The 115,343-nt window shown below is 55.8% G+C and carries 102 protein-coding genes and 1 riboswitch (2 of these 103 only partly in view); of the genes, 53 read left to right on the forward strand and 49 right to left on the reverse strand.

Features of this window, described 5'->3' with window-relative positions:
• From thiQ to sgrR, 4 genes are all read right to left on the reverse strand, one after another.
• Positions 1-20: the beginning of a thiamine ABC transporter ATP-binding protein ThiQ gene (thiQ, locus tag ABFV38_RS03485; RefSeq protein ID WP_126534270.1), read on the reverse strand. Its footprint begins 679 nt before the window's first position; 20 of the gene's 699 nt are visible here — the first part of the coding sequence; it begins with the start codon at positions 18-20; its stop codon lies off the left edge, out of view.
• Positions 4-1,614 carry a thiamine/thiamine pyrophosphate ABC transporter permease ThiP gene (gene thiP, locus ABFV38_RS03490; protein WP_348958514.1) on the reverse strand — a complete coding sequence of 537 codons (1,611 nt, stop codon included), beginning with the start codon at positions 1,612-1,614 and terminating at the stop codon, positions 4-6. Before thiP ends, thiQ begins: the two co-directional genes overlap by 17 nt.
• Positions 1,590-2,573 (reverse strand): thiamine ABC transporter substrate binding subunit, encoded by a 984-nt coding sequence (thiB, locus tag ABFV38_RS03495; RefSeq protein ID WP_023345430.1) that lies wholly within the window; start codon positions 2,571-2,573, stop codon positions 1,590-1,592. Before thiB ends, thiP begins: the two co-directional genes overlap by 25 nt.
• Positions 2,574-2,604: 31 nt before the next feature.
• Positions 2,605-2,705, reverse strand: a riboswitch (TPP riboswitch).
• 36 nt (positions 2,706-2,741) lie between these two features.
• Complete coding sequence (gene sgrR, locus ABFV38_RS03500) at positions 2,742-4,397, reverse strand: HTH-type transcriptional regulator SgrR (protein ID WP_348958515.1); 1,656 nt, start codon at positions 4,395-4,397, stop codon at positions 2,742-2,744.
• Positions 4,398-4,485: 88 nt separating this feature from the next.
• Between sgrR and sgrT the strand changes: the two genes are divergently transcribed.
• From sgrT to ABFV38_RS03515, 3 genes are all read left to right on the forward strand, one after another.
• On the forward strand, positions 4,486-4,638 hold the full coding sequence (gene sgrT, locus ABFV38_RS03505) for a glucose uptake inhibitor SgrT (RefSeq protein WP_045907787.1): 153 nt from the start codon (positions 4,486-4,488) through the stop codon (positions 4,636-4,638).
• 120 nt (positions 4,639-4,758) lie between these two features.
• Complete coding sequence (locus ABFV38_RS03510) at positions 4,759-5,937, forward strand: sugar efflux transporter (RefSeq protein WP_126534273.1); 1,179 nt, start codon at positions 4,759-4,761, stop codon at positions 5,935-5,937.
• Positions 5,938-6,153: 216 nt separating this feature from the next.
• Complete coding sequence (locus ABFV38_RS03515) at positions 6,154-6,306, forward strand: Hok/Gef family protein (RefSeq protein WP_045907789.1); 153 nt, start codon at positions 6,154-6,156, stop codon at positions 6,304-6,306.
• A 91-nt stretch (positions 6,307-6,397) separates the two neighbouring features.
• Here ABFV38_RS03515 and leuD read toward each other — a convergent pair whose 3' ends face one another.
• The 4 genes from leuD to leuA are packed head-to-tail and all read right to left on the reverse strand — an operon-like array spanning position 6,398 to position 11,079.
• Positions 6,398-7,003 (reverse strand): 3-isopropylmalate dehydratase small subunit, encoded by a 606-nt coding sequence (leuD, locus tag ABFV38_RS03520; RefSeq protein ID WP_235403523.1) that lies wholly within the window; start codon positions 7,001-7,003, stop codon positions 6,398-6,400.
• A 10-nt stretch (positions 7,004-7,013) separates the two neighbouring features.
• Positions 7,014-8,414, reverse strand: coding sequence for a 3-isopropylmalate dehydratase large subunit (gene leuC, locus ABFV38_RS03525; protein WP_008501999.1), 1,401 nt, complete (start codon positions 8,412-8,414; stop codon positions 7,014-7,016).
• Between the two features lie 2 nt (positions 8,415-8,416).
• Positions 8,417-9,508 (reverse strand): 3-isopropylmalate dehydrogenase, encoded by a 1,092-nt coding sequence (gene leuB, locus ABFV38_RS03530; RefSeq protein WP_023310385.1) that lies wholly within the window; start codon positions 9,506-9,508, stop codon positions 8,417-8,419.
• Positions 9,508-11,079, reverse strand: coding sequence for a 2-isopropylmalate synthase (gene leuA, locus ABFV38_RS03535; protein WP_348958516.1), 1,572 nt, complete (start codon positions 11,077-11,079; stop codon positions 9,508-9,510). Before leuA ends, leuB begins: the two co-directional genes overlap by 1 nt.
• A gap of 765 nt (positions 11,080-11,844) precedes the next feature.
• Between leuA and leuO the strand changes: the two genes are divergently transcribed.
• The 23 genes from leuO to mutT all read left to right on the forward strand — a co-directional run bounded on the left by leuO (position 11,845) and on the right by mutT (position 39,050).
• Complete coding sequence (gene leuO / locus ABFV38_RS03540; protein WP_275430302.1) at positions 11,845-12,807, forward strand: transcriptional regulator LeuO; 963 nt, start codon at positions 11,845-11,847, stop codon at positions 12,805-12,807.
• A gap of 380 nt (positions 12,808-13,187) precedes the next feature.
• Positions 13,188-14,912, forward strand: coding sequence for an acetolactate synthase 3 large subunit (ilvI, locus tag ABFV38_RS03545; RefSeq protein WP_348958517.1), 1,725 nt, complete (start codon positions 13,188-13,190; stop codon positions 14,910-14,912).
• Position 14,913: 1 nt separating this feature from the next.
• Positions 14,914-15,405, forward strand: coding sequence for an acetolactate synthase small subunit (gene ilvN / locus ABFV38_RS03550; RefSeq protein WP_045907792.1), 492 nt, complete (start codon positions 14,914-14,916; stop codon positions 15,403-15,405).
• A 179-nt stretch (positions 15,406-15,584) separates the two neighbouring features.
• The gene (gene cra, locus ABFV38_RS03555; RefSeq protein WP_008501993.1) at positions 15,585-16,592 is read left to right on the forward strand and encodes a catabolite repressor/activator; all 1,008 of its coding nucleotides are present in this window, start codon (positions 15,585-15,587) and stop codon (positions 16,590-16,592) included.
• Between the two features lie 600 nt (positions 16,593-17,192).
• Positions 17,193-17,651 (forward strand): division/cell wall cluster transcriptional repressor MraZ, encoded by a 459-nt coding sequence (mraZ, locus tag ABFV38_RS03560; RefSeq protein WP_021240528.1) that lies wholly within the window; start codon positions 17,193-17,195, stop codon positions 17,649-17,651.
• Between the two features lie 2 nt (positions 17,652-17,653).
• Entirely contained in the window at positions 17,654-18,595 is a 942-nt protein-coding gene (rsmH, locus tag ABFV38_RS03565; RefSeq protein ID WP_021240527.1) for a 16S rRNA (cytosine(1402)-N(4))-methyltransferase RsmH, read from the forward strand.
• Positions 18,592-18,957 (forward strand): cell division protein FtsL, encoded by a 366-nt coding sequence (gene ftsL / locus ABFV38_RS03570; protein ID WP_008501989.1) that lies wholly within the window; start codon positions 18,592-18,594, stop codon positions 18,955-18,957. The genes rsmH and ftsL overlap by 4 nt, the downstream gene beginning before the upstream one ends.
• Positions 18,958-18,972: 15 nt before the next feature.
• A complete protein-coding gene (locus tag ABFV38_RS03575) occupies positions 18,973-20,739 on the forward strand; it encodes a peptidoglycan glycosyltransferase FtsI (protein WP_045907793.1) in 1,767 nt (588 codons plus the stop codon).
• Entirely contained in the window at positions 20,726-22,213 is a 1,488-nt protein-coding gene (gene murE / locus ABFV38_RS03580) for a UDP-N-acetylmuramoyl-L-alanyl-D-glutamate--2,6-diaminopimelate ligase (RefSeq protein ID WP_235403525.1), read from the forward strand. Before ABFV38_RS03575 ends, murE begins: the two co-directional genes overlap by 14 nt.
• Positions 22,210-23,568, forward strand: a complete 1,359-nt coding sequence (murF, locus tag ABFV38_RS03585; RefSeq protein WP_348958518.1) for a UDP-N-acetylmuramoyl-tripeptide--D-alanyl-D-alanine ligase — start codon at positions 22,210-22,212, stop codon at positions 23,566-23,568. Before murE ends, murF begins: the two co-directional genes overlap by 4 nt.
• Positions 23,562-24,644, forward strand: a complete 1,083-nt coding sequence (gene mraY / locus ABFV38_RS03590) for a phospho-N-acetylmuramoyl-pentapeptide-transferase (RefSeq protein WP_008501985.1) — start codon at positions 23,562-23,564, stop codon at positions 24,642-24,644. Before murF ends, mraY begins: the two co-directional genes overlap by 7 nt.
• A 2-nt stretch (positions 24,645-24,646) precedes the next feature.
• Entirely contained in the window at positions 24,647-25,963 is a 1,317-nt protein-coding gene (gene murD / locus ABFV38_RS03595; RefSeq protein WP_045907796.1) for a UDP-N-acetylmuramoyl-L-alanine--D-glutamate ligase, read from the forward strand.
• Entirely contained in the window at positions 25,963-27,207 is a 1,245-nt protein-coding gene (gene ftsW / locus ABFV38_RS03600; protein ID WP_008501983.1) for a cell division protein FtsW, read from the forward strand. The genes murD and ftsW overlap by 1 nt, the downstream gene beginning before the upstream one ends.
• Positions 27,204-28,268 carry an undecaprenyldiphospho-muramoylpentapeptide beta-N-acetylglucosaminyltransferase gene (gene murG, locus ABFV38_RS03605; RefSeq protein WP_126534276.1) on the forward strand — a complete coding sequence of 355 codons (1,065 nt, stop codon included), beginning with the start codon at positions 27,204-27,206 and terminating at the stop codon, positions 28,266-28,268. The genes ftsW and murG overlap by 4 nt, the downstream gene beginning before the upstream one ends.
• Positions 28,269-28,324: 56 nt before the next feature.
• Complete coding sequence (murC, locus tag ABFV38_RS03610) at positions 28,325-29,800, forward strand: UDP-N-acetylmuramate--L-alanine ligase (protein ID WP_023293287.1); 1,476 nt, start codon at positions 28,325-28,327, stop codon at positions 29,798-29,800.
• A complete protein-coding gene (locus ABFV38_RS03615) occupies positions 29,793-30,713 on the forward strand; it encodes a D-alanine--D-alanine ligase (protein WP_235403529.1) in 921 nt (306 codons plus the stop codon). Before murC ends, ABFV38_RS03615 begins: the two co-directional genes overlap by 8 nt.
• A 1-nt stretch (position 30,714) precedes the next feature.
• Positions 30,715-31,557, forward strand: a complete 843-nt coding sequence (ftsQ, locus tag ABFV38_RS03620; protein WP_023293285.1) for a cell division protein FtsQ — start codon at positions 30,715-30,717, stop codon at positions 31,555-31,557.
• Entirely contained in the window at positions 31,554-32,810 is a 1,257-nt protein-coding gene (ftsA, locus tag ABFV38_RS03625; RefSeq protein ID WP_006173845.1) for a cell division protein FtsA, read from the forward strand. Before ftsQ ends, ftsA begins: the two co-directional genes overlap by 4 nt.
• A gap of 63 nt (positions 32,811-32,873) precedes the next feature.
• Positions 32,874-34,025 carry a cell division protein FtsZ gene (gene ftsZ / locus ABFV38_RS03630; protein WP_008501978.1) on the forward strand — a complete coding sequence of 384 codons (1,152 nt, stop codon included), beginning with the start codon at positions 32,874-32,876 and terminating at the stop codon, positions 34,023-34,025.
• Positions 34,026-34,126: 101 nt separating this feature from the next.
• A complete protein-coding gene (gene lpxC, locus ABFV38_RS03635) occupies positions 34,127-35,044 on the forward strand; it encodes a UDP-3-O-acyl-N-acetylglucosamine deacetylase (RefSeq protein WP_010426966.1) in 918 nt (305 codons plus the stop codon).
• 279 nt (positions 35,045-35,323) lie between these two features.
• A complete protein-coding gene (secM, locus tag ABFV38_RS03640; RefSeq protein ID WP_167213990.1) occupies positions 35,324-35,827 on the forward strand; it encodes a secA translation cis-regulator SecM in 504 nt (167 codons plus the stop codon).
• Positions 35,828-35,885: 58 nt separating this feature from the next.
• On the forward strand, positions 35,886-38,591 hold the full coding sequence (gene secA / locus ABFV38_RS03645) for a preprotein translocase subunit SecA (protein WP_021240521.1): 2,706 nt from the start codon (positions 35,886-35,888) through the stop codon (positions 38,589-38,591).
• A gap of 57 nt (positions 38,592-38,648) precedes the next feature.
• Entirely contained in the window at positions 38,649-39,050 is a 402-nt protein-coding gene (gene mutT / locus ABFV38_RS03650; RefSeq protein WP_167213987.1) for an 8-oxo-dGTP diphosphatase MutT, read from the forward strand.
• Positions 39,051-39,075: 25 nt separating this feature from the next.
• On the opposite strand, the gene yacG is transcribed toward mutT, so the two are convergent.
• Genes yacG through coaE form a run of 3 tightly spaced genes read right to left on the reverse strand, consistent with a single transcriptional unit; the run spans position 39,076 to position 40,643 of the window.
• Positions 39,076-39,270 (reverse strand): DNA gyrase inhibitor YacG, encoded by a 195-nt coding sequence (gene yacG / locus ABFV38_RS03655; RefSeq protein WP_023615920.1) that lies wholly within the window; start codon positions 39,268-39,270, stop codon positions 39,076-39,078.
• Positions 39,271-39,279: 9 nt separating this feature from the next.
• Positions 39,280-40,023, reverse strand: a complete 744-nt coding sequence (gene zapD, locus ABFV38_RS03660) for a cell division protein ZapD (protein ID WP_348958521.1) — start codon at positions 40,021-40,023, stop codon at positions 39,280-39,282.
• Positions 40,023-40,643 (reverse strand): dephospho-CoA kinase, encoded by a 621-nt coding sequence (gene coaE, locus ABFV38_RS03665; protein ID WP_348958523.1) that lies wholly within the window; start codon positions 40,641-40,643, stop codon positions 40,023-40,025. Before coaE ends, zapD begins: the two co-directional genes overlap by 1 nt.
• Before the next feature lie 228 nt (positions 40,644-40,871).
• Between coaE and ABFV38_RS03670 the strand changes: the two genes are divergently transcribed.
• Positions 40,872-41,915, forward strand: coding sequence for a GMP reductase (locus ABFV38_RS03670; protein ID WP_348958525.1), 1,044 nt, complete (start codon positions 40,872-40,874; stop codon positions 41,913-41,915).
• A gap of 41 nt (positions 41,916-41,956) precedes the next feature.
• On the opposite strand, the gene hofC is transcribed toward ABFV38_RS03670, so the two are convergent.
• The 4 genes from hofC to nadC all read right to left on the reverse strand — a co-directional run bounded on the left by hofC (position 41,957) and on the right by nadC (position 46,031).
• Entirely contained in the window at positions 41,957-43,141 is a 1,185-nt protein-coding gene (gene hofC / locus ABFV38_RS03675; protein ID WP_348958526.1) for a protein transport protein HofC, read from the reverse strand.
• Positions 43,131-44,513 (reverse strand): type II secretion system protein GspE, encoded by a 1,383-nt coding sequence (gene gspE, locus ABFV38_RS03680; protein ID WP_343666621.1) that lies wholly within the window; start codon positions 44,511-44,513, stop codon positions 43,131-43,133. The genes hofC and gspE overlap by 11 nt, the downstream gene beginning before the upstream one ends.
• Before the next feature lie 10 nt (positions 44,514-44,523).
• On the reverse strand, positions 44,524-44,961 hold the full coding sequence (ppdD, locus tag ABFV38_RS03685) for a prepilin peptidase-dependent pilin (protein WP_126534281.1): 438 nt from the start codon (positions 44,959-44,961) through the stop codon (positions 44,524-44,526).
• A gap of 176 nt (positions 44,962-45,137) precedes the next feature.
• Positions 45,138-46,031, reverse strand: a complete 894-nt coding sequence (gene nadC, locus ABFV38_RS03690) for a carboxylating nicotinate-nucleotide diphosphorylase (protein WP_348958528.1) — start codon at positions 46,029-46,031, stop codon at positions 45,138-45,140.
• Positions 46,032-46,118: 87 nt separating this feature from the next.
• On the opposite strand from nadC, the gene ampD reads away from it, so the two are divergent.
• Both ampD and ampE read left to right on the forward strand, forming a co-directional pair.
• Positions 46,119-46,670 (forward strand): 1,6-anhydro-N-acetylmuramyl-L-alanine amidase AmpD, encoded by a 552-nt coding sequence (gene ampD, locus ABFV38_RS03695; RefSeq protein WP_235403534.1) that lies wholly within the window; start codon positions 46,119-46,121, stop codon positions 46,668-46,670.
• Positions 46,671-46,679: 9 nt separating this feature from the next.
• Entirely contained in the window at positions 46,680-47,534 is an 855-nt protein-coding gene (gene ampE, locus ABFV38_RS03700; protein WP_045907806.1) for a beta-lactamase regulator AmpE, read from the forward strand.
• Between the two features lie 18 nt (positions 47,535-47,552).
• On the opposite strand, the gene ABFV38_RS03705 is transcribed toward ampE, so the two are convergent.
• From ABFV38_RS03705 to ABFV38_RS03720, 4 genes are all read right to left on the reverse strand, one after another.
• Positions 47,553-48,503 (reverse strand): family 43 glycosylhydrolase, encoded by a 951-nt coding sequence (locus ABFV38_RS03705; RefSeq protein ID WP_348958529.1) that lies wholly within the window; start codon positions 48,501-48,503, stop codon positions 47,553-47,555.
• A gap of 10 nt (positions 48,504-48,513) precedes the next feature.
• Entirely contained in the window at positions 48,514-49,911 is a 1,398-nt protein-coding gene (locus tag ABFV38_RS03710; RefSeq protein WP_045907808.1) for an MFS transporter, read from the reverse strand.
• Positions 49,912-50,075: 164 nt separating this feature from the next.
• On the reverse strand, positions 50,076-51,446 hold the full coding sequence (gene aroP, locus ABFV38_RS03715) for an aromatic amino acid transporter AroP (protein ID WP_024907477.1): 1,371 nt from the start codon (positions 51,444-51,446) through the stop codon (positions 50,076-50,078).
• A 46-nt stretch (positions 51,447-51,492) separates the two neighbouring features.
• Positions 51,493-51,720 carry a hypothetical protein gene (locus tag ABFV38_RS03720; protein WP_083261508.1) on the reverse strand — a complete coding sequence of 76 codons (228 nt, stop codon included), beginning with the start codon at positions 51,718-51,720 and terminating at the stop codon, positions 51,493-51,495.
• Positions 51,721-51,983: 263 nt separating this feature from the next.
• On the opposite strand from ABFV38_RS03720, the gene pdhR reads away from it, so the two are divergent.
• From pdhR to traT, 5 genes are all read left to right on the forward strand, one after another.
• The gene (pdhR, locus tag ABFV38_RS03725) at positions 51,984-52,748 is read left to right on the forward strand and encodes a pyruvate dehydrogenase complex transcriptional repressor PdhR (RefSeq protein ID WP_008501960.1); all 765 of its coding nucleotides are present in this window, start codon (positions 51,984-51,986) and stop codon (positions 52,746-52,748) included.
• Positions 52,749-52,871: 123 nt separating this feature from the next.
• Complete coding sequence (gene aceE / locus ABFV38_RS03730) at positions 52,872-55,535, forward strand: pyruvate dehydrogenase (acetyl-transferring), homodimeric type (protein ID WP_028015529.1); 2,664 nt, start codon at positions 52,872-52,874, stop codon at positions 55,533-55,535.
• A 14-nt stretch (positions 55,536-55,549) separates the two neighbouring features.
• Positions 55,550-57,445, forward strand: coding sequence for a pyruvate dehydrogenase complex dihydrolipoyllysine-residue acetyltransferase (aceF, locus tag ABFV38_RS03735; protein WP_023326706.1), 1,896 nt, complete (start codon positions 55,550-55,552; stop codon positions 57,443-57,445).
• Between the two features lie 175 nt (positions 57,446-57,620).
• On the forward strand, positions 57,621-59,045 hold the full coding sequence (lpdA, locus tag ABFV38_RS03740) for a dihydrolipoyl dehydrogenase (protein ID WP_003856313.1): 1,425 nt from the start codon (positions 57,621-57,623) through the stop codon (positions 59,043-59,045).
• 195 nt (positions 59,046-59,240) lie between these two features.
• Complete coding sequence (gene traT / locus ABFV38_RS03745; protein WP_048225655.1) at positions 59,241-59,972, forward strand: conjugal transfer complement resistance protein TraT; 732 nt, start codon at positions 59,241-59,243, stop codon at positions 59,970-59,972.
• A gap of 55 nt (positions 59,973-60,027) precedes the next feature.
• Here the strand turns inward: traT and ABFV38_RS03750 are convergent, their stop codons facing one another.
• Both ABFV38_RS03750 and ABFV38_RS03755 read right to left on the reverse strand, forming a co-directional pair.
• Complete coding sequence (locus ABFV38_RS03750; RefSeq protein ID WP_348958531.1) at positions 60,028-60,819, reverse strand: DUF2950 family protein; 792 nt, start codon at positions 60,817-60,819, stop codon at positions 60,028-60,030.
• Positions 60,820-60,829: 10 nt separating this feature from the next.
• Positions 60,830-62,398 (reverse strand): DUF3300 domain-containing protein, encoded by a 1,569-nt coding sequence (locus tag ABFV38_RS03755; RefSeq protein WP_348958532.1) that lies wholly within the window; start codon positions 62,396-62,398, stop codon positions 60,830-60,832.
• 399 nt (positions 62,399-62,797) lie between these two features.
• Between ABFV38_RS03755 and acnB the strand changes: the two genes are divergently transcribed.
• Positions 62,798-65,395 (forward strand): bifunctional aconitate hydratase 2/2-methylisocitrate dehydratase, encoded by a 2,598-nt coding sequence (gene acnB / locus ABFV38_RS03760; protein ID WP_032645211.1) that lies wholly within the window; start codon positions 62,798-62,800, stop codon positions 65,393-65,395.
• Positions 65,396-65,585: 190 nt separating this feature from the next.
• Positions 65,586-65,948, forward strand: a complete 363-nt coding sequence (gene yacL / locus ABFV38_RS03765; protein ID WP_039024350.1) for a protein YacL — start codon at positions 65,586-65,588, stop codon at positions 65,946-65,948.
• Between the two features lie 31 nt (positions 65,949-65,979).
• Here the strand turns inward: yacL and speD are convergent, their stop codons facing one another.
• The 3 genes from speD to ABFV38_RS03780 all read right to left on the reverse strand — a co-directional run bounded on the left by speD (position 65,980) and on the right by ABFV38_RS03780 (position 68,108).
• Positions 65,980-66,774: an adenosylmethionine decarboxylase gene (gene speD / locus ABFV38_RS03770; protein WP_008501953.1), complete on the reverse strand. Its 795-nt coding sequence runs from the start codon at positions 66,772-66,774 to the stop codon at positions 65,980-65,982.
• Positions 66,775-67,644: a polyamine aminopropyltransferase gene (speE, locus tag ABFV38_RS03775; protein WP_348958534.1), complete on the reverse strand. Its 870-nt coding sequence runs from the start codon at positions 67,642-67,644 to the stop codon at positions 66,775-66,777.
• Positions 67,645-67,760: 116 nt separating this feature from the next.
• Positions 67,761-68,108 carry a YacC family pilotin-like protein gene (locus ABFV38_RS03780; RefSeq protein ID WP_045327862.1) on the reverse strand — a complete coding sequence of 116 codons (348 nt, stop codon included), beginning with the start codon at positions 68,106-68,108 and terminating at the stop codon, positions 67,761-67,763.
• A 145-nt stretch (positions 68,109-68,253) separates the two neighbouring features.
• On the opposite strand from ABFV38_RS03780, the gene cueO reads away from it, so the two are divergent.
• Positions 68,254-69,822 (forward strand): multicopper oxidase CueO, encoded by a 1,569-nt coding sequence (cueO, locus tag ABFV38_RS03785; RefSeq protein ID WP_223540026.1) that lies wholly within the window; start codon positions 68,254-68,256, stop codon positions 69,820-69,822.
• Positions 69,823-69,908: 86 nt separating this feature from the next.
• On the opposite strand, the gene ABFV38_RS03790 is transcribed toward cueO, so the two are convergent.
• Positions 69,909-72,299: a pyrroloquinoline quinone-dependent dehydrogenase gene (locus tag ABFV38_RS03790; protein WP_235403542.1), complete on the reverse strand. Its 2,391-nt coding sequence runs from the start codon at positions 72,297-72,299 to the stop codon at positions 69,909-69,911.
• Positions 72,300-72,507: 208 nt separating this feature from the next.
• Here ABFV38_RS03790 and hpt point away from each other — a divergent pair, with 208 nt between their 5' ends.
• A complete protein-coding gene (hpt, locus tag ABFV38_RS03795; protein WP_008501948.1) occupies positions 72,508-73,044 on the forward strand; it encodes a hypoxanthine phosphoribosyltransferase in 537 nt (178 codons plus the stop codon).
• A gap of 87 nt (positions 73,045-73,131) precedes the next feature.
• Here hpt and can read toward each other — a convergent pair whose 3' ends face one another.
• A complete protein-coding gene (gene can / locus ABFV38_RS03800) occupies positions 73,132-73,794 on the reverse strand; it encodes a carbonate dehydratase (RefSeq protein ID WP_008501947.1) in 663 nt (220 codons plus the stop codon).
• 107 nt (positions 73,795-73,901) lie between these two features.
• Between can and ABFV38_RS03805 the strand changes: the two genes are divergently transcribed.
• From ABFV38_RS03805 to ABFV38_RS03820, 4 genes are all read left to right on the forward strand, one after another.
• Positions 73,902-74,828 (forward strand): ABC transporter ATP-binding protein, encoded by a 927-nt coding sequence (locus tag ABFV38_RS03805; protein WP_008501946.1) that lies wholly within the window; start codon positions 73,902-73,904, stop codon positions 74,826-74,828.
• Complete coding sequence (locus ABFV38_RS03810; protein WP_032675960.1) at positions 74,825-75,595, forward strand: ABC transporter permease; 771 nt, start codon at positions 74,825-74,827, stop codon at positions 75,593-75,595. Before ABFV38_RS03805 ends, ABFV38_RS03810 begins: the two co-directional genes overlap by 4 nt.
• A gap of 104 nt (positions 75,596-75,699) precedes the next feature.
• On the forward strand, positions 75,700-76,140 hold the full coding sequence (locus tag ABFV38_RS03815) for a PTS sugar transporter subunit IIA (RefSeq protein ID WP_045907814.1): 441 nt from the start codon (positions 75,700-75,702) through the stop codon (positions 76,138-76,140).
• Positions 76,141-76,204: 64 nt separating this feature from the next.
• Complete coding sequence (locus ABFV38_RS03820) at positions 76,205-77,452, forward strand: polysaccharide deacetylase family protein (RefSeq protein ID WP_348958536.1); 1,248 nt, start codon at positions 76,205-76,207, stop codon at positions 77,450-77,452.
• A gap of 1 nt (position 77,453) precedes the next feature.
• Here ABFV38_RS03820 and ABFV38_RS03825 read toward each other — a convergent pair whose 3' ends face one another.
• From ABFV38_RS03825 to thpR, 16 genes are all read right to left on the reverse strand, one after another.
• Positions 77,454-78,584: a fimbrial protein gene (locus ABFV38_RS03825; RefSeq protein ID WP_235403543.1), complete on the reverse strand. Its 1,131-nt coding sequence runs from the start codon at positions 78,582-78,584 to the stop codon at positions 77,454-77,456.
• 19 nt (positions 78,585-78,603) lie between these two features.
• Positions 78,604-79,209: a fimbrial-like protein gene (locus ABFV38_RS03830; RefSeq protein WP_235403544.1), complete on the reverse strand. Its 606-nt coding sequence runs from the start codon at positions 79,207-79,209 to the stop codon at positions 78,604-78,606.
• Between the two features lie 23 nt (positions 79,210-79,232).
• Entirely contained in the window at positions 79,233-79,799 is a 567-nt protein-coding gene (locus ABFV38_RS03835; protein WP_235403545.1) for a fimbrial protein, read from the reverse strand.
• 18 nt (positions 79,800-79,817) lie between these two features.
• Positions 79,818-80,393, reverse strand: a complete 576-nt coding sequence (locus ABFV38_RS03840; protein WP_235403546.1) for a fimbrial protein — start codon at positions 80,391-80,393, stop codon at positions 79,818-79,820.
• Between the two features lie 27 nt (positions 80,394-80,420).
• Positions 80,421-83,006 (reverse strand): outer membrane usher protein, encoded by a 2,586-nt coding sequence (locus tag ABFV38_RS03845; RefSeq protein WP_348958539.1) that lies wholly within the window; start codon positions 83,004-83,006, stop codon positions 80,421-80,423.
• A 49-nt stretch (positions 83,007-83,055) separates the two neighbouring features.
• Positions 83,056-83,784, reverse strand: coding sequence for a fimbrial chaperone (locus tag ABFV38_RS03850; RefSeq protein WP_235403548.1), 729 nt, complete (start codon positions 83,782-83,784; stop codon positions 83,056-83,058).
• Between the two features lie 59 nt (positions 83,785-83,843).
• Positions 83,844-84,428 (reverse strand): fimbrial protein, encoded by a 585-nt coding sequence (locus ABFV38_RS03855; RefSeq protein ID WP_348958541.1) that lies wholly within the window; start codon positions 84,426-84,428, stop codon positions 83,844-83,846.
• Positions 84,429-84,845: 417 nt separating this feature from the next.
• The gene (panD, locus tag ABFV38_RS03860; protein ID WP_006173750.1) at positions 84,846-85,226 is read right to left on the reverse strand and encodes an aspartate 1-decarboxylase; all 381 of its coding nucleotides are present in this window, start codon (positions 85,224-85,226) and stop codon (positions 84,846-84,848) included.
• 34 nt (positions 85,227-85,260) lie between these two features.
• Complete coding sequence (gene panC, locus ABFV38_RS03865; protein WP_008501942.1) at positions 85,261-86,112, reverse strand: pantoate--beta-alanine ligase; 852 nt, start codon at positions 86,110-86,112, stop codon at positions 85,261-85,263.
• An 11-nt stretch (positions 86,113-86,123) separates the two neighbouring features.
• The gene (gene panB, locus ABFV38_RS03870) at positions 86,124-86,915 is read right to left on the reverse strand and encodes a 3-methyl-2-oxobutanoate hydroxymethyltransferase (protein ID WP_008501941.1); all 792 of its coding nucleotides are present in this window, start codon (positions 86,913-86,915) and stop codon (positions 86,124-86,126) included.
• A 123-nt stretch (positions 86,916-87,038) separates the two neighbouring features.
• Positions 87,039-87,518: a 2-amino-4-hydroxy-6-hydroxymethyldihydropteridine diphosphokinase gene (gene folK / locus ABFV38_RS03875; RefSeq protein WP_048028475.1), complete on the reverse strand. Its 480-nt coding sequence runs from the start codon at positions 87,516-87,518 to the stop codon at positions 87,039-87,041.
• Positions 87,515-88,912, reverse strand: a complete 1,398-nt coding sequence (pcnB, locus tag ABFV38_RS03880) for a polynucleotide adenylyltransferase PcnB (RefSeq protein WP_080347332.1) — start codon at positions 88,910-88,912, stop codon at positions 87,515-87,517. Before pcnB ends, folK begins: the two co-directional genes overlap by 4 nt.
• Before the next feature lie 42 nt (positions 88,913-88,954).
• Positions 88,955-89,845 carry a tRNA glutamyl-Q(34) synthetase GluQRS gene (gene gluQRS / locus ABFV38_RS03885; RefSeq protein WP_348958543.1) on the reverse strand — a complete coding sequence of 297 codons (891 nt, stop codon included), beginning with the start codon at positions 89,843-89,845 and terminating at the stop codon, positions 88,955-88,957.
• A gap of 59 nt (positions 89,846-89,904) precedes the next feature.
• Positions 89,905-90,360, reverse strand: coding sequence for an RNA polymerase-binding protein DksA (gene dksA, locus ABFV38_RS03890; protein ID WP_001155232.1), 456 nt, complete (start codon positions 90,358-90,360; stop codon positions 89,905-89,907).
• A 176-nt stretch (positions 90,361-90,536) separates the two neighbouring features.
• The gene (sfsA, locus tag ABFV38_RS03895; RefSeq protein WP_039265695.1) at positions 90,537-91,241 is read right to left on the reverse strand and encodes a DNA/RNA nuclease SfsA; all 705 of its coding nucleotides are present in this window, start codon (positions 91,239-91,241) and stop codon (positions 90,537-90,539) included.
• Entirely contained in the window at positions 91,231-91,785 is a 555-nt protein-coding gene (gene thpR, locus ABFV38_RS03900; RefSeq protein ID WP_348958545.1) for an RNA 2',3'-cyclic phosphodiesterase, read from the reverse strand. Before thpR ends, sfsA begins: the two co-directional genes overlap by 11 nt.
• A 73-nt stretch (positions 91,786-91,858) precedes the next feature.
• On the opposite strand from thpR, the gene hrpB reads away from it, so the two are divergent.
• From hrpB to fhuB, 6 genes are all read left to right on the forward strand, one after another.
• Positions 91,859-94,288: an ATP-dependent helicase HrpB gene (gene hrpB / locus ABFV38_RS03905; protein WP_348958547.1), complete on the forward strand. Its 2,430-nt coding sequence runs from the start codon at positions 91,859-91,861 to the stop codon at positions 94,286-94,288.
• Between the two features lie 142 nt (positions 94,289-94,430).
• The gene (mrcB, locus tag ABFV38_RS03910) at positions 94,431-96,956 is read left to right on the forward strand and encodes a bifunctional glycosyl transferase/transpeptidase (RefSeq protein ID WP_348958549.1); all 2,526 of its coding nucleotides are present in this window, start codon (positions 94,431-94,433) and stop codon (positions 96,954-96,956) included.
• Between the two features lie 234 nt (positions 96,957-97,190).
• Entirely contained in the window at positions 97,191-99,440 is a 2,250-nt protein-coding gene (fhuA, locus tag ABFV38_RS03915) for a ferrichrome porin FhuA (protein ID WP_111967240.1), read from the forward strand.
• Positions 99,441-99,490: 50 nt separating this feature from the next.
• Positions 99,491-100,288 (forward strand): Fe3+-hydroxamate ABC transporter ATP-binding protein FhuC, encoded by a 798-nt coding sequence (gene fhuC, locus ABFV38_RS03920; RefSeq protein ID WP_047346397.1) that lies wholly within the window; start codon positions 99,491-99,493, stop codon positions 100,286-100,288.
• Positions 100,288-101,178, forward strand: coding sequence for a Fe(3+)-hydroxamate ABC transporter substrate-binding protein FhuD (gene fhuD, locus ABFV38_RS03925; protein WP_348958550.1), 891 nt, complete (start codon positions 100,288-100,290; stop codon positions 101,176-101,178). The genes fhuC and fhuD overlap by 1 nt, the downstream gene beginning before the upstream one ends.
• Positions 101,175-103,157 (forward strand): Fe(3+)-hydroxamate ABC transporter permease FhuB, encoded by a 1,983-nt coding sequence (gene fhuB / locus ABFV38_RS03930; protein WP_348958551.1) that lies wholly within the window; start codon positions 101,175-101,177, stop codon positions 103,155-103,157. Before fhuD ends, fhuB begins: the two co-directional genes overlap by 4 nt.
• Before the next feature lie 84 nt (positions 103,158-103,241).
• On the opposite strand, the gene hemL is transcribed toward fhuB, so the two are convergent.
• The gene (gene hemL / locus ABFV38_RS03935; protein ID WP_348958552.1) at positions 103,242-104,522 is read right to left on the reverse strand and encodes a glutamate-1-semialdehyde 2,1-aminomutase; all 1,281 of its coding nucleotides are present in this window, start codon (positions 104,520-104,522) and stop codon (positions 103,242-103,244) included.
• Positions 104,523-104,699: 177 nt separating this feature from the next.
• On the opposite strand from hemL, the gene clcA reads away from it, so the two are divergent.
• A complete protein-coding gene (clcA, locus tag ABFV38_RS03940) occupies positions 104,700-106,100 on the forward strand; it encodes a H(+)/Cl(-) exchange transporter ClcA (RefSeq protein WP_045907827.1) in 1,401 nt (466 codons plus the stop codon).
• Between the two features lie 85 nt (positions 106,101-106,185).
• Positions 106,186-106,530, forward strand: coding sequence for an iron-sulfur cluster insertion protein ErpA (erpA, locus tag ABFV38_RS03945; protein WP_013095643.1), 345 nt, complete (start codon positions 106,186-106,188; stop codon positions 106,528-106,530).
• A gap of 58 nt (positions 106,531-106,588) precedes the next feature.
• Here erpA and ABFV38_RS03950 read toward each other — a convergent pair whose 3' ends face one another.
• Genes ABFV38_RS03950 through mtnN form a run of 3 tightly spaced genes read right to left on the reverse strand, consistent with a single transcriptional unit; the run spans position 106,589 to position 108,731 of the window.
• A complete protein-coding gene (locus ABFV38_RS03950) occupies positions 106,589-107,212 on the reverse strand; it encodes a TRIC cation channel family protein (RefSeq protein ID WP_045907828.1) in 624 nt (207 codons plus the stop codon).
• Between the two features lie 27 nt (positions 107,213-107,239).
• A complete protein-coding gene (gene btuF, locus ABFV38_RS03955) occupies positions 107,240-108,040 on the reverse strand; it encodes a vitamin B12 ABC transporter substrate-binding protein BtuF (protein ID WP_048028455.1) in 801 nt (266 codons plus the stop codon).
• Positions 108,033-108,731: a 5'-methylthioadenosine/S-adenosylhomocysteine nucleosidase gene (gene mtnN / locus ABFV38_RS03960; protein WP_008501920.1), complete on the reverse strand. Its 699-nt coding sequence runs from the start codon at positions 108,729-108,731 to the stop codon at positions 108,033-108,035. The genes btuF and mtnN overlap by 8 nt, the downstream gene beginning before the upstream one ends.
• An 82-nt stretch (positions 108,732-108,813) precedes the next feature.
• Between mtnN and dgt the strand changes: the two genes are divergently transcribed.
• The 3 genes from dgt (at position 108,814) to cdaR (ending at position 113,200) form a co-directional block, all read left to right on the forward strand.
• The gene (dgt, locus tag ABFV38_RS03965; RefSeq protein ID WP_048225692.1) at positions 108,814-110,328 is read left to right on the forward strand and encodes a dGTPase; all 1,515 of its coding nucleotides are present in this window, start codon (positions 108,814-108,816) and stop codon (positions 110,326-110,328) included.
• A 131-nt stretch (positions 110,329-110,459) separates the two neighbouring features.
• The gene (degP, locus tag ABFV38_RS03970; RefSeq protein WP_025756813.1) at positions 110,460-111,896 is read left to right on the forward strand and encodes a serine endoprotease DegP; all 1,437 of its coding nucleotides are present in this window, start codon (positions 110,460-110,462) and stop codon (positions 111,894-111,896) included.
• Between the two features lie 146 nt (positions 111,897-112,042).
• On the forward strand, positions 112,043-113,200 hold the full coding sequence (cdaR, locus tag ABFV38_RS03975) for a DNA-binding transcriptional regulator CdaR (RefSeq protein ID WP_008501917.1): 1,158 nt from the start codon (positions 112,043-112,045) through the stop codon (positions 113,198-113,200).
• 59 nt (positions 113,201-113,259) lie between these two features.
• On the opposite strand, the gene ABFV38_RS03980 is transcribed toward cdaR, so the two are convergent.
• The 3 genes from ABFV38_RS03980 to glnD all read right to left on the reverse strand — a co-directional run.
• Entirely contained in the window at positions 113,260-113,649 is a 390-nt protein-coding gene (locus ABFV38_RS03980) for a DUF3461 family protein (RefSeq protein ID WP_008501916.1), read from the reverse strand.
• 111 nt (positions 113,650-113,760) lie between these two features.
• On the reverse strand, positions 113,761-114,585 hold the full coding sequence (dapD, locus tag ABFV38_RS03985; protein ID WP_008501915.1) for a 2,3,4,5-tetrahydropyridine-2,6-dicarboxylate N-succinyltransferase: 825 nt from the start codon (positions 114,583-114,585) through the stop codon (positions 113,761-113,763).
• A 32-nt stretch (positions 114,586-114,617) separates the two neighbouring features.
• A protein-coding gene (glnD, locus tag ABFV38_RS03990) for a bifunctional uridylyltransferase/uridylyl-removing protein GlnD (protein ID WP_053077067.1) crosses the window boundary here: on the reverse strand, positions 114,618-115,343 show its 3' end. It continues 1,950 nt past the right edge of the window; 726 of the gene's 2,676 nt are visible here — the last part of the coding sequence; the start codon falls outside the window, past its right edge — the gene reads right to left on this strand; its stop codon occupies positions 114,618-114,620.

Below are 115,343 nucleotides of genomic sequence, written 5' to 3' on the forward strand. Positions count from 1 at the left end.
ACATCAGTCAGTTTTAACATCACGCCCCGGAAGTTTTTCGATAACGGTAAATAAGGCAAAGCACAGCAGCAGCAGTAACAGCGCGGTAACCGCGCCGTCCTGACTGCGGTAAGAGCCGATTTGCTGATAGAGCCAGTATGGCAGCGTGCGGAAATCGTCATTGCCGAACAGCGCCACGACCCCAAAGTCTCCAATAGAGAGCACGCAGGCAAACGCCAGCGCCTGTGCCAGCGGACGCTTTAGCGCGCGCAGTTCAACCACCTTCAGCCGCTGCCAGCCCTGCATGCCCAACGACTGGCACAACAAACTGTAGCGGCTGTTGACGTCGCGCATCGGGTTTTCTAGCACCTTGAGCGCGTAAGGGATGGCCATTAAGGCGTTGGTAAAGATCACAATGCCGTCGGCCCTTTCCGGCAGGCCGAGGGTGCTGTTGAACAGTAAAAAGAAGCCCGTTGCCAGCACGATCCCCGGCATCGCCAGAATCAGCATGCCCGTCAGCTCCAGCATTTGTCCGGCTTTTTGCGCCTGGCGGGCGTAAAGCTCACGGCTGCTCCACAGCAGCATCATGGTCAGGATGACACACAGTAATCCGGCAGCCAGCGCGATACGCAGCGAGGTCCAGGTGGCCTGCCAGAGGACGGGCTGTTGCAGGACGGACATGAGATTGAGGTTCAGTCCGTCAACGATAACGGCTAGCAGCGGCGGCAACAGCAGCAGGAGCGCCAGCCCGATCAGGATAACATCACTGACGCGGCTGTGCAGGCTGTCCTGCGGATCGCGCCAGCCGGTTATTTGATGACTGCCAGCGGGAATGGCTTTACTCAGCCGCTGGCTCAACAGCACCAGTGCAAGGCAGCACGCCATCTGGACTATCGCCAACAGTGCGGCGCGACCGGGATCGTAGTCGTAACTCAGCGCCTGGTAAATCGCCAGCTCAATGGTGGTGGCCTGCGGCCCGCCGCCAAGTGACAGCACGGTGGCAAAGCTGGCAAAGCAGAGCATGAAGATTAATGCCGCTACAGGCGGGAGCTGGCGGCGCAGCCACGGCCATTCGACAAAGCGGAAGAACGACGCACCGCGCATGCCGAGCTGGGCGGCAATCTGGCGCTGTTCGCCGGGAATGTTCTCCAGCGCCTGTAAAAAGAGGCGCGTTGCCATCGGCATATTGAAAAAGACGTGTGCCAGCAGGATGCCCTGCAGTCCGTAAGGCGAGAATGACCATTCCAGACCAAGCTGGCCGAACAGCGAAGCCAGCCACCCCTGGCGACCGTAAACGCTCAGAATGCCAAATACCGCCACCAGCACGGGCAGGATCAGCGTCATGGCGCACAGGCGCAGCAGAGCCTGCCTGCCGGGGAAGCGCCGCCGATACAGCGCGCGTGCAAGAAAAATCGCCGGGAGCACCGACATCACGGCAGAAAGAAACGCCTGCCAGAAAGAGAACCGAATGACGTGCCAGAGGTAGCTGTCGTGCCAGAGGGCGAGCAGGTCGCTCTCCGGTGCGTTAAACCACAGCGCAAGAAAGGCTCCCAGACTGACTGCCACCATTACGACGGCGGCGAGCAGCCCGGGAAGCAACCAGCCGGGAATTAGCGGCTGACGGCGCGTTGCCATTCACTTACCCATGCGGCACGCTGCGCGGCGACCTGCTGCGGCGTAAACTCCAGCGAGGTTTTCGGTTTGGTCAACTGTTCAAAACCTGCAGGCAGTGCAACGCTGGTGACCGGATACATCCAGTTGCCTGCGGGAATGGCGTTCTGGAATGCCGGCGAAACCATAAACTTCAGGAACTTCTCGGCCAGCTCAGGCTGTTTGCTGGCAGCGGTACGCGCGGCGACTTCCACCTGCAGATAGTGCCCTTCCGCAAAATCTGCGGCAGCATAGTTATCTTTCTTCTCGGCGATAATGTGGTAAGCCGGGGAGGTGGTGTAGCTCAGCACCAGGTCGCTTTCGCCTTTCAGGAACAGGCCATAGGCCTCGCTCCAGCCTTTGGTCACGGTCACGGTTTTGGCAGCCAGCTTCTGCCACGCTTCCGGCGCCTTATCGCCGTAGACTTTCTGCATCCACAGCAGCAGACCCAGACCCGGCGTGCTGGTCCGCGGATCTTCATAAATCACGCGCCACTTCTGGTCGCTTTCCACCAGCTCTTTCAGGCTCTTCGGCGGGTTTTTCAGCTTGTTTTTGTCGTAAACAAAAGCAAAGTAGCCGTAGTCGAACGGCACAAAGGTGTCGTTCTTCCAGCCGCCAGGCACGTTAACGGCCTCTGCTGCGACGCCGCTTTTGGCAAACAGTTTGGTCTGCGAGGCGGCTTCCAGCAGGTTGTTATCCAGACCGAGCACTACGTCAGCCTTGCTGTTTTTCCCTTCCATGCGCAGACGGTTGAGCAGTGAAACGCCATCTTCCAGCGCCACGAACTTCAGCTCGCAGTTGCAGTCAGCTTCAAAAGCTTTTTTGACAACCGGGCCAGGGCCCCAGTCGGCAGAGAAAGAGTCGTAGGTGTAGACCGTCAGGACGGGTTTAGCTAAAGCGGGCAGCGCGAACAGCGCCAGCAGGGGGAGAACTTTTTTTAACACTTTGCACCTCAGGGTTGAGTGGCAAAGGATTTTGAGCGACAGCCTCAAATCCCTTCGCCGGCGTTATCCGGATCAGGTTCGACGGGTATTATCTCAGCGCACATCTGTGATGCAGCACCCCGTTGAGAACGGCGCTATTGTAATGATTTGGTGAATATTACGAAAGCGTTATGGCTCCGGGGGCGCAAACCAGGCGGATTTGAAATCAAACCAGCCCAGGGTGTTCATCCGCAGGCCGCGCATGCTGCGCTGGCCCTGAATCATCAGCCAGTGGTGGATTAACGGGACGATGGCCTGCTCGGCCAGCAGCTGCTGGCACCACACGGCAAGATTCATCTCGCCCGCACGCCACAGGGCGGCATCCTGCTGCCAGTCACGGTCGATGCAGTGCTGGATCAGCGGGACTTCATACAAATGCGAGAAAAGGGAAAAATCGAGCGGCAGGGTAAAGTTGGCGCTGTTGAGCCAGATATCGCTGGCGATCTCCCCCTGATGCCATTCGTCATAGTCCACTTCCCTGATGTCCAGCCTGACTCCCTCCGCTGCCAGCAGGCGGGTCATGATCCTCGCGATAAAACGATGCTCAACATGATCGCGGTAGTAGGTCAGGGTGATGGACTCCAGCCCTGCGGGTTTGTCGCACTGCGACGGGCGGGCGTGGTGCCAGCGCGGAAGCAGGCCGTACGCCGGGAACCAGTATGTCTGGTACTGCGCTTCCGCATGGTAGATCAGATTGGAAGGGGACAACACGTGGCTAATCCACTTCCGGACGTCCTGGTTTGCCCCGCGGTGGGTGCGGCGGTCAAAGAGGAGATAGTAGCATCCCTCCTCCAGGCGGCTCTCCACGGCCTTTTCTCCCGTGGTGGGGCCTTCCAGCGTCAGCCCGCAGCTCAGGTCTTCATTGAGATCCGGCAATACCCACACGTTCACTTCGTCGATCAGCGCCCGATAGCCAAAGTAGTCATCGAACGCGCGGATTTTCAGCTGATTGCTGTTATTGCGGGACACGGCGTAGGGGCCGGTGCCAATTGGCAGGCTGGCAAAATTGTTCATCGATTCCCACTCGCCGGGCAAAATCATCGACGGCACGTAGCCCAGCAGCCAGGGAAGCCACTTGTCCTGCTGCGACAGCTCAATATCCAGCGTCCAGGCCGTAGGGGAGTGGATGCGCGAAATATGCGAGTAGAGCGGCAGCCTGCGGGCGCGTTCCAGAGAGGCGATGACGTCGTGCATCTCCAGCTCGCGACCGTGGTGAAAGTGGATGCCAGGGCGTAAGAAAAAGCGCCAGTGGCGCGGGGAAAGCTGCTGCCAGTGGTGCGCGATATCCGCCTCCAGTTCCCCGTTTTCCTCATTTATCCGCGTCAGGCCGCTGAAGATTTGCCGGGCCATATGGGTTTCAGAGCGGCGTAACGCCGTGCCGGGCAACAGATTTTTCATTGGCCGATAGTAGAGCACCCGCAGAATGTGTCGGCCCTGACGAAAACTGCGTCCGAGATGGGAAACCAGCATCTGGCGCACGGCGGCTTTGTCGCCCACCAGCTGGACCAGCTGATCGATGCGGTCCTGCTCGAGCAGGTCTTCTGCACGCTGCTGCTGCAATGCCAGCCCGGTGTAGAGAAAGGTCAGTCGCGAGCGTTTCCCGCGTCCCGCTTCCGCTTCCCAGCTTAACCAGCCCTGCTGCTGCATGGTATTGAGCAACGTACGCATATGACGCCGGGAACAGCTAAGCAGGTCGGCCAGCTCGTTGAGCGTCGTTTCCTGCGATTGCCCCTCGCAGCACTGCCAGAGGCGGATAAATTGTTGCTGCAGACGACCGGAAGGCATAAAAGGGGAACTCCTGACAAAAAACCAGCAATTTATTAATCCCTATATTAGGCCAATAATGCTTCCCGATGAAGCGAGGAGGTAAATGATGAAGAGGTCTACCGCACGTCAGTTTTATCAGCAGTACTTTTCAGCGACAAAAGGATCGTCCTGGCTGGCCCGCCAGTGTGCCGAGCAACGGCTGAAAATGTTAGAAGAACTGATGCAGTGGGACGTTACGAAACCGGCCTCTTCTCGCTGACTCGCCTCGATCATGTGTGACTGAGTATTGGTGCTTATCACCCGCCAGCAAAATGTTTTTGCTGGCTTTTTTCGTTTATTCTTTCACCCAATTTCGATTCGCTTTCACAAGGACTTGCGCATGCTGTGGTTGATGACGATGGGGCGACGCCTGAACGGCGTGTATGCCGCTTTTATGCTGGTGGCCTTTATGATGGGCGTGGCGGGGGCGCTGCAGGCGCCGACGCTCAGCCTGTTTCTCAGCCGCGAGGTGGGGGCACAGCCGTTTTGGGTGGGGCTGTTTTATACCGTCAACGCCATTGCCGGGATCCTGGTCAGCCTCGCGCTGGCGAAACGATCGGACAGCCAGGGCGATCGCCGCAAGCTGATCCTCTTTTGCTGCGCCATGGCCGTGGGTAACGCGCTGCTCTTTGCTTTCAACCGTCATTACCTGACGCTCATTACCTGCGGCGTGCTGCTCGCCTCTCTTGCGAACACTGCCATGCCGCAGCTGTTCGCCCTGGCGCGGGAATATGCGGATAGCTCGGCACGGGAAGTGGTGATGTTCAGCTCGGTGATGCGTGCCCAGCTCTCGCTGGCGTGGGTCATTGGTCCGCCGCTGGCCTTCATGCTGGCGTTGAACTACGGCTTTACCGCCATGTTCTCCATCGCGGCCGGGATTTTTGTCATCAGCCTGGCGCTGATAGCCTTCGCGCTGCCGTCCGTGGCGCGCGTCGAACAGACAACGGACAAGCCTCTCACCCAGGTGAGCGGCTGGCAGGACAAAAACGTCCGTATGCTGTTTATTGCCTCCACGCTGATGTGGACCTGCAACACCATGTACATCATCGACATGCCGCTGTGGATCAGCAGCGATCTGGGCTTACCGGACAAGCTTGCGGGGATCTTAATGGGGACCGCTGCCGGGCTGGAAATTCCGGCAATGATTCTGGCGGGATATTACGTAAAGCGTTTCGGTAAACGCAAAATGATGGTGGTTGCGGTTGCTGCCGGGGTGTTGTTTTATCTTGGGCTGATCTTATTCCACTCGCGCGAAGCGCTGCTGGCGCTGCAGCTGTTTAATGCTGTGTTCATTGGGATCGTCGCCGGAATCGGCATGCTCTGGTTTCAGGATCTGATGCCCGGACGCGCGGGATCGGCCACGACGCTCTTTACGAACAGTATTTCAACCGGGGTGATTCTGGCCGGTGTGATCCAGGGCGCGCTGGCGCAAAGCTATGGCCATACGTCGGTTTACTGGATGATTGCGGCGCTATCCGTTGTGACGCTCCTGCTGACTTGCAGGGTAAAAGACGTCTGATTCTGGAAGACGGCTTCACAAAATGGAACGACATTCTGACAGAGATCACGAAGGGGAATAGAGTGCGTGGCGGGTGCTTGAGGCTGTTTGCCTCAGGCTTTCGCAAGAGGCAAACAGTGGAGAGTCCCACATCAAAAGATTGATGGGGAGACCAACTTCACAACCAACATTGCGAGGTTAGTCTCTTCATTGCCGAAAAGCAATAAGGAGGCTGGAATGCCAAAACGTACTCTGCTGTTAGGTTTATTTCTGATCTGTACGACGTTGTTGATCTTCACCTGGATGGTCCGTGATTCGTTGTGTGAATTGCATTTCAGACAGGAGAAAACAGAAATGGCGGCAGTGTTGGCTTACGAAGCAAAACGTTAGCGGTATGGGCGGGGAAGTTTCCCCGCCTCTCCAGAGTGGTTGAGCCTCAACGCACCCTTATCAATGGCCCGCATTTTGCGGGCCATTGCCTTTAGCCCATAAACGCAGGCTGTTTTTTCTCGTACGCTGAGATGGCGTCTTCGTGCTGCAGCGTCAAACCAATGCTGTCCAGACCATTCAGCATGCAGTGACGGCGGAACGCATCAATGCTGAAGCTGTAGGTTTTATCCCCGGCTTTCACCAATTCCGCTTCCAGATCCACTTCAAATGACATACCCGGATTTGCCTTAACCAGCGCAAACAATTCATCGACCTGCTCATCGCTCAGCGTCACCGGCAGCAGCTGGTTGTTGAAGCTGTTGCCGTAGAAGATATCCGCGAAGCTGGGAGCAATAACCACCTTAAAGCCGTAGTCGGTCAACGCCCATGGCGCATGCTCACGCGACGAGCCGCAGCCAAAGTTTTCCCGCGCCAGCAAAATGGAGGCACCTTTGTATTCCGGGAAGTTCAGAACGAACTCCGGATTAGGCACTTCGCCTTTGTCGTCCAGGAAACGCCAGTCGTTGAACAGGTGCGCGCCAAAGCCGGTACGCGTCACCTTCTGCAAAAACTGCTTAGGAATAATGGCGTCAGTATCGACGTTCGCGGCGTCCAGGGGGACAACCCGGCCTGTATGTTGGGTAAATTTCTCTGCCATGATTGTCTCCTTATTTCAGGCTGCGAATGTCGGCGAAATGGCCGGTGACTGCCGCAGCGGCGGCCATTGCCGGGCTGACCAGATGGGTGCGCCCACCGCGGCCCTGACGGCCTTCAAAGTTACGGTTGCTGGTGGAGGCACAGCGCTCACCCGGATTCAGGCGATCGTTGTTCATGGCCAGACACATGGAACAGCCTGGCAGGCGCCACTCGAAGCCTGCTTCGATAAAGATCTTATCCAGACCTTCGGCTTCCGCCTGGGCTTTCACCGGACCAGAACCTGGAACGACCAGCGCCTGCACGCCCGGTGCGACTTTACGGCCTTTGGCGATCTCTGCCGCCGCACGCAAATCTTCGATACGAGAGTTGGTGCAGGAGCCGATAAACACCTTATCAATGGTCACGTCGGTCAACGGCACGCCGGGCTTCAGCCCCATATAGGCCAGCGCTTTTTCCGCACTGGCGCGCTCGACCGGATCGGCGAAGGAAGCCGGATCGGGAATGGCGTCGTTGACGGAAATCACCTGACCCGGGTTGGTCCCCCAGGTCACCTGAGGGGCAATCTCTTCTGCCTGCAGCGTGACAACGGTATCAAACGTTGCCCCGTCGTCGGTTTTCAGGGTTTTCCAGTAGGCTACCGCGTCGTCAAAATCCTGCCCTTTCGGCGCGTGCAGACGGCCCTTCACATAGTTAAAGGTCGTTTCATCTGGCGCGACCAGCCCGGCTTTGGCACCCATCTCAATGGCCATGTTGCACAGGGTCATGCGACCCTCCATGCTCAGCGCCTGAATAGCGTCGCCGCAGAACTCAACGACGTGGCCGGTACCGCCTGCGCTGCCGGTTTTACCGATAATCGCCAGCACGATATCTTTCGCGGTAATGCCAGGTGCCGCTTTGCCCTTCACTTCAATCTTCATCGTTTTGGCGCGACCCTGCTTCAGGGTCTGCGTCGCCAGCACGTGTTCCACCTCGGAAGTGCCAATCCCGAACGCCAGGGCGCCAAACGCGCCGTGGGTTGCGGTATGGGAGTCACCGCAGACGATGGTCATGCCCGGCAGGGTAATCCCCTGCTCAGGGCCCATGACGTGGACGATACCCTGATACGGATGGTTCAGGTCGTACAGCTCAACGCCAAACTCATTGCAGTTCTTAATCAGCTCCTGCATCTGGATACGCGCCATCTCACCCGAGGCGTTAATGTCTTTAGTCTGGGTGGAAACGTTGTGATCCATCGTCGCGAAGGTTTTACCCGGCTGGCGCACCGGACGCTTGTGCGCGCGCAGGCCGTCGAATGCCTGGGGAGAGGTCACCTCGTGTACCAGATGTCTGTCGATATACAGCAGTGGGGTTTCGTTTGGTGCTTCGTAGACAACGTGCGCATCAAACAACTTTTCATATAACGTCTTAGCCATGATTACACCCCTTCAGCGACATAGCGGGCAATAATGTCGCCCATTTCATCGGTACTGACTGCCGCCGTGCCGCGTGCTAAATCACCGGTACGAACGCCTTCTTCTAACGCCCGGTTAATGGCGTTTTCAATTGCGGTTGCTGCATCGCCTGCATCCAGGCTGTAGCGCAGCAGCAGGGCCAGAGAGAGGATCTGCGCAATCGGGTTAGCGATGTTTTTGCCGGCGATATCCGGTGCGGAGCCGCCCGCAGGCTCGTACAGGCCGAAGCCTTCTTCATTCAGGCTGGCGGATGGCAGCATGCCCATCGAGCCGGTGATCATTGCGCACTCGTCAGAGAGAATATCGCCGAACAGGTTGGAGCACAGCAGCACGTCAAACTGGGACGGATCCTTAATCAGCTGCATGGTCGCGTTGTCGATGTACATGTGCGACAGCGCAACGTCCGGGTACTGTTTAGCGACTTCGCTGACGATCTCGCGCCACAAAATGGAAGACTGCAGCACGTTCGCTTTATCAATCGAGGTCACCTTATGGCGGCGTTTGCGCGCCGACTCAAACGCGATATGGGCGATACGTTCAATTTCGAAGCGGTGATACACCTCGGTATCGAACGCTTTTTCATGCTGACCGCTGCCTTCGCGCCCTTTTGGCTGACCGAAATAGATCCCGCCGGTCAGTTCACGCACGCACAGAATGTCGAAACCGTTGGCGGCGATATCGGCGCGCAGCGGGCAAAACTCTTCCAGACCCTGGTACAGCTTCGCCGGACGCAGGTTACTGAACAGTTTGAAATGTTTACGCAGCGGCAGCAGCGCGCCGCGCTCCGGCTGCTCTGCTGGCGGCAGATGTTCCCATTTTGGACCACCGACGGAACCAAACAGCACGGCATCGGCATTTTCACAGCCTTCCACGGTCGCTTTTGGCAGTGGCGTACCGTGGTTATCAATCGCAATACCGCCCACATCGTAGTGGCTGGTGGTGATTTTCATCGCAAAACGCGCGCGAACGGCTTCCAGTACTTTCAGCGCCTGTGCCATCACTTCCGGGCCAATACCGTCGCCCGGTAACACAGCAATATGGTAATTCTTTGACATTACACGGTTTCCTTGTTGTTCTCTTTATTCTGAGCTTTGCGTTGCAACTCTTTTTCGACTTCGGCGGCGCGCCAGATGTTATTCAGCACATGCACCATCGCTTTCGCGGAGGATTCAACGATATCGGTCGCCAGACCCACGCCATGGAAGCGGCGGCCATTGTGGGTCACAACAATGTCGACCTGGCCCAGTGCATCTTTGCCGTGGCCCTTGGCCGTCAGGTCATATTTGACCAGCTCAACGTCGTACTCGGTAACGCGGTTGATGGCCTGGTAAATCGCATCGACAGGTCCATTACCGTTAGCTGCCTCTGCTTTAATTTCATCTCCGCAGGCCAGCTTGACCGAGGCGGTGGCGATGTCGCTGGATCCGGACTGCACGTTGAAGTAATCCAGACGGAAGTGCTCTGGCTCTTCCTGCTGTTTGTTAATAAAGGCCAGCGCTTCCAGGTCATAGTCGAACACCTGCCCTTTTTTGTCGGCCAGCTTCAGGAACGCGTCATACAGCTGATCCATGTTGTAATCGCTGTCCTTATAACCCATCTCTTCCATGCGGTGCTTCACTGCCGCGCGACCGGAACGGGAGGTCAGGTTCAACTGGACCTGGTTCAGGCCGATGGATTCCGGGGTCATAATTTCGTAGTTTTCACGGTTCTTCAGCACGCCATCCTGATGAATACCGGAGGAGTGCGCGAAGGCGCCAGTGCCGACAATCGCTTTGTTGGCCGGAATAGGCATGTTGCAAATCTGGCTGACGGTCTGGCTGGTGCGCCAGATCTCGTTGTGATTGATGTGGGTGTGCACGTCCATGATGTCCTTGCGCACTTTGATCGCCATGATCACTTCTTCCAGCGAACAGTTGCCCGCACGTTCACCGATGCCGTTCATCGCGCCTTCTACCTGACGCGCGCCAGCGTGGACGGCGGCGATAGCATTGCCCACGGCCAGACCCAAATCATCGTGGGTGTGGACGGAGATAATCGCTTTATCAATGTTCGGAACGCGGTCATACAGGCCGGTGATGATGTTGGCGAACTCAAACGGCATGGTGTAGCCGACGGTGTCCGGGATGTTGATGGTTTTGGCACCCGCGTTAATGGCAGCTTCCACGACGCGCGCCAAATCGTCGATTGGCGTACGGCCTGCATCTTCACAGGAGAATTCAACGTCATCGGTGTAGTTGCGTGCGCGTTTCACCATGTACACCGCGCGCTCAATCACCTCATCCAGCGTGCTGCGCAGCTTGGTGGCGATGTGCATGGGCGAGGTGGCAATAAAGGTATGGATACGGAACGCTTCGGCCACTTTCAGCGACTCGGCTGCAACGTCGATATCTTTTTCTACACAACGCGCCAGACCACATACGCGGCTGTTTTTAATGGTGCGGGCGATGGTCTGGACGGATTCGAAATCACCCGGAGACGAGACCGGGAAACCCACCTCCATCACGTCGACACCCATACGTTCGAGAGCCAGCGCGATCTGCAGTTTCTCTTTTACACTCAGGCTTGCCTGTAATGCCTGTTCACCGTCACGTAAAGTAGTATCGAAAATAATGACTTGCTGGCTCATGGGTTAGGTCCTTGTCAGTCTTAGGGCGCCTTGCTACGAGCATAAAAAAACCCGCGCAGTGGCGCGGGTTTTTAGTCTTACTGGTGACGATTCAACGCTGAATTTCGCCCGCCAGTCTACCGCGCACAGTGGATGCGTTTAGTAGTAGTAGACCGGTAAAACGAATGGTGCGAATCATGAATCGTGCTCCGTTAAATTCAATATGCTTTTAGTGGTACTGGATACGGCAGTTGATGTCAACCCCTGACGATAAAAACGGACCCGACGGGCGGAACGGGCAGGATTTTACTTTAGCTAATTGTGCTGGTTTTGGCTTTTGCGAGCCGACTAATTGTCTAATTTTGGACTGAAGAAAACAGTTGCAGAAATAAATAAATATAATTGTTTAAAATGAGTGACGCGCGTTACAGAGAGTATTCTGTACATAAAGGGGTTTACTATCATTAAGTTATAATTACGGTGAATCTATTACGCGTCACTAAAAAATGAACAGAGGTAACATGTTATTAACTAACTGATGAGCGGTGGCGATAACAGTTTAATAATACTTAAGTCATCATTAATCTGGCGGTCATTGTGTATTTGCTTGGTTTATGGTTTCATTTAAATCCTAAAGTCAAACATATCATTTGCGCTATTTTCTTTTCGTTTGTATAGCGTCTTTATATATTCTGAATTTTAAATAATTCTCTTTCGCTGATCGTATTTGCATGATAAATCATATTTTTCGAGATTATTACCGTACGTGAGCAAAGGGAGTGTAGCGTGACAGTGGAGTCAGAAGTGTCAGAAAATAATATTAAACAACCTCAAGCTACTGATGGGATTAAACCGCAGTTACGCACGGTGGATCTTAATCTTCTGACGGTGTTTGATGCTGTCATGCAGGAACAGAATATCACCCGCGCGGCCCAGGCGTTGGGGATGTCACAACCTGCTGTGAGTAACGCCGTTGCCAGGCTTAAGGTCATGTTTAACGACGAATTGTTTGTTCGTTACGGAAGAGGGATCCAGCCTACTGCGCGCGCATTCCAGCTGTTCGGCTCAATCCGTCAGGCGTTGCAGTTGGTACAAAACGAGCTGCCGGGATCGGGCTTTGAACCTTTAAGCAGCGAGCGCACATTTCATCTGTGTGTCTGCAGTCCATTAGATAATTATTTAACCTCAATTATCTATAATAAAGTTGAAGAGATCGCGCCAAATATCCATCTGGTTTTTAAATCATCCCTGAACCAAAGTACAGAGCATCAGTTACGCTATCAGGAGATTGAATTCGTCCTGGGGTATGAAGAGTTTCGTCGTCCTGAATTTTCCTGCGTACCGCTGTTTAAAGATGAAATGGTTCTGGTGGCCAGTAAAAATCATCCTCGGCTGAAATATCCGCTACGCGAAAATGATGTCTATAACGAGCAGCATGCCGTTGTTGCCCTCGACAGATATGCTTCCTTTAGCCTGCCATGGTATGACTCTGCGGATAAGCAGGCGAGCGTGGCTTATCAGGGGATGGCTATGGTCAGCGTATTAAACGTTGTCTCCCAAACACATCTGGTGGCGATTGCACCGCGCTGGCTGGCAGAAGAGTTTTCTGACCCGTTAAATCTGCAAATTTTGCCTCTGCCGCTTAAGTTAAATAGCCGAACCTGCTATCTCTCCTGGCATGAAGCGGCCGGAAGGGATAAGGGACACCAGTGGATGGAAGAGTTGCTGGTCGGTATCTGCCGCCGGTAAACGCATCAGGATAAATCGCATCGGATTGTGTGATTTATCCTGAGTTTTTATAGATAATTACTATTTTGTTCTGTGATGATTTTTTTCGGGCCGCTCTTCGGTACGCAAAAATAGATGATTTCCTGCATTGCCCCGCTTTTCAGCGATGATTTATCACACCGTCCTCTATTCCCAGAGGAATTAACCATATCTTCAGTTAACGGCTGCTTTTTCTGCTTTACGCACCGTTTATCTCCCCGGGTTTGCTAATTGCCTGCCTCATAACGAGCGGTTAAGGTAAAGAACACTCTGCAAAATATAAGATTGGTTCATCCCGATCGTAAGACGGTGCGGAAATGAATTCGGCAGTCCGTCTATAACAAAATGCCTGGAGGCAAAGCATGGAGATGTTGTCTGGCGCGGAAATGGTCGTGCGGTCGCTGATCGATCAGGGCGTAAAGCAAGTGTTCGGCTACCCTGGCGGCGCGGTCCTGGATATTTATGATGCGCTGCATACGGTAGGGGGCATTGACCATGTTCTGGTACGTCACGAGCAGGCGGCTGTACACATGGCCGACGGTCTGGCGCGTGCGACGGGCGAAGTGGGCGTGGTCTTAGTCACGTCCGGCCCCGGGGCGACAAACGCCATTACCGGCATTGCGACGGCGTATATGGACTCTATCCCGCTGGTGATCCTCTCCGGGCAGGTAGCAACCTCGCTGATTGGCTACGATGCTTTTCAGGAGTGTGACATGGTCGGGATTTCCCGTCCCGTTGTGAAGCACAGCTTTCTGGTCAAGCAAACCGAAGACATTCCCGGCGTACTGAAAAAAGCCTTCTGGCTGGCAGCAAGCGGACGCCCGGGACCGGTGGTGGTCGATCTGCCTAAAGACATTCTGAACCCGGCAAACAAGCTGCCGTACGTCTGGCCTGACTCGGTGAGTATGCGTTCTTACAATCCGACAACGCAGGGGCATAAAGGACAGATCAAGCGGGCGTTGCAAACGCTTCTGGCAGCCAAAAAACCGGTCGTCTATGTCGGCGGCGGGGCGATCAACGCTGCCTGTGAAGCCCAGCTTCGTGAGCTGGTTGAAAAACTCAACCTTCCTGTGGCGTCGTCGCTGATGGGGCTGGGGGCGTTTCCCGCCACTCACCGCCAGGCGCTGGGCATGCTGGGTATGCACGGTACCTATGAAGCCAACATGACGATGCATCACTCCGATGTGATCTTTGCCGTCGGCGTGCGTTTTGACGATCGCACCACCAACAATCTGGCGAAGTATTGCCCGAACGCCACCGTGCTGCACATTGATATCGATCCGACGTCCATTTCAAAAACGGTGTCGGCTGATGTGCCGATCGTCGGTGATGCTCGTCAGGTTCTGGAACAGATGCTGGATCTGCTGACTCAGGAGAACGCGACCCAGCCGCTGGATGATATCCGCGACTGGTGGCAGCAGATTGAACAGTGGCGAGCGCGTCAGTGCCTGAAATATGACACGCAAAGCGAAAACATTAAGCCGCAGGCGGTCATCGAAGCGGTGTGGCGACTGACGAAAGGTGAGGCGTATGTGACCTCAGACGTGGGCCAACACCAGATGTTTGCCGCCCTGTATTACCCGTTTGATAAACCGCGTCACTGGATCAACTCGGGTGGCTTAGGCACCATGGGCTTTGGCCTGCCTGCCGCGCTGGGCGTGAAGCTGGCGTTGCCGAATGAAACCGTCGTCTGCGTGACCGGAGACGGCAGTATTCAGATGAACATTCAGGAGCTGTCTACCGCGCTGCAGTATGAGCTGCCGGTTCTTGTGCTGAACCTGAATAACGGCTACCTCGGCATGGTGAAGCAGTGGCAGGATATGATTTACTCTGGCCGTCATTCGCAGTCCTATATGCAATCGCTGCCGGATTTTGTTCGTCTTGCTGAAGCTTATGGCCATGTTGGGATGCGAGTGACCGATCCGGCCGAGCTGGAAACGAAGCTCGCACAAGCGCTTGAGCACGTTAAAAACAACCGCCTTGTCTTTATGGATGTGATTGTTGATGGAACCGAACACGTTTATCCGATGCATATTCGGGGGGGCGGTATGGATGAAATGTGGTTAAGCAAAACGGAGAGAACCTGATATGCGCCGGATATTATCGGTTTTACTGGAAAACGAGTCTGGCGCACTGTCGCGCGTCATTGGTCTTTTTGCGCAGCGCGGTTATAACATTGAAAGCCTGACCGTCGCGCCGACGGAGGATCCCACGCTGTCGCGCATGACGATTCAAACCGTTGGCGATGCCAAAGTGCTTGAACAGATTGAAAAACAGCTGCATAAGCTGGTTGATGTGCTGCGTGTGAGCGAGCTGGGGCAGGGGGCCTACGTTGAACGTGAGGTCATGCTGGTGAAAATCCAGGCCAGCGGCTACGGGCGTGAAGAAGTTAAACGCAATGCGGATATTTTCCGCGGACAGATTATCGACGTCACGCCTTCTCTTTATACGGTTCAGCTGGTCGGGACAAGTGACAAGCTGGATGCTTTCCTGACGTCCGTGCGGGATGTGGCAAAAATTGTTGAAGTCGCAAGATCGGGTGTCGTGGGTCTGTCACGCGGCGAGAAAATCATGCGTTAGTTGTCAAAAAGGTTCGCCTCTTTCTGCCCGGTCACCAAAGCCGGGCTTTTTTTTGCGTAATCAGCCGACAACGCAGATAAAAGCGGTTGCCGCGAAGGCTTTTCTGCGTTTAGATGTTAAAAGATTTAACCATAACCTTGACAGGGCCATGGACTCTTTTCTTTTTTTAAGGGGCAATTGTGAAACTGGATGAAATCGCCCGGCTAGCCGGCGTGTCACGAACAACGGCCAGCTATGTGATTAACGGTAAAGCAAAGCAGTACCGTGTCAGCGACAAGACCGTTGAAAAAGTTATGGCGGTGGTTCGTGAACATAACTACCATCCGAATGCTGTCGCAGCCGGTCTGCGCGCCGGGCGCACCCGCTCTATTGGTCTGGTGATCCCGGACCTGGAAAACACCAGCTATACCCGTATCGCCAACTATCTTGAACGTCAGGCGCGCCAGCGTGGCTATCAGCTGCTGATTGCCTGCTCGGAAGATCAGCCTGATAACGAGATGCGCTGCATTGAGCATCTGCTCCAGCGCCAGGTGGATGCCATTATTGTTTCGACCTCCTTACCGCCAGAACATCCGTTCTACCAGCGCTGGGCGAACGACCCGTTCCCAATCGTGGCGCTGGATCGCGCGCTTGATCGTGAACATTTCACCAGCGTAGTGGGTGCGGATCAGGATGATGCCGAAATGCTGGCCGCAGAGCTGCGGACGTTCCCGGCGGAAACGGTCCTGTATCTTGGCGCGTTGCCCGAGCTTTCGGTGAGCTTCCTGCGCGAGCAGGGATTCAGAACCGCCTGGAAAGACGATCCGCGCGAGGTTCACTACCTCTATGCCAACAGCTACGAACGTGAAGCCGCCGCGCAGCTGTTCGAGAAATGGCTGGAAACTCACCCGATGCCTCAGGCGCTGTTCACGACCTCGTTTGCGCTCTTGCAGGGCGTCATGGATGTCACCTTACGCCGTGAAGGTAAACTCCCCTCCGACCTGGCGATTGCCACGTTCGGGGATAACGAGCTGCTCGACTTCCTTCAGTGCCCGGTGCTGGCGGTTGCACAGCGTCACCGCGACGTGGCTGAACGCGTGCTGGAGATTGTGCTGGCGAGTCTGGATGAACCCCGCAAACCAAAGCCGGGCCTGACGCGTATCAAACGTAATCTCTACCATCGCGGAATTTTAAGCCGCCAAAAATGAAATGACTGGGGCGGCGAAATCTGCCCCATTTTGCTGCGATAATTCATGCGGATAATTCCCGGAGAGAAATTAGGATAATTCTTGTGAGATCATAATCGCCTATTTTTCTTAATTCATTTTGGCTTTTAAATTGTTCTTTAAAGAACATCTCAGCGATTTTAAACGGTATTCTTTGTATTATTTTGTTACAAACCCTCTTCGGTCGATGAATATTCAGACGTTTTTTCCTCCTCCTTTGCCAGCTTACGTGCTAACCACTGCGCTTACCGTGTACCTGGGTGAATCTGGCGCTGTCATCCCCTGAGAATCTGTCATAAAATGCTGCCCGCGTCGCAAACTGACACTTTATATTTATCTGCGATGATATTGAGTGAGCCTTAACGCTAGTGTGCATATTCGGTTTTTTTCTTACAAATATTCATAACGTTAATTTTGCCTCGCCAGTTGTGCAGTTATTAACCAGGACTGTTTAACTCTGTAAATAGAGGGCTTTCGAGTCCTTATACGGAGAGTCCTGGCTTGACAAGCTTTTCCCTCGCTCCGTAAACTCCTTTAGGTGGGAATTTGTGGGTTAAAGTGGTGAGGAGGGGTGAGACTGGCATGTTCCGTGGAGCAACGTTAGTCAATCTCGACAGCAAAGGGCGTTTATCGGTACCAACCCGATACCGCGACCAGCTGATTGAGAACGCTGCGGGTCAAATGGTTTGCACCATTGACATTAACTCCCCCTGCCTGCTGCTTTACCCCTTACCTGAATGGGAAATTATTGAGCAAAAGCTGTCGCGACTGTCGAGCATGAACCCGCAGGAGCGCCGCGTGCAGCGGCTGTTATTGGGACATGCCAGTGAATGTCAGATGGATAACGCAGGGCGATTACTGATTGCCCCTGTGTTGCGGCAACATGCCGGTCTGACAAAAGAAGTGATGCTGGTCGGGCAGTTCAACAAGTTTGAACTGTGGGATGAAACGACCTGGTATCAACAGGTCAAGGAAGATATCGACGCTGAGCAGTCTGATTCCGCGACATTATCGGAACGACTGCAGGACTTGTCTCTATAAATATGATGGAAAATTATAAACATAAAACGGTGTTACTGGACGAGGCCGTTAACGGCCTGAATATTCGTCCGGATGGCATCTACATTGATGGCACGTTTGGTCGCGGTGGCCACTCGCGTTTGATCCTCTCCCAACTGGGTGAGGAGGGTCGTCTGCTGGCAATCGATCGCGATCCGCAGGCAATTGCCGTTGCACAGACCATCAATGACCCACGCTTTTCCATCGTGCATGGACCTTTCTCTGCGCTCGCGGACTATGTGGCTGAGCGCGGCCTGACGGGCAAGATCGACGGGATTCTTCTCGATCTTGGCGTCTCTTCACCCCAACTCGACGACGCTGAGCGCGGTTTCTCCTTTATGCGTGATGGTCCGCTGGACATGCGGATGGACCCGACGCGCGGACAATCCGCCGCCGAGTGGCTACAGACCGCTGACGAAGCCGATATTGCATGGGTCATTAAAACGTTTGGCGAAGAGCGCTTTGGCAAACGTATTGCGCGCGCCATTGTTGAGCGCAACCGCATTGAGCCAATGACCCGCACCAAAGAGTTGGCCGAGGTGATCGCGGCAGCGACCCCGGTGAAGGATAAGCACAAACATCCCGCGACCCGTACCTTCCAGGCGGTTCGCATCTGGGTAAACAGTGAACTGGAGGAAATAGAGCTGGCGCTAAAAAGCTCGCTCGACGTGCTTGCCCCGGGTGGGCGGTTATCCATCATCAGCTTCCATTCGCTGGAAGACCGTATTGTGAAACGCTTTATGCGTGAACAAAGCCGCGGTCCACAGGTGCCAGCGGGGCTGCCGATGACGGAAGAACAACTCAGGAAGCTGGGTGGCCGTCAGTTGCGAGCATTAGGCAAGTTGATGCCGGGCGAAGAAGAAGTGGCAGAGAATCCACGCGCCCGTAGTTCAGTGCTGCGTGTTGCAGAGAGGACGAACGCATGATCGGCAGAGTGACAGAGACCCTAAGCAAAGTTAAGGATTCGTTAGGAAGCAACGAGCGCCATGCCTTGCCTGGCGTGATCGGCGACGATCTTTTGCGGTTTGGGAAACTGCCACTCTGTCTGTTCATTTGCATCATTGTCACGGCAGTAACGGTGGTGACGACAGCCCACCATACACGTTTATTGACTGCGCAACGCGAGCAGATGGTACTGGAACGCGATGCGCTGGATATTGAATGGCGAAATCTGATCCTTGAAGAAAACGCGCTCGGCGATCACAGCCGGGTTGAACGGATCGCAACGGAAAAGCTGCAGCTGCAGCATGTTGATCCTTCACAGGAAAATATCGTAGTACAAAAATAAGGGAAAACGCGACGCATGAAAGCAGCGGCAAAAACGCTAAAACCAAAACGTCAGGAAGAACAGGCCAACTTTATCAGTTGGCGTTTTGCGTTGCTTTGCGGCTGCATTTTACTGGCGCTGGGTTTTCTGCTGGGCCGCGTGGCCTGGCTGCAGATCGTCGCGCCTGACATGCTGGTACGCCAGGGCGATATGCGCTCTCTGCGCGTTCAGGAGGTCTCCACGTCCCGCGGGATGATCACCGACCGCTCCGGTCGTCCGCTGGCGGTGAGCGTACCGGTGAAGGCTATCTGGGCCGATCCGAAAGAGCTGCACGACGCCGGTGGCATTACCCTTGATAACCGCTGGAAAGCGCTGGCTGATGCGCTGAAAATGCCGCTGGATCAGCTGGCCTCCCGCGTTAACGCGAACCCGAAAGGGCGTTTTATCTATCTGGCGCGTCAGGTTAACCCTGACATGGCCGACTACATTCGCAAACTGAAGCTACCGGGCATTCATCTGCGTGAAGAATCCCGTCGTTACTATCCATCCGGCGAAGTAACCGCTCACCTCATTGGCTTCACCAACGTCGACAGCCAGGGGATTGAGGGCGTTGAAAAAAGCTTCGATAAGTGGCTCACCGGTCAGCCGGGCGAGCGAATCGTGCGTAAGGACCGCTACGGGCGCGTCATCGAAGATATCTCCTCTACGGACAGTCAGGCAGCGCACAACCTGGCCCTGAGTATCGACGAGCGCCTGCAGGCGCTGGTCTACCGTGAGCTGAACAACGCCGTGGCGTTCAACAAGGCGGAGTCAGGCAGCGCCGTGCTGGTGGATGTCAGCACCGGTGAAGTGCTGGCGATGGCCAACAGTCCGTCCTACAACCCGAACAACTTTACCGGCACCGCAAAAGATGCCATGCGTAACCGGGCGATTACCGACGTGTTCGAACCTGGCTCCACGGTGAAGCCGATGGTGGTGATGACCGCGCTCCAGCGCGGAATCGTCAATGAAAACACGGTTCTGAACACCATCCCATACCGTATTAACGGCCACGAGATAAAAGACGTGGCGCGCTACAGCGAATTGACCCTGACCGGGGTGTTACAGAAGTCGAGTAACGTCGGTGTTTCAAAGCTGGCGTTAGCGATGCCGTCCTCAGCGTTAGTAGAGACTTACTCACGTTTTGGACTGGGAAAGGCGACCAATTTGGGGTTGGTCGGAGAACGCAGTGGCTTATATCCTCAAAAACAACGGTGGTCTGACATAGAGAGGGCCACCTTCTCTTTCGGCTACGGGCTAATGGTAACCCCGTTACAGTTAGCGCGAGTCTACGCAACGATTGGCAGCTATGGCGTTTATCGCCCGCTGTCGATTACCAAAGTTGATCCACCGGTGCCGGGCGAGCGTATCTTCCCGGAATCCATCGTTCGTACCGTAGTGCACATGATGGAAAGCGTGGCGCTGCCGGGCGGCGGCGGCGTGAAGGCGGCGATTAAAGGCTATCGTATCGCCATTAAAACCGGTACAGCGAAAAAAGTGGGGCCAGACGGCCGCTACATCAACAAATACATTGCCTATACCGCAGGCGTTGCGCCTGCAAGCAATCCGCGTTTTGCGCTGGTGGTCGTGATAAACGATCCACAGGCGGGTAAATACTACGGCGGCGCCGTCTCCGCGCCTGTGTTCGGGGCCATCATGGGCGGCGTGTTACGCACCATGAACATTGAACCGGATGCGCTGGCGACGGGCGAAAAAAGTGAATTTGTAATTAATCAAGGCGAGGGTACAGGTGGCAGATCGTAATTTGCGCGACCTTCTCGCTCCGTGGGTGCCAAATGCACCGGAGCGAGCACTGCGAGAGATGGTACTGGACAGCCGCGTGGCTGCTTCTGGCGATCTTTTTGTGGCGGTGGTCGGTCATCAGGCGGACGGGCGTCGTTATATCCCGCAGGCGATTGCGCAAGGTGTGGCTGCCATTATTGCTGAGGCTAAAGATGAGGCAACCGACGGTGAGATCCGTGAAATGCACGGCGTGCCGGTCATCTATCTCAGCCAGTTAAATGAACGTCTTTCCGCACTGGCGGGACGTTTTTATCACGAACCTTCCGACCAGCTGCGCCTGGTTGGCGTAACGGGTACGAACGGAAAAACCACCACCACGCAGCTGATGGCGCAGTGGGCTCAGCTGCTGGGCGAAACCGGCGCGGTGATGGGGACCGTGGGTAACGGTCTGCTGGGCAAAGTGAGCCCGGCGGAAAACACCACCGGCTCCGCGGTTGACGTACAGCACGTGCTTGCCGGACTGGCAGGGCAGGGCGCAACCTTTGCCGCGATGGAGGTCTCTTCGCACGGTCTGGTACAGCACCGCGTCGCGGCGCTGAAATTTGCCGCGTCCGTGTTTACCAACCTGAGCCGCGATCATCTTGATTATCATGGTGATATGGAGCACTACGAAGCCGCGAAATGGCTGCTCTATTCCACTCACCACTGTGGTCAGGCGATCATCAATGCCGACGATGAAGTCGGCCGCCGCTGGCTGGCGAAGCTGCCGGATGCGGTTGCCGTATCGATGGAAGACCATATCAATCCGAACTGCCACGGCCGCTGGCTGAAGGCGGTTGAGGTGAATTATCACGATAGCGGAGCGACCATCCGCTTTGCCTCTTCCTGGGGTGACGGAGAAATTGAAAGCCGCCTGATGGGGGCGTTTAACGTCAGCAACCTGCTGCTGGCGCTGGCAACGCTGCTGGCGCTGGGTTACCCGATGGCTGAGCTGCTGAAAACCGCCGCGCGTCTGCAGCCAGTTTGTGGCCGTATGGAAGTGTTTAGCGCGCCGGGCAAACCGACCGTTGTGGTTGATTATGCTCACACGCCGGATGCGCTGGAAAAAGCGCTGGAAGCGGCGCGCCTGCACTGTACCGGTAAGCTCTGGTGCGTGTTTGGTTGCGGCGGCGATCGTGACAAAGGCAAACGCCCGCTGATGGGCGCTATTGCGGAACAGTTCGCAGATATTCCGGTTGTCACCGATGACAACCCGCGTACGGAAGAGCCGCGCGCCATCATTAATGACATTCTGGCGGGCATGCTGGATGCGGGTCGCGCGCGCGTCGTGGAAGGCCGGGCGGAAGCCGTGACGAATGCCATCATGCAGGCACAGGAGAATGATGTTGTTCTGCTGGCGGGTAAAGGCCATGAAGATTATCAGATCGTTGGCAACCGCCGTCTGGATTATTCGGATCGCGTAACGGCAGCTCGCCTGCTGGGAGTCGTCGCATGATTAGCCTCTCGTTAAGCCAGGCCGCTGCGGTACTGCACGGCGACCTGCACGGACAAGACCTGACCATTGATGCCGTGACGACGGACACCCGCAAAGTCACCGCTGGCTGTCTGTTCGTGGCGCTGAAAGGCGAGCGTTTTGACGCGCATGATTTTGCTGAACAGGCCAAAGAGAACGGCGCCGGTGCGCTGCTGGTCAGCCGCAAGCTGGATATCGATCTGCCGCAGGTTGTGGTGAAAGATACGCGTCTCGCGTTCGGCGAGCTGGCGGCCTGGGTTCGTCAGCAGGTGCCGGCTCGCGTCGTCGCCCTGACCGGATCCTCAGGCAAAACGTCAGTGAAAGAGATGACGGCGGCGATCCTCAGCCAGTGCGGCAATACGCTTTATACCGCGGGCAATCTCAATAATGACATCGGCGTGCCGATGACATTGCTTCGCCTGACCAAAGAGCACGAGTATGCGGTGATCGAGTTAGGTGCAAACCACCAGGGTGAAATCGCCTGGACCGTGAGCCTGACGCGTCCGGAAGCAGCGCTGGTGAATAACCTCGCGGCTGCGCACCTGGAAGGCTTTGGCTCGCTGGAAGGCGTGGCAAAAGCGAAAGGCGAGATTTACACCGGCCTGCCGGAAAACGGTATCGCCATTCTGAACGCCGATAACAACGACTGGCTTAACTGGCAGAGCATCATTGGTGCGCGTAAAACCTGGCGCTTCTCGCCAAATGCGGCCAACAGTGATTTTACGGCGACCAATATCCATGTGACGTCGCACGGCACCGAGTTCACCCTCACCACCCCAACGGGTGGCGTGGAGGTGCTGCTGCCGCTGCCGGGTCGCCATAACATCGCCAATGCCCTTGCGGCGGCGGCGCTGGCAACGGCGGTAGGCGCTTCACATGAGGCGATCCAAGCCGGGCTGGCGAACCTGAAAGCCGTGCCGGGACGCCTGTTCCCGATTCAGCTTTCGGAAAACAAGCTGCTGCTGGATGACTCCTACAACGCGAACGTTGGCTCGATGACGGCGGCGGTGCAGGTGTTATCTGAAATGCCTGGCTTCCGCATCATGGTGGTTGGCGACATGGCAGAGCTGGGCGACGAAAGCGAAGCCTGTCATACCCAGGTCGGTGAAGCGGCGAAAGCGGCGGGGCTGGACTGTGTACTGAGCGCAGGAAAACTGAGCCAGGCGATTAGCCAGGCCAGCGGCGTTGGCGAGCATTTTGCCGATAAAGCCGCGTTGATTGAGCGCCTTAAGGCATTAATGACAGAAAAACAAATTGTGACAGTGTTAGTGAAAGGTTCACGTAGTGCCGCCATGGAAGAGGTTGTGCACGCATTACAGGAGAACGGGACATGTTAGTTTGGCTGGCCGAACATTTGGTCAAATATTACTCAGGCTTTAACGTCTTTTCCTATCTGACGTTTCGCGCCATCGTCAGCCTGCTGACTGCGCTGTTCATCTCGTTGTGGATGGGCCCGCGCATGATTGCCCGTCTGCAAAAGCTCTCTTTCGGCCAGGTTGTGCGTAACGACGGCCCGGAATCGCACTTCAGCAAGCGCGGTACCCCGACCATGGGCGGGATAATGATCCTGACTGCCATCGTCGTTTCCGTACTGCTGTGGGCGTACCCGTCCAACCCGTACGTCTGGTGTGTGCTGACGGTTCTGGTGGGTTACGGGATCATTGGTTTCGTCGATGATTACCGCAAAGTCGTCCGTAAAGACACTAAAGGCCTGATTGCCCGCTGGAAGTACTTCTGGATGTCGGTGATCGCGCTGGGCGTGGCCTTCGCGCTGTATCTGGCAGGGAAAGACACGCCAGCGACCGAGCTGGTCGTGCCGTTCTTTAAAGACGTGATGCCGCAGCTGGGTCTGTTCTACATTCTGTTGGCGTACTTTGTGATTGTCGGCACCGGTAACGCCGTTAACCTGACCGACGGTCTGGATGGCCTGGCGATTATGCCAACCGTCTTCGTGGCGGCCGGTTTTGCGCTGGTGGCCTGGGCGACCGGTAACATGAATTTCGCGAACTATCTGCACATCCCTTATCTGCGCCACGCGGGCGAACTGGTGATCGTCTGTACGGCGATTGTCGGTGCAGGGCTGGGCTTCCTGTGGTTCAACACCTATCCGGCTCAGGTCTTTATGGGTGACGTCGGTTCACTGGCGTTAGGCGGCGCGCTGGGCATTATTGCCGTGCTGCTACGTCAGGAATTCCTGCTGGTGATCATGGGCGGCGTGTTTGTGGTTGAGACGCTGTCGGTGATTTTGCAGGTCGGCTCCTTCAAGCTGCGCGGCCAGCGCATCTTCCGTATGGCGCCGATTCACCACCACTATGAACTGAAAGGCTGGCCGGAGCCGCGCGTCATTGTGCGCTTCTGGATTATTTCGCTGATGCTGGTGCTGATTGGCCTGGCAACGCTGAAGGTACGTTAATCATGGCAGATTACCAGGGTAAAAAAGTCGTTATCATCGGGTTAGGCCTCACGGGCCTTTCCTGCGTGGACTTTTTCCTCGCACGTGGCGTGACGCCGCGCGTGATGGATACGCGTGTCTCTCCGCCGGGTCTGGATAAACTGCCGGAACAGGTTGAACGCCACCTTGGTGGTCTGAATGATGACTGGCTGCTGGCAGCCGATCTGATTGTCGCCAGCCCGGGTATGGCGCTGGCGCATCCTTCCCTGAGCGCTGCCGCAGATGCAGGCGTTGAGATTGTCGGCGATATCGAGCTGTTCTGCCGCGAAGCGCAGGCGCCTGTTATCGCGATTACCGGTTCTAACGGTAAAAGCACCGTCACCACCCTGGTGGGGGAAATGGCAAAAGCGGCGGGCATGAACGTCGGCGTTGGCGGTAACATTGGTTTGCCTGCTCTGATGCTGCTGGACAAAGGCTGTGAACTCTATGTTCTCGAGCTTTCCAGCTTCCAGCTGGAAACGACCTCCAGCCTGCATGCTGCCGCTGCGACGATCCTCAACGTGACTGAAGATCACATGGACAGATATCCATTTGGTCTGCAGCAGTACCGCGCCGCCAAGCTGCGCGTTTATGAGAATGCCAAAGTCTGCGTAGTGAACGCCGATGATGCGCTGACCATGCCGGTGCGTGGCGCAGACGACCGCTGCATCAGTTTTGGCATCACCATGGGTGATTATCATCTCAACCGCCAGCTGGGTGAAACCTGGCTGCGCGTGAAAGGTGAGAAAGTGCTGAACGTGAAAGAGATGAAGCTCTCTGGTCAGCACAACTATACCAATGCGCTGGCGGCGCTGGCGCTGGCGGACGCAGTGGGGCTGCCGCGCTCCTCAAGCCTGAAAGCGTTAACCACGTTTTCCGGCCTGGCACACCGTTTCCAGCTGGCGCTGGAGCACAACGGCGTGCGCTGGATCAACGACTCCAAAGCCACCAACGTGGGCAGCACGGAGGCCGCGCTGAACGGCCTGCACGTTGACGGTACCCTGCATCTGTTGCTGGGCGGCGACGGTAAATCAGCGGATTTCTCGTCCCTGAAGCCGTATCTCTCCGGCGATAACGTCCGTCTGTACTGCTTCGGCCGTGACGGCAGCGAGCTGGCTGCACTGCGCCCTGAGGTCGCCGAGCAAACCGAAACCATGGAACAGGCGATGCGGCTGATTGCCCCTCGCGTGAAGCCGGGTGATATGGTGCTGCTCTCTCCGGCCTGTGCCAGCCTCGATCAATTCAAGAATTTCGAACAGCGTGGTGATGTCTTTACCCGCCTGGCGAAGGAGTTAGGCTGATGCGTTTATCTCTCCCTCGCCTGAAAATGCCGCGCCTGCCAGGATTTGGGATCCTGGTGTGGTTGTTTGCGGCACTCAAAGGCTGGGTGATGGGCTCTCGTCAAAAAGATAACGACAGCCTGATCATGTACGACCGCACGTTGTTCTGGCTCACGATGGGGCTCGCGGCGGTCGGCTTTATTATGGTGACGTCAGCGTCAATGCCCGTCGGGCAGCGTCTGGCGAACGATCCTTTCCTGTTTGCCAAGCGTGATGGTCTGTACATTATCCTGGCATTCTGCCTGGCGCTGGTGACCTTGCGTCTGCCGATGGAGTTCTGGCAGCGACACAGTACGGCGATGCTGATCGCCTCGATCATTATGCTGCTGATCGTTCTGGTGGTGGGGAGCTCCGTAAACGGGGCATCACGCTGGATCGCCTTTGGCCCGCTGCGTATTCAGCCTGCGGAATTTACCAAGCTCTCCCTGTTCTGCTACCTGGCGAACTACCTGGTGCGTAAGGTAGATGAAGTGCGTAATAACCTGCGCGGCTTCTTAAAACCGATGGGCGTGATTCTGGTGCTGGCGGTATTACTGCTGGCGCAGCCTGACCTCGGTACCGTGGTGGTACTGTTTGTCACCACGCTGGCCATGCTGTTCCTGGCGGGCGCAAAGCTGTGGCAGTTCATCGCCATTATCGGGATGGGGATTTCAGCGGTTGTGCTGCTGATCCTCGCCGAGCCTTACCGTATTCGCCGCGTAACCTCGTTCTGGAACCCGTGGGAAGACCCGTTCGGCAGCGGCTATCAGCTGACGCAGTCACTTATGGCCTTTGGGCGCGGTGAGCTCTGGGGGCAGGGGCTGGGTAACTCGGTACAGAAACTGGAGTATTTACCGGAAGCGCATACTGACTTCATCTTCTCCATTATTGCGGAAGAACTGGGTTATATCGGTGTGGTATTAGCGCTATTAATGGTATTCTTCGTCGCTTTCCGCGCCATGTCCATCGGCCGGAAAGCGCTGGAGATCGATCACCGTTTCTCAGGCTTCCTGGCCTGCTCAATTGGTATCTGGTTTAGCTTCCAGGCATTGGTTAACGTCGGGGCCGCAGCAGGTATGCTGCCGACCAAAGGTCTGACGTTGCCGTTGATCAGTTATGGTGGTTCCAGTCTGTTGATTATGTCGACGGCCATCATGCTGTTGTTGCGCATAGATTATGAGACGCGTCTGGAAAAAGCCCAGGCGTTTACACGAGGTTCACGATGAATCAACCGAAGCGGTTAATGGTGATGGCAGGCGGTACCGGCGGACATGTGTTCCCGGGACTGGCGGTTGCGCACCATTTAATGGATCAGGGCTGGCAGGTACGCTGGCTGGGAACCGCAGACCGCATGGAGGCCGACCTGGTACCGAAACACGGTATTGAGATCGACTTTATTCGTATTTCCGGCCTTCGGGGCAAAGGCCTCAAGGCAATGCTGCTGGCACCGGTGCGCATTTTTAACGCCTGGCGTCAGGCGCGCACCATCATGAAGCGCTTTAAGCCCGATGTGGTGCTGGGCATGGGCGGCTATGTCTCGGGTCCAGGTGGGTTAGCCGCGTGGTCGTTAGGTATTCCCGTCGTGCTGCATGAGCAGAACGGTATTGCGGGTCTGACCAACAAATGGCTGGCGAAAATCGCAACCAAAGTCATGCAGGCATTTCCCGGCGCGTTCCCGAAAGCGGATGTGGTGGGAAATCCGGTGCGCGTGGACGTGCTGGCACTGCCGCTGCCGGAGGCTCGCCTGGCGGGCCGTGAAGGGCCGGTGCGTGTGCTGGTCGTCGGCGGTTCTCAGGGCGCACGTATTTTAAACCAGACGATGCCGCAGGTTGCCGCAAAGCTGGGTGATACCGTCACCATCTGGCACCAGAGTGGAAAAGGCGCTCAGCAGACCGTTGAGCAGGCTTACGCCGAGGCGGGGCAGCCGCAGCATAACGTGACGGAATTTATCGACGACATGGCGGCAGCGTACGCCTGGGCCGATGTCGTGGTCTGTCGTTCTGGCGCCTTAACGGTAAGCGAAATCGCTGCCGCGGGGCTGCCAGCTCTGTTTGTGCCTTTCCAGCACAAAGACAGGCAACAGTACTGGAATGCCCTGCCGCTTGAGAAAGCCGGTGCGGCGAAAATTTTTGAGCAGCCACAATTTACCGCCGACGCGGTCGCCACCACCCTGGCGGGCTGGAACAGAGACGTATTGCTTGAGATGGCTGAACGCGCGCGCGCGGCGGCTATCCCTGATGCGACGGAACGGGTGGCAAAAGAAGTGAGCCTGGCAGCTCAGGCTTAACCCTCGCAGCGCGTGAAGCGCGGCACGAATTTTAAGTAGTCGATGGCGTTTAGAGAATGAATACACAACAACTGGCAAAACTGCGTTCAATCGTGCCCGAGATGCGTCGCGTCCGGCACATTCACTTTGTTGGCATCGGTGGTGCTGGCATGGGCGGTATTGCCGAAGTGTTAGCTAACGAAGGTTATCAGATCAGCGGGTCTGACCTGGCGCCAAACCCTGTAACGCAGCAGCTGGCGTCGCTTGGGGCGACTATCTATTTTAACCATCGCCCGGAAAACGTGCGCGATGCGAGCGTGGTGGTGGTATCGAGCGCCATCTCCTCTGACAACCCGGAGATTGTTGCCGCGCATGACGCGCGCATTCCGGTGATCCGCCGTGCAGAAATGCTGGCGGAACTGATGCGTTTTCGCCACGGCATCGCGATTGCCGGGACCCACGGTAAAACCACGACCACGGCGATGGTCTCCAGTATTTATGCAGAAGCGGGTCTCGACCCGACGTTCGTCAACGGTGGTCTGGTTAAAGCCGCGGGCGTGCATGCGCGTCTGGGCCACAGTCGTTATCTGATTGCTGAAGCGGATGAGAGCGACGCGTCGTTCCTGCACCTGCAGCCGATGGTGGCGATTGTCACCAACATCGAAGCGGACCATATGGATACCTACCAGGGTGACTTCGAGAACTTAAAGCAGACCTTTATCAACTTCCTGCACAACCTGCCGTTCTACGGGCGCGCGGTGATGTGCGTAGACGATCCGGTGATCCGCGAGCTGCTGCCACGCGTGGGTCGTCAAATCACCACCTACGGTTTCAGTGAAGACGCTGACGTCCGCGTGGAAGAGTACAAACAGATTGGCGCGCAGGGGCACTTCACGCTGGCGCGTCAGGACAAAGAGCTGCTGCACGTGACGCTGAATGCGCCAGGGCGCCATAACGCGCTCAATGCCGCAGCGGCAGTGGCCGTCGCGACGGAAGAAGGCATTGATGATGATGCGATCCTGCGCGCGCTGGAAAGCTTCCAGGGCACCGGTCGTCGTTTCGACTTCCTCGGTGAATTCCCGCTGGATCCGGTGAACGGTAAAGCCGGTACGGCGATGCTGGTGGACGACTACGGTCATCATCCAACCGAAGTGGACGCCACCATTAAAGCCGCACGTGCGGGCTGGCCGGACAAGAATCTGGTGATGGTGTTCCAGCCGCACCGCTTCACACGTACGCGCGATCTGTATGACGATTTCGCCAGCGTCCTGTCGCAGGTTGATACCCTGCTAATGCTGGATGTATACGCCGCAGGCGAGACGCCGATTCCGGGCGCAGACAGCCGTTCTCTGTGTCGCACCATTCGTGGACGCGGTAAGGTTGACCCTATTCTGGTTTCTGACCCTGCCCAGGTGGCGGAAATTCTGGCACCGGTCCTGACAGGTAACGATTTGATTCTGATTCAGGGTGCGGGAAATATCGGCAAAATCGCCCGTACCTTAGCTGAAATCAAACTGAAGCCGCAAAACCAGGAGGATGAGCATCATGGCTGATAAGATTGCTGTCCTGTCTGGCGGCACCTCCGCCGAGCGCGAGGTTTCCCTGAATTCCGGCGCGGCTGTACTGGCGGGCCTGCGTGAAGGTGGCGTCAATGCGCACCTGGTTGACCCAAAAGAGGTCGACGTGACGCAATTAAAAGCCATGGGCTTCGATAAAGTTTTTATCGCTTTACACGGTCGTGGCGGTGAAGACGGCACCCTGCAGGGGCTTCTGGATCTGATCGGCCTGCCGTACACCGGCAGCGGCGTGATGGCTTCCGCTATCTCTATGGATAAACTGCGCAGCAAGCTGCTGTGGCAGGGCGCAGGGTTATCTGTCGCACCATGGGTAGCGCTGACGCGACGCGAATTTGAATTGGGCCTGTCGGATAGCGTTAATGCGCGCATTGCTGAACTGGGCTTACCGGTTATTGTAAAGCCCAGCCGGGAAGGCTCCAGCGTGGGAATGTCCAAAGTCGACAAAGCTGACGATTTAGCGTCCGCTTTAGCGCTGGCATTTCAACATGATGATGAAGTTCTGGTAGAAAAATGGCTTAGCGGGCCGGAATTTACCGTCGCGATGCTTGGCGAAGAAATTTTACCGTCAATCCGTATCCAACCCGCTGGAGTCTTCTATGATTATGAGGCGAAGTATCTCTCTGATGAGACGCAATATTTCTGCCCAAGTGGTCTTGAAGCTGAGCGTGAAGCCGATTTACAGTCCCTGGTGCTTAAAGCCTGGCATGTTCTGGGTTGCCAGGGCTGGGGACGCATCGACGTGATGCAGGACCGGGATGGACAATTTTATCTGCTGGAAGCCAATACCTCTCCGGGAATGACCAGCCACAGCCTTGTGCCGATGGCCGCGCGTCAGGCGGGGATGAGCTTCTCGCAGTTAGTCGTACGCATTCTGGACCAGGCGGGCTGATATGTCTCAGGCTGCATTGAACACGCGCAACCGCGATGACGAGGAAGAATACACCTCTTCACGCCGCAGTAATGGAACGCGTCTTGCAGGCATCATTTTCCTGCTCGGGGTGCTGTGCACCGTGTTTATCAGCGGCTGGATGGTCCTGGGCTGGATGGAAGATGCGCAGCGGTTGCCACTTTCTAAGCTGGTGGTCACCGGTGAGCGTCACTACACGCGTAACGACGATATTCGCCAGTCAATACTGGCACTGGGCTCGCCTGGCACCTTTATGACTCAGGACGTCAATATTATCCAGAGCCAGATTGAACGTCTGCCATGGATAAAACAGGCGAGCGTAAGAAAGCAATGGCCTGATGAATTGAAGATTCATCTGGTTGAATATGTGCCCATTGCGCGTTGGAATGATCAGCACATGGTTGACGTCGACGGAAATTCCTTCAGCGTCCCGGCCGATCGTGTCAACAAGCAAAATTTACCGATGTTGTATGGCCCTGAAGGCAGCGAAAACGAAGTGTTACAGGGTTTTCGTGAAATGGGTCAGGTTCTGGCGAAGGACAGGTTTACGTTAAAAGATGCTGCCATGACGGCGCGCCGTTCCTGGCAGCTTACGTTAACGAACGGCATTAAGCTCAACCTGGGGCGCGGGGACACCATGAAGCGTCTGGCGCGTTTTGTCGAACTTTACCCGGTTTTACAGCAGCAGGCACAGACTGACGGCAAACGGATAAGCTACGTTGATTTGCGCTATGACTCAGGCGCAGCAGTCGGTTGGGTACCGGCTCCGGTCGAGGAACCTAATCAGCAACAGAATCAGGCACAGGTACAGGCAGAACAACAATGATCAAGGCGACGGACAGAAAACTGGTAGTTGGACTGGAGATTGGCACCGCGAAGGTTGCCGCTTTAGTAGGGGAAGTTCTGCCCGACGGTATGGTCAATATCATTGGCGTGGGCAGTTGCCCGTCCCGTGGTATGGATAAAGGTGGGGTAAACGATCTTGAATCGGTGGTGAAGTGCGTCCAACGCGCCATCGATCAGGCTGAATTGATGGCAGATTGCCAGATTTCTTCTGTCTATCTGGCCCTTTCTGGTAAGCACATTAGCTGCCAGAACGAAATCGGTATGGTGCCGATTTCCGAAGAAGAAGTGACGCAGGAAGACGTTGAAAACGTTGTGCATACGGCGAAATCCGTGCGTGTCCGCGATGAGCATCGCGTATTGCACGTGATCCCGCAGGAATATGCGATTGACTACCAGGAAGGGATCAAGAACCCGGTTGGTCTGTCAGGCGTTCGTATGCAGGCAAAAGTGCACCTGATCACATGTCACAACGATATGGCGAAGAACATTGTAAAAGCCGTTGAACGTTGTGGCCTGAAAGTTGACCAACTTATTTTCGCCGGTCTGGCGGCAAGTTATTCCGTGCTGACCGAAGATGAACGTGAACTGGGTGTCTGTGTGGTCGATATTGGTGGTGGTACAATGGACATGGCCGTGTATACCGGCGGTGCGTTGCGCCACACCAAAGTGATCCCGTACGCAGGGAACGTCGTGACCAGCGATATTGCTTACGCTTTTGGTACGCCACCGAGCGATGCAGAAGCGATTAAAGTGCGCCACGGCTGTGCGCTGGGCTCTATTGTTGGCAAAGATGAGAGCGTTGAAGTGCCAAGCGTCGGTGGTCGTCCACCGCGCAGCCTGCAGCGCCAGACGTTGGCAGAGGTGATCGAGCCGCGCTATACCGAGCTGCTCAACCTGGTCAACGAAGAGATTTTACAGTTACAGGAACAGCTTCGTCAGCAGGGTGTTAAACATCATCTTGCGGCGGGGATTGTATTAACCGGCGGTGCAGCGCAAATTGAAGGTCTTGCGGCCTGTGCACAGCGCGTGTTCCATACGCAGGTGCGTATTGGTGCGCCGCTGAATATCACCGGTTTAACGGATTATGCTCAGGAGCCGTATTATTCAACGGCTGTGGGCCTGCTCCACTACGGGAAGGAATCTCATCTCAGTGGTGAAGCGGAAGTGGAAAAACGCGTCTCAGTGGGGTCGTGGGTCAAACGACTGAACAACTGGTTGCGAAAAGAGTTTTAATTTTTTTAAGAGACCGGAGAGAATTAGCGGTCTCGGGCGACAGGCACAACGGAGAGAGAAATTATGTTTGAACCTATGGAACTGACCAACGACGCGGTGATTAAAGTCATCGGCGTCGGTGGCGGCGGCGGTAACGCCGTAGAGCATATGGTGCGTGAACGCATTGAAGGTGTTGAATTCTTTGCAGTTAACACCGATGCACAGGCACTGCGTAAGACGGCTGTAGGCCAGACTATCCAGATCGGCGGTGGTATCACCAAAGGGCTGGGAGCAGGGGCTAACCCGGAAGTGGGCCGCAATGCGGCTGAAGAAGATCGTGAAGCCCTGCGCGCTGCACTGGAAGGTGCGGACATGGTCTTCATTGCAGCAGGTATGGGTGGCGGTACCGGTACCGGCGCAGCACCTGTTGTAGCTGAAGTGGCTAAAGATTTAGGTATTCTGACCGTTGCTGTCGTGACTAAGCCTTTCAATTTTGAAGGCAAGAAGCGTATGGCCTTTGCGGAGCAGGGTATCACCGAGCTGTCCAAGCACGTGGACTCGCTGATCACCATCCCGAACGACAAGCTGTTGAAGGTTCTGGGTCGCGGTATCTCCCTGCTGGACGCCTTCGGTGCAGCAAACGACGTGCTGAAAGGCGCGGTTCAGGGTATCGCTGAACTGATTACCCGTCCTGGCCTGATGAACGTTGACTTTGCAGACGTTCGTACCGTGATGTCCGAGATGGGCTACGCGATGATGGGCTCTGGCGTGGCGAGCGGCGAAGACCGTGCAGAAGAAGCGGCTGAAATGGCCATCTCTTCTCCACTGCTGGAAGATATCGATCTGTCTGGTGCGCGTGGCGTGCTGGTCAACATTACCGCTGGCTTTGACCTGCGTCTGGATGAGTTCGAAACCGTGGGTAACACTATCCGTGCGTTCGCCTCTGACAACGCTACCGTGGTAATCGGTACTTCGCTTGACCCTGAAATGAACGACGAGCTGCGTGTTACCGTTGTTGCGACCGGTATCGGTATGGACAAGCGTCCTGAGATCACCTTAGTGACCAATAAGCAGACTCAGCAACCGGTAATGGATCGTTACCAGCAGCACGGTATGTCTCCGCTGACTCAGGAGCAAAAACCGGCCGCGAAAGTGGTGAACGACCCAACGCCGCAAACGGCGAAAGAGCCAGATTATCTGGATATCCCGGCGTTCCTGCGTAAGCAAGCTGATTAAGAATTGGCTGGAATTAGGGGATTTGCGCTCTTTGTGCTAAACTGGCCCACCGTTAGTGATATACACTCTCGGTTGGATAGTTAATTTGGCGAGATTATACGATGATCAAACAAAGGACACTTAAACGTATCGTTCAGGCGACGGGTGTCGGTTTACATACCGGCAAGAAAGTCACGCTGACGTTACGCCCTGCGCCGGCCAATACCGGGGTCATCTATCGTCGCACCGACTTGAATCCACCGGTAGATTTTCCGGCCGATGCCAAATCTGTGCGTGATACTATGCTCTGTACTTGTCTGGTGAACGAGCATGACGTGCGGATTTCTACCGTAGAGCACCTGAACGCCGCCCTGGCGGGGCTGGGTATCGACAACATTATTGTTGAAGTCGATGCGCCAGAAATCCCGATTATGGATGGCAGTGCTGCACCGTTCGTCTATTTGTTGCTGGATGCCGGCATCGAAGAACTGAACTGCGCGAAGAAATTTGTTCGCATCAAAGAGACCGTTCGCGTCGAAGATGGCGATAAGTGGGCTGAATTCAAACCGTACAATGGTTTCTCGTTGGACTTTACCATCGACTTTAACCATCCGGCGATTGATTCCAGCACCCAGCGCTACGCGATGAACTTCTCTGCTGATGCGTTTATGCGCCAGATCAGCCGAGCCCGTACGTTTGGCTTCATGCGTGATATCGAATATCTGCAGTCCCGCGGCCTGTGCCTGGGCGGCAGCTTCGATTGTGCCATCGTTGTTGACGATTATCGCGTACTGAACGAAGACGGCCTGCGTTTCGAAGATGAATTCGTTCGTCACAAAATGCTGGACGCTATCGGCGACCTGTTTATGTGTGGTCACAATATCATTGGTGCATTTACCGCGTTCAAATCCGGTCATGCGCTGAACAACAAACTGTTGCAGGCCGTCCTGGCAAAACAGGAAGCCTGGGAATATGTGACCTTCGAAGACGAAGCAGAACTGCCGCTGGCTTTCAAAGCGCCAAACATGGTTCTGGCGTAACGGTTCACGCCGTTTCGTAAAAAATCGACTGGTTAACCTGGTACTCTCTCCGACCAGGAAGACCAGTCGTTTTTATTTTTGCCCTTCTTCGTTTGCCCCAGCGTTATCTCTTGTTTGTCTTGCGCAGAAAATGCGTGCGTTAGCTGCATTCTTGACCGTTTTTCCCCGCGGCGGCACCTCATTCCTGCTGATGTGCATTGGCTTTAGTGGTAATATCTGGGCGCTTAAAAAAATAACTTAAAAGTAGCCTGTTACAGGCTGGCTTATGTGGTGGAGCAAGTGAGCGGAATACTGACGCGCTGGCGACAATTTGGCAGACGTTACTTCTGGCCGCATCTCTTATTAGGGATGGTCGCGGCGAGTCTCGGCTTGCCTGCGCTCAGCAACAGTGCCGAAGCGGCGACGCCAGCGAAGACCTCTACCACCAAACACGATCTCAACACGCGGGTTAACTTTACAAACCTCGCGTGGCTTGAAGCCAGCCGCCGCCCAAATTTCTCCGTTGATTACTGGCACCAGCACGCTATCCGCACGGTTATCCGCCATCTCTCCTTCGCGATGGCGCCCCAGGCAATGCCTGTGGCGGAAGAGACGCTGCCGGTGCAGGCCCAGCATCTTGCCCTGCTGGACACGCTTAATGCTCTGCTTACGCAGGACAGCCAGCCGCCGGTCATGGTGCGCGAGACGGCGCAACGCGCGCTCGTTCCTCCTGTTTCATTCTCTGTCTCAACCTGGATTAGCCAGGTTCATGGCATTCGCGCCGGGCCTCAACGCCTCAGCTAAATTAACTTTTTCAATACCTTAATTTATCTGCCCATGATGGGGCGTTTGAGAATTTATTATGCTAATCAAATTATTAACTAAAGTTTTTGGTAGTCGTAACGATCGTACCCTGCGCCGTATGCGCAAAGCTGTTGCCGTCATCAACGGTATGGAACCGGCGATGGAGAAGCTCTCTGATGATGAGCTGAAAGCGAAAACGGCGGAATTCCGTGCGCGTCTGGAAAAAGGTGAAACCTTAGAAAGCCTGATCCCGGAAGCGTTTGCTGTCGTGCGTGAAGCAAGTAAGCGCGTATTCGGCATGCGTCACTTCGACGTTCAGTTGCTGGGTGGTATGGTGCTTAACGAGCGCTGCATCGCGGAAATGCGTACCGGTGAAGGTAAAACCCTGACCGCAACGCTGCCGGCTTACCTGAACGCGCTGACCGGTAAAGGCGTTCACGTCGTTACCGTCAACGACTATCTGGCGCAGCGTGATGCCGAAAACAACCGTCCACTGTTCGAATTCCTCGGTATGACCGTCGGTATCAACATGTCCGGCCTGCCTGCGCCAGCCAAGCGTGAAGCGTACAATGCGGATATCACCTACGGTACCAACAACGAATACGGCTTCGACTACCTGCGTGACAACATGGCGTTCAGCCCTGAAGAGCGTGTCCAGCGTAAGCTGCACTATGCGCTGGTGGATGAGGTGGACTCCATCCTGATCGATGAAGCGCGTACCCCGCTTATCATCTCCGGCCCGGCTGAAGACAGCTCCGAGATGTACCGTAAAGTCGACAAAATCATTCCACACCTGCTGCGTCAGGAGAAAGAAGACTCGGATACCTTCCAGGGTGAAGGCCACTTCTCCGTTGATGAAAAAGCGCGCCAGGTGAACCTGACCGAACGTGGTCTGGTGAAAATTGAAGAGCTGCTGGTTGCTGAAGGCATTATGGAAGAGGGCGAGTCTCTGTACTCCCCGAGCAACATCATGCTGATGCACCACGTGACCGCCGCGCTGCGTGCCCACGCGCTGTTCACCCGCGACGTCGACTACATCGTGAAAGACGGCGAAGTGATCATTGTCGATGAGCACACCGGCCGTACCATGCAGGGGCGTCGCTGGTCTGACGGTCTGCACCAGGCTGTAGAAGCCAAAGAAGGCGTGGATATTCAAAACGAAAACCAGACGCTGGCGTCTATCACCTTCCAGAACTACTTCCGTCTGTACGAGAAGCTGGCGGGCATGACCGGTACTGCCGATACCGAAGCGTTTGAATTCAGCTCCATCTACAAGCTGGATACCGTGGTCGTTCCAACCAACCGTCCGATGATCCGTAAGGATATGCCGGACCTGGTGTATATGACCGAAGCGGAAAAAATTCAGGCAATCATCGAAGATATCCGCGAGCGTACTGCCAAAGGCCAGCCGGTTCTGGTGGGGACCATCTCCATTGAAAAATCCGAAGTGGTTTCTCACGAGCTGACGAAAGCGGGCATCAAGCACAACGTACTGAACGCCAAATTCCACGCCAAAGAAGCGGACATTGTTGCGCAGGCAGGTTATCCGGCTGCGGTAACCATCGCCACCAACATGGCGGGTCGTGGTACCGATATTATGCTGGGCGGTAGCTGGCAGGCCGAAGTGGCTGAGCTGGAAAACCCAACGCCTGAACAGATTGCGCAGATCAAGGCCGACTGGCAGGTGCGTCATGACGCGGTGCTGGCATCCGGTGGTCTGCACATTATCGGTACCGAGCGTCATGAATCGCGTCGTATCGATAACCAGCTGCGTGGCCGTGCGGGTCGTCAGGGTGATGCCGGTTCTTCCCGCTTTTACCTGTCGATGGAAGATGCGCTGATGCGTATTTTCGCCTCCGACCGCGTGTCCGGCATGATGCGCAAGCTGGGCATGAAGCCAGGCGAAGCCATTGAGCACCCGTGGGTCACCAAAGCGATCGCGAACGCCCAGCGTAAAGTGGAAAGCCGCAACTTCGATATTCGTAAGCAGCTGCTGGAATACGATGACGTGGCTAACGACCAGCGCCGTGCGATCTACACCCAGCGTAACGAACTGCTGGACGTATCCGATGTGAGTGAAACCATCAACAGCATTCGTGAAGATGTGTTTAAAGCCACGATTGATGCGCATATTCCACCTCAGTCTCTGGAAGAGATGTGGGACATCGAAGGCCTGCAGGAACGTCTGAAAAACGACTTTGACCTCGATCTGCCTATCAAAGAGTGGCTGGATAAAGAGCCTGAGCTGCACGAAGAGACCCTGCGCGAACGTATCTACGAAACCGCGCTGGATGTTTACAAGCGTAAGGAAGAGGTTGTTGGCGCTGAGATGATGCGTCACTTCGAAAAAGGCGTGATGCTGCAGACGCTGGATTCCCTGTGGAAAGAGCATCTGGCGGCGATGGACTACCTGCGTCAGGGTATCCACCTGCGTGGCTATGCGCAGAAAGATCCGAAGCAGGAATACAAGCGTGAGTCCTTCTCCATGTTTGCGTCTATGCTGGAGTCGCTGAAGTATGAAGTGATCAGCACCCTGAGCAAGGTTCAGGTGCGTATGCCGGAAGAGGTAGAAGCGATGGAGCAGCAGCGTCGTGAAGAAGCCGAGCGTCTGGCACAAATGCAACAGCTGAGCCATCAGACCGACGACAGCGAAGCCGCAGCGGCGATCGCCGCGCAGACTGGCGATCGCAAAGTGGGTCGTAACGATCCGTGCCCATGTGGCTCCGGTAAAAAGTACAAGGCGTGCCACGGGCGTCTGAGCTAAATTCATAAAAAAACAAAAAGGCGCAGACATCTGCGCCTTTTTTATGGAAGTAACAATATGAAAATACTGCAAATTGCCGTCGGGATTATTCGCAACCCGCAAAACCAAATCTTTATCACCCAGCGTGCTGCCGACGCCCATATGGCGAACAAATGGGAGTTTCCAGGCGGAAAAATTGAGGCTGGTGAAACCCCGGAAGCGGCGCTGGTTCGCGAGCTTCAGGAAGAAGTCGGGATCACCCCGCTTGGCGCAACGCTGTTTGATAAGCTCGAATACCAGTTCCCGGACAGGCACATTACGCTGTGGTTCTGGCTGGTGGAAAACTGGGAAGGTGAGCCCTGGGGAAAAGAAGGGCAGCCGGGTAACTGGGTGGCGCTTCAGGCAAGTGATGCCGAAAAATTCCCGCCAGCCAACGAGCCTGTGATCATGCGGCTCGTTGCACAACCGAAGGCCTGCTAAGCGACGCGTCAGCAGGCTTTACAGATTACTGCTGATTTTCACTCCAGTCGTCGCTGTCCGAGAGATCGCCTTTACTCGGAATACGTTTCTCTTCCGCCGCCCATTCGCCCAGGTCAATAAGCTGGCAGCGTTTGCAGCAGAATGGGCGGAACGGACTTACTTCGCCCCAGACAACGGTTTTGCCACAGGTAGGGCAGTTTACGGTGGTGACATCAGACATCGGCACTCCTTAACAACAGGCCAGTTCAAAATCGAGGCGTTCCGGCACGGTGCCATTTTCGCTGTCCAGCGGCATAAAGCGAATCGCAAAGCGGCTCTTATGCCCGGAAATTTGCGGATAAAGCTGTTCGCCAAGCGATAAATTCAGGCGCAAAAGATCGGCATCATCACCGTTGTCCTGGTAGAAACCATTCAGGCTGGTTTGCTTGCGGAACGGCGCTGAGTTACGGATCAGATCGAGGATCAGCGACAGCGTCTGGTGCATCGGCTCCAGGCTTGCCAGCCAGCTGTTCACCTGCGCGTCACGCTGGGCTTGTGGCATATGGAGCCACATATGCAGCGTCGGCAGGTCGAAGCTGCAGCAACCGCCAGGGATGCTCAGGCGCTGGCGCACCAGGCCAATCAGGCGGTCCTCACGCAAAAACTGCCCGACGCGCGGTGCAGCCATCAGGATGCCGCTGCTGGTTTTAAGCTGCTGGCGAAGGGAATCGATACGGCTTACATCCACCCCCGGAACCTCAGCCCATGCCTGTAATTTACGCTGCTGGCGCTCCAGCTCTTTAAGCAATTCTGTGCGGACATCGCCGCGTTCAATCACATCCAGCAGATCGCCTACATTGCGGAAGAAATGCAACGCCGTAGCGTGATCGTTAACCGGCAGATGTTGTGAAAGCTGCTGAATGAGGAATTCGATGCGCAGCCAGGTACGCATTTTTTCGTTGAGCGGATGCTCAAAAAGGATGTGTGTCGACATTATGGTTTTTCCTGTGCAACGGCCTGCGCGGCAAACGTCAGATACTGCGCGTGCAGACGGGCAACATCCGATGCAATGGCATCTGGTGCGCCGTTATTATCAATGACATCATCCGCCACGGCAAGGCGCTGAGCGCGCGTGGCCTGAGCGGCAAGAATGTGTTCAGCATGTTCTCGCGAGACGTGGTCGCGCGTCATGGTTCTCTGGATTTGCGTTTCGGGGGTGACATCAATCACCAGCACACGGTCGGCTTTCTTCTGCAGCTGATTTTCAACCAGCAGCGGAACCACCCACAGGACATAGGGCGAGCGAGCCGCGGCGATCTGACGCTGCGTTTCCTGGTGGATGATGGGGTGGAGAAGGCTATTAAGCCAGACTTTTTCCGCGGAATCGGAAAAAATGCATTCGCGAAGCTGACGGCGATTTAGGGTGCCATCGTCATTGATAATTGTCAGACCAAAATGTTCTGCGATGGCCTTTAGCGCGGGTGTATTGGGCTCTACCACCTGGCGGGCAATAATATCGGCATCGATAATCGTGATACCCAAACGAGAAAACGCGTCCGCAACGGTACTTTTGCCACTACCGATGCCGCCGGTTAATGCAACGATATACCCCATTAAATCAAATCCTGGGAATTATTCATTATAAAAATCAGTAGATTAAAAATCACAGATGCGCCAGTCACTGTTTAACCCTGTTTACCGGCTTTTTACCAGGTAAATTTATAGGATTGTAGCGTAAAAAAAGAGAATTTCGCAGTCTTGCGGAGCAGGTATTAGTGCGTATGATAGCGTCACTGGAGTTGTGCTTTTAACATATTTGCCTCTAACCCCAGGAATCCGCACATGCGTATCGAAGAAGATCTGAAGTTAGGTTTCAAAGACGTTCTTATCCGCCCTAAACGCTCTACACTGAAAAGTCGCTCAGACGTTGAACTCGAACGTCAATACACCTTTAAGCATTCCGGTCAGACCTGGTCTGGCGTGCCGATCATCGCTGCCAATATGGATACTGTGGGAACCTTCGAGATGGCAACCGCGCTGGCACAGTTCGATATTCTCACCGCCGTGCACAAACATTACAGCCCTGAAGAGTGGGATGCGTTTGTTGCGTCCGCCTCTGCTGATGTGGTGAAGCACGTGATGGTCTCCACCGGCACCTCCGATGCGGATTTCGAGAAGACCAAACAGATCCTGAAGGCTAACCCGGCGCTGAACTTCGTTTGTATTGATGTGGCGAACGGTTACTCCGAGCACTTCGTGCAGTTCGTCAGCAAGGCGCGTGAGACCTGGCCGACAAAAACTATCATTGCGGGCAACGTGGTGACCGGTGAAATGTGTGAAGAACTGATCCTCTCCGGTGCCGATATCGTGAAAGTGGGCATTGGCCCGGGCTCCGTATGCACCACTCGCGTCAAAACCGGCGTCGGTTATCCGCAGCTCTCTGCCGTCATTGAATGTGCCGACGCGGCGCACGGACTGGGCGGCCAGATCATCAGCGACGGCGGTTGCACCATGCCGGGTGATGTCGCAAAGGCCTTCGGCGGCGGCGCGGACTTCGTGATGCTCGGCGGTATGCTGGCAGGCCATGAAGAGAGCGGCGGTACCGTCGTTGAAGAGAACGGCGAGAAATTTATGCTGTTCTACGGCATGAGCTCTGAGTCTGCGATGACCCGTCACGTCGGTGGCGTGGCAAAATACCGCGCGGCAGAAGGCAAAACCGTGAAGCTGCCCCTGCGCGGCCCGGTTGAAAACACCGCACGCGATATCCTCGGCGGCCTGCGATCTGCCTGCACCTACGTGGGCGCCTCCCGCCTGAAAGAGCTGACAAAGCGTACGACGTTTATTCGCGTTCAGGAACAAGAAAACCGCGTATTCAATAGTCTGTAATGGCTTTCGCTGGCGCATGCCCGTGCGCCAGCCCTGTTGTACTATCCCGCGCTCATCGCATCTCCCAGGTGGAATATCGGCAGGTACATTGCCACCACCAGCGTACCGATAATGACCCCCGTCACAATCAGTAGCAGCGGCTCCAGAAGCGCCGCCAGGTTATCTGCTCGTTGAAAGGTCTGTTCCGTGTGATGACGGGCAAGGTTTGCCAGCATGATGTCCAGCGCACCTGACATCTCACCGGTTCGTAAAAGCTGAATACAGAGCGGGGTAAACAATGCCGCCTTCTGAAAGGATGACCAGACGGGCAGACCTTTTTCAATGTCCTCCCGCACGTTGCGAAGTATCCCTTGCCAGTACCGGCTCTCAACAGTTTCTTCTGCACTCTCCAGACCCTGTAAAAAGGGGATGCCTGCCTGTTGCGTGAGTGACAGCACGGTATAGATGTGTCCCAGCTTTTGGCCTTTTGCCAGTGCGCCCATCACGGGCGTCTGCATCAGGATTTGCTGCCAGCGAGGGTTCTGCCGAAGAGCCCAGGCGATGGCAAAGGGGGTTAGTAGCAGGGCGAATAACGCGAGGGCATATGACTGCATAAAGGCGGCCATTCCCATGACCATCTGCGTCAGCACGGGAAGCGGGGTATTAAACGTTTTGTAGATCGCGGCAAACTCGGGCAGGACCAGGGTGACCATCGCCAGCACAACCACTACAGCCAGCGTCAGGACGATCGCCGGGTAACGCAGCGCCTTTTTCACTTTTGCACTGAGCTGCTGCTGCGCTTTTTGTTGCTGCGCGAGCTGACGACAGCACGCCTCCAGCTTCCCTGTCAGCTCCCCGGTCTTCACCATCGAGACATGCAGCGGGCTAAAAACGGCTGGCCACTTTTTTAGCGACGCCGAAAACGGGCATCCTTCACTGAGCTCATCGGCAATGCTTTGCAGCAGTGCCTGCCACGGTTGTAACGGATGCTGCTCTGCCAGCATTTGCAGACTGTGGGATAATGTCAGTCCAGCCTGCAGAAGCGTGGCGAGCTGATGAAACATCTCGTCGCAGTGGTGTTGCCGCCAGCGGTATCGCTGCGCGCATCGGGTTAGCGTCAGAGGATGGAGGTCGTTACGCATTAGCCGGGTGAAGGCCGCATTGCGGTCCGTGGCCCACAGTGTCCCGCTTCGGGGTTCTCCATCTTTGGTGAGCGCACGCCAGCGCCAGAGCTGATTAGCCGCCATTGGGCATTCCCAGGACGCGCAGCAACTCTTCAATCGTGGTTAGCCCCTGTTCGACGGCCATGCAGCCGTGTTCAAAAAGAGAAATCATCCCTGCCTGCCTGGCGCTCGCCTCGATGACGTCTGTTCCCGCCCCGCTGGCGATGGCCTGCCGCAGGGCATTGTCGATCCCAAGTACTTCAAAAATGGCCACGCGGCCATAAAAACCGTGGTAACAGCGCTCGCAGCCGGTAGGCTGCCAGCGTGGAAGCGGTCTGGGCCATACTGATCGAGGTAAGTCCGCATGCTCCCCGCTTTTCTGTCGGCAGTACGGGCACAGACGTCGAACCAGTCGCTGAGCAATCACCATCGTCAGCGCGGAGGAAATCATCCAGCGTGCGACGCCCATCTGCTCCAGGCGAACCAGCGTTTCCGTCGTCGAGTTGGTATGCAGGGTCGACAGCACCAGGTGCCCGGTCTGGGCAGCATTAATGGCAATCCCGGCCGTTTCACCGTCACGGATTTCGCCGACCATTATGATGTCGGGATCCTGACGCAGCAGCGCCCGCAGCACGCTCTGGAAGGTTAAACCCGCCCGGGGATTAATCTGCGTCTGGTTTAATCCGGCAAGGGGGATCTCAATAGGATCTTCGACGCTGCAGATATTGACGTCAGGGGTGTTACGCGACTGCAGCGCGCTGTACAGCGTCACGGTTTTGCCGCTGCCGGTAGGCCCGGTGACCAGAATCAGCCCCTGTGGCTGGTGGAGAACCGCATTAAAACAGGCCAGCTGCTCAGCATTCATGCCAAGCGCTTTCGGCTCAAGGGCCTGTGGAACCTGCTGCAGGAGACGCAGCACAATTTTCTCGCCGCCGCTGCAGGGAAGCGTCGCGATCCGAAACGAGACCGGCTCGTTGGCCAGCTCAATCGTAAACTGGCCGTCCTGGGGTAAACGGCGCTCAGCAATATCCAGGTTACCCAGTACTTTTAAGCGTGCGCTGAGCAGGTTAGCCAGTTCCGCCGCAAGCGGAGGCTGCGGGCAAAGTACGCCGTCGATACGTAAACGAATCTGGCACGCGTGCTCCATCGGTTCGATATGAATATCAGAGGCGCGCTGATTGATTGCCTGCTGCAGCGTGTGGTTGAGGATATCTACCGTTGAATGCGCTTGCGAAACGCCGGGCAGATGCGATTGTGACGTGAGCTGCCGGTGTTTTTCCATGCGCTCAGCGCTCCAGCACTCAATATCAATCCGTTTCTGAGTCGCGAAACGCAGCGCTTCCATGAGTTCGGCCGCGGGGTTGCCCACGACGGCAATGCTGACCATTTCACTGTCGCTGGTAAGCAGCAGTGCGTGATGGCGAAGACAAAGCGCCACGAGTTGATCGGTCTTCATTTTTCGCCCCTCAGTTATTGTCGAAGCGGAAAACGTCTTCGCAGGCCTGCTTCAGGGCGCTATCAGCGCTGATGTTGCAGAGACGCGTCCAGCCCGTCATACCGTTAGCGTCGTTCCACTGCGGCGTCATGACCACTTCCAGCCCGTTAAGACTTTCCTGTCCTGTTAAGGTCACGACCCCTTTCGCTACACTCATTCCCGACACGTAGCGTGTCGTGGTGGGGGAAGGGATGCCGTTGCTGCCGGCATCGCAGCTCTCCACGCCCCCGTGATCCAGCGCGCAAAGCTCAATGGCGGTGCGGTAGGGAACGAAGGTTTGCAGCATATCGGTCAGCGCCGCTTTGCGCAGGTAGTTTTGATAGGCAGGTACGCCGATGGCGCTCAGAATCGCAATAATGCCGATGACCACCATCAGCTCAATGAGAGTGAATCCGTGTTGTCTGTTCATATCTGCTCCTTACGTTAGGTGGCGCTACTCTGTCAGCGCGAAAGGGCAGAAACGAGGGGCAAAAAAAGGAACGGGAGAGCGCATTCAGAGAATTTATGCCGCGTTGCAGGGAAGAACAGCGGATTTGCGAGCGGGGCTGAAATTCCCCTCTCCGGGCGGAGAGGGGAGAGGAATGACTATTTAAAACGCATCGAGAGGTCGAGAGCGCGAACGTGCTTGGTCAGCGCGCCGACGGAGATGTAATCCACGCCGGTTTCGGCAAATTCACGGATTGTTTCGAAGGTGACGTTTCCGGACACTTCGAGCTGGGCCCGGCCGTTGGTCAGTTTTACCGCCTCACGCATCTGCTCGGTTTCGAAGTTATCGAGCATGATGATATCGGCCCCGGCCTTAATCGCCTGCTCCAGCTCGTCCAGGTTTTCCACTTCCACTTCAACCGGCACGTCCGGGTGCAGCCAGAAGGCCTTCTCCACCGCCTGGCGCACGGAGCCCGAGGCAATAATGTGGTTCTCTTTAATCAGGAAAGCGTCGGACAGGCCCAGACGATGGTTTGCGCCGCCGCCGCAGAGCACCGCGTACTTCAGCGCCGTGCGCAGGCCCGGCAGCGTTTTGCGGGTATCCAGCAGCTGGGTTTGGGTGCCGGCCAGCAGGTCAACGTAGCGGCGCACTTCACTGGCAACGCCAGAGAGCGTTTGTACAAAATTGAGCGCGGTACGTTCGCCGGTCAGCAAGACGCGGGAGGGGCCGTCCAGCTCGAACAGCGGCTGATTTGGCGTGACGCTATCGCCATCTTCCACGTGCCATGTTACCTGCACATCATCGCCCGCCAGTTGGGTAAAGACCTCTTCAACCCAGCGCTTGCCGCAAAAAACACCCTCTTCGCGGGTGATAATGACCGCGTGGGAGCGTGTCTCTTTTGGCAACAATTGTGCGGTAATATCTTTATCGGCATTGACGTCACCCCCCAGGTCTTCTTTCAAAGCATGGGCAACGCTTGCCGGAATATCCATATTAATACGTTCCAGAAGCGCTTCACGTCGGTGGTCGGGGTTGTAGCGGCGAGGCGGCATGATAAAACTCCAAATTGGTAACGAATCATAATATTGAAACATGCTACTCTGAACCGAGTAACAGCACCATACATAAGGAGTTCCAGCATGTTGTTAGAAAACGGATGGCTGGTGGATGCGCGGCATGTGCCTTCGCCGCACCACGACTGCCGCCCGGAGGATGAAAAGCCCACACTGCTGGTGGTTCATAATATTAGTCTCCCGCCGGGGGAATTTGGCGGCCCGTGGATCGAAGCGTTATTCACGGGAACGATTGATCCCGATGCCCATCCTTTCTTTGCTGAGATTGCGCATCTGCGCGTGTCGGCTCACTGCCTGATTCGTCGCGATGGTGAAGTGGTTCAGTATGTTCCCTTTGATAAGCGCGCCTGGCATGCCGGGGTGTCGATGTATCACGGGCGCGAACGGTGCAACGATTTTTCTATCGGGATTGAACTGGAAGGCACGGATACCACGCCCTACACCGATTCACAGTATCAACAGTTAGCGGCTGTGACCCGCACGCTTATCGGACTCTATCCGGCCATCGCCGACAATATTACGGGACACAGTGATATTGCCCCGGCGAGAAAAACCGATCCCGGCCCGGCATTCGACTGGACGCGGTTCCGCGCCATGCTCACCGCGTCGTCAGAATAAGGAGATACCATGACGTTGTTTACCATGCTGCTGGTCATCATCGCTGAACGCCTGTTCAAGCTCGGCGAGCACTGGCATCTGGATCACCGGCTGGAGGTGCTTTTCCGCCGGATTAAGCACTTTTCTCTGCTGCGTACGCTGCTGATGATGGCGGGGGTGATGGTCATTACGTTCCTGCTGCTGCGCGCGCTGCATGGACTGTTTTTCAACGTGCCGCTGCTGGTGGTGTGGATCCTGCTCGGCGTGCTGTGCATTGGTGCGGGCAAGGTGCGTTTGCACTATCACGCCTACCTGAAAGCCGCCTCCCGTGACGATGCCCATGCGCGCGGTGCCATGGCGAGCGAGCTGACGATGATCCACGGCGTGCCGCCGGACTGCGACGAGCGCGAGTTTCTGCGCGAACTGCAGAACGCGCTGCTGTGGATTAACTTCCGTTACTACCTGGCGCCGCTGTTCTGGTTTGTGGTGGGCGGCCCGTGGGGACCGGTCTTGCTGATGGGGTATGCGTTCCTGCGCGCCTGGCAGACCTGGCTTGCCCGCTATCTGACGCCGCATGAACGTTTGCTGTCCGGCATCGATGCCATCCTGCACGTGCTCGACTGGCTCCCGGTGCGTCTGGTGGGCGTGGTGTATGCGTTAATTGGTCACGGTGAGAAAGCGCTGCCCGCATGGTTTGCTTCGCTGGCTGACCGCCATACGTCGCAGTACCAGGTGTTAACGCGTCTGGCACAGTTCTCGCTGGCGCGTGAGCCGCATACCGACAAGATTGAAACACCGAAAGCCGCTGTCTCCATGGCGAAGAAAACGTCGTTTGTGGTGGTGGTTATCGTGGCGCTGCTGACGATCTACGGCACGCTGGTGTAAGCCAGCGCGCCGCAAAGACTAAAGCGTATCCGCAGGCGGGATGCCGAAATCAGGCATCCCGTTTTCATTCCAGCGGACGCGCTTCAGGCGGGTATGACGGTTCGGATCGTAAAGCGGATCGCCCTCAATTTCGGTGTAGTTTCGCGCGTGATACACCAGCACATCTTCCCCTTCCGGCGTTTGCGTAAAGCTGTTGTGTCCCGGGCCGTACTGGCGATTTTCGTAGCTGGTGGCGAATACTGGGCGCGGGGATTTGTGCCAGTTTGCAGGGTTTTGCGGATCGGCATTCAGGTCTATCCACAGCAGTCCCATGCAGTAGTTCTCGTCGGTGGCGCTGGCGGAATAGCTGATAAACAGCTTATCGCCGTGAACCAACACCGCCGGGCCTTCGTTAACCCAAAATCCGCGACACTCCCAGTCATACTCCGGTTTGCTGAGCATCACCGGCTCACCTTTTAGCGTCCACGGGTTCGCCATTTCGCACAGATAAAGGTTGGAGTTCCCGGTGATATCCGGTGCCTTTTGCGCCCACAGATACCAGCGTTTCCACTGATGCACAAAGGAGGTAGCGTCCAGAGCAAAGGTATCGAACGGGGTTTTGATTTGCCCTTTTTCCACCCACGTGCCGGTAAGCGGATCGCTGTCGGTACACTCAATGGCAAACATGCGGTGCTGGAACATCCCGAGTGCATCGAGCGCCTGCGTGTGCGTCGCGGCAAAATAGATGTACCACTTTCCGTCGATATGATGCAGTTCCGGCGCCCAGATGAGCTGGCTCATGGGGCCAGCGTCGGGTTTACGCCAGACCACCACTTCATCGGCATGACGTAAGCCTTCCAGCGACGCTGCGCGGCGGATCGCCAGCCTGTCGTACTGCGGCACGGAGGCGATAAAATAGTACTGCTCCTCATGGCGTAAAATGTACGGATCGGCGCGTTGTTCGATAAACGGGTTTGGCCACTGATGCATTTGGCTCTCCTTATTTTGTCTCTGCGGCTTTCAGTTCCTGATAGTCGTTCAGTTCACGGTAGTTGGTGCGGCGTTTCTCCAGATCGGCCTGGATCTGCTTCATGGTTTCACGATCCACCTTCAGCAGACGCACCACGCCCGCGGTAATTAAGTATCCAATGCCGGGAATGACGGTAAAGAGCAGCACGATCCCGTTAAGGGCGTCCGCGCTTTGCGCTTTCGCGCCCGCGTCGTAGCCGTACCAGGAGAGCAGGAACCCGACCATCGCCCCGGCAATCGCCAGCCCCAGCTTCAGGAAGAAGATGTTGCCCGAGAAGCTGATGCCGGTGATGCGCTTCCCGGTTTTCCACTCGCCGTAGTCGTCCACGTCGGCCATCAGCGACCAGTGCAGCGGAGACGGGATCTGGTGCAGGATGTTCAGCAGGACGTAGAGCACCACGATGGTGACGGTGGCTTTCGGGTCGAAGAAATAAAAGGCGCAGGAGAAAATCGCCAGCACGATATTGGTCCAGAAGAAGACCTTCAGCTTACACCAGCGGTCGGTCAGCACTTTTGCCAGCACGCTGCCGAGCATCATGCCAACAACGCCCAGGCTGATGAACAGCGTGGCGAAGTGGGTACTCTGGCCCATCACCCAGGTAACGTAATACATGGTGGCCGCCATGCGGATAAAGCCGGGGCAGACGTTGCAGAGCGTCAGCAGCAGAATGCGCACCCACTGGTCGTTCTTCCACACGTCTTTCAGATCGTTTTTCAGCTCATCGTTGGTCTGCACCGCCGGGCGCACGCGCTCGCGCACGGTGGCGAAGCAGAACAAGAACATACAGGTGCCAATCAGCGCCAGCACGGTCATTGCCATCTGGTAGCCTTTGGCTTTGTTGTCCCCGCCAAACCAGTCGGCCATCGGCAGCAGCGTTAATGAGAGCAGCAGCGTGGCGATGCCGACCAGCACGAAGCGATACGACTGGCAGGCGACGCGCTCTTTCGGGTCGTTAGTGATCACCCCGCCCAGCGAGCAGTAGGGGATGTTGATGGCGGTATAGGTCAGCGACAGCAGGAAATAGGTGACAAAGGCATAGATAACTTTGCTGTTATAGCTCCACTCTGGCGTGGTGAACATCAGGATGCTGAACAGCGCGTAGGGGAAAGCGATCCACAGCAGCCATGGACGAAACCGGCCATATTTGCTGCGGGTACGGTCGGCAATCGCGCCCATGATCGGGTCCGTTACGGCGTCAATCACGCGGACAGACAGCAGCAGTACGCCGACCAGCGCAGGGGCGAGGCCAAAAATATCCGTATAAAAATAGTTAACAAACAGCATGATGGCGCCAAAGATAATGTTGCATCCGGCGTCGCCCATCCCATAGCCGATCTTTTCTTTTACTGACAGGGTGTTGTTATCCATCGACAGCTCTCCGGTTTACGGTATGGAGAGAATTATTCGCTGGCGAAGGGATATATGCGTTGCAGTATCAGGGCGGTGATATGGATAAATGCGCTGTGGGCGCGAAAGTGTGAGGGAGGTAACAACGCGCGGCACCCGCAAAAGCAGGTACCGCGGAGGGAGGCTTAGTGCGCCTTCATGGCATTACGGCTTTTCTGACTGAACAGATAGCCCACGCCCAGGATCGCAATCCAGACCGGGATCAGGTAGACGGAAATCGCCATACCCGGCGTGATCAGCATGATCACCAGCACGGCGGCCATGAACAGCAGGCAAATCCAGTTACCCAGCGGATAGAGCAGGGCAGGGAAGCGCGTGGTGACGCCCTGCTGCTGTTTCGCGCGGCGGAACTTGATGTGTGCCAGGCTGATCATCGCCCAGTTGATGACCAGAGCAGAGACCACCAGCGCCATCAGCAGGCCAAACGCCGATTCCGGTGCCATGTAGTTAATGAGCACGCACAGGGCGGTCACGATGGCGGAAACAATGATGGTATTCACCGGCACGCCGCGTTTATCAACGTTAAGCAGCATCTTCGGCGCGTTGCCCTGTTGGGCGAGGCCGAACAGCATACGGCTGTTGCAGTATACGCAGCTGTTGTATACGGAGAGCGCTGCGGTCAGCACCACGATGTTCAGAGCGTTGGCGACAAAGGTGTCGCCCAGCTCGTGGAAGATCAGCACAAACGGGCTGGTGTCGGCGGTGACGCGCGTCCACGGCAGCAGGGAGAGCAGCACGGCCAGTGAGCCCACATAGAAGATCAGAATACGGTAGATAACCTGATTTGTGGCTTTCGGGATGCTCTGCTCCGGGTTGTCGGCTTCAGCGGCAGTGATCCCTACCAGCTCCAGACCGCCGAAGGAGAACATAATGATGGCCATCATCATCACCAGACCGGTCATGCCGTGAGGCAGGAAGCCACCCTGTTCCCAGAGGTTGCGCACGGTGGCCTGCGGGCCGCCGTTGCCGCTGAACAGCAGCCAGCCGCCAAAGATAATCATCGCTACCACGGCAATGACCTTGATGATGGCAAACCAGAACTCCATCTCCCCGAACACTTTAACGTTGGTCAGGTTAATGGCGTTGATAATGACGAAGAAGGCTGCAGCAGAAGCCCAGGTTGGGATTTCGGGATACCAGAACTGAATGTATTTCCCGACGGCGGTCAGTTCGGCCATGGCAACCAGAACGTACAGCACCCAGTAGTTCCAGCCCGAGGCGAAACCGGCAAAGCTGCCCCAGTACTTATAGGCAAAGTGGCTGAAGGAGCCCGCGACCGGCTCTTCCACGACCATTTCGCCCAGCTGGCGCATGATCAGAAAAGCAATGAAACCCGCAATCGCGTAACCCAAAATAATGCCCGGACCGGCAGACTGGATAACGGATGCGCTGCCCAGAAACAGGCCGGTACCAATCGCACCGCCCAGTGCGATGAGCTGAATATGGCGGTTTTTAAGCCCGCGCTTTAGCTGATCGCCGTGCTGTTGAGCTTCCATTTGAAACCTCGTGTGTGGTTGTTATGTTCACGCTGAGCGTGTGTAATTATGAAAATCCATATTCTGTATTTATTTCTTTACGGTAAACGAGACCGAAAAAAGCGGAGATGACTTCCGTAAGCGCCAGAATAGTGGTAAGTGCCTGCGAATGCACCTGCTTTATGAAGGGGTGATGACGACTTGAATAAAAAGAAAGCATTTGTAAATCGGCCCGCTCGTTGTTCCTCTCCCAACCTATAGAATAGAAATGCGCCTTAAGTGGGCGAATTTTCATTATTTGCCTTGTTGAATCGCTTCAGATTGCAAAAACCCTCGTTTCATTATGGTTAAAACTCCCTCTTTGGGGGTAATCAACTCATTTGTGCAAAGTTACATTTCTGAAACGTTATTTCTGTAAGGTTGTTAAAATGTGCAGGGTTTACTGATTTCAATCAAAACCAATATGGACAGAAGGTGAATACTTTGTTACTTTAGCGATACGAAATAGAAATTGGTAAGACCAATTGACTCCGGGCAAAAAGGCGTAAGACAGGGAATATGGCCTACAGCAAAATTCGCCAACCAAAACTATCTGATGTGATTGAGCAGCAGCTGGAGTTTTTAATCCTCGAAGGGACTCTGCGCCCGGGTGAGAAACTTCCGCCAGAACGCGAGCTGGCAAAACAGTTCGACGTTTCACGTCCTTCTCTGCGTGAGGCGATTCAACGTCTCGAAGCAAAGGGCTTGCTGCTTCGTCGCCAGGGCGGCGGAACCTTTGTGCAAAACAGCCTGTGGCAGAGCTTCAGCGATCCGCTGGTAGAACTTCTCTCTGACCACCCAGAATCCCAGTTTGACCTGCTTGAGACCCGTCACGCGCTGGAAGGTATTGCGGCCTATTACGCCGCCCTTCGCAGCACTGATGAAGATCGCGTGCGTATCCGCGAACTGCATCAGGCCATTGAACGGGCACAGCAGTCCGGCGATTTAGACGCCGAGTCCAGCGCCGTCGTCCAGTATCAAATCGCCGTCACCGAAGCGGCACACAATGTGGTGCTCCTCCATCTGCTACGCTGCATGGAGCCGATGCTGGCCCAGAACGTTCGTCAAAATTTTGAATTGTTGTATGCCCGTCGGGACATGCTCCCACTGGTAAGCAACCATCGCACCCGAGTATTCGAGGCGATAATGGCCGGGGAACCGGAGCAGGCGCGCGAAGCGTCGCACCGCCATCTGGCTTTCATTGAGGAAATCTTGCTGGACCGCAGCCGTGAACAATCGCGTCGCGAACGTTCATTACGCCGCATACAGCAACGAAAGGATTAAGCGCCAGGTACTTTTAGAGCGCGGCAACTAAACGCAGAACCTGTCTTATTGTGTTCTTGCCCAAGAGCACAATGGGACAGGTTCCAGACAAATCAACGTATTAGATAGATAAGGAATACCCCCATGTCAGAACGTCTCCAAAATGACGTGGATCCGATCGAAACTCGCGACTGGCTACAGGCGATCGAATCGGTCATCCGTGAAGAAGGTGTTGAGCGCGCTCAGTATCTGATTGATCAGCTGCTTTCTGAAGCCCGCAAAGGCGGTGTGAAGGTTGCTTCAGGTGCAGGGGCTAGCAACTACGTAAACACGATTGCCGTCGAAGACGAACCGGAATACCCGGGCAATCTGGATCTGGAACGTCGTATCCGTTCTGCAATTCGCTGGAACGCCATCATGACCGTTCTGCGCGCATCCAAGAAAGACCTGGAGCTGGGTGGCCACATGGCGTCCTTCCAGTCTTCTGCGACCGTTTACGAAGTGTGCTTCAACCACTTCTTCCGTGCAGCGAACGAGAAAGACGGCGGCGATCTGGTGTACTTCCAGGGCCACATCTCTCCGGGCATCTATGCACGTGCATTCCTGGAAGGTCGTCTGACTGAAGAGCAGATGAACAACTTCCGTCAGGAAGTTCACGGTAAAGGTCTGTCTTCTTACCCGCACCCTAAACTGATGCCTGAATTCTGGCAGTTCCCGACCGTATCAATGGGTCTGGGCCCAATCGGTGCGATCTACCAGGCGAAATTCCTGAAGTATCTGGAACACCGTGGTCTGAAAGACACCTCTGAGCAGACCGTATACGCCTTCCTGGGCGACGGCGAAATGGATGAGCCAGAATCCAAAGGCGCGATCACCATCGCGACCCGTGAGAAGCTGGACAACCTGTGCTTCATCATCAACTGTAACCTGCAGCGTCTGGATGGTCCGGTAACCGGTAACGGCAAGATCATCAACGAACTGGAAGGCATCTTCGCAGGTGCTGGCTGGAACGTGATCAAAGTCATGTGGGGTTCCCGTTGGGACGAACTGCTGCGTAAAGACACCAGCGGTAAACTGATCCAGCTGATGAACGAAACCGTTGACGGTGACTACCAGACCTTCAAATCCAAAGACGGTGCCTATGTGCGTGAGCACTTCTTCGGCAAATATCCAGAAACCGCAGCCCTGGTTGCAGACTGGACTGATGAGCAGATCTGGGCCCTGAACCGCGGTGGTCACGATCCGAAGAAAATCTACGCTGCACTGAAAAAAGCACGTGAAACCAAAGGTAAAGCGACTGTAATCCTGGCCCACACCATCAAAGGTTACGGCATGGGTGATACCGCAGAAGGTAAAAACATCGCTCACCAGGTTAAGAAAATGAACATGGACGGCGTGCGTTATATCCGCGACCGTTTCAACGTTCCAGTCACCGATGAGCAGGTAGAAAACCTGTCTTACATCACCTTCCCGGAAGGCTCTGAAGAGCACAAGTACCTGCACGAACGTCGTCAGGCGCTGAAAGGCTACCTGCCAGCTCGCCAGCCTAACTTCACCGAGAAGCTGGAACTGCCAGCGCTGGAAGACTTCTCTCAGCTGCTGGAAGAGCAGAACAAAGAGATCTCTACCACTATCGCTTTCGTTCGTGCCCTGAACGTGATGCTGAAGAACAAGTCGATCAAAGATCGCCTGGTGCCAATCATCGCCGACGAAGCGCGTACTTTCGGTATGGAAGGTCTGTTCCGTCAGATCGGTATCTACAGCCCGAACGGCCAGCAGTACACCCCGCAGGACCGTGAGCAGGTTGCTTACTACAAAGAAGACGAGAAAGGTCAGATCCTGCAGGAAGGTATCAACGAGCTGGGCGCAGGCGCATCCTGGCTGGCTGCTGCGACCTCTTACAGCACCAACAACCTGCCGATGATCCCGTTCTACATTTACTACTCCATGTTCGGGTTCCAGCGTATCGGTGACCTGTGCTGGCAGGCAGGCGACCAGCAGGCTCGCGGCTTCCTGATCGGTGGTACTTCCGGTCGTACGACCCTGAACGGTGAAGGTCTGCAACACGAAGATGGTCACAGCCACATTCAGTCTCTGACTATCCCTAACTGTATCTCTTACGACCCGTCTTACGCGTATGAAGTGGCAGTCATCATGCATGACGGTCTGCAGCGCATGTACGGTGAAGCGCAGGAGAACATTTACTACTACATCACCACCCTGAACGAAAACTACCACATGCCGGCAATGCCAGCAGGTGCCGAGGAAGGTATCCGTAAAGGTATCTACAAACTCGAAACCATCGAAGGTAGCAAAGGTAAAGTTCAGCTGCTGGGCTCCGGTTCTATCCTGCGTCACGTTCGTGAAGCAGCGCAGATCCTGGCGAAAGACTACGGTGTCGGTTCCGACGTGTACTCTGTGACCTCCTTCACTGAACTGGCGCGTGATGGCCAGGATTGTGAGCGCTGGAACATGCTGCACCCAATGGAAACCCCACGCGTTCCGTACATCGCTCAGGTGATGAACGACGCGCCAGCGGTGGCGTCTACTGACTATATGAAACTGTTCGCTGAGCAGGTTCGTACTTACGTTCCAGCTGATGATTATCGCGTTCTGGGTACTGACGGCTTCGGTCGTTCTGACAGCCGCGAAAACCTGCGTCACCACTTCGAAGTTGATGCTTCTTACGTGGTTGTAGCAGCACTGGGCGAACTGGCTAAACGTGGCGAAATCGATAAGAAAGTGGTTGCGGACGCAATCACCAAATTCAACATCGATGCAGAAAAAGTTAACCCGCGTCTGGCGTAAGAGGTAAAAGAATAATGGCTATCGAAATCAATGTACCGGACATCGGGGCTGATGAAGTTGAAATCACCGAGATCCTGGTCAAAGTAGGCGACAAAGTTGAAGCTGAACAGTCGCTGATCACCGTAGAAGGCGACAAAGCCTCTATGGAAGTCCCGTCTCCTCAGGCTGGCATCGTTAAAGAGATCAAAGTCTCTGTTGGCGATAAAACCGAGACTGGCAAACTGATCATGATTTTCGATTCCGCCGACGGTGCAGCCGCTGCTGCACCTGCGCAGGAAGAGAAGAAAGCCGCTCCGGCCGCCGCTGCTCCAGCAGCTGCCGCGAGCGCGAAAGAAGTGAACGTGCCTGACATCGGCGGTGACGAAGTTGAAGTGACTGAGATCCTGGTGAAAGTGGGCGATACCGTTGCGGCCGAGCAGTCACTGATCACCGTAGAAGGCGACAAAGCCTCTATGGAAGTGCCAGCACCGTTTGCGGGTACCGTTAAAGAGATCAAGATCAACACCGGTGACAAAGTGTCTACTGGCTCCCTGATCATGATCTTCGAAGTGGCAGGTGCTGCACCTGCTGCCGCGCCTGCACAGGCCGCTGCTCCGGCGCCAGCCGCAGCACCAGCCGCTGCTGGCGGCGCGAAAGACGTTAACGTACCGGACATCGGCGGTGATGAAGTTGAAGTCACCGAAGTGATGGTAAAAGTGGGCGACAAAGTTGCCGCTGAACAGTCACTGATCACCGTTGAAGGCGACAAGGCTTCTATGGAAGTCCCTGCGCCATTCGCGGGTACCGTTAAAGAGATCAAAATCAGCACCGGCGACAAAGTGTCTACCGGCTCTCTGATCATGGTCTTCGAAGTGGAAGGCGCTGCGCCTGCCGCAGCTCCGGCTGCCGCGGCTGCTCCAGCACCGGCTGCTGCACCGGCTCAGGCTGCTAAACCAGCCGCTGCCCCTGCTGCAAAAGCAGAAAAATCAGAGTTCGCTGAAAACGACGCTTACGTCCACGCGACGCCGCTGATTCGTCGCCTGGCGCGCGAATTCGGTGTGAACCTGGCGAAAGTGAAAGGGACCGGCCGTAAGGGTCGTATCCTGCGCGAAGACGTTCAGACCTACGTGAAAGACGCGGTGAAACGCGCCGAAGCTGCACCAGCTGCAGCCGCTGGCGGCGGTATCCCGGGCATGCTGCCATGGCCGAAAGTGGACTTCAGCAAGTTCGGCGAAATCGAAGAAGTGGAACTGGGCCGTATCCAGAAAATCTCTGGTGCGAACCTGAGCCGTAACTGGGTGATGATCCCGCACGTTACGCACTTCGATAAGACCGATATCACCGATCTGGAAGCGTTCCGTAAACAGCAGAACGCCGAAGCTGAGAAGCGTAAACTGGACGTGAAATTCACCCCAGTGGTCTTCATCATGAAGGCGGTTGCTGCGGCTCTGGAACAGATGCCACGCTTCAACAGCTCCCTGTCCGAAGACGGCCAGAAGCTGACGCTGAAGAAATACATCAACATCGGTGTTGCGGTTGATACGCCAAATGGTCTGGTTGTTCCGGTCTTCAAAGACGTGAACAAGAAGAGCATCACTGAGCTGTCCCGTGAACTGACCACCATCTCCAAGAAAGCGCGTGATGGTAAGCTGACTGCCGGCGAAATGCAGGGCGGCTGCTTCACCATCTCCAGCATCGGCGGCCTGGGTACCACCCACTTCGCGCCGATTGTGAACGCGCCGGAAGTGGCTATCCTCGGTGTGTCCAAGTCCGCGATGGAGCCGGTGTGGAATGGCAAAGAGTTCGTGCCGCGTCTGATGATGCCAATCTCTCTGTCCTTCGACCACCGCGTGATCGACGGTGCTGATGGTGCGCGTTTCATCACCATCATCAACAACATGCTGAGCGACATTCGCCGCCTGGTGATGTAATCGAAAAGCCGGCCAGTCGGCCGGCTTTTTTCTGATAATCTCATGGTGTTTGTGAGGTTATTGGCGAAAGCGACAATTCGTGAGCCGTTTGTTGTTTCAAAATTGTTAACAATTTTGTAAACTGCGGGCGGATAGAACGACCCGGTGGACGACGGGTATAAACTAAGAGGTCATGATGAGCACAGAAATCAAAACTCAGGTCGTAGTACTTGGGGCAGGCCCGGCAGGTTACTCCGCAGCATTTCGCGCAGCGGATTTAGGTCTGGAAACCGTCATCGTAGAACGTTACAGCACCCTCGGCGGTGTTTGTCTGAACGTCGGCTGTATCCCTTCTAAAGCGCTGCTGCACGTAGCGAAAGTTATCGAAGAAGCCAAAGCGCTGGCTGAACACGGTATCGTCTTCGGCGAGCCGAAAACCGACATCGACAAAATTCGTACCTGGAAAGAGAAAGTTATCACTCAGCTGACCGGCGGTCTGGCGGGTATGGCCAAAGGCCGTAAAGTGAAAGTGGTAAACGGTCTGGGTAAATTCACCGGTGCGAACACCCTGGAAGTGGAAGGCGAAAACGGCAAAACCGTGATCAACTTCGACAACGCGATCATCGCGGCAGGCTCTCGCCCAATCGAACTGCCATTCATTCCACATGAAGATCCACGCGTGTGGGATTCCACCGATGCGCTGGAGCTGAAAACCGTTCCTAAGCGTCTGCTGGTTATGGGCGGCGGTATCATCGGTCTGGAAATGGGTACCGTGTACCATGCGCTGGGTTCAGAGATCGACGTGGTTGAAATGTTCGACCAGGTTATCCCGGCTGCTGACAAAGACATCGTTAAAGTCTTCACCAAACGCATCAGCAAGAAATTCAACCTGATGCTGGAAACCAAAGTGACTGCCGTTGAAGCGAAAGAAGACGGTATTTACGTTTCCATGGAAGGCAAAAAAGCCCCATCCGAACCACAGCGTTACGACGCCGTGCTGGTGGCTATCGGTCGTGTACCGAACGGTAAAAACCTCGACGCGGGCAAAGCTGGCGTGGAAGTGGACGACCGTGGCTTCATCCGCGTTGACAAACAGCTGCGCACCAACGTGCCGCACATCTTTGCTATCGGCGATATCGTCGGTCAGCCAATGCTGGCGCACAAAGGTGTTCACGAAGGCCACGTTGCCGCTGAAGTTATCGCCGGCATGAAGCACTACTTCGATCCGAAAGTGATCCCATCTATCGCGTACACCGAGCCAGAAGTGGCATGGGTTGGTCTGACTGAGAAAGAAGCGAAAGAGAAAGGCATCAGCTACGAAACCGCCACCTTCCCGTGGGCTGCTTCTGGCCGTGCTATCGCGTCCGACTGCGCAGACGGTATGACCAAACTGATCTTCGACAAAGAGACTCACCGCGTAATCGGTGGTGCGATTGTCGGTACCAACGGCGGCGAGCTGCTGGGTGAAATCGGTCTGGCTATCGAAATGGGTTGTGACGCTGAAGACATCGCGCTGACTATCCACGCACACCCGACTCTGCACGAGTCCGTGGGCCTGGCGGCAGAAGTGTTTGAAGGCAGCATCACCGACCTGCCAAACGCGAAAGCGAAGAAGAAATAAGTTTCTTCCCTGATTGCTAACGCCTCCTCTGGAGGCGTTTTTTTTGCCTGAAAACTACCCATTATGGTAGGTAACTTATTGTTATTTCCTCTAAAAATTTTCCTCTGTCTGCCGATACCTTTTGCACCATTGTGTAGCTACTGGCCGCACGGTTAACGATTCTGGACTTTTGATTACACACAAAAAGGAAATAACATGTCTTTGAAGAAAGTGATGGGGATTGGCTTATTAGCGGCAGTGATGACGCTGACCGGGTGCGGTGCGATGACGACGGCGGTGAAAAAACGCAACCTGGAAGTAAAAACGCAGATGAGTGAAACCATCTGGCTTGAGCCATCCAGCGAAAAAACGGTCTACATTCAGGTTAAAAACACTTCTGATAAAGACATGAGCAACCTGCAGACGCTGCTGGCAAACGATCTGAGTGCCAAGGGATACAAGGTCACCAGCTCTCCTGACAGCGCATACTATTGGGTGCAGGCTAACGTTCTGAAAGCAGACAAAATGGACCTGCGTGAATCTCAGGGCTACCTGAAAACCGGCTATGAAGGTGCCGCTGTGGGTGCCGCGCTGGGTGCCGGTATCACGGCCTACAACAGCAACTCCTCCGGCGCAGCGCTGGGCGTGGGGCTGGCTGCGGGGCTGATCGGCATGGCGGCAGATGCGATGGTGGAAGACGTAAACTATACCATGGTGACCGACCTGCAGATCTCCGAGCGCAGCAAGGCGAAGGTGACCACGGACAATATCGCGGCGCTGCGTCAGGGAACGTCTGGCGTGAAGCTGCAAACCAGCTCCGAGCAGGGCGACCGTGCGAAGTATCAAACCCGCGTGGTGTCGAACGCTAACAAAGTAAACCTGAAGTTTGAAGAAGCCAAACCGGTTCTGGAAGCTCAGCTGGCGAAATCAGTCGCCAATATTCTGTAAGTTAAAAAGCCGGGGGGCGGCTTCGCCTTACCCGGCCTACAGGCAGAGCGGGTATTCAGGGTTCGACGGGCTGCCAGGTTTTATCAGGCGCGTATGAGGCCAGCGCCCGGGCCTTTTGCTCCGACTCGCTGCCGAGATCGGACTGGTACACCTTGTCGTCCTGATTTATCACAAAGCTCATCACGCCCGTCTGGCCGTAGCTGACCGGCCACGCCACCATCGCGAAACCGTTTTTATCCGGCAGGATCCGGAAGCGATAGCCGTGATAGCCGGTACCCGGCTCTTTTGGGCTAAATGCCGGTCCGAGCGGACTGGGCGCTTCGCCGGGAGAGGCGGGCCAGTACAAACCGTCTTTTTTGCCCTTCGAGCTGACAATCTTCTGCGCGTATTTCTGGTTCATCGCAAAGTAGCTTTGCTGCGCATCAACATAGGCATGTAAGGCTTCAATGGCAGCAAGTTCATTACGCCCGATTTCGCGGGTCAGAATCTCTTCCGCCCCTTCTTTGATATCGAATTGCCAACCGGTGGCGGTTTTGATCACCGGGATGGGAAGCTGCCAGCTGTTATCGCCGACAACAAGATGCGCCGTATCCCCTTCGACAACGGTGTTATGACGGACTTTCCAGTCGCGCAGGAAACGATCGACGGCATCCGGATCAACGCCTTCAGGGGGCAGAAAATCGCGCCAGTTATCTCCAAGCAGGTTGCTCATCGCGCGCTCATTATGCTCACCAATGGCGTTGGCCAGCGCATCGGTCGCCTGATTGGGCGTGCTGAAAGACTGCTGCGCCATCGCCGAGGCCGAAAGCATGAACAACACCATTCCACTGAGTAGTTTACTTTTCATGTCGGTTCCCTTAGCGATGTCGAATTTCACGGCGTTCAGCGCGTCCACCAGACGCCTGACGCGGCTGCTGCTGGCGAGCCGCAAGCTGCCTGCTTTGCGCACCACGCTGCTGCTGCGCCTGCCAGTTCGCAGAGCGGCTGTCGTTGCCGCTCAGCGCATTGGCCCGGGGCTGGCTGTTCCGCTGCTGGAGAGTGCGTTGCTGTGCGGGCTGTGAAACCCGTTTCTCTTGTCTCTGCGCGGTGGTCTGGCGATTTTCTCGCTGCTGCGTGGTGGTCCGCTTCGCCGTCTGCGGTTTGGTGTCGTAGCCACGGTAGTTATTGCGCTGGGAAATCTGCTTCAGCTGTTCACTTGAGGCCTGACGCTGCACGTCTTTCGTGCCGGGACGTGCCGTTTGCGGGAAGGTTTTACCCGTGGATTTCTCCATCTGGCTCAGGGCCGCCTGACGCTGGCTGTCCCGGTTAACCGGTTTTTGCTGCGTTGAGCTTAGCCCGGTAGCCGTGCTGGTGGAGTGGAAACGGGTGTTGAGCTGGTTAGTCGGATAGGGCACACCTTCCCGATAGGCCGGGTTATGCTGCCAGGTACGGTTGGCGTCCGTCAGACGCTGTCCGCTGATTTTATTGAAGTTCTCAACGTTAATATTGATGTTGTTATCACCGTTGCGGTTATAGCCGCCGTGATTATCCCAGTCACCGTCATGATGGTGATCCCAGTCATCGTCGTCATCCCAGTCGATATTGCTGAAAATGGCATAGGTTGTGGCGACACCCAGGCTGAAGCCTAAGCCGTTGACGAAGCTGTTGCCAAACTGCTCCCCGGGTGTAGGCGGGAGATAGGTGGGCGGATAGGCAGTGTTGGGCCAGGTCCCGTAAACCGTATTGGGGTTATAGGTGGGGACGTACACAACCTGCGGATCGGCAGATTCAATTTTGATCACCGTTGGCGCGGGCGCAGACGTGGTTGTGGTTGTCGTCGTTGCCTCGGTGGTGCTGGTTTTAGCCGGAGCCGGTTTAGTCACGGTGGTGACCGTCTGCTGAGGCGTGGATTGTAACGCGCCTGTCTTCTGTGCCAGCGCGCGCAGGCGCTGAACGGAATCCATCACGTCTTTCGGCTGCGCGAGAAACGCATCGCCCAAATTTTGTACCCACGGCGGGTTTTCACCCATCAGCGACATCAGTTGAGGAAACGCGACCAGCGATTTGACGCTCGGATCCCATGGCTGGCTGGCAACAGCCTGAATGGCGGCGTCCCCCTCCATTTTAGGGTTGTCTTTTGACCACTGCGCCGCCTGAATCACGTTGGCCGGATAAGTCGAGGCCATCAAGATCTGTGACAGCAGGGCGTCCGGGTAGAGCGCGATAGGGGCAACCCACTGATCGATTTGCGCGGCAGTATAGGTTGGCGCGACGACAGGGGCGGGCGTTGCTGCTGCCGGTGCAGCGGGGGCCGCCGGTTGTTGAGCGACGGGGGCGGGCGCAACGGGTTCCGTTGCGCGGCTTTTGACAAACATAATGCCTGAGGCGGCAAGCAGCCCGGCACTGCACAGAAGGACGAGCAGATGTGGCTTAAAGGGCAACTTCATAAAATGACTCCAACGAGACAAGCGCTGTGCCGTGAGGCGTTACGGTTGGCGTGAGTATTATTCACCCGTCTTTTACTGTTTTGACTTTTATTGGGAAGCGTCCGGTACGTCCGGATAAAGAGTGTGAGTATTTATTACACAATTATATCTGATGAAGGAAAAACTGAAGCGTCACGGTGCGGAAGAAACCGCAAAATGATGGCCTAAATCCCCGCTACACCATGCTTAACGATTCAGCAAATTTTTTAATGTTGCTTTTTTGTAAACGGATTAACACTGTGCAGAAATCCTGCTATGCTGCCCGACGCGGTATCGGGCATTTACCCTACAAACTGCTGTCTCACAGGAGCGTGAAGAGAACGCCCGCCGCATATGACAATGAGAGCGAGGAGAACCGTCGTGCTAGAAGAATACCGTAAGCACGTAGCAGAACGTGCCGCCGAGGGAATTGTACCCAAACCTTTAGATGCAACCCAAATGGCCGCGCTCGTCGAGCTGCTGAAGAACCCGCCTAAGGGCGAAGAAGAATTCCTGTTAGATCTGTTGATCAACCGCGTACCGCCTGGCGTAGATGAAGCTGCCTACGTAAAAGCCGGATTCCTTGCTGCTATCGCCAAAGGCGAAGCCACCTCCCCACTGGTTACTCCTGAAAAAGCCATTGAACTGCTCGGCACCATGCAGGGTGGTTACAACATTCATCCGCTGATTGACGCGCTGGATAACGACAAGCTGGCACCGATTGCCGCTAAAGCGCTCTCGTCTACGCTGCTGATGTTCGATAACTTCTACGATGTGGAAGAAAAAGCCAAAGCAGGCAACGTCTATGCGAAGCAGGTGATGCAGTCCTGGGCTGATGCCGAATGGTTCCTGAATCGTCCAGCACTTGCTGAAAAAATCACCGTTACCGTCTTCAAAGTGACCGGTGAAACCAACACCGATGACCTCTCTCCGGCACCGGACGCGTGGTCTCGCCCGGATATTCCTCTGCACGCCCTGGCGATGCTGAAAAACGCCCGTGAAGGCATTGAGCCGGATCAGCCTGGCAGCGTTGGCCCGATCAAACAGATCGAAGCCCTGCAGAAAAAAGGGTTCCCGCTGGCCTACGTGGGTGACGTTGTGGGTACCGGTTCTTCCCGTAAGTCCGCGACCAACTCCGTGCTGTGGTTCATGGGTGACGACATCCCGCATGTGCCAAACAAGCGCGGTGGCGGCCTGTGCCTCGGTGGTAAAATTGCACCGATCTTCTTCAACACCATGGAAGATGCGGGCGCCCTGCCGATCGAAGTGGACGTCTCCAACCTGAACATGGGCGACGTGATTGACGTTTACCCGTACAAAGGTGAAGTGCGTAATCACGAAACCAACGAGCTGCTGGCGAGCTTTGAGCTGAAAACCGACGTGCTGATCGACGAAGTGCGTGCCGGAGGCCGTATTCCGCTGATCATCGGTCGTGGCCTGACCACCAAAGCGCGTGAAGCGCTGGGTCTGCCGCACAGTGATGTATTCCGTCACGCGAAAGACGTGGCGGAGAGCAATCGCGGTTACTCTCTGGCGCAGAAAATGGTCGGTCGCGCCTGCGGCGTCGCAGGTGTTCGTCCTGGCGCATACTGCGAGCCGAAGATGACCTCCGTAGGTTCTCAGGACACCACTGGCCCAATGACCCGTGACGAACTGAAAGACCTGGCGTGCCTGGGCTTCTCTTCCGATCTGGTGATGCAGTCCTTCTGCCACACTGCGGCGTATCCGAAGCCGGTTGACGTAACCACGCACCACACGCTGCCAGACTTCATCATGAACCGCGGCGGTGTTTCCCTGCGTCCGGGCGACGGCGTAATTCACTCCTGGCTGAACCGCATGCTGCTGCCGGATACCGTGGGTACCGGCGGTGACTCCCATACCCGTTTCCCAATCGGTATCTCCTTCCCGGCGGGTTCCGGTCTGGTGGCGTTTGCTGCGGCGACGGGCGTGATGCCGCTGGATATGCCGGAATCGGTGCTGGTGCGCTTCAAAGGTAAAATGCAGCCGGGTATCACTCTGCGCGACCTGGTACACGCGATCCCGCTGTATGCGATTAAACAGGGTCTGCTGACCGTTGAGAAGAAAGGGAAGAAAAACATCTTCTCTGGCCGTATCCTGGAAATCGAAGGTCTGCCGGATCTGAAGGTTGAGCAGGCGTTCGAGCTGACCGATGCCTCCGCTGAGCGTTCAGCTGCGGGCTGTACCATCAAGCTGAACAAAGAGCCGATTATTGAGTATCTGAACTCTAACATCGTGCTGCTGAAGTGGATGATTGCAGAAGGCTACGGCGACCGTCGTACGCTGGAGCGTCGTATCCAGGGCATGGAGAAATGGCTGGCCGATCCGCAACTGCTGGAAGCTGATGCTGACGCAGAGTACGCGGCGGTGATCGACATCGATCTGGCGGATATCAAAGAGCCAATCCTGTGTGCACCGAACGATCCGGACGACGCGCGTCCGCTGTCCGAAGTTCAGGGCGAGAAGATCGACGAAGTGTTCATCGGATCCTGCATGACCAACATCGGCCACTTCCGTGCGGCTGGAAAGCTGCTGGATACCCACAAAGGCCAGCTGCCAACCCGTCTGTGGGTGGCGCCGCCAACCCGTATGGACGCGGCTCAGTTGACCGAAGAGGGCTACTACAGCGTGTTTGGTAAGAGCGGGGCCCGTATTGAAATTCCTGGCTGTTCCCTGTGTATGGGCAACCAGGCGCGCGTCGCCGACGGCGCGACGGTGGTTTCCACCTCGACCCGTAACTTCCCGAACCGTTTAGGTACCGGTGCGAACGTCTTCCTGGCCTCTGCGGAGCTGGCGGCGGTTGCGGCGCTGATTGGCAAACTGCCAACACCGGAAGAGTACCAGACCTTTGTGGCTCAGGTGGATAAGACCGCGGTGGATACCTATCGCTATCTGAACTTCGACCAGCTCTCTCAGTATACCGAGAAGGCTGACGGGGTTATCTTCCAGACGGCGGTATAAACAGCCAAACCGTCTCTACGAGACGGTTTTTAGTGTTTGCACCCTCTCCCACGGGAGAGGGACGGGGTGAGGGCATCAGGCCGCAGGGTCTTGCTCTCACCTTTTTATTTTCATTCCTCCCACCTCTCACGCTTTTTTTCTTCCTCTCTGCTGCGATAATTACCCTAATGGCTTTGCAGAGGAAAACACTATGGATTACGAATTTCTGCGCGACATCACCGGAGTGGTGAAAGTGCGTATGTCGATGGGCCACGAAGCCGTTGGACACTGGTTTAACGAAGAGGTGAAAGAAAATCTCGCCCTTCTTGATGAGGTTGAACAGGCGGCAAAGACGGTGAAAGGCAGTGAACGCTCCTGGCAACGCGCCGGGCACGAATACACGCTGTGGATGGATGGTGAAGAGGTCATGGTGCGTGCCAACCAGCTCGAGTTTTCAGGCGACGAGATGGAAGAGGGGATGAGCTACTATGACGAAGAAAGCCTGTCGCTGTGCGGCGTAGAAGACTTCCTTCAGGTGGTGAATGCCTACCGCGAGTTCATGAAACAGCGGTAACTTCCCGAAGCGTCCCTGCTCCGGGCAACACTTACACGGCCGGAATATTACGGCCGTAGTAAATCTCGCGCATTTCTTTCCAGAGCAGGTCAGTAATCGCCTTACGCTCTTCTTCGCTCAAATCTTCCGGCTTCGTGTGGAACATATAGTGCTTAAGGTCGAATTCCTTAAGTAACATCTTGGTATGGAAGATGTTTTCCTGATACACGTTCACATCCATCATGTCATACAGTGATTTCATGTCCTCGGACATAAAGTTCTGAATAGAGTTGATCTCGTGGTCGATGAAGTGCTTCATGCCGTTGACGTCACGGGTAAAACCGCGCACGCGATAATCAATCGTGACGATATCCGATTCCAGCTGGTGGATGAGATAGTTCAGCGCGTTGAGCGGGGAAATCACGCCGCAGGTCGACACTTCAATATCGGCGCGGAACGTACACAGCCCACCTTCCGGGTGACTCTCCGGGTAGGTATGGACGCAGATATGGCTCTTATCCAGGTGGGCAACCACCACTTCCGGCAGCGGGCCCGGATGTTCCGTTTTGTCGATAAGCTTCGGGTCGACCGGCTCTTCGCTGACCAGGATGGTCACGCTGGCGCCCTGGGGTTCATAATCCTGTCGGGCGATATTCAGGATGTTGGCGCCGATAATGGAACAGGTTTCTGACAGGATCTCGGTCAGACGGTTGGCGTTGTAGAGTTCGTCGATATAGGCGATGTAACCATCGCGTTCTTCCGCTGTTTTGGCATAGCAGATATCGTAAATACAAAAACTCAGGCTTTTGGTCAGGTTGTTAAAGCCATGCAGTTTAAGCTTTTTCAATTAGCTCACCCCCTTAGTGGATAATGCGTCTTGCAGGTACTGCGGCAGAGCAAACGCTGCGGTATGAATAGCCGGATTGTAGTATCGGCACTGAAGACCGCCCTGATGGAAGCGGGCCTGAATAATTTCGGTGGAGAGATGACGTAAGACGTCGTTATCCGTCGCCCAGGCAAAGGTCATGATCCCGCCGTAGTAGGTTGGAATTGCCGCCTGATAGAAGCTGACATCATCGAAATAGGTGCTCAGCTTACGGTGGCTATCCAGCGCTTCATCCTGCTGCAGGAAGCAGACGCCATTTTGGGCAACGAAGATCCCGCCCGGGTTCAGACAGCGCTTGCAGCCTTCGTAGAACGAGGAGGTAAACAGCGACGCGCCGGGGCCGATAGGGTCGGTGCAGTCGGAGATGATCACGTCAAAGGTCTGCGAGGTCTGGTTAACGAAGTTAACGCCGTCGTCAATCACCAGGCTAAAGCGCGGATCGTCATAGCTGCCGGCATTGTGGTTGGGCAGGTACTGGCGGCAGAAAGAGACGACGCCCGCATCGATTTCCACCATGGTGATGGTTTCAATGGAACGATGGCGGGAAACTTCACGCAGCATTGCGCCATCGCCACCGCCGATAATCAGGACATGCTTCGCGTGGCCGTGTGCCAGCAGCGGGACGTGGGTCATCATCTCATGATAGATAAACTCATCTCGCTCGGTCGTTTGCACGACGCCGTCCAGGGCCATGACGCGGCCAAAGGCAGCATTCTCGAAGATGATCAGATCCTGGTGATCGGTTTTCTCATGATAGAGCACGTTATCAACGGCAAAGTACTGACCAAACTGGTCATGCAGTGTTTCATGCCACAACGTGTGGTCGGCCATACGCGGACTCCTCCTTTGTTAACATCCGTTACGCTCACAAAAAAATGAGCGAAACATGATAGCTAACTATAACCGTGGTTGCACGGCTATAGGTTCAACAGGGGGCGTCGGGAAGGTTATTTGACGTAGGCGAGCAGGCTGAGTGAGTCGCGAGCCAGCGCTTTGCATTTTTTAGAGGTGGGAATGCCAATACCACTTAAGTCACGGTAGCTGTCTTCGCCGAGCGCCTTCATGTCGAAGCTGTCGTAGTTGCTGAGATCCCACTGGTTCTGCTGGGCAAAAAAGACCAGCGCGCGGCGAATTTGCCCGTTGGGTAAATTCTGGTAGCCACAATCATTTTTCAGGAATACAAAAACTGCCGTTAAATCGGCCATATCTTCCGCTTCATTTTCACTTAGCGCATAGCTGTTCGCACACATTGCCATCAGGCTACCGAACAAAATTGTCCTGAAAAACGTCTTCATTGCTTCTACCACTTCTTCACGGAAAATTAACGTTAGCATACTTGATGCCAGTGCGACGATCTTTATTATTGCCGCTTTACTTGACCTTCCGGTAAGGGGAGGGTTTATGCTCAAAAGATCGCCTGCTGGAAATAAGGAAATGAACATGCAACGTCGTGATTTTTTAAAATATTCCGTGGCGCTGGGTGCTGCCAGCGCATTGCCTCTCTGGAGCCGCGCGGTTTTTGCGGCTGACAGGCCTGCCTTACCCATCCCTGATTTGCTGACCGCGGATGCCCGTAGCCGTATCAAGCTTGTTGTTCAGTCCGGCAGCACGCTGTTCGGTGCGCACAACGCGACAACCTGGGGCTATAACGGCAATCTGCTCGGCCCTGCGCTGCAGCTGCGCAAAGGGAAGGCGGTGACGGTGGATATCCACAATACGCTTGCTGAAGAGACGACGGTGCACTGGCACGGACTGGAAGTGCCGGGCGAGGTAGACGGCGGGCCGCAGGGCATCATCAAAGCAGGCGGTTCGCGCAGCGTCACCTTTACGCCCGACCAGCGCGCGGCAACCTGCTGGTTCCATCCGCATCAGCATGGCAAAACGGGCCATCAGGTGGCGATGGGGCTGGCGGGACTGGTGCTGATTGAAGACGACGAGAGCCGCCTGCTGCGCCTGCCGAAACAGTGGGGCATCGACGATGTGCCGGTGATTGTGCAGGACAAGAAATTCACCGCTGACGGGCAAATTGACTACCAACTGGACGTGATGAGCGCGGCGGTAGGCTGGTTTGGCGACACGCTGTTGACCAACGGCGCCATTTATCCTCAGCATGCTGCGCCGAAAGGCTGGCTGCGACTGCGTCTGCTTAACGGCTGTAACGCGCGTTCACTCAACTTCGCCGCCAGCGATAAGCGTCCGCTGTACGTGGTCGCCAGCGACGGCGGGCTGCTGCCTGAGCCGGTGAAGGTCAACGAACTGCCGATGCTGATGGGGGAGCGTTTTGAGGTGCTGGTGGATATCAGCGACGGCAAGGCGTTTGACCTCGTGACCCTGCCGGTTAGTCAGATGGGGATGGCGGTCGCGCCGTTTGACAAGCCGCATCCGGTGCTGCGTATTCAGCCGTTACAGGTGACCGCTTCCGGCACGCTGCCTGATACGTTAACCACTCTGCCGGCACTCCCGTCACTTGATGGGCTTACGCAACGCAAACTGCAGCTCTCCATGAACCCGATGCTCGATATGATGGGCATGCAGGCGCTGATGGCGAAATATGGTGATAAGGCGATGGCGGGGATGCATCACGGGCAGATGATGGGCCACATGAATATGGACCACGGCAAAATGGGCGGCATGGGTAACATGAATCACGGCGACCATGGCTTTGATTTCCATAACGCCAATATGATCAACGGTAAAGCGTTCGACATGAACACGCCGATGTTTGCAGCGACAAAAGGGCAGTTTGAGCGCTGGGTGATTTCAGGTGAAGGGGACATGATGCTGCATCCGTTCCATATTCACGGTACGCAGTTCCGCATTCTTTCTGAGAACGGCAACGCGCCGGACGCGCATCGCGCGGGCTGGAAGGATACGGTGAAGGTGGAAGGCGGCGTCAGCGAGGTGCTGGTGAAGTTTGACCACGATGCGCCGAAGGAGTTTGCTTATATGGCGCACTGCCATCTGCTGGAGCATGAAGATACGGGGATGATGCTGGGCTTTACCGTATAAAAAAAGCCGGGTGGCGGCTTCGCCTTACCCGGCCTATATAGCGTACCCGTAGGCCCGGTAAGCTTAAGCGCCACCGGGCTTTTCAGTTACTTGTTTTCGTCAGGCAACGCATACGCGACAATATAGTCGCCCATCTTCGTGCCAAACGAACCGTGACCGCCCGCAGAGATGACAACGTACTGCTTGCCATTCACTTCATAGGTCATCGGCGTGGCTTGTCCACCCGCAGGCAGACGGCCTTGCCACAGTTTCTCACCGTTGGTCATGTTGTACGCGCGCAGGTAGTTATCTGCGGTTGCCGCGATGAACAGCACGTTACCGGCGGTGGAGATTGGGCCACCCAGCATTGGCATACCCATATTAAACGGCACAGGAACCGGCATCGGGAACGGCATGCTGTCCTGCGGGGTACCAATACGTTTTTTCCACACGATCTGGTTAGTTTTCAGATCCAGACCGGAGATGTAACCCCAGGCAGGCTGTTTACACGGCAGACCAAACGGCGACAGGAACGGGTTCAGCGTTACGCCGAACGGTACGCCATACTGCGGCTGAATACCGGCTTCGGTACCGCTGCCTTTCGCGTCTTTCGGCTGCTCCATTGGGTTGCCCGGACCGCGTGGGATCAGACGGGAAACGAACGGCAGCGCCATTGGGTTGGCGATCGCTACCTGACGGTTAGGGTCAACGGAGATCCCGCCCCACTCGAACATCCCCAGGTTACCCGGGAAGACCAGCGTGCCCTGCTCAGAAGGCGGGGTGAAGATGCCTTCATAGCGCAGCTGATGGAACATCACGCGGCACACCAGCTGGTCAAACATTGTGGCACCCCACATGTCTGCCCCGCTGAGGTCTTTCTTCGGACGGAAGCTCAGATCGGAGAACGGCTGGGTTTTGCTGACGTAATCACCTTTCGCCGCACCCTGCGGAACCGGTTTTTCCGGTGCCGGCACAACCAGCTTGCCGTTGCTGCGATCCAGTACGAAGATGTTGCCGGTTTTCGCCGGGGCGTAAATCACCGGTAAGGTTTTGCCGTTAACGGTAATGTCCGCCAGCGTCGGCTGGGACGGCATATCCATATCCCACAGATCGTGGTGTACGGTCTGATAGCTCCAGGCCAGCTTACCGGTGGTCGCGTTCAATGCCACGATAGCGCTGGCATAACGTTCCTGCTCCGGTGTGCGGTTACCGCCCCAGATATCTGGCGTAGTAACACCCATCGGCAGGTAGACCAGGTCCAGCTTCGCGTCATACGCTGCAGGTGCCCAGGAGTTTGGCGAGTTAAAGGTAAAGGTGTGCTCGTCCGACGGGATCGCATTCGGATCTTTCGCGCCCGGGTCGAAGGCCCACAGCAGTTTACCGGTATTCACGTCGAAACCGCGGATAACGCCGGAGGTTTCACGCGTGGAGAAGTTATCCGTTACCGAACCGGCAATCACGATGGTTTTATCGGTGATGATAGGCGGCGAGGTTGGCTCGTACAGACCCGGCGTGGTGTCCGGCATATTGGTCTGCAGATTCAGGATACCTTTGTTGGCAAAGGTTTCACACAGCTTGCCCGTTTCGGCATTGATGGCGAACAGACGACCATCGTTGACCGGCAGCATAATGCGGCGCGGACAGTCGGCAACCACTTCCGGGCTCGCGTTATCGGCGCGCGCTTCGTGATAAGAGACGCCACGGCAGGTCACGTGCTGGAAGGACGGGTTGGAGTTCAGCTGCGGATCGAAGTGCCATTTCTCTTTACCGGTGGCCGCGTCGAGCGCGAACAGACGCTGGTGCGCCGTACACAGATAAAGCATATCGCCGACTTTAATTGGCGTCACTTCGTTGGTCAGTTCACCCGGATCGTTCGGCATCTTCAGGTCGCCGGTACGGAATACCCAGGCTTCTTTCAGGTTCTTAACGTTGTCCGCGTTGATCTGCTTCAGCGGAGAGTAACGCTGGCCTTCCTGGTTACGACCATAGGCAGGCCAGTCGCCGTCAGCGACCTGTGAGATCGCTGCCGCAGGCGTGGATTCTGCGTTCAGCGTACCGTTGATCTCCTGCGGGTCGTTAAAGCCAGCCCATGTGAGGATACCCCCGCTGATCAGCAGCGCCACCACCAGCGCCGCAACGGCACCGCTGGACGGCACGATCAGGCGACGCCAGACGAACGGCAGGATCAGCCAGATACCGAAGAAGACCAGGATGTCACTGCGCGGCGTCAGCGCCCAGAAGTCAAAGCCGACTTCCCAGACGCCCCAGATCATGGTGGCAAGAAGGAGTGCGGCATACAGCCACAGTGCAGATTGTTTTCTACGCCAGAGCAGGACGGTTACGCCAAGCATAACCAGGCCCGCAATCGGGTAGTACCAGGAGCCGCCGATCGCGACCAGCCAGACGCCACCGATTAACAGGTACAGGCCGCAGAAGGCGGCGAATAGCGCTGTTAATGTCACCAGTAGACGCGGCTGTTTAGAGTTTGTTTCAGCCATAGAAAGTGTACTCGTCAGTTTTTGTTAATAATTTGCTAGCAACTAATTATAGGTATTAACAAGTGTGATCGGAATCACAATATTTGCTTTTTATAACTCATACGCCAGGGTTATCCATTTGCTGATATAATGGCTGGCTTGCGTATCAGTGCTGGATATTAACTCATCCGTATTGAGAGATTTTCATTAAAATCATTTGGTTAGTAATATGAAACATACTGTTGAAGTGATGATCCCGGAAGCCGAGATCAAAGCGCGTATCGCCGAACTGGGTCGTCAAATCACCGAACATTACAAGGACAGCGGCAGCGAAATGGTGCTGGTCGGTCTGTTGCGCGGCTCTTTCATGTTCATGGCCGACCTGTGCCGTGAAGTGCACGTGCCCCATGAGGTCGATTTTATGACCGCCTCCAGCTACGGCAGCGGCATGTCCACCACCCGTGATGTGAAAATCCTGAAAGATCTGGATGAAGATATTCGTGGCAAAGATGTGTTGATCGTTGAGGACATTATCGACTCCGGCAACACGCTGTCAAAAGTGCGCGAGATCCTGAGCCTGCGTGAGCCAAAATCGCTGGCGATTTGCACCCTGCTGGATAAACCTGACCGCCGTGAAGTGCAGGTGCCGGTAGAGTTTGTCGGTTTCTCTATTCCTGACGAATTCGTCGTCGGTTACGGCATTGACTACGCACAGCGTTATCGCCATCTGCCGTATGTTGGGAAAGTGGTATTGCTGGACGAGTAATTGCGGTTTGTTGCCCGGTGGCGCTGCGCTTACCGGGCCTACGAATGGGCACATGTAGGCCGGGTAAGGCGCAGCCGCCACCCGGCTTTATTTATGGTTTACGTGCTTAAGCTGAAGGTTGGCAATTCCCGAACGGTAACGCTGCTCCAGCGTTTCCCGGTTGGTGGCGGTCACTTCCAGGTTGCGCAGCAGACCGTCGTGAATGCCGTACGCCCAGCCGTGGATTGAGACCTTCTGCCCGCGTTTCCACGCCGATTGCATGATCGTTGAGTGGCCCAGGTTATACACCTGCTCCATCACGTTGAGTTCACACAGGGTATCCATGCGACGCTCCTGCGGCATTTCGCCCAGCAGTGAGCTATGTTTGAACCAGATATCGCGGATGTGCAGCAGCCAGTTATCAATGAGCCCCAGCTCCGTGTTTTCAACCGCCGCCTGCACGCCGCCGCAGCCGTAGTGGCCGCAAATGATGATGTGCTCGACTTGCAGAACGTCAACGGCATACTGAACAACAGAAAGACAGTTGAGATCGGTGTGAATCACCAGGTTGGCAACGTTGCGGTGAACAAACAGTTCGCCGGGCTCAAGGCCGGTCAGGCGCTCCGCCGGTACGCGGCTGTCGGAGCATCCAATCCAGAGAAAGCGTGGGTTTTGCGCCTGCGCGAGTTTTCCAAAAAATCCGGGGTCTTCCTCCACCAGCATTTTTGACCATAGTGCATTGTTGCTGATGAGTGTATCTATGTTGTTCATGGAGGTTAGCGACCTGTAACCGAGTAATTGCGTTGCGCTACTATAGGGTAACCCGACTTTTAATGAAACCACACAACGTGTGTCAGAACTGAAGGTAAGTTAATTTCATGGCAATTGCACTGGAGCTTGAGCAGCTTAAAAAAACCTATCCGGGCGGCGTTCAGGCGCTGCGCGGAATAGATCTAAAAGTAGAAGCCGGTGATTTTTATGCGCTTCTGGGGCCGAACGGCGCGGGGAAATCGACCACCATTGGGATCATCAGTTCGCTGGTCAATAAAACGTCCGGCCGGGTGAGCGTCTTTGGTTATGACCTGCAAAAAGATGTGGTGAACGCCAAGCGTCAGCTGGGTCTGGTGCCGCAGGAGTTCAACTTCAATCCGTTTGAGACGGTGCAGCAGATCGTCGTTAACCAGGCGGGTTATTACGGCGTTGAGCGTAAAGAGGCCCTGGAGCGGAGCGAAAAATACCTCAAGCAGCTCGATCTGTGGGAAAAGCGTAACGAACGCGCCCGGATGTTATCCGGCGGGATGAAGCGCCGCCTGATGATTGCCCGCGCGCTGATGCACGAGCCAAAACTGCTGATTCTTGATGAGCCGACGGCGGGTGTCGATATTGAACTGCGCCGCTCCATGTGGGGCTTCCTGAAAGACCTCAACGACAAAGGCACCACCATTATTCTGACCACCCACTATCTGGAAGAGGCAGAAATGCTGTGCCGCAACATCGGCATCATTCAGCACGGCGAGCTGGTGGAAAACACCTCGATGAAGAACCTGCTCTCCAAGCTGAAGTCAGAAACCTTTATTCTCGATCTGGCGGCAAAGAGCCCGCTGCCGAAGCTCGAAGGTTATCAATACCGCCTCGTCGATACCTCGACGCTGGAAGTGGAAGTGCTGCGCGAGCAGGGCATCAACAGCGTGTTTTCACAGCTGAGCGCGCAGGGGATTCAGGTCTTAAGTATGCGTAACAAAGCGAACCGACTGGAAGAGCTGTTTGTCTCTCTGGTGCAGGATAAACAAGGAGACAAGGCATGACGCATCTTTACTGGGTCGCGCTGAAAAGCATCTGGGCGAAAGAGATTAACCGCTTTATGCGCATCTGGGTGCAAACTCTGGTGCCGCCGGTCATCACGATGACGCTCTATTTCATCATCTTCGGTAACCTGATTGGTTCCCGGATTGGTGAGATGCACGGCTTTACCTATATGCAGTTTATCGTGCCGGGCCTGATTATGATGGCGGTGATCACCAACGCCTATGCCAACGTGGCGTCATCGTTCTTTAGCGCCAAGTTCCAGCGCAATATTGAAGAGCTGCTGGTCGCGCCGGTACCGACGCACGTCATTATTGCCGGTTACGTCGGCGGCGGTGTGGCGCGCGGGCTGTGCGTCGGGATCCTGGTCACGGCGATTTCGCTGTTCTTTGTCCCGTTCCAGGTTCACTCCTGGCTGTTCGTCGCGCTGACGCTGCTCCTGACGGCAATCCTCTTCTCGCTGGCCGGTTTGCTGAACGCCGTGTTTGCCAAAACGTTTGACGACATCAGCCTGATCCCGACCTTCGTGCTGACGCCGCTGACCTATCTTGGCGGGGTGTTCTACTCCCTGACGCTGCTGCCGCCGTTCTGGCAGGCGCTGTCGCACCTGAACCCGATCGTCTACATGATCAGCGGCTTCCGCTTCGGCTTCCTCGGCATCACTGATGTGCCGCTGTTTACCACGGTGGCGGTGCTGGCGGTGTTCATCATCGTCTTCTACCTGCTGTGCTGGTACCTGATCCAGCGCGGACGCGGTCTGCGCAGCTAGCCCTCAGCCCGGCGACATTCTGTTTGCCGGGCATTTTCTTTGACAGTTATCACCGTAAGCTAACCTTCACTTCGCTAAACTACTTGCCTGCTAAGGAGAGAGTTATGCTGGGATGGGTTATCACCTGCCACGATGAACGGGCGCAGGACATGCTGCTGAAGCTGGAAGCCAGGTTTGGTCCACTGCCACAGTGTCGCGCCGTCAACTACTGGCGCGGCTTGAGCACCAACATGCTTGGCCGGATGATGTGCGATGCCCTGCATGAAACCGACACCGGAGAGGGCGTGATTTTTCTTACTGATAAATCCGGCGCGGCGCCGTACCGTGCTGCGGCTCTGATGAGCCATAAGCACGACGGCTGCGAGGTAATCTCCGGTATTAGCCTTCCATTGCTTGAAATGATGTATCCCCAGCGCGAAACATTAACCAGTGCGGCGTTCCGTAACGCTATCGTCGCGCAGGGTACACCGGGCGTCAGCAGCTTGTGGCATCAGCAGCAAAAAAATCCCCCCTTTGTCCTGCTTCATGACCTGTATAAGAATTAAACATTGGTATTGATGTCGCTTTTGCTACAATGGCATAAGTATTTCCGCTTCGAATAAGACCCTCATGTTCACGCGTATTGTTTTCCTGCTATTGATGTTCGTCTCCGGCACTTCTTCTGCCAGTTTATTAAGTCAGCAAAGACTGCCTGCTCAATATATGCAAACCACCGAAGATGCGGCGATTTGGGCGCAGGTCGGCAACAGCGTCATTAACGTTGGCAACGTGCGGGCAGGGCAGATCCTTGCGGTTGTGCCTGCGGCGGCGGACTACTATGAATTTCGCTTCGGATTTGGCACGGGCTTTATCGACAAGGGGCACCTGGAGCCGGTGCAGGGCAAACAGCGCGTCGAGGATGGCCTGGGGGATTTGAATAAACCGCTGAGCAATCAAAACCTGATAACGTGGAAAGACACGCCTGTTTATAACGCCCCGAACAACGGTAGCGCACCCTTCGGCACCTTAAGCGCCAATCTTCGCTATCCGATCCTGAACAAGCTCAAAGATCGCCTCAATCAGACCTGGTTCCAGATCCGCATCGGCAACCGCCTGGCCTGGATCAGCAGCCTGGACGCGCAGGAAGATAACGGCATTCCGGTCATTACCTACCACCATATTTTGCGCGACGAAGAGAACACCCGTTTTCGCCATACCTCCACGACCACCAGCGTGCGTGCGTTCAACAACCAGATGACCTGGCTGCGCGATCAGGGCTATACCACCCTGACCCTGTATCAGCTGGAAGGGTATGTGCGCAACAAGATGAACCTGCCGGCGAAATCGGTGGTGATTACCTTCGACGATGGCCTGAAGTCCGTTAACCGCTATGCTTACCCGATCCTCAAAGCGTATGGCTTTAAGGCGACGTCGTTCATCATCTCGTCGCGCATCAAGCGCCACCCGCAAAAATGGGCACCAAAATTCCTGCAGTTTATGAGCGTGTCGGAGCTGGAGCAGATGCATGACGTGTTCGACTATCAGTCCCACACGCACTTCCTGCACCGCGTCGACGATAACCATCAGCCCATTTTACTGAGCCGCAGCTATCACAATATTTTGTTTGATTTTAAGCGCTCGCGCCGCGACCTGGCGCAGTTCAACCCGCACGTGCTTTACCTCTCGTATCCGTTCGGCGGTTATGACGATAAGGCGATCAAAGCCGCGAATGACGCCGGGTTCCATCTGGCGGTGACGACGGTACGAGGGAAGGTCAAGCCGGGGGATAATCCGTTCTTGCTGAAGCGCCTGTATATCTTAAGAACGGATTCGCTGGAGACGATGTCGCGGCTGATCAGCAATCAGCCGCAGGGGTGAATCAGTAATAAGTGATCTGGAAGGTGGTCATGCCGGTGAAGTTGCCCACTTTCAACGGATTGCCGTCTTTAACCAGCTGTGCCCGAAAGTTTAACAGGCCATAGCTTGAACCTGGGTCGGTGTTCGGGGAGAGAATAATGTCGCTTTCCTCATTGGGGTTAATTTGTTCAGGCCCCCAGTTCCGCTCGACTAAAATTTTGACCCCGATGCCTTCAGCCCCGTTATTCAGCATATTTCCCAACAAATTATTGTCAGGCCCCGTGAGCTTGCTGGCTGTCATTTTGTATTTAATTGCGTAAACGTTATTACACCCGAGCAACTGAACCCTGAAAGGATGGCTGACAGGGGACGCGTTAAAGTCTGAAAGCATATAATCCCCCATATTAATGGTGTTATTCCCCGAGTCCAACTGCGCGTACTCGCAGGTGGAGGGAATAATCGGGATCTGGAAGGACGTTGGCGTCACGTTAAATGTCCAGGGTTTGTTATCGCTGTCGGACGGATCGCCTATCGTCATGAGTCCGAGCGTAAAGGCGCTTCTTGGGGAAATATACGTTGCATTATTTATATTGCCGCCATTCATCATAAACTCGTTGGTGTCCTGCCAGATATTAATATGGGCTTTCCAGGTTTTCCCCTCCCAGATATTATCGCTGGGGTTAACGAGGTCCGTCCAGCCGGCGGCGTCGCTTCTATTACCGTCGCCAAAATACCCGCCACCGGCGCTGGAGTAAATTTTTACGGAAAAGTAAATGCCCTTAACGTTTGTGTAGTAGTAGTTACCCATACCACCCTCAGGCTGCGGACCGCGGCCAAGTTTATTCCCGACGCTTGCGCTGTCATTATATGCCAGCTGTCGTCCGTCGCTTCCCGCACTGCAGTGAGATACCAGCCCAGGGCTGAGGTCCGTATCGAATGATGCCAGCAACACCGAGTCGTTATTGCTTTTTGGATACCAGCGGATACCGGCATCAAAAGTGCCGTTTACCAGCGTCGTGGTGCCCCCGTAGCCATCAGCGAACTGGCATTCTGTGGCGGCAGCTTGTCCCTGATACCCCAATAAACCGGCGGCAGTAAGCCCGATAAAAAAGAGCGTATTTAAACATCCTGTTAATTTATGATGCATTTTCATCCTGTAGTGCCTGCTCTGTTTATTCATAGATCGCATTAACCAGCACGCGACTGGTTACTTTACCCACGGAAACTGCGCCTGTGTTTTGCAGGCGCGCATAGAAGGGATATTCCGTTCCCCACTTTTCATTGGCGACGAGCTCTACACTCGAATTCCCCTCGCTGCTTAACACGTTGGTATTGTGAGCTTTTGAAAAAATGACCACGCCGGTATTATCGGCGCCACCTGCGGCTACGCTGGTTTCATTAATAAACACCTGGCGCGTTGATTCAGGCCACTCTTTGCTTTGCGGCTGGAAACTAAATATAAATTTTTGCGGCACCTGATCGTCCAGGGGGCAGTTATCTATTTTGACTGCGAATGGTGTGCCGCCTGCATCATCAGTGGGTTGAAGGCGAGTAGTGCCATCAACGTTATAAAACCAACTTTTGCTCACCGTCGGCAAAGAGACTTTACCGTTGTTAGCAATTGAAATCTGGCAGGTATTTTCAACGATATTGGCATTTAAGGTAACATCCATGCCAGCGTCAGCTGACTGGCATGGGGCAGACCAGCACCAATTCATGATTGCTGCCAGGGTAAGTATTGACCCTTTCAGACGATAATTTTTATTTGGCGTTAACATTGCCGTTCTGCCCCTGCAAAGCATTATTGGTAAGTGACGACGAAGGTGACAGGTGCACTGACGTCACCGGTGGTGACATCCGCAATGGTCTGCCCTTTGCCGAGGACGATACGCGCGGCCATATTCATACTGGCGGTAGCACCGCTGATGTTCAGCGTTTGTACAGGCTTGGTGTTACAGCTCAGCAGGGTGCCGGTGGCAGCCACGCCTTTCCAGACTTCAAAGCCTGTTGCTTTCCCTGCAGAGAAAGAGTCACCGTCGGTTGCCGCACCGGTACAGGTACCCCCGCTGCCAGGCGTTGCCTGAATGGTGGCGCTTTTCACACCCGCACAGCCGCTAAAGGCAATTTTGAAGGGTTCGCTGCGGCTCTGGGCCACGAGATCAGATTTAAAGACATCACCAAAGGCCAGGGTGCTGATCGGCTGACCACCGGCGTTTTGGATCTGGGCTGTACACGTTCCTGCGGTGACAGTGGTCGTAAATGTCGCTTGCACACTAGGAGTACCGGTAATGGCGGCGCTGGCGGAACCAGAGGCAACACCCGCAGCGACAGCAAGTGCAATGAGCGTTGAATGGGCGATTGTTTTCATTATTGCGTGTCCTTTCGCTTATTCGTAAGTAAAGTTAAAAGTGGCAGTGGCGCTGAAGGCACCTGTCGTCCCTCTGCCAGACTGTGTTTCAATAATACGAGCAACCAGTGGAACTTCTTTGGCGTTGATTTCCGCGGCAGTCCATACCAGACGCTTGCTGTCATCCGTTGAGTTAATTTCAAACGGCGCGGTCGTCGCGGAAGCACGGGCGATACTGACTGCAAGATAATCAGCCGGACCGGTGATCGCTGCGTTGACAATCCCAGTTTTAACGTAACCAGACTGAGATCCTGAGATGGTGGTTTTCAGTCCGCTTAAGCTGGCTGGGCATTCGGTGATTTTCAGCTTGAAGTTCGCTGTCGCGGCATCCGTGCCACCAGTGATGTCACTCAACTGCATCGTGCCACCTGTACCAATAGGAATGGTGTTGTTAGTACCATTGCCAGTACCGCCCTCGATTTTCATATCACAGGTGGTTTCGCGCAGAGTTGCGGTGAAGGTGACATCAAGCGGGATTGACCCCGCCATAGCCTGTGAGCTTAACGCCAGCGCGAGCAGAGCGCCAAGACGTGTCGCATGAACGGTCTTTTTCATTAAAAATAACTCCCTGTTATAAAAAAATTACATCTGACAAAGTTGATTATTAAGGAAGGTGGTTAACCCTACTTTTTTCGCTGATTCAGGAATGCGATACGTCACGGTACATTCGCTGTCGGTACCGTTACCCCAAACCACACGAAGCTTGCCGCTGGTTTCGATGCCACGAACGTAGGCCTGGCCAGCCTGTCCAACCGCTCCCACGCTGACGTTACTTTCATTTACCACATCAGCACCTAACGGGATAAAGCCATTATCTGAGCGACGAAGTTCAAGCAGCAGCGATCGACCCTGATCGGTTTCGAAATTCACCTTTATGATCGCCCCACTGCGTGGAATGGCGACCATGCTGGTATTTTTGATTTCAACGTCGGATTCCAGATCGGAAATATTCAGACCGACGGTGTTTTCCCGATATGCCGAGAGATAAGGCATGACGGCAAAGCCGGAATCACCAATCACGCCATCACCCAGTGAGAGATGCGCACCTTTCGCGCCCGGCGCGCTGATTAATGCCAGCGTATCGGTATCACCAATACTGCCCGGTGCCAGCGTGACGCCGCCAGAATGCACCAGCATGCCGCCGCTGTAGCTCAATGAGTATTGCTGACTGTTGTCATCAGTCGCCGAGGCAGAAAGACTCAGCGGACCGTAAGGGCTGTTATAGCTGCCATAGCCACCAAGCTGGTTGATGTCACCGGACTCGCTGTGGGTCGTGGTGGTATTCACGCTATAGCTAAAACGGTAATCGTCAGTGTTGCCGTTGGCGCTGGTATTCACGGACATGTTGTGCTTGAAGTCCGAGTTCACGCTTGTGTTAACACTGGAGAATCCACCCGGACGCCTGGTGTGGCCAAACAGGTTTTCCAGCGGAATACTCAGACTCAGATAGATGCTGTCATCTTTCTCACCGTACTCGTCGTAACTGCGCTGCACGGACACGCTGTAGCTCCCCAGCCAGAAGCTGTTGTTGTAACCCACTGAATATTGAGACGTTGAGCTGGACTGCGTCCAATAGTCCTGCCAGCTTCCGGTTGCATATAATGAGCCGTAGTTATTTTTGCCCTGATCAATAGGCTGGCTCACGTTAAGCTGAATCTGGTTTTTCATGCGCTGGAAAGTGGTATAGATATCTCTCCCGCTATGATCGGGGTTACGTGATGTATCGTGATATTTAATGTCTTCAGCGAGGGACGCCGCATCGCTCAACGTAAGATAATCTTTCGTTGAGAATCGGTAGGCTGCGACGTTGAAAGAGGTTCGGGTATCCTCCAGCAGTTTGCTCCATGACACGCGATAACTTTGACCCTGCAGCGTTCCCAGGCCATCGATATCCGCATCAGAATGCGTAATATCCAGTGCGAATGCACCAATGCCGGTGTTCATGGCAATACCCAGCAAGCCGGAAAGATATCCCGTATCCATATATTGAATACCGGAATAGCCCGTGAAGGTATTATTTATGCCGTAATAGCCCGTGGCATAACCCAGACGCGGCTTATCGCGAAGGCCATTATCATTAAGCTCTCCGGCACCAATATCCCAGCGACTGTAACCCGGGCGCAGCATCTGGCTCACAGAAGAGTAAGGAATGGAGAACGTACGCACGCTACCATCCGTTTCTTCAATGGTAACAACCAGATCGCTACCATAGCCTGTGGTACTGAGATCGGCGATTTCAAACGCACCCGGCGGCACCGTACTTTCGTACAGCTTATTACCACTCTGGCTTACCGTCACTTTGGCGTTGCTTTTGGCCACGCCGCGAATGACTGGCGCATAGGTGGAAATACCGCCAGGCAGCATACGGTCATCGTTATACATGCGGGCGCCACGAAGGCCGATTGAGTCGAAAGTTTCGCCACGCGTGTAGGAATCCCCTAACAGCATTTGTGCCCGTAGCGGCGTGATATCACGCTGTAAATAGATATCCTGGCTTGAATATTCGCTGCCGCTGTCCTGATCCCAGTTAAGGTTGCCGCGTGAACGCAGACGCCATGCCCCCATATTCAGGCCATACTTCAGGCCAGCATAGGCGCTTTCGTGGGTCGAGCCTGGGGAATCGGAATGCCAGGCATTGAGATCGTAAGAAAGCATCCCGGCCGTAATGCCATCATCCCATAAGGAAGGATCAACATAGCCGCCAGGGCGACGATCGATGTAAATTTGCGGCACAACCAGATCGAGTTGTTGGTTCGACGAATCAAAATCCCATGATGCGCCAGAGAGGATTTTTACGATATCAAGGCAGCTTTCACTGTTTTCCTCAATATCTTTCAGTGCCTCTTGCTTTATGCCCAACTGTAAAAGAAGCTTAGCCGTAAAGCAGGGGGTCGCACGCGTTGTTCCGTTATCTTTGAATGTAAATTCGGTCAACAATTTCTTCTGGCCGTTAATCGCAATTTGCGTTTTAAACGTACCAGGAACAATTGGGTTGCCTTTTGCAAAGCGGCTAACGTCGATTTTCGCGCCTGTGTTAAAGAGAAATTGATCGTTAAATTCGATCTCACTTTCATCAGACGTATTCTGCACAGCGCCATCTTCTGCAAAAGATGGCGACTGAAGCGCGGTACTGATAATAATACAGAGTATTGAACGCTTGAATAACATTGCTATCACTAATCCGTTAGCTGCTAGTTAGAATAAGAATCTTATTGTTTTATTTGAGCGTCACTTCATGGACGTCGGCACCGCCAAAATCATTGATTGCCGTGAACGCCACTTTGCTAACGTGTGCGGTACCCGATTCTTTAAGCGCATAAGACTGGCTACCAAACGGTTCCACATAGTGTGGATCGATGGCGATTTTTTTACCGCCTACAGATGCATCGATTTTCGCCAGAGAGACGTAGTAGGGAGAATCATTGCGCGCCACCAGCATGCTGCCGTTCTGGGTCCATTTCAGCTCTTTTGCTGCGATGGCAGGATCGCCTTTCAGTCCTTTTGGACGGAAGAACATTTTTATACGGGTGCGGAATGCCAGTTGCAGAATATTTTCTGCAGAGTCATTTTTGGCTTTTGGTGGGATCTCCAGAACGTTGAACCAGTACATGGTTTCTTTATTCTGTGGCATAGCCTGACCAAGCCAACTGATGCGTACCGTTTGCCCTTTTGCGGGATCGATACGTGAAACCGGAGGTGTCACAACGAACGGGACTTTCAATTCACGTGGGTCGGTTGAGTCACGACCATCATCCAGCCAGGTTTGTACCAGCAGAGGTTTATTACCGCGGTTTTCCATATTCACGGTGACATCTTTTGCCGACTCCGGATAAATGACGCGCGTTCCGGAAATAACAATATCCGCAAAGGCGGTATGAGAAACAGACAGTGCAGCACTCAGCATCAATGTCGCGAGAGCCGATTTTAAAAGGCGCATATTATTCATCCTTAAACAAAATGCGCCCACGTCATCTGTGAGCGCATGAGAGATTCAAAAGCTATCGATTATTCGTAGCTCATGGTAAAGGTAACGTTGCTGCTTACTTTACCGGCAGTAATGTCGTTGGTGCCTTTAACCCAGGCAGCGCTTGGAACGTAGGCAACACGGTAAGACAGTTGACCTTCGCCACCGGTCAGGTCAGTAACCTGGGTGTTGTTGTTTGGGTTGCCCACTTTGATACGGTCAGTCTTGGTCGCGGTGTTGTTGAACAGCGCCAGGTTGACGTTTGCAGCGTGGCCTGCAACGGTCGCGTCCGCTTTCAGCGTACCGTTAGACAGATCGGCAAACTGCTGAGAGGTGAAGTTAGCTGACGCTTTGGTCAGGGTTTCCGGGCACTGACTCATGTGCAGCGCGAACTCTTTAGAACCGATACCTGCATCTACAGTGGTTTTTTCAAGATCTGCTTTTTTAACAACAGGCAGCGTAATTGTAATATTGTTTGCATCAATACCATTATTCGTTGTAATCACACATGTGGTGTCAGTGACTGCACCATCAAAAGTGATCAGGCCCACATCTGCAGCCATTGCGGAAACGGAACCCATTGCTGCCACTGCCATAGCGGTTGCTAAAATAGTCTTATTAAACATGTTAATACATCCATTTATTTTAAAAGAATTGAAAATTCGGTGCTTTGTTATAACGAGGGGTAATATAATATTGTTTTATGTATCGAACAATTAGGGGGGCTTTAATGTGAAGTAAGATTATTTAAATTGCTTACAGGGACGACCAGAGGCGGGTTCGAGATGAAGAATCCGTAAGGTGTAACGTTGTTTTAAAAAGATAATATCTTTAATTCCTTGAGGGATTATAACGTAATGTTTAATTAAGTTTATGATGTTTATCACAATAAAGAACGCAAGTGTTATTTATTTCGTGATTGCTTTGTTGGGAATTATTTTTGCGAATTATGTATTTGTTGATTGTATTTAACAAATTAAAAACGATAGATTAAGTTTAATGGCGATATTAAAAGGGGGCCATGTTCAGCCCCCCTAAAAGACTCACGCAACCTGAACCGGAATCGCCTTTGCGGTGCGCTTCATTTCATTCTCGCCTTCGAAGTAGGCGACTTTAGGCTGCCAGCGACGCGCTTCTTCGTCAGACATCATCACGAAGCTGGCGATGATCACGATATCACCCACGTCCGCGCAGTGCGCCGCAGCGCCGTTTACGGAGATGATTTTAGAACCGCGCTCGGCGGCAATCGCGTAGGTAGAGAAGCGTTTACCGTTGTTCACGTTCCAGATATCAATCGCTTCGTTTTCGAGGATACCTGCTGCATCAAGGAAATCCTGGTCAATGGCGCAGGAGCCTTCATAGTGCAGGTCGGCCTGCGTGACTTTCACACGGTGAAGCTTACCTTGCAGCATTTTGCGAATCATTACGTTTACCTATAATTATCAGGGGTGAAAGGAACTACGCCAGCTCAACCACTTTATTGTCGATCAGACGCGCCTGACCTAGCCAGGCCGCCACCAGGATGACTGCGCGCTTGCTGTTCTGGGTTAATTCCAGCAGCGTATCAGCATCACGAATTTGTACGTCGTCAGCACGAAGCCCCTTATCGTTAAGCGCCTGCTCGGCAAGGGCGATAATTTCTTCTGCTGTTAACTCTTTTGCCAGCATCTGCTCAGCCATGGTGTTCATGACCTTGCTGAGACCCGGCGCGATTTTACGCTGTTCGGCGGTCAGGTAGCCATTACGCGAGCTGAGTGCCAGACCGTCTTTGGCGCGTACAATCGGTACGCCGACAATCTCGATATCGTAACCCATATCCGCAACCATCTTGCGGATCAGCGCCAGCTGCTGGAAGTCTTTCTCGCCAAAGCAGGCAACGTCCGGCTGTACCAGGTTGAACAGCTTGCTGACGATGGTGGAAACGCCGCGGAAATGGCCCGGGCGGCTCGCGCCTTCGAGCATGGTGGAAATGCCCGGGACGTCAACGTAGGTTGCCTCTTCGGTACCCTGCGGGTAAACATCCGCCGGTGCAGGTGAGAAGACGATATCCGCGTGGCGTTTTTTTAGCTTCTCGCAATCTTCCTGCAGGGTGCGCGGGTAGCGCGCCAGATCGTCTGCGCGGTCAAACTGCATGGGGTTCACGAAGATACTGACCACCACGATATCTGCCCGCGCGCGGGCTTCGTCGACGAGCTTCATATGGCCGTCATGCAGATTGCCCATGGTCGGGACCAGTGCGATACGTTTACCTTCCTGACGCGCGCGGCGAATATGCTGGCGAAGCAGCGGCAGGGTTTCAATGATTAGCACAACGAGACTCCTTAATGGAAACTGTGTTCTTCACCCGGGTAAACACCGGATTCAACGTCGGCAATATACTGCCTGACCGCAGCGCGCATGTCGCCCGCTTCGGCGAGGAAATTTTTGGCAAATTTCGGGATGTGTCCGCCGGTGATACCGAAGGCATCGTGCATCACCAGGATCTGACCGTCGGTCACGTTACCTGCCCCAATACCAATCACCGGAATGGACAGCGCGTCGGTAATGCGTTTCGCCAGCTCAACCGGCACGCACTCCAGCACCAGCAGCTGTGCACCTGCGGCTTCCAGCGCCAGAGCATCATCCAGCAGCGTCTGGGCGGCATCGCCGCGGCCCTGCACCTTGTAGCCGCCGAAGATATTGACGGACTGCGGCGTCAGGCCTAAATGCCCGCACACCGGCACGGCGCGCTCGGTGAGCATCTTCACCGTATCCACAAGCCAGGCGCCGCCTTCAATTTTGACCATATTGGCACCGGCACGCATCACTGCCGCCGCGTTTTCGAATGCCTGTTCCGGCGTGGCATAGGCCATAAACGGCAGATCGGAAAGCAGCAGACAGGCTGGAGCGCCACGGCGCACGGCGCGGGTATGGTAAGCGATGTCCTCAACCGTCACCGGCAGGGTGGAATCATGTCCTTGTACCGTCATCCCTAACGAATCCCCGACCAGCATGACGTTGATCCCCTCTTCGGCAAACAGTTTGGCGAAGCTGTAGTCATACGCGGTGATGGTGGCGAAGCGTTTTTTTTCCTGTTTGCATTTCTGCAGTAAGGAGATGGTGGTTGGTTTCATACTGTTTCCTGATAGCCCAAAAGCGAATCTTTGCGCATTCTAACAGTAACATTCGAGGGAACAATGATTTTAGGCAATCGATTAACCACAAATATTTTATGGTTAACCAATAAAAAAACGGCTTTACCAGCGCGCGGGTTTTTCCGCACCGAGACTGTTGAGAACGGCCTTTAGCGAGAGCCCGTCAGGGAAGGTAAGGGAAGGGGCGACTTCAAACAGCGGCCAAAGCATAAACCCGCGGTTTTTCATGTCGTAATGCGGAACGGTGAGACGTTCAGTGTTAATCGTCTCGTGACCAAACAGCATAATGTCGAGGTCGAGCGTGCGGGGGCCCCAGCGTTCGGCTTTGCGCACGCGGCCCTGCTGAAGCTCAATACGCTGGGTATTGTCCAGCAGCGCTTCGGGACCCAGTTCAGTCTCAAGGACCACGGCGGCGTTGAGGTAGTCTGGCTGATCCTGTGGCCCCAGCGGCGGTGTGCGGTAGAACGAGGAGACCGCCACGATCCGACTCTGTGGGATGTCGCCCAGCGCCTGTACGGCAGCCTTCACCTGCTCCAGCGGAGAGGCTAAATTGCTGCCGATGGCGATATACGCGAGGGTCATGCTGTTCCTTCACGACGCGGCGCGCGTTTGCGCGGGCGACGATGACGGCGACGCGGTTCCGGCTCTTCATCCAGCCCGGTCAGCATATCTTTCTGCTCTGGCGGGGCGGAGACCTGGAATTCAGCCCACCACTGCGCCAGACGCTGCAGCTCCTGGTTGCGTTCAATTTCCGCACGCAGCGACAGGAGATCGAAGGCCGCGCGGAATTTAGGATGCTCCATCAGCTTCCAGGCGCGTTTGCCCTGACGACGGGACATGCGCAGCTGAAGCTGCCAGATGTCGCGCACCAGGGTGGTAATCCGTTTCGGAATGGCGAGCGTGCGGCAGCCTTCGTCCAGCACGTCGTTGGCGGCCAGCGCGAACGCATCGTAATAGGCGAGCCCGCTCTCCTGGGTAATACGCTGTGCCGTTTCCAGCAGCGGATACCAGAACATCGCGGCAAAGAGGAACGCCGGGTTCACGCGCATGTCGTTGCGAATGCGGGTATCGGTATTTTTCAGCACCTGCGCAATCATCCGCTCCATTGGGCTGTCACCGTTTTCGGTAAAGTAGCGGGTAATGGTCGGGAACAGCGGCTGGAACAGGTTGTATTCGCGCAGAAGTTTGTAGGTTTCAAAACCGTGGCCGGCCTGCAGCAGCTTCAGCGCCTCTTCAAACAGGCGAGCAGGCGGCACGTCGTTAATCAGCGTCGCCAGACGCGGGATTGGCTCCGCCGTTTCCGGGCTGATGCGCATATTCAGCTTGGCGGCGAAACGCACGGCGCGCAGCATACGCACGGGATCTTCACGGTAGCGCGTTTCCGGCGTGCCGATCAGGCGGATCAGACCTTCTTTCAGGTCCTGCATGCCACCGACGTAATCGCGCACGGTGAAATCCGCGACGCTGTAATAAAGGCTGTTGATGGTGAAGTCGCGACGCTGGGCATCTTCTTCGATAGAACCGAAGATATTATCGCGCAGCAGCATACCGTTCTGGCCGCGCTGCGATGTCGTGCGATCGGACGCACCCGCTTCGTGGTGGCCGCGGAAGGTCGCCACTTCGATGATTTCCGGCCCAAACATTACGTGAGCCAGACGGAAACGGCGGCCAACGAGACGGCAGTTACGGAATAATTTGCGCACCTGCTCAGGCGTGGCGCTGGTCGTCACGTCAAAATCTTTGGGTTTTTTGCCCAGCAGTAAATCACGCACTCCACCGCCCACGAGATAGGCCTCGTAGCCCGCTTTATTCAGACGATAGAGCACCTTGAGGGCATTTTCACTGATATCTTTGCGGGAAATAGTGTGCTGCTCACGCGGAATAACCGACATGTGTGGCTGTGCAATAGCATCGTTCGCCATGCTCTCTTCGCGGCTTAGCACTTTACGGCAAAAATTAGCGACTCGGGTAAAAATGGTACACCTCGTAGTGTGTTTTGTTATGAAAAAAGCGGCTAATCATAGCTCAGCGCAACGCATTTGAGAATGCTGGATTTTTGGCACTGCCGCGAGCGTCCAGTTAGCAATGGCCATTTTCAGCACTTCGTCAATACGCAGATCCTGCCATTCGTTGGTTACATTCTGGTTGAGAAATCGCAGCGCGTCGATCAAAACAGGACGCGGATCGCCGTCTGGCAGGGCCGGGGCGTGGTTCTGCTTTGACAATTTTAAGCCCTGCGCATTAACCGCCAGTGGCAGATGAATGTAGTCCGGTGCCGTCCAGCCAAACTGATGATACAGCGAGATTTGTCGCACGGTCGGCTCGACCAGATCCGCCCCGCGCACTATTTCCGTCACGCCCTGAAAATGATCGTCCACCACCACGGCCAGGTTGTAGGCGAACAGGCCATCGCGACGGTGAATAATAAAATCCTCACGCGCCAGACGTTCATCGGCATGAATCTCACCGGAGAGTAAATCGTTAAAGTGCGTCACCGGGGAGTGCTGTCTGATGCGCACGGCGGCATTTTCAGGACCGTTGTTCAGCGTGCGGCAGTGGCCGTCATAAACGCCGCCTGCGCTCTGGATGCGCGAGCGGGTGCAGGTGCAGTTATAGGAAAGCCCCTGAGCGCGAAGCCAGGCCAGACGTTCCCGATAGGCCTCGTGACGCTTTGACTGCCAGAGAACCTCGTCATCCCAGTGAAGACCGTAATGTTCCAGCTGACGCAGAATGGTCTCTGCTGCACCGGGAACTTCACGCGGAGGGTCAATATCTTCGATGCGGACGAGCCATTTTCCCTGGCGGGCGCAAGCCTGCAGGTAGCTGCCGAGCGCGGCAATTAATGAGCCGAAGTGTAATTCACCGGAAGGAGATGGCGCGAAGCGCCCAATATAGTGTGATTCAGACATATCAACAGTAACAAGGCGGGAGAGACTCCCGCCTTTGGAGTGTGTAAACAGCGCTGGAATTAACCGGCCATCTGTTTTTCGCGGATTTCGGCCAGCGTTTTGCAGTCGATGCACAGATCGGCGGTTGGACGCGCTTCCAGGCGACGAATGCCAATTTCAACACCGCAGGATTCGCAGTAGCCAAAATCTTCGTCTTCGACTTTTTTCAGCGTTTTCTCGATCTTTTTGATCAGTTTGCGTTCGCGGTCACGGTTACGCAGTTCGAGGCTGAACTCTTCTTCCTGAGCGGCACGGTCTACCGGGTCCGGGAAGTTAGCAGCTTCATCCTGCATATGAGTAACGGTGCGATCGACTTCATCCCTGAGTTGATTACGCCATGCTTCAAGAATACGCTTGAAGTGCGACAGCTGGGCTTCGTTCATATACTCTTCGCCCGGTTTCTCTTGATACGGCTCCACCCCAGCGATGGCGAGAATACTCAGGGACGATGTTTTACGGTTTTGCCCTTCTTGCATGTTGCTTCTCCTTAACACGCACTATCGATCCCCGTGTTGGGGGAAAAATCAGGTCGCTATAAATAGCAGATGCTTTTCCGTATGGCAATTATCTAAACGTAACACTTGACAAGCCTGTGAGGAAAAGCGTATTTGCGCACGCGGCCAGAACACTTAATCGTCAATCGTCTAATCCCTTATAAGACAATGGGAAGAGAGGATCTCAGAGTCATATTATCGGCAGAAAGTTCCGCTTTATAAGCGAAAACCTCTACCCCCTGCTTTTGTGCCTCATTCAACAATTGCGCGTATTTAGGATCAATATGGCGGGCAGGGGAGAAACGTTCAATGGCTGAATGCAACACTGCAAACAGCAATACGGCGCGTTTGCCCGCCGCCGCAACACTCATTAGCTCTCGCAGATGCTTCTGGCCACGTAGCGTTACCGCATCCGGGAAGTAGCCATTTTCCTGTTCCGCTAACGTCACTGATTTCACTTCAATATAGCACTCCGGCCTGTCTTCCGCCTGTAACATGAAGTCAATTCTGCTGCCTTCATCGCCATATTTCACTTCGCTTTTATGCGTGCCATAACCGACCAGTTCGGGAATTACGCCATGGGTCAGCGCTTCCTTAACCAGTTGATTGGCGCGCAGGGTATTAACGCAAATAAATGCCCCGTTCTGGGTTTCGGTCATTTCCCAGGTATGGGCATATTTGCGTTTAGTATTTTCTGATGTGGAATACCAGACCCTGTCACCCGGCGTCGCGCATCCCGTCATGGCACCGGTATTGGGGCAGTGCAGGGTGAGCGGTTCGCCTTCAGGCGTGATCACATCGGCGAGGAAGCGTTTGTAGCGTTGGATAAGCGTAGCGTGCTGCAGGGGAGGACTAAACTTCATCAGACTTCCTTTCGGTGTTGCCCAGCGTCCAGCGCTGTAGCGGCGTATAGCGGGTGCGTCCCTGTGCAAAGACGGATTCATAAAGCGCGAATGTGTTGACCGGAAAAGCCCAGTGAAAACCCGGCGGCGGGATGGCAACGGCCTGACCGGCATCGCGCAGCAGGGTAATGTGCGGATGAAACGGCTGCGGGCTTTGATAACAACCGCTGCGCGCCGCCTGCGCGCGCAGCATGTTCGCCAGCTGCAATAATCCGCGCGGAGGCTGGCGCGTCCCCAGCCAGACCACGCGCGAACGCAGCCACTGACCCGCGTCGTCGAGATGCAGCGTAAATTCCGGCTGGACAATACGCCCGGCCAGTGCGGCTAACGCCCGCTGTTTTTCGGCACTGACATCGCCCAAAAAGGCCAGCGTCAGGTGCAGGTTAGCCGCCGCGACCGGGCGACCGGCTTCCGGCAGGAAGCGTTCGGCGCGCCAGCGAACAATTTGACGCTGTAGTGTTGTGGGCAATTCAATGGCAAAAAACAGCCGTTTCGACTCAGGCATACGGAGGACTCGGTAATGATATGCGCCGATGCTACAATGTACGCCGACTAATGTTAACCCTCTGGAGCTGTTAGTGTCCTCATTGCCGGTCGCCGTCGTTCTTCCTGACCTTCTCGCTGCCTTACGCCATGCCCCGCAGGTTTTGCTGAATGCCCCGACGGGGGCGGGTAAGTCCACCTGGCTGCCGCTGCAAATTCTGAAAGACGGGAACATCAGCGGGAAAATTATCCTGCTGGAGCCGCGCAGGCTGGCCGCGCGCAACGTGGCGCAGCGCCTGGCGGAACTGCTGAATGAAAAACCGGGCGAAACGGTAGGTTACAGGATGCGCGCCGAGACCTGCGTGGGCCCGACCACGCGCCTTGAGGTGGTCACCGAGGGGATTCTCACCCGGATGCTGCAAAACGATCCGGAACTGACCGGCGTCGGGCTGGTGATCCTGGATGAATTCCACGAGCGCAGCCTGCAGGCGGATCTGGCCCTTGCGCTGTTGCTGGACGTTCAGCAGGGACTGCGCGACGATCTCCGTCTGCTGATAATGTCGGCGACGCTGGACAATGTGCGGCTACGGCAGGCGCTACCTGATGCGCCGGTCATCAGCTCTGAAGGGCGGGCGTTTCCTGTTGAACGCCGCTATCAACCGCTTCCCTCCCACCCGCGTTTTGACGAGGCGGTTGCCATTGCCACCGCTGAACTGCTGCGCCAGGAGCCCGGTTCCCTGCTGCTGTTTTTGCCGGGTGTCGGTGAGATCCAGCGCGTGCAGGAGCAGCTTTCCTCTCGCCTAGGCGGTGATGTACTGCTGTGCCCGCTTTACGGCGCGCTGTCGCTGCAGGAGCAGCGTAAAGCTATCCTTCCTGCCCCGGTGGGGCAGCGCAAGGTGGTGCTGGCAACCAACATCGCTGAAACCAGTTTGACCATCGAAGGTATTCGCCTGGTGGTGGATAGCGCGCAGGAGAGGGTGGCAAGCTTTGACCCGCGTACCGGGCTGACTAAACTCCTGACGCAGCGCATCAGCCAGGCGTCAATGGTGCAGCGCGCGGGCCGCGCGGGGCGTCTTGAGCCGGGGATCTGCCTGCATCTGACCAGTGCAGAGCAGGCTGAACGCGCGGCGCAGCAAAGCACGCCGGAAATTTTACAAAGTGATTTGTCGGGCCTGGTGATGGATCTGCTGCAGTGGGGCTGTCCGGATCCTGGACAGCTTACCTGGCTTGATTCTCCCCCTGTCGTTAACCTCACCGCTGCGCGCAGTCTGTTAACTGAGCTTGGCGCGCTGGAGGGCGAACGTCTGACGGTACGCGGCCAGAAAATGGCGGTGCTGGGCAACGAGCCGCGTCTGGCCGCGATGCTGGTGGCCGCGCAAGGGGATGATGAAATTGCCACGGCGGCTAAACTGGCGGCTATCCTTGAGGAGCCGCCACGCGGAGGCAGCAGCGATCTGGGGCAGGCGTTTTCACGCAATCAGGGGAACTGGCAGCAGCGGGCGCAGCAACTGTGCAAACGGCTTAACAGCCGCGGCGGCGTGCCAGACAGCGAGAAGATTTCCCGGCTGTTAGCGCAGGCGTTTCCGGACAGGATTGCGCGTCGGCGCGGGCTGGACGGCCGCTATCAGCTGGCAAACGGCATGGGGGCGATGCTGGACAGCGATGACGCCCTGACGCGTCATGAGTGGCTGATTGCGCCGCTCCTGCTGCAGGGGAGCAACTCCCCCGATGCGCGTATCCTGCAGGCGATTGCCGTCGATATTGACGCCCTGACCCGTAGCTGTCCGCAGTTGCTTAAGCAATCGGACATCGTCGAGTGGGATGACGCACAGGGCACGCTGAAGGCGTTTCGTCGTAGCCAGATTGGGAAACTGACGCTCGGGACGAAGCCGCTGGCGAAGCCGTCGGAAGACGAGCTCCATCAGGCTATGCTGAACGGCATTCGGGAAAAAGGGCTGAGCGTGCTGAACTGGACGCCGGAGGCGGAACAGTACCGCATTCGCCTGCTCTGCGCCGCAAAGTGGCTACCGGAGCATGGCTGGCCAGCGGTAGATGACGAGACGCTGCTGGCTACGCTTGAACGCTGGCTACTGCCGCAGATGAGCGGCGTGCACTCTCTGCGCGCCCTTAAGGCGCTTGATGTTAAGACTGCGTTACAGAATTTACTGGACTGGTCATTGCGTCAACGTCTGGATAGTGAACTGCCAGAGCATTACACTGTGCCGACCGGAAGCCGGATTGCCATCCGTTATCATGAGGATAATCCGCCGGCGCTGGCGGTTCGGATGCAGGAGATGTTTGGTGAAGCAACCACGCCGTCTATCGCTGAAGGGCGCATGCCGTTGGTGCTTGAACTGCTGTCGCCTGCGCATCGCCCCTTGCAGATCACCCGAGATTTAGGGGCGTTCTGGGCGGGGAGCTACCGTGACGTGCAGAAAGAGATGAAGGGGCGGTACCCCAAACACGTCTGGCCGGACGATCCGGCGAATACGGCGCCGACGAAGCGGACGAAGAAGTATTCCTGAACGGGATGTGCGGCCTGATGCCCTCACCCCGGCCCTCTCCCATAGGGAGAGGGAGAACTAATTTTGAGAGATTTCTTCTTTCACAGGCCTGTGAAAGAAAAGAAAATCTGGCCTTTGCGCCTGAAAGTTGCGGAGAAAAAGCATGGCGGGGAATGACCGCGAGCCAATAGGACGTAAGGGAAAACCCACGCGTCCGGCGAAAGAAAAAGTAAGCCGTCGTCGCCTCAGAGATGAGGACTATGACGATGACTATGAAGACGATGATGAGGATGAAGAACCGATGCCGCGTAAAGGGAAAGGCAAAGGGCGCAAGCCTCGGGGCAAACGCGGCTGGTTCTGGCTGCTGCTGAAGCTCTTTATTGTTTTTGTTGTGCTGATGGCAATTTACGGCGTGTATCTGGATCAGAAGATCCGCAGCCGTATCGACGGTAAAGTCTGGCAGTTACCTGCGGCAGTGTATGGCCGTATGGTGAACCTTGAGCCAGATATGTCCATCACGAAAAACGAAATGGTAAAACTGCTGGAAGCCACCCAGTATCGTCAGGTGTCAAAAATGACGCGCCCTGGCGAGTTTACCGTGCAGGCAAACAGCATTGAGATGATCCGTCGTCCGTTTGATTTCCCGGACAGCAAAGAGGGTCAGGTGCGCGCGCGTCTGACCTTTGACGGGGATCGTCTGGATACCATCGAGAACATGGATAACAACCGCCAGTTCGGTTTCTTCCGTCTCGATCCGCGTCTGATCACCATGCTCTCGTCGGCAAACGGCGAGCAGCGCCTGTTCGTGGCGCGTAACGGCTTCCCGGATCTGCTGGTCGATACGCTGCTGGCGACCGAAGACCGTCACTTCTACGAGCACGACGGCATCAGCCTCTACTCGATTGGTCGTGCGGTGCTGGCGAACCTGACGGCCGGTCGTACCGTGCAGGGAGCGAGTACGCTGACCCAGCAGCTGGTGAAGAACCTCTTCCTCTCCAGCGAACGATCTTACTGGCGTAAAGCGAACGAAGCCTACATGGCCGTGCTGATGGACGCGCGCTACAGCAAGGATCGTATCCTTGAGCTGTATATGAACGAGGTGTACCTCGGTCAGAGCGGCGATAACGAAATCCGCGGCTTCCCGCTGGCGAGCCTGTACTACTTTGGTCGTCCGGTGGAAGAGCTGAGCCTGGATCAGCAGGCGCTGCTGGTGGGCATGGTGAAAGGGGCGTCCATTTATAACCCGTGGCGTAACCCGAAACTGGCCCTGGAGCGTCGTAACCTGGTGCTGCGTCTGCTGCAACAACAGCAGGTGATTGACCAGGAGCTGTACGACATGCTGAGCGCACGTCCGCTTGGCGTTCAGCCGCGCGGTGGGGTGATCTCGCCTCAGCCTGCGTTTATGCAGCTGGTGCGTCAGGAGCTGCAAAGCAAGCTTGGCGATAAGGTCAAAGATCTCTCCGGCGTGAAGATCTTCACCACCTTTGACTCCGTGGCGCAGGATGCGGCAGAAAAAGCGGCGGTGGAAGGTATTCCGGCGCTGAAGAAACAGCGTAAGCTCTCCGATCTTGAAACCGCGATGGTGGTGGTTGACCGCAACTCCGGCGAAGTTCGTGCGATGGTGGGCGGTGCCGAGCCGCAGTTTGCAGGCTACAACCGTGCCATGCAGGCGCGTCGCTCGATCGGTTCTCTGGCAAAACCGGCGACCTATCTCACTGCCCTGAGTCAGCCAAACCAGTATCGTCTGAATACCTGGATTGCGGATGCGCCTATCTCCCTGCGCCAGCCTAACGGCCAGGTGTGGTCACCGCAGAACGACGATAAGCAGTTCAGCGGTCAGGTGATGCTGGTGGATGCGTTGACGCGCTCCATGAACGTGCCGACGGTAAACCTGGGCATGTCGCTGGGCCTGCCGGCCATTGTCGATACCTGGCAGAAGCTGGGCGTAGCGAAAGATCAGCTGCACCCGGTGCCGGCGATGATCCTCGGGGCGCTTAACCTGACGCCGATCGAAGTGGCGCAGGCGTTCCAGACCATCGCCAGCGGCGGTAACCGCGCGCCGCTGTCCGCCCTGCGTTCGGTGATTGCCGAGGATGGCTCCGTGCTGTATCAGAGCTTCCCGCAGGCGGAGCGTGCCGTTCCTGCTCAGGCGGCCTACATGACGCTGTGGACGATGCAGCAGGTGGTGCAGCGTGGTACGGGTCGTCAACTGGGTGCGAAGTATCCGGGCCTGCATCTGGCAGGTAAGACCGGGACCACCAACAATAACGTCGATACCTGGTTTGCCGGTATCGATGGCCGTGAAGTGGTCATTACCTGGGTAGGACGCGACAACAACCAGCCGACCAAGCTGTACGGGGCGAGCGGGGCGATGTCGATTTACCAGCGCTATCTGGCGAATCAGTCACCAGTGCCGCTGAATCTTGTCGCGCCGGAAGATATCGTCGATATGGGCGTGGACAGCTCCGGTAACTTCGTCTGCGGCGGCGGAATGCGTACTCTGCCGGTCTGGACAACCAACCCGGATTCCCTGTGCCAGCAGAGCCAGCCTGAACAGCCGACCGGCAACCCGTTCGATCAGTCTTCTCAGCCACAGCAGCCGCAGCAGCAACCGCCGCAGCAGCAGAATGAGAAGAAAGACAGCGATGGCGTAGCCGGCTGGATTAAGGACATGTTTGGCGGTAACTAACTTTTAAAGCCCTCTTCCCCGGAAGGGGGCTTTTTTTACCCGTAAACCTCATTTCGTTAACCCTCACTTTAACTCTGATTAACCCTTCGTTTTCTCTTGTCTATTTCTTAAACCCTTAATTCTCGTAGGGCCGCTTACTGCTTGCTATGCAACCCGCGTTTCGCATATTATTCTGGCGCTCATAATAATAATTCTCGTTTACGTTATCATTCACTTTTCCATCAGAGAAACATCATGGCGCTTTCCAATACTGCTCAGCCAATGAACACGTCGCTGCGTAAACTCGCGGTCGTCGTCGCCACAGCGGTTGCCGGCGTGTCTGCTTTCGCACACGCAGCCGATACACCGAAAAAAGAAGAAACCATCACCGTTACGGCCGCGCCGGCAGCACAGGAAAGTGCCTGGGGGCCCGCTGCGACAATCGCCGCGCGCCAGTCCGCGACCGGGACCAAAACGGACACCCCTATTCAAAAGGTTCCCCAGTCTATTTCTGTGGTAACCGCCGAAGAGATGGCGCTGCACCAGCCGCGCTCGGTGAAAGAAGCCCTGAGCTATACGCCGGGCGTTGCGGTAGGTACCCGAGGTGCGTCCAACACCTATGACTACCTGGTGATTCGTGGCTTTGCCGCAGACGGTCAGAGCCAGAATAACTACCTCGACGGTATGAAGATGCAGGGCAACTTCTATAACGACGCGGTGATTGACCCTTATATGCTGGAGCGCGCCGAAATCATGCGTGGTCCGGTTTCCGTTCTGTACGGAAAAAGCAGCCCTGGCGGCCTGCTGAACATGGTGAGCAAGCGCCCAACCACAGAGCCGCTGAAGGAAGTCCAGTTCAAAATGGGCACCGACAGCCTGTTCCAGACCGGCTTTGACTTCAGCGATGCGATCGACGATGACGGCGTTTATTCTTACCGCCTGACCGGCGTTGCGCGTTCGAATAACGCGCAGCAGGAAGGTAAAGGCGAGCAGCGTTATGCTATCGCACCATCCTTCTCCTGGCGTCCGGATGACAAAACCACCTTTACGTTCCTCTCCTACTTCCAGAACGAGCCTGAAACGGGCTACTACGGTTGGCTGCCAAAAGAGGGAACCGTTGATCCGCTGCCAAACGGCAGTCGTCTGCCGACGGACTTCAACGAAGGCGCGAAGAACAACACCTATTCCCGTAACCAGAAAATGGTGGGATATAGTTTCGACCACGAATTCAACGACACCTTTACCGTGCGTCAGAACCTGCGCTTTGCCGAGAACAAAACCTCGCAAAACAGCGTTTACGGCTATGGCGTCTGCTCCGACCCGGCTAACGTTTACAGCGCGCAGTGCGCGGCCTTAGCACCTGCGGATAAAGGCCATTATCTGGCGCGTAAATACGTTGTCGATAATGAGAAACTGCAGAACTTCACCGTGGATACGCAGCTGCAGAGCAAATTTGCTACCGGTCAGGTGGACCACATCCTGCTGACCGGTGTTGACTTTATGCGCATGCGTAACGATATCAACTCCTGGTTCGGCTACGACGACTCTGTGCCGCTGCTGGATCTCTACAATCCGGTGAACAGCGATTTCGATTTCGGTTCAAAAGATCCGGCGAACTCCGGCGCGTACCAAATCCTTAACCGCCAGAAGCAGACCGGCCTGTACGTTCAGGATCAGGCGCAGTGGGATAAAGTGCTGGTGACGCTGGGCGGCCGTTACGACTGGGCCGATCAGGACTCCTATAACCGCGTATCGAACACCACGGCTAAACGCGATGACACCCAGTTCACCTGGCGTGGCGGCGTGAACTATCTGTTCGATAACGGCGTAACCCCGTACTTTAGCTACAGCGAATCCTTCGAGCCTGCTTCTCAGACAGGGGCGAGTGGCAACATCTTCGCACCGTCGAAAGGCAAGCAGTACGAAGCGGGCGTGAAATACGTGCCGAGCGATCGTCCTATTGTGATTACCGGTGCGGTATATCAGCTGACCAAAACCAATAACCTGATGGCTGACCCTGCGGGTTCATTCTTCTCCGTTGAAGGCGGCGAAATTCGCGCGCGTGGCGTCGAGCTGGAAGCGAAAGCGGCACTGTCTGCGAGCGTTAACGTTGTCGGTTCCTACACCTACACCGATGCGGAATACACCACCGACACCAACTACAAAGGCAACACGCCAGCGCAGGTGCCTAAACACATGGCCTCAGTGTGGGGTGATTACACGATGTTTGATGGTCCACTGTCTGGCCTGACGCTGGGTACCGGCGTTCGTTATACGGGCTCCAGCAAAGGCGACCCGGCGAACACCTTCACCGTGGGCAGCTATACCCTGGTGGATGCGCTGGTCAGATACGATCTGGCGCGCGTCGGGATGGCAGGCTCAAACGTGGCGCTTCACGTGAACAACCTGTTCGATCGTGAATACGTTGCCAGCTGCTTCAACACCTACGGGTGCTTCTGGGGTGCTGAACGCCAGGTTGTGGCTACCGCGACCTTCCGCTTCTAATCTCTGTCCGGGCACGGTTCGCCGTGCCCTTTTTATTTAAGTTGGCTGATATGCAGGATAATCAAACGCAACCCGACACCACCTTTACGCTCAACCATCTCTCCTTTCGCGTACCCGGGCGCACCTTGCTGCATCCGCTCTCTTTGACGTTCCCCGCAGGTAAAGTCACTGGCCTGATTGGTCACAACGGTTCCGGTAAGTCCACGCTGCTTAAGATGCTGGGACGCCACCAGCCGCCGTCAGAAGGCGACATTCTGCTGGATGACCAACCGCTCGAGAGCTGGAGCAGCAAAGCGTTTGCCCGCAAAGTGGCGTATCTGCCGCAGCAGCTGCCGCAGGCGGAGGGGATGACGGTGCGAGAGCTGGTGGCGATTGGGCGTTATCCGTGGCATGGCGCGCTTGGACGCTTCGGCGTGGCCGACAGAGAGAAAGTGGAAGAGGCGATTGCGCTGGTCGGGCTAAAGCCGCTTGCGCACCGTCTGGTGGATAGCCTGTCCGGCGGTGAACGCCAGCGCGCGTGGATTGCGATGCTGGTGGCCCAGGACAGCCGCTGCCTGCTCCTTGATGAACCCACCTCCGCGCTCGATATCGCCCATCAGGTCGATGTCCTGGCGCTGGTGCACCGCTTAAGCCAGCAGCGCGGTCTGACGGTGATTGCGGTGCTGCATGACATCAACATGGCGGCGCGCTATTGCGACTACCTTGTTGCGCTGCGCGGCGGCGAAATGATTGCGCAGGGAACGCCGTCCGAGCTGATGCGCAGCGAAACGCTGGAACATATTTATGGTATTCCGATGGGTATTCTGCCTCACCCGGCCGGGGCTGCACCGGTGAGCTTTGTCTACTGATGCTCGATAACACACGCATTAGCCGCCGTCGCCTGCTGACGGCGATGGCCCTCTCACCGCTGCTGTTAAAAATGAATGCGGCGCGTGCCGCCGCCGTCGATCCGCACCGCATAGTGGCGCTGGAGTGGCTGCCGGTCGAGCTGATGATGGCGCTCGGCGTCACGCCCTACGGCGTGGCGGACATTCCTAACTATAACCTCTGGGTGAACGAGCCGAAGCTGCCGGACTCGGTGATCGACATCGGCCTGCGGACGGAGCCAAACCTCGAGCTGCTCACCCAGATGAAACCGTCGTTCCTGTTCTGGTCAGCGGGCTACGGTCCGTCAGAGGAGACCATGGCGCGCATCGCGCCCGGACGTGGATTCGCCTTCAGTGACGGTAAAAAACCGCTGGCCATGGCGAAAAATTCGATTAACGAGATGGCGCGTTTCCTCAACCGCGAGGTCGAGGCCAAAAAACATCTCGACGAATTTGATGCCCTGATCGACTCCCTGAAGCCCCGCTTTGCTCACCGGGGCGATCGTCCGCTGCTGATGGTGACACTGCTGGATGCCCGCCATATGCTGGTTTTCGGTAAAAACTGCCTGTTCCAGGAAGTCCTCGACAGTTTTGGTATTCGTAATGCCTGGGAAGGGGAGATGACGTTCTGGGGCAGTACCGCTGTGGGGATCGATCGTCTCGCGGCGTTTCGCGACGTGGATGTGCTGTGCTTCGATCACGGCAACGAGCGCGCCATGCAAACCCTGATGGCGACGCCGCTCTGGCAGGCGATGCCGTTTGTCCGTGAGCAACGCTTCCAGCGCGCTCCGGCGGTCTGGTTCTACGGCGCGACGCTCTCGGCCATGCATTTTGCCCGCGTGCTGGATAACGCGCTGGGAGGTAAAGCATGAGTTCACGGATTGCCCGCTTCCCGGCGCTTCTGCTGGTATTGATTTTCCTTGCCGCGCTGGCGTTAACCGGGTTTAACCTCTCGGCCGCATTACCGCGCGCGCAGTGGGGTGCCGCGCTGGCCTCGCCGGATATCGACAATATTCAGCAGATGCTGTTCCACTACAGCCTGCTGCCGCGTCTGGCAGTCTCCCTGCTGGTTGGTGCCGGTTTAGGGCTGGTGGGCGTGCTGTTCCAGCAGGTTTTACGTAACCCGCTGGCGGAACCCACCACACTCGGCGTCGCGACCGGCGCCCAGCTAGGGATCACCATCACCACGCTGTGGACGCTGCCGGGGGCGTTAGCCTCGCAGTTTGCGGCGCTTGCCGGAGCGTGTGCGGTGGGCGCGCTGGTCTTCGGCGTGGCCTGGGGGAAACGCCTTTCCCCGGTGACGCTGATTCTGGCCGGGCTGGTGGTCAGCCTGTACTGCGGGGCGATCAACCAGCTGCTGGTTCTGTTCCACCACGATCAGCTGCAAAGCATGTTCATGTGGAGTACCGGGACGCTGACCCAGACCGACTGGAGCGTGGTGCAGCGCCTGTGGCCGCAGCTGGCTGGCGGTGTTGTGCTGACGCTGCTTCTCCTGCGTCCTCTGACGCTCATGGGACTGGATGATGGCGTGGCGCGCAACCTGGGGCTGGCGCTGTCGCTGGCTCGCCTGGCGGCGCTGACGCTGGCGATTGTATTGAGCGCCCTGCTGGTGAACGCGGTCGGCATCATCGGGTTTATCGGCCTGTTTGCCCCGCTGCTGGCGAAGATGCTCGGAGCGCGTCGCTTGCTGGCGCGTCTGATGCTGGCGCCGCTGATTGGGGCGCTGATCCTCTGGCTTTCCGATCAGCTTATTCTCTGGCTGGCGCAGGTCTGGCGTGAAGTCTCCACCGGCTCGGTCACCGCGCTGATCGGGGCGCCGCTGCTCCTGTGGCTGCTTCCGCGCCTGCGCAGCATGAGCGCACCGGCGATGGATGCGGGCGAAAAAGTCCATACTGAGCGTCAGTCGGTACTGTGGTTTAGCCTTGTCGGGCTGGCGGTGCTGATTATCGCCTCGTTCGCGGCGCTCTCATTCGGACGCGATGCCGCGGGCTGGCACTGGGCAACGGGGGATTTACTCAACGCCCTGCTGCAGTGGCGCTGGCCGCGTATCCTCGCTGCGCTGATCGCAGGCGTGATGCTGGCGGTGGCAGGGTGCATTATTCAGCGTCTGACCGGCAACCCGATGGCGAGCCCGGAAGTGCTCGGGATCAGCTCTGGCGCCGCCTTCGGCGTGGTGCTGATGCTGTTCTTCGTGCCGGGCAATGCGTTTGGCTGGCTGATGCCTGCCGGTAGTCTCGGGGCGGCGGTTACGCTGATGATTATCCTGATTGCCGCTGGTCGAGGCGGGTTTTCACCGCACCGTATGCTGCTGGCGGGGATGGCGCTCAGCACCGCATTCACGATGCTGCTGATGATGCTGCAGGCAAGCGGCGATCCGCGTATGGCGAAGATCCTGACCTGGATATCCGGTTCAACGTACGGCGCGACCGGCAGCCAGGCGATTGGGTCCGGGATCGTGATGATCGTACTGCTGGCGATGGTGCCGCTGTGCCGTCGCTGGATGACCATTCTGCCGCTCGGCGGGGAAACCGCGCGCGCGGTGGGAATGGCGCTGACGCCAGCGCGTATAGCGTTGCTGCTGCTCGCTGCGTGCCTGACGGCGACGGCGACCATGACGATTGGCCCGCTGAGTTTTGTGGGGCTAATGGCGCCGCACATTGCCAGAATGATGGGGTTCCGCCGGACGATGCCGCATATCGTGATGTCGGCCCTGACGGGCGGGGTGATGCTGGTGTTTGCGGACTGGTGCGGAAGAATGGTGCTGTTCCCGTATCAGATCCCGGCGGGTCTGCTGTCGACCTTTATCGGTGCGCCGTATTTTATTTATCTGTTGAGAAAGCAGAGTCGGTAGTCAGGTGCGGCCTGATGCCCTCTCCTACGGGGAGAGGGAGAACACCGTAGGCCGGGTAAGCGTTAGCGCCACCCGGCAATGCCCTTACAGTTTCGCAAACACCTTACGCGCCGCGTCAATGGTGTTATTGATATCTTCTTCACTGTGCGCCACGGACATAAAGCCCGCTTCGAACGCTGACGGTGCCAGGTACACGCCTTCTTCCAGCATCAGGTGGAAGAAGCGCTTGAAGCGTTCAACGTCGCACTTCACCACGTCCTGATAGCAGGTCACGGTTTCCGCCTCGGTGAAGAAGATCCCGAACATGCCGCCCACGTGGTTAACCACCAGCGGAATACCGGCTTCCTCTGCCGCTTCCAGCAGGCCGTTTGCCAGTTGCGTGGTCCGGTCGGTCAGGGTTTCATGGATGCCTGGCTGAGCCACTTCGGTCAGGCAAGCAAAGCCCGCCGCCATCGCGATAGGGTTACCGGAGAGCGTGCCCGCCTGGTAAACCGGGCCGGTGGGTGCCAGCGCTTCCATGACGTCCTTACGCCCACCGAATGCGCCGACCGGCATGCCGCCGCCGATGATTTTACCCAGGCAGGTCAGGTCCGGCTCGACGCCGTAGTAAGACTGGGCGCCCGCCAGCGCTACGCGGAAGCCGGTCATCACTTCATCGATGATCAGCAGCGCACCGAACTCATCGCACAGGGCACGCAGGCCCGGCAGGAAATCAGGCTGCGGTGGAATGCAGTTCATGTTGCCCGCAACCGGCTCAACGATGATGCAGGCGATCTCCTGCGGATACTGCTCGAACGCCGCGCGAACGGTGTTCAGATCGTTGTAGGTACAGGTCAGGGTATGCTTCGCGAAATCCGCAGGCACGCCAGGCGAGTTTGGCTGGCCGAGCGTCAGCGCGCCGGAACCCGCTTTCACCAGCAGGCAGTCCGCATGACCGTGGTAGCAACCCTCAAACTTGATAATCTTGTCGCGACCGGTAAAGCCGCGCGCCAGGCGGATGGCGCTCATGGTCGCTTCGGTACCGGAGTTCACCATGCGCACCATGTCCATGGTCGGGACCAGCTCGGTGACCAGCTCCGCCATTTTCACTTCCATTTCGGTTGGCGCACCGAAGCTCAGGCCGCGCTGAGCGGCTTCAATCACCGCGTTACGAATGGCCGGGTGGTTGTGTCCCAGCACCATCGGGCCCCAGGAGCCGACATAATCGATATAGGCTTTGCCATCGACATCATACAGATACGCGCCGTCAGCACGTTCGATAAACAGCGGCGTGCCGCCCACGCCGGTAAAGGCGCGCACAGGTGAGTTCACGCCACCCGGAATAAGCTCGCGGGCTGCACTGTAGAGGTTTTCAGACTTGCTCATGGCGTCGTTCCTGGTTCGTATAAAATGATTAAGCCCACTATTCTAAGTGATTCGGGGAAGGTTATGAAATTTTTAGCCGGGTAATGCTTTAAGATTTGTTAAGTAATTTTCAGGAGACGGTGGGACTGTCTCTGGTAAAATCCTCGCGGCTTTTTGTATGACGAATAAGTACAGGACATGAAATCAGATTCTCCGTCTTTTGAAGAACAACAGTTTACGCGTGCCCAGCATCGAATCAGTATTCGACGGCTGCTCAATCGCGATAAAACGCCGCTGGCGATCCTGCTGGCCGCTGCCGTGGTGGGAACACTCGCCGGTCTGGTGGGCGTGGCATTTGAAAAAGCGGTTAATGCCGTGCTCAACTGGCGAGTGGGAACCGTGGCCGGTTTCGCCGACAGCCGATGGCTGGTCTGGGTTGCGGCGTTCGGGCTGTCGGCGCTGTTTGCCATGGTGGGGTATTTCCTGGTGCGTAAATTTGCGCCGGAGGCGGGCGGGTCCGGCATCCCGGAAATTGAAGGGGCCCTGGAGGAGCTGCGTCCAGTGCGCTGGTGGCGTGTCATCCCGGTGAAATTTATCGGTGGCATGGGTACGCTGGGCGCGGGGATGGTTCTTGGCCGGGAAGGGCCTACGGTTCAGTTGGGCGGGAACGTCGGCCGCATGGTGGGCGATCTGTTTCGGATGCGCAGCGCCGAAGCGCGCCATACGCTGCTGGCAACCGGTGCGGCGGCGGGGCTGTCGGCGGCCTTTAACGCGCCGCTGGCGGGCATTTTGTTTATCATCGAAGAGATGCGCGCGCAGTTTCGCTACAACCTGATCTCCATTAAAGCGGTGTTTACCGGCGTCATTATGTCGAGCATCGTGTTTCGCCTCTTTAATGGCGAAGGGGCGGTCATTGAGGTGGGTAAACTGACCAACGCGCCGGTGAACACCCTGTGGCTTTACCTGATCCTCGGCATGATTTTTGGCGTGGTGGGGCCGCTGTTTAACACCTTTATCCTACGCGCTCAGGATATGTTCCAGCGTATTCACGGTGGGAATACGACCAAATGGGTGCTGATGGGCGGCCTGCTGGGCGGAATCTGCGGCGTGCTCGGGTTTATCGAGCCGAATGCCGCAGGCGGCGGGTTCGGGCTGATCCCCATTGCGGCGGCGGGGAACTTTAGCGTGGGTCTGCTGCTGTTTATGTTTATCTCCCGCGTCATCACGACGGTGCTCTGTTTTTCCTCCGGCGCGCCCGGTGGGATATTTGCCCCGATGCTGGCGCTGGGAACCTTGCTGGGCACCGCGTTTGGTATGGCGGCGGAAGCGGGCTTTCCCGCCTATCACCTTGACGCCGGGACCTTTGCGGTGGCCGGAATGGGCGCGCTGCTTGCCGCCTCCCTGCGCGCGCCATTGACCGGGATCGTGCTGGTGCTGGAGATGACGGATAATTACCAGCTCATTTTGCCAATGATCATTACCTGTCTCGGCGCGACACTATTAGCCCAGTTCCTGGGTGGAAAACCGCTATACTCCACCATTCTTGCACGTACTCTGGCAAAACAAGAGGCGGAGCGGGCCGCAACGCAGAATACTTGAATGAATTACCAGGGTATTAGATAATGACACAAAGAATTGGGTGAATTTTACCCAATAGCAGTAGCAGTATTCATGGGAGCATAAGATGAGTGATGATGTAGCGTTGCCGCTGGAGTTTACCGAAGCAGCAGCCAACAAAGTGAAAACCCTGATTGCCGACGAAGACAATCCGGATCTGAAACTGCGTGTCTATATTACCGGCGGCGGCTGCAGCGGCTTCCAGTACGGTTTTACCTTTGACGATCAGGTTAACGATGGCGATATGACCATCGAGAAACAGGGCGTTGCGCTGGTGGTTGACCCGATGAGCCTGCAATATCTGGTGGGCGGTTCGGTGGATTACACCGAGGGTCTGGAAGGTTCGCGCTTTGTGGTCACCAACCCGAACGCAACAAGCACCTGCGGGTGTGGTTCTTCGTTCAGCATTTAAGCCTGAATGCGGATTGTAGGCCCGGTAAGCGAAGCGCCACCGGGCTTATAAACGACGCCTATCTTGAATTTTCATCCAGCGCAAACGTCGGCAACTTCAGGTGCCAGCGTATCGCCGCTAAACGTATCACCAGCGTCACGACCATCCCCAGCATCGCGGCGTTTTCCAGCGGAAGGGCAAACGTGTAGTACGCGGTCGCATGGACAATGCCGCCCGCGATACAAGCCGTCGCGTAAATTTCAGTACGCAGGATCATCGGCACCTCACGCGCCAGAATGTCGCGAATGATCCCGCCGCCTACGCCGGTTAATACGCCCATGCAGATCGCCACCATCGGACCGGTGCCCGCATTAAACGCCTTATTGACGCCAATACCGACAAACACGGCCAGACCGACGGCATCCAGTACCGGCAATATCCATTTTGGTAATCGGCGGGGCTGGCGAACCAGCACTATGGTTAACAGGCAGGTGACCATCGCGACCACCAGATCGGTCGGATCTTTCACCCAAAACACCGGGCCATTGGCCAGCGCCATATCGCGGATTGTCCCGCCGCCCACGGCGGTTACTACGCCCAGCACCAGCACGCCAAACGGATCCATGCGTAGTTTTCCGGCGAGCAGGACGCCGGAGATAGCAAAAACGGCTGTGCCAAGAATATCCAGCCAATAAACGAGCATCGTTAAATCCTCGAAAAGGGTCTTATGTTAGTGACTCTCTGCCAGCGCGGCACAGAGCTGTTTTGCGGCGAGGATAATACGCGGGCTGGCGCGTTCAAACCAGTCGCTGTTGAGGGGTATTACCGGTATTTTTAGCTGCTTTTGCCAGAATTGCTCAATTTTGGGAATTTCACTCGCATTTCCGACCACGACGATGGCCTGTGGCTGGCGCGCCAGAACCTGCTCACGGCTTACCTGAGGCCACGGCACCCGGCTGGCTGCAAAGATGTTTTCACCGCCACAAACTTCCAGTACCTGGTTTTGAATCGACCCTTTTCCGGTGGTGAACAGCGGCTGGCTGCCAAACTGCAGGAAGATGCGCTTTTTAACAGGGGTATCGTATCGGGATTTCAGCGCGGCATAGTCGCTCAGCATCTGTTTCGCCGCAGCCTCGGCTTTTTGGGGCGTAGGGCTATAGGGTGCCAGGGCGCGTAGCGCCTGTGCGACCTGTTCAATGCTGACGGCATCAATCCACATGACCTTTATGCCAAGGGAAGTGAGCTGGTTGACCTGGCGCTCGGCGTTGCCGCCACGCCAGGCCAGCACGAGATCCGGTTTCAGCGCCACGATGCGCTCAAGGTTCATCCCTTGCCAGGTAGCCACTTGCTCAATCCCCGCGGCCTGCGGCGGATAATCGGAAAAGCTGCTCACGCCGACGGGCGTAATGCCGGCGGCAAACGCCAGCTCCGTATTGGCGGGAGAGAGCGTAATCACGCGCGGTACAGCATAGAGCCACAGCGGGGCGAGCAGAAGCAGGGCGGCAAGCGCCCTGAGGGGATGTTTAGCCACGTGCCAGATTCTGCACCAGGCGTTCCACCATCACGGTGGACTGTTTTGCCGCAACGGTCAGGAACTCGTCGAAGCTGATGTGGGACTGCTGGTCTGCCACGTCAGAGATGGCGCGAACCACCACGAACGGTACGTTGAAGTTATGGCAAACGTGCGCAATCGCAGTCGCTTCCATCTCAACGGCCACCGCCTGAGGGAAGTTATGACGGATTTTCGCCAGACCCACGGAACCATTGATGAACGCATCACCGCTAACAATCAGACCGCGTACCGCGTTGAGGTTGAGCTCCGCAATGCAGGTCTCTGCCGCCGCAATCAGTTTGTCGTCCGCTTTAAACCCTGCCGGGCAGCCCGGAAGCTGGCCGTACTCATAACCGAACGCGGTGACGTCAGCATCGTGGTAACGCGCTTCGTCGGAAACAACGATGTCCCCCACCTTCAGCGTCGGCGCCAGGCCGCCCGCAGAGCCGGTATTCACGATCACGTCCGGCTTGCAGCGCTCAAGCAGCAGGGTGGCACCCAGCGCCGCAGCGACTTTACCGATGCCTGATTTCAGCAGAGCCACGTCAACACCGTTTAGCTGACCGGTATAGATCTCACAACCCCCCAGAGAGAGGGTCTGACGGTTCTCAATTTTGTCACGCAGGAGCGTAACTTCTTCTTCCATTGCACCAATAATGCCGATTTTCATAGATTTACTCGCGATGTGCCTTGTTAAGATGCATAGTCTATCATGCGGTTAAGGGGAAACGCATTCTCACGCGGGGGAGCACATGTCACCAATCGATTTTCGCACCAAAATTAACTGGCACCGACGTTTCCGTTCGCCGCAGGGCGACAAGAGCGAACATGAGATCCTGCGTATCTTCGAAAGCGATCGCGGGCGGATCATTAACTCGCCCGCCATCCGCCGTCTGCAGCAAAAAACCCAGGTCTTTCCGCTGGAGCGTAACGCCGCAGTGCGCACGCGCTTAACCCACTCTATGGAGGTGCAGCAGGTCGGGCGCTATATAGCCAAAGAGATTTTGAGCCGTCTCAAAGAGCAGCGCTTGCTGGAAACCTATGGTCTGGACGAGCTGACGGGGCCTTTTGAGAGCATCGTTGAGATGGCCTGCCTGATGCATGACATCGGCAACCCGCCTTTCGGTCATTTTGGTGAGGCGGCAATCAATGACTGGTTTAAACAACGGCTCTACCCTTCGGATGCGGTAAGCCAGCCGCTGAGCGACGACCGCTGCATCGTACGCGATTTACGCCTGCGTGAAGGCGAAGAGGGGCTGAACGATTTGCGCCGCAAGGTGCGCCAGGATCTCTGTCATTTTGAGGGCAATGCGCAGGGGATCCGGCTGGTCCACTCCCTGATGCGTATGAACCTGACCTGGGCACAGGTCGGCTGCATTCTGAAATATACGCGCCCCGCGTGGTGGATGGGGGAGACGCCCGCGTCCCACAGTTATTTAATGAAAAAACCGGGCTATTATCTTTCCGAAGAGGCCTATATTGAACGGCTACGTAAAGAACTTTCATTGACGCCAAACGGCCGCTTTCCATTGACCTGGATTATGGAAGCCGCCGATGATATTTCCTATTGCGTGGCCGATCTGGAAGACGCGGTTGAGAAAAGAATCTTCAGCGTCGAGGAGCTTTATCAGCATCTTTATACGGCCTGGGGCACCCATGAAAAAGGCTCGCTGTTTGCGCAGGTTGTCGAAAATGCCTGGGATAAATCGCGCTCAAATACATTAAGCCGCAGTACGGAAGATCAGTTCTTTATGTATTTGCGGGTCAATACATTAAATAAGCTGGTGCCGTACGCGGCGTCGCGCTTTATTGATAATTTGCCGTTGATTTTCAACGGGGAATTCAACCACGCGTTGCTGGAAGATGACAGCAGCTTCAGCCAGCTCCTCGAGCTTTATAAACATGTGGCGATGCGGCATGTCTTCAGCCATCCGGATGTCGAACAGTTAGAGCTGCAGGGCTACCGGGTGATCAGCGGGTTACTGGAAATTTATGCCCCGCTGCTCCAGCTGTCCGTTGACGAATTCAGCGAGCTGGTGGAACACGAGCGCGTGCGCCGCATCCCCATCGAATCCCGACTTTATCAGAAACTCTCTACCCGACACCGTCTGGCGTATGTCGAAGCGATTGGCAAGCTGGATCGCCATTCCCCCCAGTGGCCGGTGATGGAATATTATTATCGCTGCCGTCTTATCCAGGACTATATCAGCGGCATGACGGATTTGTATGCCTGGGATGAATATCGCAAGCTGATGGCGGTGGAATAACGCCTGAGTTTTGTAAAGACGGCCAATAAATTTTTACCTTTTCCATAAACTTATCGCCGGAACTAAGCGGTATAAAACGAATCTGAGTTACACAGCAATTTTGCGTTACCTGTAAATCGAGATTGAGAAACATGAAAAAAACCACATTAGCAATGAGTGCACTGGCTCTGAGTTTAGGTTTAGCGCTGTCTCCTCTGACTGCTACTGCAGCCGAGACCGCGTCGTCGGCAGCAACCGCGCAGCAGATGCCAAGCCTGGCACCGATGCTCGAAAAAGTGATGCCATCGGTGGTGAGTATTAACGTTGAGGGTAGCACGACCGTCAATACGCCGCGCATGCCGCGTAACTTCCAGCAGTTCTTCGGCGACAACTCGCCGTTCTGCCAGGACGGTTCGCCATTCCAGAGCTCTCCGTTCTGTCAGGGTGGTGGCGCAGGGGATGACAGCCAGGGCGGCGGCCAGCAGCAGAAATTCATGGCGCTTGGCTCGGGGGTAATCATTGATGCAGCGAAAGGCTACGTCGTTACCAACAACCACGTTGTCGATAACGCGAACAGCATTAAGGTTCAGCTGAGCGATGGCCGTAAGTTCGACGCCAAAGTGGTCGGCAAAGACCCGCGTTCTGACATTGCGCTGATCCAGATTCAGGATCCGAAAAACCTGACGGCGATTAAAATTGCCGACTCCGACGCGCTGCGCGTGGGCGACTATACCGTGGCGATCGGTAACCCGTTCGGTCTGGGTGAAACCGTGACCTCGGGTATCGTCTCTGCGCTGGGCCGTAGCGGCCTCAATGCCGAGAACTATGAGAACTTCATCCAGACGGATGCGGCGATCAACCGCGGTAACTCCGGCGGTGCGCTGGTCAACCTGAACGGCGAACTGATCGGTATCAACACCGCGATCCTTGCCCCGGACGGCGGCAATATCGGGATCGGTTTTGCTATCCCAAGTAACATGGTGAAAAACCTGACCGCGCAGATGGTGCAGTATGGCCAGGTGAAACGCGGTGAGCTGGGTATCCTGGGTACGGAACTGAACTCCGAACTGGCGAAGGCGATGAAGGTTGACGCCCAGCGCGGGGCATTCGTCAGCCAGGTGATGCCGAACTCCTCTGCCGCTAAAGCGGGCATTAAAGCGGGGGATGTGATCACCTCCCTGAACGGTAAACCGATCAGCAGCTTTGCCGCCCTGCGTGCGGAAGTCGGCTCTATGCCTATCGGCAGCAAAGTGACCCTTGGTCTGCTGCGCGACGGTAAAGCGGTTAACGTGAGCCTGGAGCTGCAGCAGAGCAGCCAGAATCAGGTGGACTCCAGCACCATCTTCAGCGGGATTGAAGGTGCCGAGATGAGCAACAAAGGCGCAGACAAAGGCGTGGTGGTGAACAACGTGAAAGCGAATTCACCGGCAGCCCGTATCGGCCTCAAGAAAGGCGATGTGATCATGGGCGCTAACCAGCAGCCGGTGAAAAATATCGCTGAACTGCGTAAAATTCTCGACAGCAAGCCTTCCGTGCTGGCGCTGAATATCCAGCGTGGTGATACCTCTATTTACCTGCTGATGCAGTAATCCTCTGAAGCCCCTGTTCGCAGGGGCTTTCTCGTTTCTGTGACCCTTCCCACAAGTCCATACTTCTTCCTCTCTCTTTGTGCATTCGCACAATGCAGCCGTCGCTGAACATCCCTATGCTTGAGCTCTGCTCACAGGAGGGTTCTATGGCTGGCTGGCATCTTGATACCAAAATGGCGCAGGATATCGTGGCGCGCACCATGCGCATCATTGATACCAATATCAACGTAATGGATGCCCGCGGGCGCATTATTGGCAGCGGCGATCGCGAGCGTATTGGTGAATTGCACGAAGGCGCGCTGCTGGTGCTCTCCCAGGGGCGCGTGGTCGATATCGACGATGCGGTAGCGAAACACCTGCACGGTGTCCGTCAGGGCATCAATTTACCGCTGCGCCTTGAAGGCGAGATTGTGGGGGTCATCGGTCTCACCGGCGAGCCCGAGTCACTGCGAAAATACGGTGAGCTGGTCTGCATGACGGCGGAGATGATGCTCGAGCAGTCGCGCCTGATGCACCTGCTCGCTCAGGACAGCCGCCTGCGTGAGGAGCTGGTGATGAACCTTATTCAGGCGGAAGAGCATACGCCTGCGCTCAGTGAATGGGCGCAGCGTCTGGGGATCGATCTGAACCAGCCGCGCGTGGTGGCGGTCATTGAGGTCGACAGCGGCCAGCTGGGCGTAGACAGCGCGATGGCCGAGCTGCAGCAGCTGCAAAATGCACTGGCGACGCCGGAGCGCGATAACCTGGTGGCGATCGTCTCTCTGACGGAGATGGTGGTGCTCAAACCGGCGCTCAATGCGTTTGGCCGCTGGGATGCGGACGATCATCGCCGTCGCGTGGAGCAGCTGATCTCCCGGATGAAGGAGAATGGTCAGCTGCGTTTTCGCGTTGCGCTGGGCAACTATTTTACCGGTCCGGGCAGTATCGCCCGCTCCTGGCGAACCGCGCGCACCACCATGATGGTGGGCAAGCAGCGAATGCCGGAAAGCCGCAGTTATTTCTATCAGGACCTGATGCTGCCGGTGCTGCTCGACAGCCTGCGCGGTGGCTGGCAGGCCAATGAGCTGGCGCGGCCACTGGCGCGCCTGAAAGCCATGGACAATAACGGCCTGCTGCGCCGAACGCTGCAGGCGTGGTTCCGTCATAACGTGCAGCCGCTGGCGACGTCAAAAGCGCTGTTTATCCACCGCAATACCCTGGAGTATCGGTTAAACCGAATTTCAGAGCTGACGGGGCTGGATCTGGGCAATTTCGACGACAGGCTGCTGCTGTATGTGGCGCTGCAGTTGGATGAACAGCGATAAGGGTTTCACCCTCTCCCTGTGGGAGAGGGCCGGGGTGAGGGCATCAGGCCGCACTCAACTTATTTGTTGCGGGTTAACTTCTCAAGATCCGCTTCAATCTCGCTGATCTTATTGGTCACAACGCTTTCAAGGTGACGCAGATCGTCAAGGATCTTACGCTTGAGATCGACTTCGGTGCGGTCGCGCTGGCAGATCTGATCGAGTTCATCGATCACATAGCGCAGGTTAGGGCTGATTTCCTGTACTTCTTTGTATCCCTGTCCTACACCGTCAGCAACAACGGTCTTACGCTGGCGTGGATATTTAAACTTCACGCTTTTGGCGAAAAACTCTCCTTTGTCCTTGTGAAAATAGATTTTCAGAATATCGTTATTGGCTTCCTGACGGAGGCTGTAACGATCAATTTCATCAGGATTGGTAATGCCCAGACTTTTCAGATTATCGTACATAGCGGTACCCTTGATCTCAACATAACCTTTGAATAATTAACGAAAAAATCTATTTTCGCCACTCTCAGATACAAAAAAAGCGGGGTTGCCCCCGCTTTTTGTTATACCCGATTAATCGATGGTGCGCAGCAACTCGTTGATGCCCACTTTACCGCGCGTTTTCGCATCCACTTTCTTCACGATAACCGCACAGTACAGGCTGTATTTACCATCTTTTGACGGCAGGTTGCCGGAAACCACCACGGAGCCCGCCGGAACGCGACCGTAGTGAACTTCGCCGGTTTCACGGTCGTAAATACGGGTGCTCTGACCGATGTAAACGCCCATGGAGATCACGGAGCCTTCTTCAACGATCACGCCTTCAACCACTTCAGAGCGCGCGCCGATGAAGCAGTTGTCTTCGATGATGGTCGGGTTAGCCTGCAGTGGCTCCAGAACACCACCGATGCCCACGCCGCCGGACAGGTGAACGTTTTTACCGATCTGCGCGCATGAGCCAACAGTCGCCCAGGTGTCAACCATGGTGCCTTCGTCAACGTAGGCACCGATGTTCACGTAGGATGGCATCAGCACGGTATTACGTGCGATGAAGGCGCCCTGGCGCACTGCCGCAGGCGGTACCACGCGGAAACCTTCTTTCTGGAAACGCGCTTCGTCGTAGTCAGCGAACTTCATTGGCACTTTATCGAAGTAGCGGCTTTCTGCTCCGTCGATAACCTGGTTATCGTTGATGCGGAAAGAGAGCAGCACGGCTTTCTTCAGCCATTGATGAGTGACCCACTGACCGTCGATTTTTTCTGCCACGCGCAGCGCGCCGGAATCCAGCAGGGAAATCACCTGGTTTACCGCTTCACGGGTCACGGTATCCACATTTGCCGGGGTAATCTCGGCGCGACGCTCAAAAGCGGACTCAATAACGTTCTGTAACTGCTGCATTGTTTACTCTTTCCATTTCACTAAAAAACATATCACCCTTTATCGTTTGGATTGAGGGCTGCTGTCAACCGTTGTTGCACTTCAAGCTGCAGGTCATTATTAAGGGCACGCCGGTCGGCGGTGGCGATTATAAATAAATCTTCTACTCGCTCGCCAATGGTTGTAATTCGGGCTCCATGAAGCGAAATTCCCAGATCGGCAAAAACCTGGCCGACGCGGGCGAGCAGCCCCGGCTGGTCGAGCGCGATCAGCTCAAGGAACGATTTACGATCGGTGTGGGTGGGCAGGAAATTGACCTCGGTATCCACGGTGAAGTGGCGCAATTTCGCCGGCTGGCGACGCGGCTGCGGGGGTTGCCAGCTGCGCTGGGTGATCGCCTGCTCCAGACCAAAACGTATCCCTTCATGCCTGTCTGACGACAGCGGGCTGCCGTCCGGCTCCAGCACAATAAAGGTGTCCATTGCCATGCCGTCGCGGGTGGTGAAAATCTGCGCGTCGTGCACGCTCAAATTACGCCTGTCCAGCTCGGCGCAGACCGCAGCAAACAGATAAGGGCGGTCCGGGCTCCAGATGAAAATCTCCGTCCCGCCGCGGGTGGCCTGCGGGCTCAGCAGGATCATCGGCTGGGACAGATCGTGCTTGAGCAGATGCCGCGCGTGCCACGCAAGCTGGTTTGGGCTGTGGCGGACAAAATAGTTGGCGCGGCAGCGGGCCCAAATCTGATGTAGCGCCTCTTCATCAATGTTATCCATCCGCAG

The sequence above is a fragment of the Enterobacter cloacae complex sp. Mu1197 genome (assembly GCF_040059225.1).
In the GTDB taxonomy this organism is placed as follows: Bacteria; Pseudomonadota; Gammaproteobacteria; order Enterobacterales; family Enterobacteriaceae; genus Enterobacter; species Enterobacter quasiroggenkampii.

Bases quoted from the DNA above. Each gene is read 5' to 3' on its own strand.
- thiP (WP_348958514.1), bottom strand. From the start codon at position 1,614: ATGGCAACGCGCCGTCAGCCGCTAATTCCCGGCTGGTTGCTTCCCGGG.
- sgrR (WP_348958515.1), bottom strand. From the start codon at position 4,397: ATGCCTTCCGGTCGTCTGCAGCAACAATTTATCCGCCTCTGGCAGTGC.
- sgrT (WP_045907787.1), top strand. From the start codon at position 4,486: ATGAAGAGGTCTACCGCACGTCAGTTTTATCAGCAGTACTTTTCAGCG.
- ABFV38_RS03510 (WP_126534273.1), top strand. From the start codon at position 4,759: ATGCTGTGGTTGATGACGATGGGGCGACGCCTGAACGGCGTGTATGCC.
- ABFV38_RS03515 (WP_045907789.1), top strand. From the start codon at position 6,154: ATGCCAAAACGTACTCTGCTGTTAGGTTTATTTCTGATCTGTACGACG.
- leuD (WP_235403523.1), bottom strand. From the start codon at position 7,003: ATGGCAGAGAAATTTACCCAACATACAGGCCGGGTTGTCCCCCTGGAC.
- leuC (WP_008501999.1), bottom strand. From the start codon at position 8,414: ATGGCTAAGACGTTATATGAAAAGTTGTTTGATGCGCACGTTGTCTAC.
- leuB (WP_023310385.1), bottom strand. From the start codon at position 9,508: ATGTCAAAGAATTACCATATTGCTGTGTTACCGGGCGACGGTATTGGC.
- leuA (WP_348958516.1), bottom strand. From the start codon at position 11,079: ATGAGCCAGCAAGTCATTATTTTCGATACTACTTTACGTGACGGTGAA.
- ilvI (WP_348958517.1), top strand. From the start codon at position 13,188: ATGGAGATGTTGTCTGGCGCGGAAATGGTCGTGCGGTCGCTGATCGAT.
- ilvN (WP_045907792.1), top strand. From the start codon at position 14,914: ATGCGCCGGATATTATCGGTTTTACTGGAAAACGAGTCTGGCGCACTG.
- mraZ (WP_021240528.1), top strand. From the start codon at position 17,193: ATGTTCCGTGGAGCAACGTTAGTCAATCTCGACAGCAAAGGGCGTTTA.
- rsmH (WP_021240527.1), top strand. From the start codon at position 17,654: ATGATGGAAAATTATAAACATAAAACGGTGTTACTGGACGAGGCCGTT.
- ftsL (WP_008501989.1), top strand. From the start codon at position 18,592: ATGATCGGCAGAGTGACAGAGACCCTAAGCAAAGTTAAGGATTCGTTA.
- ABFV38_RS03575 (WP_045907793.1), top strand. From the start codon at position 18,973: ATGAAAGCAGCGGCAAAAACGCTAAAACCAAAACGTCAGGAAGAACAG.
- murF (WP_348958518.1), top strand. From the start codon at position 22,210: ATGATTAGCCTCTCGTTAAGCCAGGCCGCTGCGGTACTGCACGGCGAC.
- mraY (WP_008501985.1), top strand. From the start codon at position 23,562: ATGTTAGTTTGGCTGGCCGAACATTTGGTCAAATATTACTCAGGCTTT.
- murD (WP_045907796.1), top strand. From the start codon at position 24,647: ATGGCAGATTACCAGGGTAAAAAAGTCGTTATCATCGGGTTAGGCCTC.
- ftsW (WP_008501983.1), top strand. From the start codon at position 25,963: ATGCGTTTATCTCTCCCTCGCCTGAAAATGCCGCGCCTGCCAGGATTT.
- murG (WP_126534276.1), top strand. From the start codon at position 27,204: ATGAATCAACCGAAGCGGTTAATGGTGATGGCAGGCGGTACCGGCGGA.
- murC (WP_023293287.1), top strand. From the start codon at position 28,325: ATGAATACACAACAACTGGCAAAACTGCGTTCAATCGTGCCCGAGATG.
- ABFV38_RS03615 (WP_235403529.1), top strand. From the start codon at position 29,793: ATGGCTGATAAGATTGCTGTCCTGTCTGGCGGCACCTCCGCCGAGCGC.
- ftsQ (WP_023293285.1), top strand. From the start codon at position 30,715: ATGTCTCAGGCTGCATTGAACACGCGCAACCGCGATGACGAGGAAGAA.
- ftsA (WP_006173845.1), top strand. From the start codon at position 31,554: ATGATCAAGGCGACGGACAGAAAACTGGTAGTTGGACTGGAGATTGGC.
- ftsZ (WP_008501978.1), top strand. From the start codon at position 32,874: ATGTTTGAACCTATGGAACTGACCAACGACGCGGTGATTAAAGTCATC.
- lpxC (WP_010426966.1), top strand. From the start codon at position 34,127: ATGATCAAACAAAGGACACTTAAACGTATCGTTCAGGCGACGGGTGTC.
- secA (WP_021240521.1), top strand. From the start codon at position 35,886: ATGCTAATCAAATTATTAACTAAAGTTTTTGGTAGTCGTAACGATCGT.
- mutT (WP_167213987.1), top strand. From the start codon at position 38,649: ATGAAAATACTGCAAATTGCCGTCGGGATTATTCGCAACCCGCAAAAC.
- yacG (WP_023615920.1), bottom strand. From the start codon at position 39,270: ATGTCTGATGTCACCACCGTAAACTGCCCTACCTGTGGCAAAACCGTT.
- zapD (WP_348958521.1), bottom strand. From the start codon at position 40,023: ATGTCGACACACATCCTTTTTGAGCATCCGCTCAACGAAAAAATGCGT.
- coaE (WP_348958523.1), bottom strand. From the start codon at position 40,643: ATGGGGTATATCGTTGCATTAACCGGCGGCATCGGTAGTGGCAAAAGT.
- ABFV38_RS03670 (WP_348958525.1), top strand. From the start codon at position 40,872: ATGCGTATCGAAGAAGATCTGAAGTTAGGTTTCAAAGACGTTCTTATC.
- hofC (WP_348958526.1), bottom strand. From the start codon at position 43,141: ATGGCGGCTAATCAGCTCTGGCGCTGGCGTGCGCTCACCAAAGATGGA.
- gspE (WP_343666621.1), bottom strand. From the start codon at position 44,513: ATGAAGACCGATCAACTCGTGGCGCTTTGTCTTCGCCATCACGCACTG.
- ppdD (WP_126534281.1), bottom strand. From the start codon at position 44,961: ATGAACAGACAACACGGATTCACTCTCATTGAGCTGATGGTGGTCATC.
- nadC (WP_348958528.1), bottom strand. From the start codon at position 46,031: ATGCCGCCTCGCCGCTACAACCCCGACCACCGACGTGAAGCGCTTCTG.
- ampD (WP_235403534.1), top strand. From the start codon at position 46,119: ATGTTGTTAGAAAACGGATGGCTGGTGGATGCGCGGCATGTGCCTTCG.
- ampE (WP_045907806.1), top strand. From the start codon at position 46,680: ATGACGTTGTTTACCATGCTGCTGGTCATCATCGCTGAACGCCTGTTC.
- ABFV38_RS03705 (WP_348958529.1), bottom strand. From the start codon at position 48,503: ATGCATCAGTGGCCAAACCCGTTTATCGAACAACGCGCCGATCCGTAC.
- ABFV38_RS03710 (WP_045907808.1), bottom strand. From the start codon at position 49,911: ATGGATAACAACACCCTGTCAGTAAAAGAAAAGATCGGCTATGGGATG.
- aroP (WP_024907477.1), bottom strand. From the start codon at position 51,446: ATGGAAGCTCAACAGCACGGCGATCAGCTAAAGCGCGGGCTTAAAAAC.
- ABFV38_RS03720 (WP_083261508.1), bottom strand. From the start codon at position 51,720: ATGAAAATTCGCCCACTTAAGGCGCATTTCTATTCTATAGGTTGGGAG.
- pdhR (WP_008501960.1), top strand. From the start codon at position 51,984: ATGGCCTACAGCAAAATTCGCCAACCAAAACTATCTGATGTGATTGAG.
- aceE (WP_028015529.1), top strand. From the start codon at position 52,872: ATGTCAGAACGTCTCCAAAATGACGTGGATCCGATCGAAACTCGCGAC.
- aceF (WP_023326706.1), top strand. From the start codon at position 55,550: ATGGCTATCGAAATCAATGTACCGGACATCGGGGCTGATGAAGTTGAA.
- lpdA (WP_003856313.1), top strand. From the start codon at position 57,621: ATGAGCACAGAAATCAAAACTCAGGTCGTAGTACTTGGGGCAGGCCCG.
- traT (WP_048225655.1), top strand. From the start codon at position 59,241: ATGTCTTTGAAGAAAGTGATGGGGATTGGCTTATTAGCGGCAGTGATG.
- ABFV38_RS03750 (WP_348958531.1), bottom strand. From the start codon at position 60,819: ATGAAAAGTAAACTACTCAGTGGAATGGTGTTGTTCATGCTTTCGGCC.
- ABFV38_RS03755 (WP_348958532.1), bottom strand. From the start codon at position 62,398: ATGAAGTTGCCCTTTAAGCCACATCTGCTCGTCCTTCTGTGCAGTGCC.
- yacL (WP_039024350.1), top strand. From the start codon at position 65,586: ATGGATTACGAATTTCTGCGCGACATCACCGGAGTGGTGAAAGTGCGT.
- speE (WP_348958534.1), bottom strand. From the start codon at position 67,644: ATGGCCGACCACACGTTGTGGCATGAAACACTGCATGACCAGTTTGGT.
- ABFV38_RS03780 (WP_045327862.1), bottom strand. From the start codon at position 68,108: ATGAAGACGTTTTTCAGGACAATTTTGTTCGGTAGCCTGATGGCAATG.
- cueO (WP_223540026.1), top strand. From the start codon at position 68,254: ATGCAACGTCGTGATTTTTTAAAATATTCCGTGGCGCTGGGTGCTGCC.
- ABFV38_RS03790 (WP_235403542.1), bottom strand. From the start codon at position 72,299: ATGGCTGAAACAAACTCTAAACAGCCGCGTCTACTGGTGACATTAACA.
- hpt (WP_008501948.1), top strand. From the start codon at position 72,508: ATGAAACATACTGTTGAAGTGATGATCCCGGAAGCCGAGATCAAAGCG.
- can (WP_008501947.1), bottom strand. From the start codon at position 73,794: ATGAACAACATAGATACACTCATCAGCAACAATGCACTATGGTCAAAA.
- ABFV38_RS03805 (WP_008501946.1), top strand. From the start codon at position 73,902: ATGGCAATTGCACTGGAGCTTGAGCAGCTTAAAAAAACCTATCCGGGC.
- ABFV38_RS03810 (WP_032675960.1), top strand. From the start codon at position 74,825: ATGACGCATCTTTACTGGGTCGCGCTGAAAAGCATCTGGGCGAAAGAG.
- ABFV38_RS03815 (WP_045907814.1), top strand. From the start codon at position 75,700: ATGCTGGGATGGGTTATCACCTGCCACGATGAACGGGCGCAGGACATG.
- ABFV38_RS03820 (WP_348958536.1), top strand. From the start codon at position 76,205: ATGTTCACGCGTATTGTTTTCCTGCTATTGATGTTCGTCTCCGGCACT.
- ABFV38_RS03825 (WP_235403543.1), bottom strand. From the start codon at position 78,584: ATGAAAATGCATCATAAATTAACAGGATGTTTAAATACGCTCTTTTTT.
- ABFV38_RS03830 (WP_235403544.1), bottom strand. From the start codon at position 79,209: ATGTTAACGCCAAATAAAAATTATCGTCTGAAAGGGTCAATACTTACC.
- ABFV38_RS03835 (WP_235403545.1), bottom strand. From the start codon at position 79,799: ATGAAAACAATCGCCCATTCAACGCTCATTGCACTTGCTGTCGCTGCG.
- ABFV38_RS03840 (WP_235403546.1), bottom strand. From the start codon at position 80,393: ATGAAAAAGACCGTTCATGCGACACGTCTTGGCGCTCTGCTCGCGCTG.
- ABFV38_RS03845 (WP_348958539.1), bottom strand. From the start codon at position 83,006: ATGTTATTCAAGCGTTCAATACTCTGTATTATTATCAGTACCGCGCTT.
- ABFV38_RS03850 (WP_235403548.1), bottom strand. From the start codon at position 83,784: ATGAATAATATGCGCCTTTTAAAATCGGCTCTCGCGACATTGATGCTG.
- ABFV38_RS03855 (WP_348958541.1), bottom strand. From the start codon at position 84,428: ATGTTTAATAAGACTATTTTAGCAACCGCTATGGCAGTGGCAGCAATG.
- panD (WP_006173750.1), bottom strand. From the start codon at position 85,226: ATGATTCGCAAAATGCTGCAAGGTAAGCTTCACCGTGTGAAAGTCACG.
- panB (WP_008501941.1), bottom strand. From the start codon at position 86,915: ATGAAACCAACCACCATCTCCTTACTGCAGAAATGCAAACAGGAAAAA.
- folK (WP_048028475.1), bottom strand. From the start codon at position 87,518: ATGACCCTCGCGTATATCGCCATCGGCAGCAATTTAGCCTCTCCGCTG.
- gluQRS (WP_348958543.1), bottom strand. From the start codon at position 89,845: ATGTCTGAATCACACTATATTGGGCGCTTCGCGCCATCTCCTTCCGGT.
- dksA (WP_001155232.1), bottom strand. From the start codon at position 90,360: ATGCAAGAAGGGCAAAACCGTAAAACATCGTCCCTGAGTATTCTCGCC.
- sfsA (WP_039265695.1), bottom strand. From the start codon at position 91,241: ATGAAGTTTAGTCCTCCCCTGCAGCACGCTACGCTTATCCAACGCTAC.
- thpR (WP_348958545.1), bottom strand. From the start codon at position 91,785: ATGCCTGAGTCGAAACGGCTGTTTTTTGCCATTGAATTGCCCACAACA.
- mrcB (WP_348958549.1), top strand. From the start codon at position 94,431: ATGGCGGGGAATGACCGCGAGCCAATAGGACGTAAGGGAAAACCCACG.
- fhuA (WP_111967240.1), top strand. From the start codon at position 97,191: ATGGCGCTTTCCAATACTGCTCAGCCAATGAACACGTCGCTGCGTAAA.
- fhuC (WP_047346397.1), top strand. From the start codon at position 99,491: ATGCAGGATAATCAAACGCAACCCGACACCACCTTTACGCTCAACCAT.
- fhuD (WP_348958550.1), top strand. From the start codon at position 100,288: ATGCTCGATAACACACGCATTAGCCGCCGTCGCCTGCTGACGGCGATG.
- fhuB (WP_348958551.1), top strand. From the start codon at position 101,175: ATGAGTTCACGGATTGCCCGCTTCCCGGCGCTTCTGCTGGTATTGATT.
- hemL (WP_348958552.1), bottom strand. From the start codon at position 104,522: ATGAGCAAGTCTGAAAACCTCTACAGTGCAGCCCGCGAGCTTATTCCG.
- clcA (WP_045907827.1), top strand. From the start codon at position 104,700: ATGAAATCAGATTCTCCGTCTTTTGAAGAACAACAGTTTACGCGTGCC.
- erpA (WP_013095643.1), top strand. From the start codon at position 106,186: ATGAGTGATGATGTAGCGTTGCCGCTGGAGTTTACCGAAGCAGCAGCC.
- ABFV38_RS03950 (WP_045907828.1), bottom strand. From the start codon at position 107,212: ATGCTCGTTTATTGGCTGGATATTCTTGGCACAGCCGTTTTTGCTATC.
- mtnN (WP_008501920.1), bottom strand. From the start codon at position 108,731: ATGAAAATCGGCATTATTGGTGCAATGGAAGAAGAAGTTACGCTCCTG.
- dgt (WP_048225692.1), top strand. From the start codon at position 108,814: ATGTCACCAATCGATTTTCGCACCAAAATTAACTGGCACCGACGTTTC.
- degP (WP_025756813.1), top strand. From the start codon at position 110,460: ATGAAAAAAACCACATTAGCAATGAGTGCACTGGCTCTGAGTTTAGGT.
- cdaR (WP_008501917.1), top strand. From the start codon at position 112,043: ATGGCTGGCTGGCATCTTGATACCAAAATGGCGCAGGATATCGTGGCG.
- ABFV38_RS03980 (WP_008501916.1), bottom strand. From the start codon at position 113,649: ATGTACGATAATCTGAAAAGTCTGGGCATTACCAATCCTGATGAAATT.
- dapD (WP_008501915.1), bottom strand. From the start codon at position 114,585: ATGCAGCAGTTACAGAACGTTATTGAGTCCGCTTTTGAGCGTCGCGCC.